This is a genomic window from Chryseobacterium elymi (assembly GCF_003385495.1).
Lineage (GTDB): Bacteria > Bacteroidota > Bacteroidia > Flavobacteriales > Weeksellaceae > Chryseobacterium > Chryseobacterium elymi.
Genome location: NZ_QNUH01000011.1, coordinates 1 through 115343 on the forward strand (window position 1 = coordinate 1; position 115343 = coordinate 115343).

116 protein-coding genes, 1 other RNA gene and 1 pseudogene (1 of these 118 running past the window's edge) are annotated in these 115343 nt (G+C 36.7%); 89 read left to right on the forward strand and 29 right to left on the reverse strand.

The window, feature by feature from the left end:
• Positions 1-433 precede the first annotated feature (433 nt).
• The 8 genes from glgB to apaG all read left to right on the forward strand — a co-directional run bounded on the left by glgB (position 434) and on the right by apaG (position 11931).
• Entirely contained in the window at positions 434-2383 is a 1950-nt protein-coding gene (gene glgB, locus DRF60_RS13295; RefSeq protein WP_185144592.1) for a 1,4-alpha-glucan branching protein GlgB, read from the forward strand.
• A gap of 57 nt (positions 2384-2440) precedes the next feature.
• The gene (locus DRF60_RS13300) at positions 2441-3847 is read left to right on the forward strand and encodes a glycogen synthase (RefSeq protein WP_116012517.1); all 1407 of its coding nucleotides are present in this window, start codon (positions 2441-2443) and stop codon (positions 3845-3847) included.
• A 4-nt stretch (positions 3848-3851) separates the two neighbouring features.
• Entirely contained in the window at positions 3852-4388 is a 537-nt protein-coding gene (locus DRF60_RS13305; RefSeq protein WP_116012518.1) for an FEKKY domain-containing protein, read from the forward strand.
• Between the two features lie 14 nt (positions 4389-4402).
• Positions 4403-5671: a glucose-1-phosphate adenylyltransferase gene (locus tag DRF60_RS13310; RefSeq protein ID WP_116012519.1), complete on the forward strand. Its 1269-nt coding sequence runs from the start codon at positions 4403-4405 to the stop codon at positions 5669-5671.
• A 510-nt stretch (positions 5672-6181) separates the two neighbouring features.
• A complete protein-coding gene (locus DRF60_RS13315; RefSeq protein ID WP_116012520.1) occupies positions 6182-7222 on the forward strand; it encodes an SRPBCC domain-containing protein in 1041 nt (346 codons plus the stop codon).
• A gap of 124 nt (positions 7223-7346) precedes the next feature.
• Positions 7347-10163, forward strand: a complete 2817-nt coding sequence (locus tag DRF60_RS13320; RefSeq protein WP_116012521.1) for a 2-oxoglutarate dehydrogenase E1 component — start codon at positions 7347-7349, stop codon at positions 10161-10163.
• A gap of 41 nt (positions 10164-10204) precedes the next feature.
• On the forward strand, positions 10205-11461 hold the full coding sequence (gene odhB, locus DRF60_RS13325) for a 2-oxoglutarate dehydrogenase complex dihydrolipoyllysine-residue succinyltransferase (RefSeq protein ID WP_116012522.1): 1257 nt from the start codon (positions 10205-10207) through the stop codon (positions 11459-11461).
• 80 nt (positions 11462-11541) lie between these two features.
• Complete coding sequence (apaG, locus tag DRF60_RS13330; RefSeq protein WP_116012523.1) at positions 11542-11931, forward strand: Co2+/Mg2+ efflux protein ApaG; 390 nt, start codon at positions 11542-11544, stop codon at positions 11929-11931.
• A gap of 73 nt (positions 11932-12004) precedes the next feature.
• On the opposite strand, the gene DRF60_RS13335 is transcribed toward apaG, so the two are convergent.
• The 3 genes from DRF60_RS13335 to DRF60_RS13345 form a co-directional block, all read right to left on the reverse strand.
• On the reverse strand, positions 12005-12562 hold the full coding sequence (locus DRF60_RS13335) for a 3'-5' exonuclease (protein WP_116012524.1): 558 nt from the start codon (positions 12560-12562) through the stop codon (positions 12005-12007).
• Positions 12563-12718: 156 nt separating this feature from the next.
• Entirely contained in the window at positions 12719-13696 is a 978-nt protein-coding gene (locus DRF60_RS13340) for a glycosyltransferase family 2 protein (RefSeq protein ID WP_116012525.1), read from the reverse strand.
• A 5-nt stretch (positions 13697-13701) separates the two neighbouring features.
• Positions 13702-14586 carry a lysophospholipid acyltransferase family protein gene (locus DRF60_RS13345; protein ID WP_116012526.1) on the reverse strand — a complete coding sequence of 295 codons (885 nt, stop codon included), beginning with the start codon at positions 14584-14586 and terminating at the stop codon, positions 13702-13704.
• Between the two features lie 80 nt (positions 14587-14666).
• Between DRF60_RS13345 and DRF60_RS13350 the strand changes: the two genes are divergently transcribed.
• Positions 14667-15239, forward strand: coding sequence for a thioredoxin family protein (locus tag DRF60_RS13350; protein WP_116012527.1), 573 nt, complete (start codon positions 14667-14669; stop codon positions 15237-15239).
• Between the two features lie 33 nt (positions 15240-15272).
• On the opposite strand, the gene DRF60_RS13355 is transcribed toward DRF60_RS13350, so the two are convergent.
• Positions 15273-16634: an aldehyde dehydrogenase gene (locus tag DRF60_RS13355; protein WP_116012528.1), complete on the reverse strand. Its 1362-nt coding sequence runs from the start codon at positions 16632-16634 to the stop codon at positions 15273-15275.
• A gap of 201 nt (positions 16635-16835) precedes the next feature.
• On the opposite strand from DRF60_RS13355, the pseudogene DRF60_RS13360 reads away from it, so the two are divergent.
• From DRF60_RS13360 to DRF60_RS13370, 3 genes and pseudogenes are all read left to right on the forward strand, one after another.
• Positions 16836-17522 (forward strand): annotated as a pseudogene (locus DRF60_RS13360) (IS5/IS1182 family transposase).
• 74 nt (positions 17523-17596) lie between these two features.
• Complete coding sequence (locus tag DRF60_RS13365) at positions 17597-19276, forward strand: hypothetical protein (protein WP_116012529.1); 1680 nt, start codon at positions 17597-17599, stop codon at positions 19274-19276.
• Positions 19277-19293: 17 nt separating this feature from the next.
• The gene (locus DRF60_RS13370; protein WP_116012530.1) at positions 19294-19803 is read left to right on the forward strand and encodes a hypothetical protein; all 510 of its coding nucleotides are present in this window, start codon (positions 19294-19296) and stop codon (positions 19801-19803) included.
• Positions 19804-19805: 2 nt separating this feature from the next.
• Here the strand turns inward: DRF60_RS13370 and DRF60_RS13375 are convergent, their stop codons facing one another.
• The 3 genes from DRF60_RS13375 to DRF60_RS13385 all read right to left on the reverse strand — a co-directional run bounded on the left by DRF60_RS13375 (position 19806) and on the right by DRF60_RS13385 (position 23993).
• Entirely contained in the window at positions 19806-21368 is a 1563-nt protein-coding gene (locus tag DRF60_RS13375; protein ID WP_116012531.1) for an MFS transporter, read from the reverse strand.
• A gap of 316 nt (positions 21369-21684) precedes the next feature.
• Positions 21685-22731 (reverse strand): HlyD family secretion protein, encoded by a 1047-nt coding sequence (locus DRF60_RS13380; RefSeq protein WP_116012532.1) that lies wholly within the window; start codon positions 22729-22731, stop codon positions 21685-21687.
• Positions 22732-22736: 5 nt separating this feature from the next.
• Positions 22737-23993: a TolC family protein gene (locus tag DRF60_RS13385; RefSeq protein WP_116012533.1), complete on the reverse strand. Its 1257-nt coding sequence runs from the start codon at positions 23991-23993 to the stop codon at positions 22737-22739.
• A gap of 218 nt (positions 23994-24211) precedes the next feature.
• On the opposite strand from DRF60_RS13385, the gene DRF60_RS13390 reads away from it, so the two are divergent.
• Complete coding sequence (locus DRF60_RS13390; protein ID WP_116012534.1) at positions 24212-25015, forward strand: helix-turn-helix domain-containing protein; 804 nt, start codon at positions 24212-24214, stop codon at positions 25013-25015.
• 258 nt (positions 25016-25273) lie between these two features.
• On the opposite strand, the gene rplI is transcribed toward DRF60_RS13390, so the two are convergent.
• The 8 genes from rplI to DRF60_RS13430 form a co-directional block, all read right to left on the reverse strand.
• Entirely contained in the window at positions 25274-25792 is a 519-nt protein-coding gene (gene rplI / locus DRF60_RS13395) for a 50S ribosomal protein L9 (RefSeq protein WP_111958111.1), read from the reverse strand.
• Between the two features lie 169 nt (positions 25793-25961).
• Entirely contained in the window at positions 25962-26264 is a 303-nt protein-coding gene (gene rpsR, locus DRF60_RS13400) for a 30S ribosomal protein S18 (protein WP_034706728.1), read from the reverse strand.
• 31 nt (positions 26265-26295) lie between these two features.
• Complete coding sequence (rpsF, locus tag DRF60_RS13405) at positions 26296-26637, reverse strand: 30S ribosomal protein S6 (RefSeq protein ID WP_034706729.1); 342 nt, start codon at positions 26635-26637, stop codon at positions 26296-26298.
• Positions 26638-26872: 235 nt separating this feature from the next.
• Positions 26873-28225 (reverse strand): chloride channel protein, encoded by a 1353-nt coding sequence (locus tag DRF60_RS13410; protein ID WP_116012535.1) that lies wholly within the window; start codon positions 28223-28225, stop codon positions 26873-26875.
• A 146-nt stretch (positions 28226-28371) separates the two neighbouring features.
• On the reverse strand, positions 28372-28734 hold the full coding sequence (locus DRF60_RS13415) for a hypothetical protein (RefSeq protein WP_116012536.1): 363 nt from the start codon (positions 28732-28734) through the stop codon (positions 28372-28374).
• On the reverse strand, positions 28731-28922 hold the full coding sequence (locus DRF60_RS13420; protein WP_116012537.1) for a hypothetical protein: 192 nt from the start codon (positions 28920-28922) through the stop codon (positions 28731-28733). The genes DRF60_RS13415 and DRF60_RS13420 overlap by 4 nt, the downstream gene beginning before the upstream one ends.
• 32 nt (positions 28923-28954) lie before the next feature.
• A complete protein-coding gene (locus DRF60_RS13425) occupies positions 28955-30271 on the reverse strand; it encodes a dihydrolipoamide acetyltransferase family protein (RefSeq protein WP_116012538.1) in 1317 nt (438 codons plus the stop codon).
• 63 nt (positions 30272-30334) lie between these two features.
• Positions 30335-31162, reverse strand: a complete 828-nt coding sequence (locus tag DRF60_RS13430) for an SAM hydrolase/SAM-dependent halogenase family protein (protein WP_116012539.1) — start codon at positions 31160-31162, stop codon at positions 30335-30337.
• Positions 31163-31299: 137 nt separating this feature from the next.
• Here DRF60_RS13430 and DRF60_RS13435 point away from each other — a divergent pair, with 137 nt between their 5' ends.
• The 6 genes from DRF60_RS13435 to DRF60_RS21795 all read left to right on the forward strand — a co-directional run bounded on the left by DRF60_RS13435 (position 31300) and on the right by DRF60_RS21795 (position 35916).
• Complete coding sequence (locus DRF60_RS13435; RefSeq protein WP_116012540.1) at positions 31300-32256, forward strand: PhoH family protein; 957 nt, start codon at positions 31300-31302, stop codon at positions 32254-32256.
• Between the two features lie 176 nt (positions 32257-32432).
• Complete coding sequence (locus DRF60_RS13440) at positions 32433-33098, forward strand: porin family protein (RefSeq protein WP_116012541.1); 666 nt, start codon at positions 32433-32435, stop codon at positions 33096-33098.
• Positions 33099-33241: 143 nt separating this feature from the next.
• A complete protein-coding gene (locus tag DRF60_RS13445; protein ID WP_116012542.1) occupies positions 33242-33739 on the forward strand; it encodes a hypothetical protein in 498 nt (165 codons plus the stop codon).
• Positions 33740-33891: 152 nt separating this feature from the next.
• Entirely contained in the window at positions 33892-34563 is a 672-nt protein-coding gene (locus tag DRF60_RS13450) for a hypothetical protein (protein WP_116012543.1), read from the forward strand.
• Between the two features lie 349 nt (positions 34564-34912).
• Positions 34913-35569 (forward strand): outer membrane beta-barrel protein, encoded by a 657-nt coding sequence (locus DRF60_RS13455; protein ID WP_116012544.1) that lies wholly within the window; start codon positions 34913-34915, stop codon positions 35567-35569.
• Positions 35570-35787: 218 nt separating this feature from the next.
• Positions 35788-35916: a hypothetical protein gene (locus DRF60_RS21795; RefSeq protein WP_262510882.1), complete on the forward strand. Its 129-nt coding sequence runs from the start codon at positions 35788-35790 to the stop codon at positions 35914-35916.
• Between the two features lie 58 nt (positions 35917-35974).
• Here the strand turns inward: DRF60_RS21795 and ffh are convergent, their stop codons facing one another.
• Both ffh and DRF60_RS21185 read right to left on the reverse strand, forming a co-directional pair.
• On the reverse strand, positions 35975-37336 hold the full coding sequence (gene ffh / locus DRF60_RS13460; protein ID WP_048504315.1) for a signal recognition particle protein: 1362 nt from the start codon (positions 37334-37336) through the stop codon (positions 35975-35977).
• 95 nt (positions 37337-37431) lie between these two features.
• Positions 37432-37689: a hypothetical protein gene (locus tag DRF60_RS21185; protein WP_157967967.1), complete on the reverse strand. Its 258-nt coding sequence runs from the start codon at positions 37687-37689 to the stop codon at positions 37432-37434.
• A 107-nt stretch (positions 37690-37796) separates the two neighbouring features.
• Between DRF60_RS21185 and atpB the strand changes: the two genes are divergently transcribed.
• The 33 genes from atpB (at position 37797) to DRF60_RS13630 (ending at position 69222) form a co-directional block, all read left to right on the forward strand.
• Positions 37797-38924 carry a F0F1 ATP synthase subunit A gene (gene atpB / locus DRF60_RS13470; RefSeq protein WP_116012546.1) on the forward strand — a complete coding sequence of 376 codons (1128 nt, stop codon included), beginning with the start codon at positions 37797-37799 and terminating at the stop codon, positions 38922-38924.
• 50 nt (positions 38925-38974) lie between these two features.
• Positions 38975-39193, forward strand: coding sequence for an ATP synthase F0 subunit C (locus DRF60_RS13475; RefSeq protein WP_056031560.1), 219 nt, complete (start codon positions 38975-38977; stop codon positions 39191-39193).
• Positions 39194-39294: 101 nt separating this feature from the next.
• Complete coding sequence (locus tag DRF60_RS13480) at positions 39295-39789, forward strand: F0F1 ATP synthase subunit B (protein ID WP_116012547.1); 495 nt, start codon at positions 39295-39297, stop codon at positions 39787-39789.
• Between the two features lie 2 nt (positions 39790-39791).
• Positions 39792-40331: an ATP synthase F1 subunit delta gene (gene atpH, locus DRF60_RS13485; RefSeq protein WP_116012548.1), complete on the forward strand. Its 540-nt coding sequence runs from the start codon at positions 39792-39794 to the stop codon at positions 40329-40331.
• Positions 40332-40349: 18 nt separating this feature from the next.
• Positions 40350-41927: a F0F1 ATP synthase subunit alpha gene (gene atpA / locus DRF60_RS13490; protein WP_116012549.1), complete on the forward strand. Its 1578-nt coding sequence runs from the start codon at positions 40350-40352 to the stop codon at positions 41925-41927.
• 73 nt (positions 41928-42000) lie between these two features.
• Positions 42001-42867 carry an ATP synthase F1 subunit gamma gene (gene atpG / locus DRF60_RS13495; RefSeq protein ID WP_116012550.1) on the forward strand — a complete coding sequence of 289 codons (867 nt, stop codon included), beginning with the start codon at positions 42001-42003 and terminating at the stop codon, positions 42865-42867.
• A gap of 102 nt (positions 42868-42969) precedes the next feature.
• The gene (locus tag DRF60_RS13500; protein WP_116012551.1) at positions 42970-44328 is read left to right on the forward strand and encodes a hemolysin family protein; all 1359 of its coding nucleotides are present in this window, start codon (positions 42970-42972) and stop codon (positions 44326-44328) included.
• Positions 44329-44338: 10 nt separating this feature from the next.
• Positions 44339-44644, forward strand: coding sequence for an ATP-dependent Clp protease adaptor ClpS (locus tag DRF60_RS13505; RefSeq protein WP_116012552.1), 306 nt, complete (start codon positions 44339-44341; stop codon positions 44642-44644).
• A gap of 134 nt (positions 44645-44778) precedes the next feature.
• Complete coding sequence (locus DRF60_RS13510; protein ID WP_116012553.1) at positions 44779-46626, forward strand: T9SS type A sorting domain-containing protein; 1848 nt, start codon at positions 44779-44781, stop codon at positions 46624-46626.
• A gap of 133 nt (positions 46627-46759) precedes the next feature.
• The gene (udk, locus tag DRF60_RS13515; RefSeq protein ID WP_116012554.1) at positions 46760-47374 is read left to right on the forward strand and encodes a uridine kinase; all 615 of its coding nucleotides are present in this window, start codon (positions 46760-46762) and stop codon (positions 47372-47374) included.
• Position 47375: 1 nt separating this feature from the next.
• On the forward strand, positions 47376-47732 hold the full coding sequence (locus tag DRF60_RS13520; RefSeq protein WP_116012555.1) for an FtsB family cell division protein: 357 nt from the start codon (positions 47376-47378) through the stop codon (positions 47730-47732).
• 155 nt (positions 47733-47887) lie between these two features.
• Positions 47888-49048 (forward strand): methylmalonyl-CoA mutase family protein, encoded by a 1161-nt coding sequence (locus tag DRF60_RS13525; protein WP_116012556.1) that lies wholly within the window; start codon positions 47888-47890, stop codon positions 49046-49048.
• Positions 49048-49488, forward strand: coding sequence for a DinB family protein (locus DRF60_RS13530; RefSeq protein ID WP_116012557.1), 441 nt, complete (start codon positions 49048-49050; stop codon positions 49486-49488). The genes DRF60_RS13525 and DRF60_RS13530 overlap by 1 nt, the downstream gene beginning before the upstream one ends.
• On the forward strand, positions 49489-50655 hold the full coding sequence (locus DRF60_RS13535; protein WP_116012558.1) for a class I SAM-dependent methyltransferase: 1167 nt from the start codon (positions 49489-49491) through the stop codon (positions 50653-50655).
• A gap of 137 nt (positions 50656-50792) precedes the next feature.
• Complete coding sequence (locus tag DRF60_RS13540; protein ID WP_116012559.1) at positions 50793-51071, forward strand: hypothetical protein; 279 nt, start codon at positions 50793-50795, stop codon at positions 51069-51071.
• Between the two features lie 161 nt (positions 51072-51232).
• Positions 51233-52612: a dipeptidase gene (locus DRF60_RS13545; protein WP_116012560.1), complete on the forward strand. Its 1380-nt coding sequence runs from the start codon at positions 51233-51235 to the stop codon at positions 52610-52612.
• A gap of 139 nt (positions 52613-52751) precedes the next feature.
• Positions 52752-53669 (forward strand): T9SS type A sorting domain-containing protein, encoded by a 918-nt coding sequence (locus tag DRF60_RS13550; protein WP_116012561.1) that lies wholly within the window; start codon positions 52752-52754, stop codon positions 53667-53669.
• Between the two features lie 107 nt (positions 53670-53776).
• Positions 53777-54697, forward strand: coding sequence for a T9SS type A sorting domain-containing protein (locus DRF60_RS13555; RefSeq protein ID WP_116012562.1), 921 nt, complete (start codon positions 53777-53779; stop codon positions 54695-54697).
• 79 nt (positions 54698-54776) lie between these two features.
• Positions 54777-55481, forward strand: coding sequence for an SDR family oxidoreductase (locus DRF60_RS13560; protein WP_116012563.1), 705 nt, complete (start codon positions 54777-54779; stop codon positions 55479-55481).
• Between the two features lie 153 nt (positions 55482-55634).
• Entirely contained in the window at positions 55635-56381 is a 747-nt protein-coding gene (locus tag DRF60_RS13565; RefSeq protein WP_111958055.1) for an electron transfer flavoprotein subunit beta/FixA family protein, read from the forward strand.
• A 101-nt stretch (positions 56382-56482) separates the two neighbouring features.
• Positions 56483-57430 (forward strand): electron transfer flavoprotein subunit alpha/FixB family protein, encoded by a 948-nt coding sequence (locus tag DRF60_RS13570; RefSeq protein ID WP_116012564.1) that lies wholly within the window; start codon positions 56483-56485, stop codon positions 57428-57430.
• Between the two features lie 165 nt (positions 57431-57595).
• Entirely contained in the window at positions 57596-58195 is a 600-nt protein-coding gene (locus DRF60_RS13575) for a bifunctional nuclease family protein (protein WP_116012565.1), read from the forward strand.
• A gap of 19 nt (positions 58196-58214) precedes the next feature.
• Positions 58215-59597 carry a nucleoside permease gene (locus DRF60_RS13580; protein WP_116012566.1) on the forward strand — a complete coding sequence of 461 codons (1383 nt, stop codon included), beginning with the start codon at positions 58215-58217 and terminating at the stop codon, positions 59595-59597.
• Between the two features lie 116 nt (positions 59598-59713).
• Positions 59714-60268, forward strand: coding sequence for an RNA polymerase sigma factor (locus tag DRF60_RS13585; protein ID WP_116012567.1), 555 nt, complete (start codon positions 59714-59716; stop codon positions 60266-60268).
• Positions 60234-60953 (forward strand): hypothetical protein, encoded by a 720-nt coding sequence (locus tag DRF60_RS13590; protein WP_116012568.1) that lies wholly within the window; start codon positions 60234-60236, stop codon positions 60951-60953. The genes DRF60_RS13585 and DRF60_RS13590 overlap by 35 nt, the downstream gene beginning before the upstream one ends.
• Positions 60954-61032: 79 nt before the next feature.
• Positions 61033-62124, forward strand: a complete 1092-nt coding sequence (locus DRF60_RS13595; RefSeq protein ID WP_116012569.1) for a hypothetical protein — start codon at positions 61033-61035, stop codon at positions 62122-62124.
• Between the two features lie 149 nt (positions 62125-62273).
• Positions 62274-62678 (forward strand): hypothetical protein, encoded by a 405-nt coding sequence (locus tag DRF60_RS13600; RefSeq protein WP_116012570.1) that lies wholly within the window; start codon positions 62274-62276, stop codon positions 62676-62678.
• The gene (locus DRF60_RS13605) at positions 62675-63088 is read left to right on the forward strand and encodes a carbohydrate kinase family protein (protein WP_123902690.1); all 414 of its coding nucleotides are present in this window, start codon (positions 62675-62677) and stop codon (positions 63086-63088) included. The genes DRF60_RS13600 and DRF60_RS13605 overlap by 4 nt, the downstream gene beginning before the upstream one ends.
• A 55-nt stretch (positions 63089-63143) precedes the next feature.
• Positions 63144-64322, forward strand: a complete 1179-nt coding sequence (locus tag DRF60_RS13610) for an acetyl-CoA C-acyltransferase (RefSeq protein ID WP_116012572.1) — start codon at positions 63144-63146, stop codon at positions 64320-64322.
• 106 nt (positions 64323-64428) lie between these two features.
• Positions 64429-65919 (forward strand): MFS transporter, encoded by a 1491-nt coding sequence (locus tag DRF60_RS13615; RefSeq protein WP_116012573.1) that lies wholly within the window; start codon positions 64429-64431, stop codon positions 65917-65919.
• Positions 65920-66125: 206 nt separating this feature from the next.
• Positions 66126-67052, forward strand: a complete 927-nt coding sequence (locus DRF60_RS13620) for a mevalonate kinase family protein (protein WP_116012669.1) — start codon at positions 66126-66128, stop codon at positions 67050-67052.
• 10 nt (positions 67053-67062) lie between these two features.
• Positions 67063-67992 carry a UbiA family prenyltransferase gene (locus DRF60_RS13625; protein WP_116012574.1) on the forward strand — a complete coding sequence of 310 codons (930 nt, stop codon included), beginning with the start codon at positions 67063-67065 and terminating at the stop codon, positions 67990-67992.
• Positions 67993-68055: 63 nt separating this feature from the next.
• Positions 68056-69222, forward strand: coding sequence for a proline dehydrogenase family protein (locus DRF60_RS13630; RefSeq protein ID WP_116012575.1), 1167 nt, complete (start codon positions 68056-68058; stop codon positions 69220-69222).
• 316 nt (positions 69223-69538) lie between these two features.
• On the opposite strand, the gene DRF60_RS13635 is transcribed toward DRF60_RS13630, so the two are convergent.
• Entirely contained in the window at positions 69539-70075 is a 537-nt protein-coding gene (locus DRF60_RS13635; RefSeq protein WP_116012576.1) for a helix-turn-helix transcriptional regulator, read from the reverse strand.
• Between the two features lie 957 nt (positions 70076-71032).
• Between DRF60_RS13635 and DRF60_RS13640 the strand changes: the two genes are divergently transcribed.
• Complete coding sequence (locus DRF60_RS13640; protein ID WP_116012577.1) at positions 71033-72142, forward strand: M14 family zinc carboxypeptidase; 1110 nt, start codon at positions 71033-71035, stop codon at positions 72140-72142.
• A gap of 149 nt (positions 72143-72291) precedes the next feature.
• Here the strand turns inward: DRF60_RS13640 and DRF60_RS13645 are convergent, their stop codons facing one another.
• Positions 72292-72801 carry a DUF4920 domain-containing protein gene (locus DRF60_RS13645; protein ID WP_116012578.1) on the reverse strand — a complete coding sequence of 170 codons (510 nt, stop codon included), beginning with the start codon at positions 72799-72801 and terminating at the stop codon, positions 72292-72294.
• Between the two features lie 143 nt (positions 72802-72944).
• On the opposite strand from DRF60_RS13645, the gene DRF60_RS13650 reads away from it, so the two are divergent.
• From DRF60_RS13650 to DRF60_RS13675, 6 genes are all read left to right on the forward strand, one after another.
• Positions 72945-74360 carry an APC family permease gene (locus tag DRF60_RS13650; RefSeq protein ID WP_116012579.1) on the forward strand — a complete coding sequence of 472 codons (1416 nt, stop codon included), beginning with the start codon at positions 72945-72947 and terminating at the stop codon, positions 74358-74360.
• 161 nt (positions 74361-74521) lie between these two features.
• Positions 74522-74962, forward strand: coding sequence for a GPW/gp25 family protein (locus DRF60_RS13655; RefSeq protein WP_111958003.1), 441 nt, complete (start codon positions 74522-74524; stop codon positions 74960-74962).
• 25 nt (positions 74963-74987) lie between these two features.
• Positions 74988-76871, forward strand: a complete 1884-nt coding sequence (locus tag DRF60_RS13660) for a type VI secretion system baseplate subunit TssF (RefSeq protein ID WP_116012580.1) — start codon at positions 74988-74990, stop codon at positions 76869-76871.
• A 26-nt stretch (positions 76872-76897) separates the two neighbouring features.
• Entirely contained in the window at positions 76898-77827 is a 930-nt protein-coding gene (locus tag DRF60_RS13665) for a DUF3829 domain-containing protein (RefSeq protein WP_116012581.1), read from the forward strand.
• A 238-nt stretch (positions 77828-78065) separates the two neighbouring features.
• Complete coding sequence (uvrA, locus tag DRF60_RS13670; protein ID WP_116012582.1) at positions 78066-80897, forward strand: excinuclease ABC subunit UvrA; 2832 nt, start codon at positions 78066-78068, stop codon at positions 80895-80897.
• Between the two features lie 8 nt (positions 80898-80905).
• Positions 80906-81505, forward strand: coding sequence for a hypothetical protein (locus tag DRF60_RS13675; RefSeq protein ID WP_116012583.1), 600 nt, complete (start codon positions 80906-80908; stop codon positions 81503-81505).
• Between the two features lie 180 nt (positions 81506-81685).
• Here the strand turns inward: DRF60_RS13675 and DRF60_RS13680 are convergent, their stop codons facing one another.
• Positions 81686-82165, reverse strand: coding sequence for a hypothetical protein (locus DRF60_RS13680; RefSeq protein WP_238640210.1), 480 nt, complete (start codon positions 82163-82165; stop codon positions 81686-81688).
• A 206-nt stretch (positions 82166-82371) separates the two neighbouring features.
• On the opposite strand from DRF60_RS13680, the gene DRF60_RS13685 reads away from it, so the two are divergent.
• Positions 82372-82506, forward strand: a complete 135-nt coding sequence (locus DRF60_RS13685) for a bacteriocin-like protein (protein ID WP_116012585.1) — start codon at positions 82372-82374, stop codon at positions 82504-82506.
• Positions 82507-82551: 45 nt separating this feature from the next.
• On the opposite strand, the gene DRF60_RS13690 is transcribed toward DRF60_RS13685, so the two are convergent.
• Positions 82552-83106 (reverse strand): DUF3828 domain-containing protein, encoded by a 555-nt coding sequence (locus tag DRF60_RS13690; RefSeq protein ID WP_116012586.1) that lies wholly within the window; start codon positions 83104-83106, stop codon positions 82552-82554.
• A gap of 138 nt (positions 83107-83244) precedes the next feature.
• Between DRF60_RS13690 and DRF60_RS13695 the strand changes: the two genes are divergently transcribed.
• The 3 genes from DRF60_RS13695 to DRF60_RS13705 all read left to right on the forward strand — a co-directional run bounded on the left by DRF60_RS13695 (position 83245) and on the right by DRF60_RS13705 (position 84530).
• Complete coding sequence (locus DRF60_RS13695; RefSeq protein ID WP_238640211.1) at positions 83245-83520, forward strand: DUF421 domain-containing protein; 276 nt, start codon at positions 83245-83247, stop codon at positions 83518-83520.
• Between the two features lie 109 nt (positions 83521-83629).
• Complete coding sequence (locus DRF60_RS13700; RefSeq protein WP_116012587.1) at positions 83630-84124, forward strand: GNAT family N-acetyltransferase; 495 nt, start codon at positions 83630-83632, stop codon at positions 84122-84124.
• Between the two features lie 172 nt (positions 84125-84296).
• Positions 84297-84530 (forward strand): hypothetical protein, encoded by a 234-nt coding sequence (locus DRF60_RS13705; protein ID WP_116012670.1) that lies wholly within the window; start codon positions 84297-84299, stop codon positions 84528-84530.
• A gap of 44 nt (positions 84531-84574) precedes the next feature.
• On the opposite strand, the gene DRF60_RS13710 is transcribed toward DRF60_RS13705, so the two are convergent.
• Positions 84575-84889, reverse strand: coding sequence for a DUF4286 family protein (locus tag DRF60_RS13710; RefSeq protein WP_116012588.1), 315 nt, complete (start codon positions 84887-84889; stop codon positions 84575-84577).
• A gap of 147 nt (positions 84890-85036) precedes the next feature.
• On the opposite strand from DRF60_RS13710, the gene gyrA reads away from it, so the two are divergent.
• From gyrA to DRF60_RS13740, 6 genes are all read left to right on the forward strand, one after another.
• Positions 85037-87625, forward strand: a complete 2589-nt coding sequence (gene gyrA, locus DRF60_RS13715) for a DNA gyrase subunit A (RefSeq protein WP_116012589.1) — start codon at positions 85037-85039, stop codon at positions 87623-87625.
• A gap of 28 nt (positions 87626-87653) precedes the next feature.
• A complete protein-coding gene (locus DRF60_RS13720; protein ID WP_116012590.1) occupies positions 87654-88679 on the forward strand; it encodes a tetratricopeptide repeat protein in 1026 nt (341 codons plus the stop codon).
• 160 nt (positions 88680-88839) lie between these two features.
• Positions 88840-89676 carry a 1,4-dihydroxy-2-naphthoyl-CoA synthase gene (locus tag DRF60_RS13725; RefSeq protein WP_040994924.1) on the forward strand — a complete coding sequence of 279 codons (837 nt, stop codon included), beginning with the start codon at positions 88840-88842 and terminating at the stop codon, positions 89674-89676.
• Between the two features lie 90 nt (positions 89677-89766).
• Entirely contained in the window at positions 89767-90696 is a 930-nt protein-coding gene (gene menA / locus DRF60_RS13730) for a 1,4-dihydroxy-2-naphthoate octaprenyltransferase (protein ID WP_116012591.1), read from the forward strand.
• A 13-nt stretch (positions 90697-90709) separates the two neighbouring features.
• The gene (locus tag DRF60_RS13735; RefSeq protein WP_116012592.1) at positions 90710-91156 is read left to right on the forward strand and encodes an SRPBCC family protein; all 447 of its coding nucleotides are present in this window, start codon (positions 90710-90712) and stop codon (positions 91154-91156) included.
• Between the two features lie 211 nt (positions 91157-91367).
• On the forward strand, positions 91368-92054 hold the full coding sequence (locus DRF60_RS13740) for a metal-dependent hydrolase (RefSeq protein ID WP_116012593.1): 687 nt from the start codon (positions 91368-91370) through the stop codon (positions 92052-92054).
• A gap of 103 nt (positions 92055-92157) precedes the next feature.
• Here the strand turns inward: DRF60_RS13740 and ffs are convergent.
• Positions 92158-92255, reverse strand: an RNA gene (gene ffs / locus DRF60_RS13745) — signal recognition particle sRNA small type.
• Between the two features lie 130 nt (positions 92256-92385).
• On the opposite strand from ffs, the gene DRF60_RS13750 reads away from it, so the two are divergent.
• The 16 genes from DRF60_RS13750 (at position 92386) to DRF60_RS13820 (ending at position 104756) form a co-directional block, all read left to right on the forward strand.
• Positions 92386-92985 (forward strand): DUF4199 domain-containing protein, encoded by a 600-nt coding sequence (locus DRF60_RS13750; RefSeq protein WP_116012594.1) that lies wholly within the window; start codon positions 92386-92388, stop codon positions 92983-92985.
• Positions 92986-93001: 16 nt separating this feature from the next.
• Positions 93002-93952 carry a glycosyltransferase family 2 protein gene (locus tag DRF60_RS13755; protein ID WP_116012595.1) on the forward strand — a complete coding sequence of 317 codons (951 nt, stop codon included), beginning with the start codon at positions 93002-93004 and terminating at the stop codon, positions 93950-93952.
• Between the two features lie 2 nt (positions 93953-93954).
• Complete coding sequence (locus tag DRF60_RS13760) at positions 93955-94347, forward strand: hypothetical protein (RefSeq protein WP_116012596.1); 393 nt, start codon at positions 93955-93957, stop codon at positions 94345-94347.
• Between the two features lie 262 nt (positions 94348-94609).
• The gene (locus DRF60_RS13765) at positions 94610-94990 is read left to right on the forward strand and encodes a lipocalin family protein (protein WP_157967968.1); all 381 of its coding nucleotides are present in this window, start codon (positions 94610-94612) and stop codon (positions 94988-94990) included.
• Between the two features lie 17 nt (positions 94991-95007).
• The gene (locus tag DRF60_RS13770) at positions 95008-95736 is read left to right on the forward strand and encodes a DUF3667 domain-containing protein (protein WP_116012598.1); all 729 of its coding nucleotides are present in this window, start codon (positions 95008-95010) and stop codon (positions 95734-95736) included.
• A 7-nt stretch (positions 95737-95743) separates the two neighbouring features.
• Positions 95744-96445 (forward strand): GIN domain-containing protein, encoded by a 702-nt coding sequence (locus DRF60_RS13775; protein WP_116012599.1) that lies wholly within the window; start codon positions 95744-95746, stop codon positions 96443-96445.
• A 53-nt stretch (positions 96446-96498) separates the two neighbouring features.
• A complete protein-coding gene (locus DRF60_RS13780) occupies positions 96499-96801 on the forward strand; it encodes a four helix bundle protein (RefSeq protein WP_116012600.1) in 303 nt (100 codons plus the stop codon).
• A 273-nt stretch (positions 96802-97074) separates the two neighbouring features.
• A complete protein-coding gene (locus DRF60_RS13785) occupies positions 97075-98790 on the forward strand; it encodes a phospho-sugar mutase (RefSeq protein ID WP_116012601.1) in 1716 nt (571 codons plus the stop codon).
• A gap of 10 nt (positions 98791-98800) precedes the next feature.
• On the forward strand, positions 98801-99709 hold the full coding sequence (locus DRF60_RS13790; protein ID WP_123902691.1) for a hypothetical protein: 909 nt from the start codon (positions 98801-98803) through the stop codon (positions 99707-99709).
• 20 nt (positions 99710-99729) lie between these two features.
• Entirely contained in the window at positions 99730-100983 is a 1254-nt protein-coding gene (locus DRF60_RS13795) for a pyridoxal phosphate-dependent aminotransferase (RefSeq protein ID WP_116012603.1), read from the forward strand.
• A gap of 333 nt (positions 100984-101316) precedes the next feature.
• Positions 101317-101709 carry a hypothetical protein gene (locus DRF60_RS13800; RefSeq protein WP_123902692.1) on the forward strand — a complete coding sequence of 131 codons (393 nt, stop codon included), beginning with the start codon at positions 101317-101319 and terminating at the stop codon, positions 101707-101709.
• 20 nt (positions 101710-101729) lie between these two features.
• The gene (gene kdsB / locus DRF60_RS13805) at positions 101730-102452 is read left to right on the forward strand and encodes a 3-deoxy-manno-octulosonate cytidylyltransferase (RefSeq protein WP_116012605.1); all 723 of its coding nucleotides are present in this window, start codon (positions 101730-101732) and stop codon (positions 102450-102452) included.
• A gap of 95 nt (positions 102453-102547) precedes the next feature.
• The gene (locus DRF60_RS13810) at positions 102548-103210 is read left to right on the forward strand and encodes a histidine kinase (RefSeq protein ID WP_116012606.1); all 663 of its coding nucleotides are present in this window, start codon (positions 102548-102550) and stop codon (positions 103208-103210) included.
• Positions 103211-103259: 49 nt separating this feature from the next.
• Positions 103260-103835: a glutathione peroxidase gene (locus tag DRF60_RS13815; RefSeq protein WP_116012607.1), complete on the forward strand. Its 576-nt coding sequence runs from the start codon at positions 103260-103262 to the stop codon at positions 103833-103835.
• Positions 103836-103849: 14 nt separating this feature from the next.
• On the forward strand, positions 103850-103981 hold the full coding sequence (locus DRF60_RS21800; protein ID WP_262510883.1) for a hypothetical protein: 132 nt from the start codon (positions 103850-103852) through the stop codon (positions 103979-103981).
• Positions 103982-104021: 40 nt separating this feature from the next.
• Positions 104022-104756, forward strand: a complete 735-nt coding sequence (locus tag DRF60_RS13820; RefSeq protein ID WP_238640212.1) for an ADP-ribosylglycohydrolase family protein — start codon at positions 104022-104024, stop codon at positions 104754-104756.
• A 6-nt stretch (positions 104757-104762) separates the two neighbouring features.
• On the opposite strand, the gene DRF60_RS13825 is transcribed toward DRF60_RS13820, so the two are convergent.
• Positions 104763-105413, reverse strand: coding sequence for an NAD(P)H-binding protein (locus DRF60_RS13825; RefSeq protein WP_116012609.1), 651 nt, complete (start codon positions 105411-105413; stop codon positions 104763-104765).
• Positions 105414-105565: 152 nt separating this feature from the next.
• On the opposite strand from DRF60_RS13825, the gene DRF60_RS13830 reads away from it, so the two are divergent.
• Entirely contained in the window at positions 105566-105919 is a 354-nt protein-coding gene (locus DRF60_RS13830) for an MmcQ/YjbR family DNA-binding protein (RefSeq protein WP_116012610.1), read from the forward strand.
• Here the strand turns inward: DRF60_RS13830 and DRF60_RS13835 are convergent.
• Entirely contained in the window at positions 105916-106836 is a 921-nt protein-coding gene (locus DRF60_RS13835) for a bifunctional riboflavin kinase/FAD synthetase (RefSeq protein ID WP_116012611.1), read from the reverse strand. The two genes, DRF60_RS13830 and DRF60_RS13835, sit on opposite strands and share 4 nt — an antisense overlap.
• A 207-nt stretch (positions 106837-107043) precedes the next feature.
• Here DRF60_RS13835 and atpD point away from each other — a divergent pair, with 207 nt between their 5' ends.
• The 3 genes from atpD to DRF60_RS13850 all read left to right on the forward strand — a co-directional run bounded on the left by atpD (position 107044) and on the right by DRF60_RS13850 (position 109819).
• Positions 107044-108552 carry a F0F1 ATP synthase subunit beta gene (atpD, locus tag DRF60_RS13840; protein ID WP_116012612.1) on the forward strand — a complete coding sequence of 503 codons (1509 nt, stop codon included), beginning with the start codon at positions 107044-107046 and terminating at the stop codon, positions 108550-108552.
• Positions 108553-108635: 83 nt separating this feature from the next.
• Positions 108636-108917, forward strand: a complete 282-nt coding sequence (locus DRF60_RS13845; RefSeq protein ID WP_116012613.1) for a FoF1 ATP synthase subunit delta/epsilon — start codon at positions 108636-108638, stop codon at positions 108915-108917.
• Between the two features lie 80 nt (positions 108918-108997).
• Positions 108998-109819 (forward strand): hypothetical protein, encoded by an 822-nt coding sequence (locus DRF60_RS13850; protein WP_116012614.1) that lies wholly within the window; start codon positions 108998-109000, stop codon positions 109817-109819.
• Between the two features lie 77 nt (positions 109820-109896).
• On the opposite strand, the gene DRF60_RS13855 is transcribed toward DRF60_RS13850, so the two are convergent.
• From DRF60_RS13855 to DRF60_RS13870, 4 genes are all read right to left on the reverse strand, one after another.
• Positions 109897-112089, reverse strand: coding sequence for a B12-binding domain-containing radical SAM protein (locus DRF60_RS13855; protein WP_116012615.1), 2193 nt, complete (start codon positions 112087-112089; stop codon positions 109897-109899).
• 146 nt (positions 112090-112235) lie between these two features.
• The gene (locus tag DRF60_RS13860) at positions 112236-113132 is read right to left on the reverse strand and encodes a DMT family transporter (protein WP_116012616.1); all 897 of its coding nucleotides are present in this window, start codon (positions 113130-113132) and stop codon (positions 112236-112238) included.
• Positions 113133-113203: 71 nt separating this feature from the next.
• On the reverse strand, positions 113204-114466 hold the full coding sequence (locus DRF60_RS13865) for an aminotransferase class I/II-fold pyridoxal phosphate-dependent enzyme (RefSeq protein ID WP_116012617.1): 1263 nt from the start codon (positions 114464-114466) through the stop codon (positions 113204-113206).
• A 79-nt stretch (positions 114467-114545) separates the two neighbouring features.
• Positions 114546-115343, reverse strand: the 3' portion of a protein-coding gene (locus DRF60_RS13870; protein WP_116012618.1) for a PLP-dependent cysteine synthase family protein. It continues 240 nt past the right edge of the window; only the last 798 of its 1038 coding nucleotides appear in the window; its start codon lies beyond the right edge, outside the window; the stop codon is at positions 114546-114548.

Consider the following 115343-nt stretch of genomic DNA (forward strand, 5'->3'; position numbering starts at 1 on the left):
GCTGAAAAGTTTTAAACTTGCGGGGTATGGGGTGGGTTTGAGAGTCGGAGAGTTTTTGTGTTTGAGAGGGAGGGTTGAGTTGTTTGTTGTTCGTTAAAATAATGTTGCTGGTTGCTGGTTAGTAGTAAATAGTTTGATACGGTTATTCCTTTCTAATATCTTGATTGACCGCGTCAAGCTGATGTTTCTCGACTCTTACAGCTTAAAATTCACCATTAGTATTATCAAACCTCAATTTCAGGTTTAACCTAAAAGTCTCCTGTCCGAAATCTGATGTCTGACATCTTGATTCCTGGTTCTTGGCTCTTGGCTGTACAATAAGTGGTATCTCATTCCGAACTCTGTTAACATAATAATAAATTGACTGATTATTAATCGTTATTGCAAGGAATTTTCGTAGTTTCAGAGAAAAATAAAGTATAATTATATCTTGATGAATTCTGTTAAAACCTATACGCTGTTCACGGATCATGATATCTACCTTTTTAAAGAAGGCAGACATTATAAGCTGTATGGGAAATTTGGAGCACATTCTGTTGAAAAAGAGGGTGTAAAAGGTGTCTATTTTTCGGTTTGGGCTCCCAATGCAAAAAAAGTTTCCGTTATAGGGAATTTCAACAACTGGAATCATAAAGATCATATTCTGTTTCCGCGGTGGGACGGATCGGGAATCTGGGAAGGATTTATCTCCGGACTTACTTGGGGAACGTTATATAAATATGCTGTAGAAACTGCCAGAGGTGAAATTCTGGAGAAAAGCGATCCTTATGCTTTAAGCTGGGAACAAAACTTACAGGCAGCTTCATTGGTTTCCACAACCTGGTACGAATGGAGTGATGAGGAATGGATGGAAAAGCGCTGGAAAAGCAACAGTCTGAATGCCCCGCTATCTGTGTATGAGCTGCATTTAGGTTCATGGGTAAGACAAGGCGATGCTCCGGATAAATATTTGAATTACCGTGATATTGCTGAGAAATTAGTTCCTTATGTAAAGGAAATGGGCTTTACGCATGTAGAATTCATGCCTGTCATGGAATATCCGTATGATCCAAGTTGGGGATATCAGATTACCGGATTTTATGCAGCCACCTCACGTTTCGGTTCGCCGCAGGATCTGATGTTTCTGATCAATGAGCTTCATAAAAATGACATTGGGGTTATTTTGGATTGGGTACCGTCTCATTTTCCGGGAGATGCTAACGGGTTGCACCGTTTTGATGGCTCTTACCTTTATGAACATGAAGATCCCAGAAAAGGGTTTCATCCTGACTGGAAGTCTTATATTTTCAATTACGGCAGAAATGAAGTTAAATCTTTCCTGATCTCGAATGCGATGTTCTGGCTGGAACGCTATCATGCAGACGGGCTTCGTGTAGACGCAGTTACATCCATGCTTCATCTTGATTATTCAAGAAACGAAGGAGAATGGGAGCCTAATATTGAAGGGGGAAATGTAAATCTTGAAGCCAAGGCTTTCCTGCAGGAATTCAATACGGCGGTTTATAAAGAATTTGGAGACAGTATTGTTACGATAGCTGAGGAAAGTTCAGATTTTCCTATGCTTACGAAACCTGTTCATGATGGCGGAGTAGGCTTCGGAATGAAATGGATGATGGGATGGATGCATGATACGCTGGATTATTTTAAAGAAGCTCCGGAAAACAGGAAATACCACCACCATAAAATCACTTTTGCGTCCGTGTATATGTATAATGAAAATTATATGATGCCACTGTCGCATGATGAAGTTGTACACGGAAAAGCGAGCCTGATCTATAAAATGCCAGGCGATGAATGGCAGAAATTTGCCAATCTCCGCACACTATATGTCTATATGTACACTCATCCTGGAGCCAAGCTTCTCTTTATGGGAGACGAGTTTGCACAGACTGGTGAATGGAATTTTACCAGGAGCCTCGACTGGCATCTGCTACAGTATCCGGTTCATAAAGGAATGCAGGCGCTCATCAAAGATCTGAATCATTTGTACAGGAAGGAGACTGCTTTTTATGAAAATCAATTTGATAAAAACGGATTTGAGTGGGTGGAAGCAGATGACCTTGAGAATTCCGTGTATGTGTATCTCAGAAAAGGCAAAAGAAGGGACGATGTATTGATGATTGTTCTCAACATGATTCCACAGGTTTTGGAATATACCATTGGAGTCAATGCAGGAACTCATTGGGAGGTTATATTCAACTCTGATGACCGGAAATATGGCGGAAGCGGTGTAGATGCTGATATTCTGAATGAAAAGCAGGAAGAATGGATGAGGCGTCCAAAATCTGTTACGCTCAAACTTCCGCCAATGGCAGGAATTATTTTAAGACAGAGAAAAGATAAAAAATATAAATTACAGAGAATAAAACAACATAAGAAATAATCAATATGATGTTAAGGGTTAAAAGCGGATTGATGAATTACAAATGACAGTGAAATTATGGTAATATATCATTTAAGTACAGAATGTTATCCGGTAGCAAAAGTAGGAGGTCTTGCAGATGTTGTGGGTGCGCTACCGAAATATCAGAATAAGATAAAGGGAATAGATGCCAAGGTTGTAATGCCCTGGTACAATAAATCTTTTATTCATGATCATGAGTTTGACATAGTTTTTGATGGTTTTATCCATCAGGGAGCGAATATGCTTCAGATTCAGGTCATGAAGGAGAAAACAGATGTTTTGGGATTTGAATTGTATATGGTGAAAATCCCGGGGCTTTTAGACAGAGAAAATCCTTATGGATATCAGGACGAAAGCTTCCAGTTTTTAGCCTTTCAGCATGGGGTACTTCACTGGCTGAGTGCTATGAAGATCCGTCCGGATGTATTGCATTGCCACGATTATCATACAGGGTTAGTTCCTTTTATGACGCAGCACTGTCCTGAATTTGAATTTTTAAAAGGGGTGAAAACTATCGGCACCATTCACAATGGAGAGTACCAGGGAATGATGAGCTGGAATATGGCAAATTATATGCCTCATTTTGATTCCTACAAATGGGGACTAATGGACTGGAATGGGCTCATTAATCCACTGGCAAGCATGATTAAATGTGCTGATGCTTTTACAACCGTTTCTGAAGGCTATCTCGAAGAACTGTTTATCAGTTTCCGTGGACTGGAAAGCCTGGTACGCCAGGAGTTCGGAAAAGCATATGGAATCATCAACGGGATTGATACGGAAGTATGGAACCCTGAAACCGATCCGATGCTGGATTTTAATTTTAATATTAAAAATGCAGTAGCACAAAAGAAAAAAAATAAAGAAAAGCTGTGCAAAGAATACGGTTTGAAGCCGGAGCTGCCTTTATTTGCATTTATTGGAAGATTTGCCACCGAAAAAGGGGCAGATTTCCTGCCGGATGTAGTCTGGAAAAGTATTAAGCAGAGTTATGGCGCACTGAATATTATGATCCTCGGTTCTGGAGATACCTATATTGAAAATAAGCTTAAAGAATATGCATATACGTATACTAATTTTGCCTTGGATCTGGGATATAAAGAATATCTTTCCCACAAGATCTATGCGTCCGCAGACTTTCTGCTGATGCCGTCAAGAGTGGAGCCATGCGGGCTGAATCAAATGTATTCTATGAGGTACGGAACAGTTCCTGTTGTAAGATATACCGGAGGCCTCAGAGATACAGTGGAAGATATTTCAACCGGAGGGGCGGGGTTAAATTTTACCTATCCGGGAGTAGATGATATAGTACATGCGATGAACAGGGCATTGGGAATTTATAACCAAAAAGGTGTTATGGAAGATCTTATCCATGCCAATATGAAATTTGATTTTGCATGGGAGAAATCTGCAGAAAAATATATAGCTTTATATAATAACTGATGTAATGAAAGTTTCCGGTTTCCTTTTGCTGATTATGATGCTGTTTTTTTCATGCAAAGAAGATAAAGGCAATTACCATGGCGGATATTACTGGATTTATACTTACGGATATCCGAGAATGGCTTTTTTTGAAGCAGCGGAAGGCATCTCTGAAAAATGGAAAATTAAATATTATGCTGTTTCAGGATGTACGGTCGACCAAAAAGACATGTATAATGCAGATGCAAAAAACAAAAAGACCTACACAGCAATTGAAAAAAAATTCGGGAAGAACTGGAGAGAAAAATACAATAAAGATATTGATGATTTCTTGATGAAGAAAGTAGATGTCATGGATATTCTTATAGCCAGTAAATTATTCAGGGATGAACTTAAAAAACATTATATAGAAGTTTATAATATAGATAAAGAAGTGTTTGAACTAAATAATGAAGGTGAATTCAGGGTTATTGTGTATAATAATGAACTCACGTATGAAAATAAAGAGTGCTTTAGATTAGTGGTAAATACTAAGAGAAAAACAGTAAATTTAATTCAATAAAACGCAAGATACCTATGAAACGAAACGTAATTTCCATTGTTTTGGGAGGCGGCAGAGGGACAAGATTATTCCCGTTAACATATTCAAGATCTAAACCGGCAGTTCCTATTGCAGGAAAATACAGGCTGGTAGATATTCCTATTTCCAACTGTCTGAATTCGGGACTCAATAAGATCCTGGTTTTAACACAGTTCAATTCAGCTTCCTTAAATTCACATATCAAGAATTCTTATCACTTTGATATTTTCAGCAAAGGATTTGTAGATATTCTCGCAGCAGAGCAGAATGTGGAAAACGACAGCTGGTACCAGGGAACAGCAGATGCAGTCCGCCAGTCGATGAAGCACCTGGAAAAATATGATTATGATTATATCCTGATCCTTTCCGGTGACCAGCTTTATCAGATGGATTTCAGGGAAATGCTCGATTTTCACATTGAAAATGGAGGCGACGTAACAATTGCGACCATTCCCGTGGTGGCAAAAGATGCCACAGGATTCGGGATCTTAAAGTCTGATGATGACGGTAATATCACATCCTTCTATGAAAAACCGGAATATGAGATCCTGGACAGCCTAAAATCTGAGGTTTCAGAAGAAAATAAACGTAAAGGAAAAGAATATCTGGCCTCGATGGGTATTTATATCTTTACAAGAACCATTCTGAAAAAAATGTTCGAAGATGGAGCCGGTGATGATTTCGGGAAAGATATTATCCCAAATTCTATCGGAAAATACAAAACACTGAGCTACCAGTATGAAGGTTACTGGACGGACATCGGAACCATAGAATCTTTCTACGAAGCCAACCTGGATCTGTGTCAGGACTTTCCACAGTTTAATCTGTTTTCCTCTTCCCCCATTTATACAAGAGCAAGGATGCTTCCGCCGTCCAAAATTAACGGTTCATATGTAAGCAAAGCTGTTTTCGGGGACGGATGCATCATCATGGCCGATAAAATTGAAAATTCCGTGATCGGGAACAGAACCAGAATAGATAAAGGAAGCACTATCGTCAATTCTTACGTAATGGGAGCTGATTTTTACCAGAATACTACCGAAATTGTACTCAATGACAGAAATGGGTATCCGAATATGGGAATCGGAAAATACTGCTATATTGAAATGGCTATTCTTGATAAAAACTGCTATATCGGCGACAATGTAAAAATTATCGGCGGAAAACATATTCCGGATGGCGATTACGGAACCCATTCCGTACAGGATGGAATTGTAGTGGTGAAAAAAGGCGCTGTTCTTCCTTCGGGAACTCATATCGGATGATGAAAAATCTGGTTAGTTGACCAGCTATAAATAAAAGAGGAGACATTATTGGGTCTCCTCTTTCTGCTTTTGTTATTGAGAAAGTAGTTTTAAGGAATATTCCAATTCCGGATCTTTCTGTTCCTTTAGTGATTTAAAAAAATAGTCATTTAATGGTGTGATCAGGGATTACACCTGTGCAATTGGCAACATTTCTGAAATTGAATACAGGGAAAAACCCATTGAAAAAAAAATAAAATAAAAGGAAATACAAATAACTGTTTCATAGAAAAATATTTAATTTTAGGCTTTTTCATGCATTAAAAAATATACCTTTATTTTAGTGTTAAAAGTGGAATTATTTTTATAAAATAACATGCTTATAATTAAAATTACTAGTTATAATGGGCTTTTTTAAAAATTAAAATTTGTAATAATTCACTTTTTTATATAGTGATTTGTTTTTTGAGGTGATCTTTTCAAAATAACTGAGATATTGGTTACTTTTTTTATTTGTCTTACTTTTGCGTGATGCGTTTTTTTAAAATAATAGCCGTAATTCTTGTTCTTGTGGTAGGAGCCTATGCTGCTTCCATGTATTTTTTTGTGGACGAAAACAAGGATTTTAAGATAGAAAAAGAAGTTGATTATCCCATAGATAAAGTCTTTTCCCAGTTTAATAATCTTCAGAACTTTACCCGCTGGAACAATTTTTTTACCAGTTCATCCTCTATTGATATCGATTATTATACCCCTTATGAAGGTCAGGGAAGTGCAATAAGCTATATAGACCCAAAAAACGATACGGACGGAGAAATGTTCATCCGGTATGAAAATCCTGCTAAAAGCTTGAGATACCAGCTTTTCGAAGACAGAAACGAAAGCCCAACGGTGGTAGATGTTCAGTTCAAACCTGTTTCTGCAGACAAAACAAAGATTACGTGGTACGTGCACACGCCTAAACTTTCTGTGTTCAGAAGGGTGGAAAATTTCTGGACAGAAGACCGGTTTGCCGAAAATATTAATAAAAGCATGGTCAATCTGAAAAATGTGCTGGGCAATAAAGTGGAAAAAGACAACCAGATGGCGTCCATCAAATATGACAGCCTCATGGTGGAAAATGAGGAAGATAAGCTGTTGCTGGGCATCAATGTAAGTGCATCCAACAAGAAAGAAGCTCTCTATAAAAACATCGTTATGAATTACAGTAAAGTTTATAACTACGTCACAATGGATCTTGGTAAAAAAGACGATGAATTCGGCTTCCCTGTACTGATTACCGATGCCGATAACTACAAAGACAAAGAAGTTTCTTATTTCCTTGGAATTCCGCTTTCCAAAAAGATAGGAGTTCCGGATAACAATTTCAATTTCCGGACTGTAAACCCTTCTCAAAATTATGTGATGTACTACAAAGGAAGCTATGAGGGCAGAATACGGGCAGTTCAGCAGCTGATTCAGAAGGCGAAAAAAGACGAGATGCGCTTCGTAGATATCCGTCAGACCTTTATTGAACGTCCGATTGAAGGGCAGGAGGTGAATATTAAGCTCTCATTATCAGTGTTTAAGTAATTTTTTTTCAATTATTTTTTTCTTAATTTTTTTTAACGGTTTCAGGCTGTCTTAACTCGGTTTTTTTTATTAAATTTGAAGATTAATTCTACAAATAAATTTTAATAATAGATAAACTGTAATAATGGACAGATTTTCATTCCTAAACGCAGCTCATTCTCAGTTAATTGAGGATTTATACCAACAGTACTTAAAATTCCCGGATTCTTTAGAGCCATCATGGAAAGCCTTTTTTCAAGGCTTTGATTTTGCTTTGGAGAACTATGGAGATGACGATAACATCCAATATATCCAGGCTTCGGCCAATGCTGCTCCGGCAGTACAGCAGATCTCTCAGGCAGTAGTCGGCGGAGAGGTTCCTGAGCACATCAAAAAAGAGTTCAAGGTAGTAAACCTTATCGAGGCTTACAGAACAAGAGGGCACCTGTTCACAAAAACAAATCCTGTCAGAGAAAGAAGGCATTATACACCTACTTTAGACATCGAGAACTTCGGTTTGAGCAAGGAGGATTTAAATACAAAATTCAACTGTGCTGTTGAAACAGGAATGAAAGAGCCTGCTACATTACAGGATCTGATCAAGCATTTGGAAAATATCTACTGCGATTCTATCGGGGTAGAGTATACGTATATCAACAATGTTGAAGAAAAAGATTTCATTAAGAAGTGGCTTCAGGTGAACGAAAACCACCCAAGCCTTTCTGCCAATGAAAAAACTGAGATTTTATTAAAATTGAATCAGGCAGTAGCTTTTGAAAACTATCTTCACACAAAATTTGTAGGACAGAAAAGATTCTCTCTGGAAGGAGGCGAAACATTAATTCCCGCATTGGATCAGCTGATCTCAAGATCTTCTCAACTTGGAGTCGATGAAGTGGTATTAGGAATGGCCCACAGAGGAAGGCTGAATGTTTTATCAAACATTTTCGGGAAATCTTACAAGCAGATCTTCTCAGAATTTGAAGGAAAAGAATTTGAAGAAGATGTATTCTCAGGTGACGTTAAGTATCACTTAGGATCATCTAAAAAAGTGAAAACAGCATCCGGAGAAGAAGTAGCTATCAACCTTACGCCGAACCCGTCTCACCTTGAAACCGTAGCAGCTCTTGTAGAAGGGATCTGCCGTGCTAAGATAGATGACAAATACAAAGGAGACGGCTCCAAGATCCTTCCTATCGTGATCCACGGTGACGGTGCTATTGCTGGTCAGGGTATTGCTTATGAAGTAGCTCAGATGATGACCTTAGAAGGATACAGAACAGGAGGAACTGTTCACATCGTTGTTAACAACCAGGTATCATTTACCACAAACTATGCTGACGCAAGATCTTCAACATACTGTACAGACATTGCGAAAGTAACAGAATCTCCCGTAATGCACGTTAATGCGGATGATGCTGAAGCGGTAGTTCATGCCATGCATTTTGCAGCAGATTTCAGAGCAAAATTTGGAAAAGACGTCTATATCGATTTATTAGGATACAGAAAATATGGGCACAATGAAGGTGATGAACCTAGATTCACACAGCCTAATTTGTATAAACTAATTTCTAAACATCCGAACCCAAGAGAAATTTATAAAGATAAATTACTTAAGGACAGCATTACATCCAATGATCTTATTGCAAAAATGGAATCAGATTTCAAAGCACTTTTAGATAAAGACTTTGATGCTTCCAAAGAGATCGAAAAAAATGCAATGGATCTTTTCATGGCAGAAGACTGGACCAATTATCCGATCGGAAAAAGAGGGGCAGTTCAGATTCCTGTAGATACAAAATATGACCTGGCTAAACTTAAAGAGCTGGCGATTAGAATGTCATCTCTTCCTGCTGATAAAAAGTTCATCAATAAAATTACAAGACTGTTTGATAACCGTGTTAAAGCTATCGAAGGAAATTCATTAGACTGGGCTCTTGGAGAATGGTTGGCATACGCTACACTTCTTGTTGAAGGGCACAATGTGAGAATTTCCGGAGAAGATGTAGAGAGAGGAACATTCTCCCACAGACATGCGGTGGTAAAAACTGAAGATACAGAAGAAGAGTATATCCCATTGAGACATGTATCAGAAAGCAGATTTGATGTGTATAACTCTCATCTTTCAGAATACGGAGTTTTAGGTTTCGACTACGGCTATGCAATGGCTTCTCCTAACACGCTGACCATCTGGGAAGCTCAGTTCGGAGACTTTGTGAACGGTGCTCAGATCATCGTTGACCAATATCTGGCTGCTGCAGAAGAAAAATGGAAGATTCAGGACGGATTGGTAATGCTATTGCCTCACGGTTCAGAAGGTCAGGGTGCAGAACACTCTTCAGCAAGATTAGAAAGATTCTTAACGCTTTGTGCGAACGAAAATATGGTGGTAGCCAATATCACTTCACCTGCCAACTACTTCCACTTATTAAGAAGACAGCTTAAATGGACATTCAGAAAGCCGTTGATCGTAATGAGCCCTAAATCCCTGTTGAGACACCCGAAAGTGGTTTCTCCACTGGAAGATTTTGCAAACGGTTCATTCCAGCCGATCTTGGACGATCCTACAGCAGATCCTAAAAAAGTTGAAAAATTAGTATTGTGTTCAGGTAAATTATACTTCGAATTATTAGCGAAGAAAGAGGAACTTAACTGTGAAAATATTGCACTGGTAAGATTAGAGCAGTTGTATCCGCTTCAGGCAGATGCATTAGAAACAATCTTCAGCAAGTATGGTAACAGAACACAATTGGTTTGGGCTCAGGAAGAACCAGAAAATATGGGCGCTTGGTCTTATATCCTGAGAAACTTCAGAGATACTGGAATCCAGGTAGTAGCTCCGGTACCAAGCGGTGCTCCGGCTCCGGGAAGCCACAAAATGTTTGAGAAAAACCAGAATGCAGTAATCAACAGAGTTTTCGACAGAGACGATGCTCCTGCAAAAAGACCCGTTACAGCGTAATTAAGAATAATACCCAATTAAAAAAATAAAAAATACTCAATATGTCAGTTTTAGAAATGAAAGTTCCTTCACCGGGAGAATCCATTACAGAAGTTGAAATTGCAACTTGGCTTGTGAAAGATGGTGATTATGTAGAAAAAGATCAGCCCATCGCAGAAGTAGACTCAGATAAAGCAACTCTTGAATTGCCTGCAGAACAGAGCGGTGTAATCACATTAAAAGCAGAAGAGGGTGATGTAGTACAGGTTGGCCAGGTAGTTTGTTTAATTGATATGGATGCTGCAAAACCTGAAGGCGCAAGCGCACCGGCTGCAGAAGCTCCAAAACAGGAAGAAGCTCCAAAAGCGGCTGAACCGGCTAAACAGGAAGCTCCAAAACCAGCTGCTCCGGCACCGGCTCCACAAACGTATGCAACAGGTGCTCCATCTCCTGCAGCTAAAAAGATTCTTGATGAGAAAGGTATTGAGGCTGGACAGGTTTCAGGAAGCGGAAGGGACGGAAGAATCACTAAAACTGATGCAGAATTAGCTGCTGTTCCTGCTTTAGGAGGAAGTCCTTCTACTGCAACAGGAGCTCGTACTACAACGACGACTAAACTTTCAGTTCTAAGAAGAAAAATCGCTTCAAGATTAGTTTCTGTAAAGAATGAAACAGCCATGTTGACAACTTTCAATGAAGTTGACATGTCTGAAATCTTCAGATTAAGAAAACTATATAAAGAAGAATTTGCTCAGAAGCATGGAGTAGGACTAGGCTTTATGTCTTTCTTTACAAAAGCGGTTACAAGAGCATTACAAATGTATCCGGATGTAAATGCATCTATCGATGGAGATTTTAAAGTAAACTATGATTTCTGCGATATCTCGATTGCAGTTTCAGGTCCTAAAGGATTAATGGTTCCGGTATTGAGAAATGCTGAAAACATGTCCTTCGCCGGAGTTGAAGCCAATATCAAAGATCTTGCAACTAAAGTAAGAGACGGTAAAATTACAGTTGATGAAATGACTGGCGGTACATTCACTATTACAAACGGTGGTACTTTCGGATCTATGATGTCTACACCAATCATCAACCCTCCGCAGTCTGCTATCCTTGGAATGCACAATATTATCCAGAGACCGGTAGCGGTTGACGGACAGGTAGTGATCAGACCAATGATGTACGTAGCTATGTCTTATGACCACAGAATTATTGACGGAAAAGAATCTGTAGGATTCCTTGTAGCGGTAAAAGAAGGTATCGACAACCCTGTTGAAATACTAATGGGCGGAGACGAAAGAAAAGGCCTTGGATTATAGATTTTATTAAAATTATACTATAACTTACAATCTCGCCTTAAAAAAGGCGAGATTTTTGTATCTGTTAAAGAAATACTAAGATGATGTTCTCAAAAATGACTTCCAATATCAAAGTTTCAGTAATACCTGAATATGATAGTAAAAACAGTTATCCATCTGAAAACCGTTACGTCTTCAAGTATAATATTACGATAGAGAATGACGGCAGCTTTCCAATTAAAGTATTGAAAAGAAAATGGTTAATCTTCGATGTAGGTTTCGGATATACTGAGATTACAGGTGATGGTGTAATAGGATTGACACCAGAGATTCCTGTAAGCGAAAATTTTGCTTATTTCTCTAATGTAATGCTTCGCTCCGGAGTAGGGAATATGAGCGGAAAATACCTTGTTAAAAACATGGAGACCCAGGAAACTTTTGAAATTGAGATTCCAAAGTTCAATCTGCTGTCTGAAGTGTTAAGCAATTAGGAATATTCCTTTTTGAGATTGGTGTAGGAAATAAAATACTGATTGTGAATAGCAGCCGGAAGTGAAAGCTTTATTATAGTTTTTTAATGTACTTATTTAAGAAAGAACCATGTATTTCTTCATTCTCAGTGATGATTAATTTTTCAAAAGCCAACAGCGAAATTTTTGCACAAGCTTCCGCATCGTCTCCGGCCCGGTGATGGTTAAGGCTGATTTGATGATGTTCCGCCAGATGTTTCAGTCCGTATTTCGGAAGATAATTCCACGACTTTTTAGCCAGTTGAATGCTGCAAAGATAATTCAGTTTCGGAGCAAACATGCCGTAATGTTCAAAACAACCTCTTAAAACACCTGCATCAAAGCTTGCATTATGGGCAATCATCAGCGTTCCATACATCATTTCTTCAGCTTCATACCAAATCTCATCAAAAGTAGGAGCATCCTTCACATCTTCAGGAGTTATCCCATGAACTCCGATATTAAATCTGCTGAAATAAGGAAAGCTCGGCGGTTTAATCAGCCAGGTTTTCGTTTCCACAATCTTCGAATTCTGAACAACACAAATACCCATTTCGCACGCTGAACTTTTTTCGTGAGTAGCTGTTTCAAAATCTATTGCGCAGAAATCCATTTTTTTGAGTTATAATTTATGAATTGTGGGTTATGACTTGCTGGTTTAATGTTCAGAGTTTAAAATTTTAAATTGTTTGAAGTTATGAATTTTTTGTAAAATACGATGTTGTTGGGAATATCCTATAATCATTTTGATACACCTAATTCCTATAACCTATTTTCCACCTAAAAAATGTCTGAAGATCAGCCATTTCGACTGATAGAATTTGTTTTCCTGATGTTTCTGACGAAGTTTCCATGTTCCGGGAAGTTGCCCATAAAAACCGAAATGGGCCCTTACCACAGCCCAAAGGTGTGGAAATCCATTCTTTAATCCGAAATAAATTCCTGCAATTCCATCTAGGCACAGTCTGAAAAATATCAGTCCTATCAGTTTAGGAAACGGCAGATTTTTCAACATCATAGAAAGATTGTTTCTGATGTTTAAATAAGTCTTTTGTGCGCTTTGCTTATTCAGGGTTCCGCCGCCAACATGGTATACTTTTGATTTTCCTGTATAGAAGATCTTCTTTCCCGAATTAATCAGTCTCCAGCAAAGGTCAATCTCTTCCTGATGAGCAAAAAATCTTTCATCAAATCCATTTTGCTCCCAAAAATCTTTTGAACGTACAAAAAAGCAGCATCCTGAAGCCCAGAAAATTTCTGTTTCATCATCATACTGGCCGTTATCCTCCTCAAGATCGTCAAATACACGTCCGCGGCAGTAAGGATAACCCAGATTGTCAATAAGACCTCCCGCAGCACCGGCAAACTCAAATTGTTTTTTATTGTTGAAAGATAAGATTTTAGGCTGTACAGCTGATATTGAGGGATCTTTCTGAAAGAGATCCAAGGCAGGATTGATCCAGTTTTCGGTAACCTCCACATCAGAGTTGAGAAGACAGTAATATTCGTTTTTTATTTCCTTTAAACCTTCATTATACCCCCCTGCAAAACCATAATTCTGATTGTTTTTAACGATGTTTACGATAGGAAAATGAGTCTGTACAAATTCTATCGAATCATCGGTAGAAAGGTTGTCTATCACATAAATATCTGCATCCCGGGAAAAACCAACAACACCGGGAAGAAATTTTTCAAGCCAGTTTTTACCGTTCCAGTTTAAAATAACAACTGCTAAATTTTTCGGCATCGGAATTATATTTTTTCAGCGTCAAACGTTTTGATAGATTCCTGGTACTTCCATTTTCTGTGTGACCAGAGATAATTGTCCGGATGCTTGTGCAAAGTGTTTTCCAGAAGCTTATGAAATTTCCTTACCACTTCATGTTCCGTAAACTTTTCACCGTCAGGATAGATCCTGTGGTAGTTCACCTGGTAATATCCCCGCTTTACTTTTTTCATTTCACAGTAAATGAACGCAAGGTCCATTCTGGTAGCCAGCTTATCATATCCTATAAATGCAGGGGTTCTCTGGTGCAGGAACTCTAATCCGTAATTGACGTGAGCAACATGCGGGGTCTGATCTGCTACAAACATATAAGCCGATTCACCATCATTTTTAGACCTGAAGATATTCATAATCACTTCATTGGCTTCCAGGGCTTCATTTCCGAATTTATTTCTAACCCTCTTCATCTGATTTTCCCAAAAATCACTGTTTACCTTTCTGTATACCGGATGACAGTGCTTCTGCGGAATAATTCTTGCGAAAGCATTCATCCATTCCCAGTTAAAGACATGCCCGGCAAGCATGATTACATTTTTACCTTCTGCTTTAGCCTCATGGAATGCTTCCTGATTGATATGCTGCATTCTTACCCGGGATTCCGTTTCAGAGATACTGAAAGATTTAATGGTTTCTACAAGATAATCCGAAAAATTCAGATAAAATTTCTTTCTTATGCTTCTTATTTCTTCCTCAGATTTTTCAGGAAAAGAGTTTCGGAGATTCTGTGTAATCACCTTCTTCCGGTAGCCTACCAGGTAGTAATTTAAAAAGAACATAACATCCGAAAAAATATACAATACTTTAAGCGGAAGTTTAGAAATTAAATATAATATTTTGATTAGGAAATTCATAAAACATGCAAATCTAGTGATAATAAAATTATGGTTCTATTTTTGCTTGCAATAAGTATTATTTTTTTTATTTTTATGTTATGAAAAAATTGTCGATCATAGCCTTCCTTGGACTAAGCATACTTGCTTTTTCCCAGGAAACCAAAAATGTACCGGAAGCAAGAAAGCAGGATAATGCCCTTCTGGTAAAACCTGATCATGCAGAATTGGATGCGAAGAAGAAAGCAGGAGAGGAAAAAGCAAAACTTCCCAAACCTTATGATCCTAAAGCTAATGCTGAAGCTGATATCAATAAGTTAATTGCCCAGGCTAAAAAGGAAGGTAAAAATATTTTGATCCAGGCAGGTGGAAACTGGTGTATCTGGTGTCTGCGTTTTAATAATTTTGTTCAAAGTACTTCTGAGTTGAAGGAAACTGTAGATAAAAACTATTTGTATTATCATTTGAATTATTCCCCGGAAAATAAAAATGAAAAAGTTTTTGCTAAATATGTTGACATTAAAGAAAAGCTTGGCTATCCTTTTTTCATAGTTTTGGATAAAAACGGAAAAATGATTTATGTTTTAAAAGACAGTTCTGTTCTTGAAGAAGGAAAAGGATACAGCAAAGAAAAAGTAAAAGAGTTCTTTGATCAGTGGGCTCCAAAGTCATAAAAAATATAATCGGGAAATTTCCCGGTTTTTTATTTATAACAGTTTCCTGATCCAGCTTAATTTCTTTTCAGAATAAGGCGGATATTTTATATCAGGCTCGCCCCAGGTTGCTTTTTCAAGAATGGATTTCTGATGAGAAAATGCTTCAAAACCATATATTCCATGATAACTTCCAATACCTGAGTTTCCAACCCCTCCAAAAGGAAGACGGTCATTTCCTAAATGCATGATCACATCATTAATACATCCTCCACCAAACGACAATTTCGTGGTGAACGCTTCTTTTTCTTCGGAATTCCGGGTAAAAAGATAGGCAGCAAGTGGTTTTTCAAGCTCCAGAATAGTAGTAAGAACCAGATTGAAATTCGTAAAGCTGATGACAGGGAGTATAGGTCCGAAAATTTCTTCCTGCATAACATCATCTTCCCAACTTACATTATTCAGAAGGGTAGGTTCTATAAATAGGTTCTTTTCATCAAAATTTCCTCCAAAGTAAACTTTTTCCTTATTGATAAGATTCATCAGCCGTTGGAAGTTTCTTTGATTAATAATTCTTGTATAATGTTCAGAGTCCGGTCCGTATTTAAATTCCGTAATATATTTTCTCAACATTTCCAGAAACTGTTCATGGACAGATTCTTCAACTAGCAAATAATCAGGGGCTACACAGGTTTGTCCGGCATTGAGGAATTTTCCCCATACAATTCTTTTGGCAGCTACCTCAAGATCTGCATCTTTGGTTACAATAGCGGGCGATTTTCCGCCCAATTCAAGCACAACAGGCGTTAAATGTTCTGCAGCAGCCTGATAAATGATCTTTCCAACCTTAGTGCTTCCGGTAAAGAATATTTTGTCGAATTTTAACTTTAAAAGCTCTGTGGTTTCACCAATACCGCCTTCATACACATACAGATATTCGGGAGGGAAATTTTCATTGATGATTTTTGCCATTGCCTTCATTGTATTTTCAGCGATTTCACTGGGCTTAAGAATACAGCAGTTTCCGGCAGCCATTGCTGCAATAATGGGAGAAAATGACAGCTGATAAGGATAATTCCAGGCTCCAATGACGAGTACACAGCCAAGCGGGTCAGCGTAAATTTTACTGTTTCCCAGTTGGTTGACAAGATTGGTTCTGACTTTTTTAGGCTTTGAAAGGGATTTTAAATTTTTGATATAATAATTAATATCATTCAGAATAAAAGACAATTCGGTGGTGAAGGTATCAAATTTTGATTTTCCAAAATCCTTGTTAATAGCCTCATACAGCATGTTTTCATGAGAAATAATAAGGTTTTTAAGCTTTTCAAGATACATTTTCCGGAAAGCAAGGCTTTTGGTTTGTTGTGTTTTGAAAAAATCTCTTTGCTTCAGTAGAATACTCTCAATTTCCATCGGTGACTTTTATAATATTAAACGTTCTTATTTTCAGGATCGTATAGGTTGGAAATTTATTAATAATAATTAAATATTGATCTAAATAAAATCATTTTATATTATTTTTTAATTGAAGTGATTTTGACTTTTGAAAGATTATGAAAACTAAAAAGGGTTGTCGATATTTGTTTTGCGAACTATATCAAAGACAACCCCATTATGTACTATGTATTTAGCAAAGATACGATAGAAGATGAAATAATTCCAAATTTACCAAAAGGCAAACGAGGCTTTAAGCCAACAGCTCCTTTGGCTGAGATTATTAGCTGTACTTTGTACAAATTAAAGACAGGGATCAGTGGCACCTTTTGCCCGTTAGGAGTTTGTTCAGCCGTATTGTTCTTAGCTATAAAACAGTTTTTGGGCATTATAGAAATTGATGCAAACAAGGATCATGGAAAAGTTGTTGGATACAATTATTAAAAAAATATAAATCCTTGTTAGATCTCTCAAGTTCAGATCTGGACGGCAGTCATACCACGGCATTACGAGGCGGCGAAGAGGTAGGATATCAAGGGCGAAAAAAAAGAAAAACGACTAATACTTTATACCTAAGGTTTTGATTCTGTAGATCTACTTTTGGCTTGCGAACAAAAAGAAATAATTCCTAATATAGCATATAACAGAAGAAATAATAGCCAATACACTGAGCGTATATTAGATAAAAAGCTTTATAGAGAACGATATTCGATCGAAAGAACAAATGCTTGGATGGATAGTTATCGAACTATTCTTAATCGATTTGAAACAACTGTTTCAAGTTGGATAGGATTTAATTTTATCGCATTCATAATCATTGCAATTAAGAAATTTATAAAAACTAAAAAGTCAAGATCACTTCATTAATTTAATGATAAATATTATAAAATTCATTATTTGGTGATAAAAATTTTGTAGTTTTATTTATATTAAATTTAAGGATGAGAAAGTTACTCTATTTATTCCCTTTATTCTTTTATTATTTCAGTTACGCACAATGTACAGGCTGCGGTGTTCAAAACCCTACCGATCCCAATTATCATTTTCCTGATAATACAACAGTCTGCTTTACTTCCGATATGACATTCAATAATCCGACGTTCGGGACAAATGCTAAGATTTGCATTGCTTCCGGTGTTACCTTGCAGTTTCAGAATAGTATAAGCGGAGCGGCCAATGCTCCTGTAAGCCTTGAAGTGCATGGAACACTCAATTTTAATCAGACCATAACGAGCGTTGCCAATCTCAATGTTCATGTTTTTGATACCGGGAATATAACAGTAGGCGGAGGGAATGGAAATCTCACCATTGACGGACAGATCAATGAAATTGTCAATGAGGGGCTTATAGAAATGGGAGTTTTGCAATTAGGGAATAATTCCACCAATAAGATTGATAATTTTGGAAATCTGAATATTAACGGAAACCTGAATATGAGCAGTTCTGCTACCACTTTATTCAGGAACGAAGGGGGCGGATTGATATTTATCGGCGGTAACTATGGGAATAACGAACAGAGTGTGTATGTCAATTGTGGTACCATTATATCTCAGAACGGATTTAATATTAATGGTGGTAAAATTATCAATACTGGATTTTTTACAGTTGAGGGAGATATTAATTTGTCCGGAAGCAGTAGTGAAATTTATAATTTTGGACTTTTTACTTCTACTGGAAATATGAATAATGCCCCTGCTGATGCTGTTATTTATAATGAAGGAGAACTGGCGCTGAACCAGTATCAAGGGGGAAATGCTGCCATTCAGGGACCTTCTTCATCTACAAAAAAAGGATATATAGTGTTGCAAAATCCTATTCAGGTGGGAAATGTGGCTGTGGGGCCCAATCTCGATTTCAGAAGAACAACAGGTATTTCTGACCCAGGTACGGTCTTCATGAACAGTAATCCAACCTTTCTGACGAATGTTACCTATGATTGCGCTTCTACCAACAGCTGTAGTGCGCCTCTGATCATTAATCCCGGATTTTGTCCTGCCATTAATGGAGATTTCCCCCCAATGGCGGTAGATGATACCTATACTATTGCTGCAGGAGGATCTTCTGTGGGAATTGTACTGGATAACGATTTTGAAACGTATGGCGGAGCACAGGCAACCCTTTCCAATGTTATTTTATCTCAGGTATCCACCTCAAATTCCAATATTTCATTGAATACTACGGATGGACATATTCTGGTAGCTCCGGGAACTCCTCCAGGCAATTATACTTTAGTCTATCAGATCTGTCAGACCGTTTCTCCGTCAAATTGTGACACGGCAACGGTAACTGTTACAATTCAGGGGACTTTACCTTGTTATAAACCTGCAGCTACAGCAGGAACTGTTCTTTCTCCGGATTTTGGAATTACTTCATTAAGCAGGGCAGATAAAGGAGCAAACAACTGGCCCGGCTTACGAAAAGGAGCTTGGGTTGTATTGGAATCGAAAAATAAAGGCTTTGTTCTTAACAGGCTTACCGATGCTCAGGTAGCAGCCATTCCACAGGCAGATCTTAAAGAAGGAATGATGGTTTACAATACCACACAAAATTGTCTGCAGGTCAATACTGACGGAACAGCTGCAGGTTGGAAATGTTTCAATACCCAAACCTGCCCGGATTAACCAAAAACTGAATAGTTATGAAAAAAATAGTCTTAATCATTATAATAACAGCCTCCGGAATTTTTAATGCACAGGTTGCTTTAGGGAAAACTGTTTTAGAATCAACTTCATCATCTATTGAATTCGGGAGTGAGAACCGCGGGCTTGTTCTTCCCTGGGTAACTAATTCCTCGGGCATTCAGAATCCTGTGAATGGTACTCTGGTTTTTGATACTTCGGATATGAAGGTGAAAGTTTATCAGAATAACCTTTGGAAAGATCTTTCCGTAGATACAACAGGTACTGCTGATACAAGTCTGCAGGATGGTTTGGCAGATCAGCCTGATGCAAAAGTTTCTGTAGGCACACCATCTTCCGTTTCAGGAATTCTGGTGCTGGAGGATAATAATAAGGCCATGATTTTACCGAAAGTAGCTTCTCCTCATCTCAATATTATTTCTCCTGCAGCCGGCATGATGGTTTATGATACCCAGAAAAAGCAGTTAGCCGTTTTCAACGGAACAGTGTGGTCTTTTTGGGGCGAGTAATTCTACATGATATTTCGTACTGCTATTTTTACAGGATGATACAACAGTAGCCCAATTGCAGTAATAAGAGCCAGCCAGAACAGACCCGTAAAAATTTCCATATTGGAAAGTAGAATAGACTGAGCTGTTATTTTAGCTTTAAAAGCACCGGCTGTCATGGATAAAGAATCATTAACCGGTAGTTTGGAAATATTGGCTCCAAAGATTTGACTCCACTGATTATAGAAGACAGGATTCGTATCCGTGAGATTAGCGCTAAGAGTGTCGGAATGTTTTAATGTTAAAAATAACATCAGATTTTGCATCAAAGCATAACTGATAGCGGTTGTCCAGAAACGGGTGGTTGTTCCCAGCGCAGTAGCATTGGACACATATTCTTCCGGTGTTCCTGAAATTAAAAAGAAGACAAGCGGCGTAAATAATAATCCCTGAGCAGCTCCCTGCAGAAATAAGGGCGGGCAGATTGTAGAAAGGGTAGTGTCAGGATAAAAAGTATACGTAAACCAGGCACAATCTATGGCCAGTAAAAGAAATCCTGTAAAGAAAACAATCCTTGAGGAAATTCCCCGAACCAAACAGATTCCCGATAAAAAAATACCAATAAACGTCCCTGCCACATTCCAGTATTGAATATTGACAATATAGTCCCATGGCCATTTCCAGACCGTTGCCATAATGTTGTAAACATTGTTCAGGCCGGAACGGATCGGATAAAAAATAAAAAAAAGGATCATCCCGGCAATCACATTCTTTGAGCTGAATACTTCAAAATGAAAGATCGGTCTTTTGGAATTCCTTTGCTTGAGCATAAACAATCCTCCCGAAAGAAGAAATATAAAAAGAGACATGATAATGGTATCAGACTCAAACCACATCAGTCTTTTTCCGTAAATGATAGCATACCCTCCTGACTGAAGACAGGCCCACAACAGGAACCAACTTGTGGTGTCCAGTTGATAAAGTGGCATTTTAGGAAAAAATCGGTTGGTATTGAAAAGAACGATTCCGATAACCAGGACAAAAACATGAAAATAAACCATCATCAAGATCATATGCCGGAAATCATAATTTTCAATGCTTGATTTAAGTAGTGATGTAGTGACTGTTCCTCCTGTGAGCATGATGGTATACATGAAAAGATAGGCTATTACCTTAGCGTGTTTGGTTTTCAATTCAGCAATGATCAGCGGGAGAAAAATAGCGCCTTCCAGCAGCCCGAAAATGCCTTCCAGAAATCTTATGACCAGTATGACCTGGTAATTGTTGGTAACCGAGAGGGCGTAAAGAATGATCACAGAAATGGAAGACATCAGCAAAACATAATATTTAACGCTGAAATAAGCCATAAACCTCTGTAAAACCAAAAGAGTGACCACAAAGGTTCCATACATCAAAATCAATAAATACTGGATGTCATCTGAATCTACATCCATAAAAGAAGAAGTGAAGGCACTGTTGGAATGCAAAAGCGACAACAACATCAGGTGGGGAAATAGTGCCAACACCAGAAGCGGCAGCTTCAGCCATTGCGGGACCCATTTGTGATAAATTGTATTATGCTGCATAAGATGTGTAAATGCGATAATTGGTGATTATTAATTTAATGCGAAGGCATAGATATTTCTCACTATTTCATCGAAATAAAATGCGGAAAGACAAAGAGCAGAATGTAAAAGTAAAAGGTAAGATGACAAACGCTAAAGAATAACCAAAAGCCTGTCGCTGCAGTCTCGTCTTTCCGCTAAAAAAAATCTAATCTGGCTGTTATTGATGTAGAAATTGGATTTGTGATGTTTACTATCTTTCACTCTAAAACTCTAAAACTCTAAAACTCTAAAACTCTAAAACTCTAAAAACTTAAAACCCTCCCACACAAAAACTTTATATCTTCTTCGCGCTCACCAGGACATTCATTCCGGAAAGTAGTTTTTTGTTATTTTGATGGGTATCGAGAATGATTTTTACCGGAAATCTCTGTTCGATTTTGACAAAGTTTCCCGTAGCATTATCAGGCTTTACCAGAGAAAACTGTGAGCCTGATGCTGGTGATACAGAAACTACTTTTCCTTTAAACTCAATTTCAGGATAGGCATCTGCAGTAATTGTTACTTCCTGCTTCGTGTCGATTTGTCCGAGTTGTGTCTCCTTATAGTTGGCAATGATCCATTTTTCCTTGCTTACCATTTGTACCAGAGCCTGGCCTTCTTTGATCAGCTGTCCTTCCTGGATTGTTTTTCTGCCTACCCAGCCATCGTAAGGAGCGGTGATCACGGTATATGAAAGAAAAAGTCTGGCATTGTTCAGGTTTGCATAGTTCTGCTGGATCTGGCTTTTTACCGGAGCCACTTTAGTCTGCTGTTCATTAGCACCGGCCTTTACTGAATTTTTTTGCTGTTCTAAGGCTAAAAGATTAGCTTTTGCCTGTTCATAAGAAGCTTTTACATTCTCAAACTGCTGTTCGGTTGCGGCATCTTCAGACACCAGGTTTTTATATCTTTTAAAATCCTGTTCCGTTCTCCATATATCAATTTTTGCTGAAGCTATTTTGGCATCAATGATCTTTGAATCACTTTCCTTTGTATTGACACCGCTCTCAATGGTTGTGATATTTTCTGCGTTGGCATGAAGGCCAGCCTCAGCCATTTTTACCTGGTTGATGAACTCTCTGTTGTCGATCACGACTAGGGTATCTCCTTTGTGCACGAACTGGTTTTCTTCAAACCGTATCTTTTTAATGAATCCCGAAACCTTACTGGAAACCGGGGTAATATACTGTTCGATCTGGGCATCGTTCGTGGTGACGTTTTTTCTTGAGAAGAGATAGAAACTTACCATGCCTGTGATGCCGCTGATGATCAGGATCCAGGCCAGAAGTGTAATTGACTTGTTGATTCTTTTTTCCTTTTGTGTCAGTTGTTTCTTTGCCATAGTTTTTATAAGTTTCCAATCGTGTACTGGAGTTGATAATATTTTAGTTGTCGGTTAATTTTTACGGAAATAAGATTGGATTCAGCTTCCAGATAAGCATTATCTGCATCGATGAGTTCTGTGATCAGGCTTAGTTTATTCGCATATTTTGTCCTTACAATGCGGTAGTTTTCTTTGGCCTGGCCAATGGCTTCTTCGGCAATCTTTACTTTCTGATCGGTTTCTTCGAATTTTTTATAAGCTTCATAAACAGAGTGTCTTACCTTTTCATCATTCTCTTCAATCTGGAGCTTTGCCAGATCAATACTTTCCCGGGCTTCCTGCATCTTGTATTTGTTTTTATACAGATTTTCGATGGGATAAGTAAGATTCACTCCAAGCATTCCCAAACGGTAGGCGTAAGGCTCAGGAGGGAAAAACATCATATTGGGATACTTAATAAAATATTCTCCACTTGCGGTAATTTTGGGTAAATAAATCGCTTTTGTAATTTTCTGATCCAGTTCTTTTAACGAAAGATTTTTATGGGTTATTTCTACGGATTCGTTTTTATTTAAAGCAGTTTCCGTCAGTTCATCAATATAGGGAATCGTAGCTCTGTCGGAGATAAGATCCTCCGTATCTACATGCATTTCCTGGGTTTCCGGAAGAGAAAGAATGGTTTTAAGCTTGTGTTCAGCAATTTGTATATCATTGTCCAGTTCTGTCCAGCTCATGGTGTGGTTGGAAAGCTGCAAAGACGTCCTCAAAACTTCATTTACTGTAACAACTCCATTGGCTTTTAAAGCTTTTACCTGCTTGATATTGACAGAGTCTTCCTTCATTTTATCATTAATAAGACTTTGCTGCTCCTTTAAATGATGAATCTGAAGAAAAGCGGTAATGATCTCCATTTTAAGCTGTCTTTCATCCTGATGGGTTCTCAAAGCTGAAATTTCGGTATCAATAGATGCTTTTTTCTCTGCATTCCTGATTTTTCCGCCCATATACACCGGAATTGATGCCGAAAGGGTAAAATCATACATTCCGTTAATAACATCATATTTTGTGGCTTTATTGAAAAAGCCGTTTTGATGCTGGAAAAGATTGGTTACCTGATTATAGCTGGTGTGAAATTCTATATCCGGAAGTTTTTCCATAGCAAGGTCTTTTTCCCTGGTGGCAGACATTTCTTTTTTTAAGTGGCTTATCTGTATATTTTTATTGTTTTTTAAGCCGGTCTCAATAGCCTTCTGAAGACTCAGATGCTGGTAGTCGATCATTTGTGAGTGTAAAAAACTGCCTGTCAGCAGTAAGCACAACGCTATGCACCGATATCTGCCAGCGTTAAATGTCATATTCATAATTTATTTAAAGGATTTTTGCTAAAATGATTTTGATGCTGCAAAGTTAAGGTGCGAAGTATCGGACCTGATTTGTGAAAGCAGAAAAAGATTTGCTCATTTACGCCAATCTGAAATTTTCTTTATACCTTTATTGTATGAATGACAGCCATTTTAAAGCGGTAGAAGATGATGATGCAGAATTTTATGTGTATAATGTGCTTACAGGAGATGTCACCACAGATATTCATCATCACAGTTCTGCCCAATTGGTATATGCAGAGGGCGGAATCGTCCATGTTTTTACTGATCTAAAACATTGGTATCTTCCGGCAAGATGCTTTATGTGGATCCCGGCGGGAACGCCGCATTATATTTTCTCAACCAGCCCAAAAGTAGATTTATACAATTTTTATTTTAAAAAAGAGGAGAATGAAAGTGGCTTCTTTGATGAAATTAATATCTACTCGGTCAGTCACTTGCTTAGGGAAATGATCTTGTATACCAAAGACTGGGATGGGAAAATCACAAAAAATGATGGTGCTAAATATTATTTCCTTAAAGCCTTAAAAGGAATTCTTCCCGAAAAAAGAGATAAAAAGCTGGCTTTTCCGGTTCAGCATCCTTTTCCAAAAGATGAAACCCTTCTGAAGATTGCCAAATACATCCATGCTAACCTTGAAAAACCTCTTACCATTGAATCTACGGCGAAAGAATTCGGAATGAGCACCAGAACTCTCTCTCGGAAGTTTAAAGAGATTTTAGGTATGAATTACGTCCGTTTTCTGCGGGCTCTGAGAATCACCCGTTCATTGGAATTAATGTTGGAAGGCAAATACAATATGTACGAAATAGCAATGATGGTAGGGTATAACAGCCTTTCTTCATTCAGTAATATCTTTAAAAAAGTAATCGGGGTACCGCCTACGGAATATCAGCAGAAACTGAGAGGAGATAAGTAAGTTGTGGAGAGTAGGAGAGTTTGAGAGTTTTTTGGAGGTTCCGTGATTTGTTATATAGAGTAGCGTTGAGGAATTCAATGGAAAAAGAAATAAATATTTACCTCAAGCTTTTCCTGACCCTAATTCTCCTTCCTTGAAGGGGTGGATTTTTGCAACGCAAAAAGACGGGGTAGTTAAAAAGATATCAATACAACAAATACAAAAAAAAACCACTTCAAAGGAAGTGGTTTATATATTTGAGAAAATCTCTTTAGAATCTTAAGCTTCTTCAGAAGGAGTTTCTTCTACTACTTTAGCTTTAGGAGCAGCTGGTTTAGGAGCTTCTACCGGAGCGTCAGATACGATGTCGAATTCAAAGTTGTACTCAACATTTCTGTGTAGTCTGATGTTTGCAGTAACTTTACCAGTTCTTTTAATAGTGTTCCCTGGGATTTTGATGTATTTCTTCTCTACAGAAACTCCAGCTTTAGCAAGAGCAGCAGAAAGATCTGCATTGTTGATAGATCCGAATAACTTGTCGCCAGAACCTACTTTTGCAGGAATAGTAACAGAAGTTTTCTTTAACTGATCTACTACAGCGTTAGCAGCAGCGATTAATTTAGCTTCTTCTTCTTTTCTAGCTTCTAAAGTAGCTTCAAGAGCTGCTTTGTTTTTAGGAGTTGCTAAAAGTGCAATTCCTTGAGGAAGTAAGAAGTTTCTTGCATAACCAGGCTTTACGCTTACTGTATCAAACTCAAGTCCTAAGTTTTCTACGTCTTTTTTTAGGATGATATCCATTGTTGTTGTCCTTTTTTTAGAATTTAGATGCTGGAAATTAGAAATTAGATGGAAGACAATGTCTGTTTATCTGAAATCTTAGATCTCTTATCTAAAATCAAGTTAGAATTAAATTATTTATTCAGCAACAAAAGAAGAGGTTGCCCTCTTCTCTTATTTATTTTTTGTCTTATTTCAATAAGTCAGCTACGTAAGGTAGTAAAGAAAGGTGTCTTGCTCTTTTGATAGCAGCAGAAACTTTTCTTTGGTATTTTAAAGAAGTTCCAGTGTATCTTCTTGGTAAGATTTTACCTTGCTCGTTTACAAACTGTAATAAGAAATCAGCATCTTTGTAATCAACGTGCTTAATTCCGTATTTTTTGAATCTACAATATTTCTTTTCAGATTTTGTATTGATATCAAGTGGAGTAAGGAATTTTACTTCAGATTCTCCTCCAGCTGAGGCTTGTTTAGCCATTTCGTCTATTGCCATGTCTTGTCTTTTTTTAAAATAGGGTTAATAATTAAGCTCTAGCCGCTTTGATTTTAGTTCTTCTAGTTACAGCGTACTCAACAGCGTGCTTGTCAAGTTTTGTAGTCAGGTAACGGATTACTCTTTCGTCACGTTTGAATGCCAATTCTAAATCAGCAACTACAGTACCTTCACCTTTAAACTCGATTAAAGTGTAGAATCCATTCTTTTTCAATTGAATTGGATAAGCTAGTTTTTTTAATCCCCAGTTTTCTTTGGCAACGATTTCACAGTTCTTTTCTTTTAAAAGATCTTCAAATTTTTTCACTGCTTCCTCTACCTGAGCATCAGATAGAACGGGAGTTAAAATGAAAACAGTTTCGTAATTGTTCATAATGTTAAATGAATTTGTTAATTATTTCGAGGTGCAAAATTAGAAAATATATTTGTAATATGCAATATATGGAGTGAAATTGTTTCGGGGTGCGGGCTTCGAGTTTAGCATTTAAAGTTCGGGGTTTTAAGTTTAAAGTTTTAAGTCATTTCTAATTATTCCCATAAAAGTATCTTTAAACTATACTCGTAACTAATAATTGACAACTTAAAAACCCGAACCTCGTATTCCGAAACTAATCCTTCCCCCTGATCTCCGTTAGAAAATTCGCCTTAATCACATCATACAGAGAATGTCTGCTCACTAAAATAGAAATAATGGAAGAGACCATTCCTGCCAGCATCAGGTGGAAGATGAGAGAATGCCTGTCCGTCATTTCAAGTACAATAATGGCTGAAGTAAACGGAGCCCTGGTAATTCCGGTAAGAAAAGCTACCATTCCTGCGAGAATCACCACATTGGTTTCGTTGGCCGTCAAATGAATGACTCCTGAGATCACAGATCCTATACTGGCACCTGCAGTAAGGGCCGGAGCAAAAATCCCACCGGCACCACCTGATGTGAAAGACAGGGCAGGGCCAAGCATCCTTAGGATAGGGACATACCATTCTTCATGTTTATCGTTAGTAAAAAGAACACGTTCCATAATTTCTTTTCCGGATCCAAGAATCTCGCGGTTGATGAAATACGCTATGGAAGCAATAAACAGCGCGCAAAGCACCAGAAATATAATATTGGCTTTATCTGTTTTAAGTTTTCTTTTCTTCCAGTCACTCATCTTAAGCATCATGACGGAAAGCTGGCTCGCCAGGATTCCGGCAGTTCCTGCCACGAGAATAATAGGAAACATAACCATCAGAGAAACATCGTTTGTTTTTGGATAACCTAGATATAAATAGGATCCTGCTAAAGTCTGGGCTGTCAGGCCTGCAATGATTACCGCCGTAAACAAAGCGGTTTTGAAATAATTGATATGTGTTTTGGAAAGTTCTTCCACAGCAAATACAATTCCTCCCAAAGGCGTATTAAATGCGGCTGCAAGTCCCGCTGCAGCGCCGGTCATGATCATGTTTTTCTTTGAGATTTTCGGCCACCAGTGGGGAAGATATTCGTTGACCTTTCTGAACACAGAACCTGCAATCTGAATGGTAGGTCCTTCACGTCCTACAGCACCGCCTCCGATTACCAGAACGACGGATGAAACGATTTTAAAAACAATGATCTTAAGACTTAAAAGGCTTCTGATTTTTGTATGCTCCTTCGGGTTGGCCAATTCTACAGCAGCCATCACCTGTGGAATGCCACTGCCTTTGGCGTTGGGCGCAAACTCTTTCACCAGCCACCATGAAAGAACAAATCCAATCGGGGCAATAATAAAAATCATCCATGAATGCCAGTTCATAATGAAATGCAGCAGATGTTCTCCCCATGCGAATATCTTAGCATACATTACCGCAAAAAAGCCAGTGATCACAGAACCTATCCAGAAAGGAATGGCCTGCAGCAGATTGTTTTTCAGCTGTTCGTTGCGGATATTGTCAAAAGACTTTTTAAGGCCTTGTCGAAGGAGGGAGAGAATTTTCAGCATTTGTGGTCTAAGACATTTTATTGAACTGAAAAGTAAGAAAATTAGATGGTATTAAAAAATCCTGTTAAAAAAAGTTCCCACAGATTTGAGAACAGAAAATCAAAAAAGCTTCCCAATAGGAAGCTTTTATATTGTATGCATAAGTATCAGGCGAATCCAAAAAGGAAAATACCGCTGATAAAATAAGTTAATACTAAAACAAGAATAAAAATAAGATTAGTATTCCTAAGGGTCAACTTTTTATTACAATGCAGAACCAACGCTTCAATGATAATAAAGAGAAGCCAGATTGCATGGAACAAGGCCATATATATAAGGAATGCAATTTCTTCCCAGACCCCTTTTCCTTCCATGATCGCTATAACAAAACAGATCGTTCCAAGAATAAAAACAGCAAGACGTGTGGTAATGTGTTTTTTAATATTCTGATCAGTTGGTTTACTGATTTTTTTATCCTTGTCTTTATCTTCCTGCTTAATCTCGAAAAGCTCTTTCAGTTCGGAATTCATCCTTTCTGCTTATTGTACAGGGTAACAAAGAAAGGTAATAAACCCATAAAAGCAATCAGGTTTAATATACCAAATAATCTAAATAAGTTCATCGAATAGAAATCGAAGAAACTCATAATAATCTGAACAAGATCAATAAGGATAATAGTTCCCAGCGAAATTATAGCAAGTAATGTTGGACTTTTCATGTACTTATTTAGATTATCGGTTTATTTTGTTTTTAAATTTCTGTATTCAGATCCCAGTTCTGAAGATAGTCGTGAACATGCTTCAGCATCATCCCTCCTAAAGATCCGTCTACCACTCTGTGGTCATAAGAGTGAGACATGAACATCAGCTGACGGATGGCAATTACATCACCGTCTTTAGTTTCAAGAACTGCGGGCTTTTTAACAATAGCACCAATAGCTAAAATAGCGACCTGAGGCTGAGGAATAATAGGTGTCCCCATAAGGTTTCCGAAACTTCCCACGTTAGAAATGGTATACGTTGCTCCCTGAGTATCTTCAGGTCTTAATTTTTTATTTCTCGCTCTGTAAGCCAAATCATTGATCGCTTTTGCCAAACCAGAAAGGGATAGCTGGTCAGCATTCTTAATAACAGGAACGATAAGGTTTCCATCCGGCAGGGCAGTAGCCATACCGATATTGATATTTTTCTTTTTAATGATATTTTCACCGTTGATAGAAACGTTGATCATCGGGAAATCCTGGATAGCTTTCACTACAGCTTTCACGAAAATCGGCATGAAAGTCAGTTTTTCTCCTTCACGTTTTTCAAAAATATCTTTATGTTTGTTTCTCCACTTTACAACGTTGGTAACGTCTGTTTCGATGAAAGAAGTAACATGTGGAGCAATTTGTTTTGCTTTTACCATATTTTCGGCAATGATCTTTCTCATTCTGTCCATTGGAATGATCTCGTCACCTGATGCTACAGGAACCGTAGAAACCGGTGCTGAAGCCGGAGCCTTTGGTGCTGCCGGAGTTGCTGTTTGTGCAGAAGCAGCCTGCTGAACCGGCTGGTTTCCTCTGTTGGAAACGTATGCTAATATATCTTCTTTTGTAATTCTTCCTTCTAAACCACTTCCCTTAATCGTTTTAAGCTCGGATTCAGAAATGTTTTCCTGCTGTGCGATTGATTTTACCAGTGGTGACAGGTAAAGGTCTCCTGAGAACTCTACATTGGAGGCTACAGCCTGTAAAGGCTCTTCAATGGCTTTCAATGTTTCTGTATCCGGAGCAGATGCCGGTGCTTCTGTTTTTACTTCTTCTGAAGCTGTACTCCCGCCTTCTCCTTCAATTTCTAAAATGGCAATGGCCTCACCAACTTTAGCAACCTCGTCCTTTTGTTTCAGGATTTTTACAATTTTCCCCGAAACTGGTGTCGGAACGTCTGAATCTACCTTATCTGTTGCAATTTCAACTACGGAATCATCCTCTTTTACATTATCACCTTCATTGAATAACCAAGTGATAATTGTCGCTTCCATAACACCTTCTCCCATGGAAGGAAGCAATAATTTGTATTCTGCCATTTTTAATTTTTAGATTTTGACAAATATATAAAAAAAATCGGTTTTTTTACGGAATATATAATTTTAGACAAATTCAACGTAGATATTCTCGCCTACATTGAGCCCAAACAGGCTTTTAGCCCCGTTTTTTTTGCTCCCTTTATAGATCGTAAGCTCCAGAAGTTGACTATCATTGAAGATCGCTGCCGACTGTCCATGGAATTCTGTTTCCCTTTCCCAGTCGGAAACTACTTCCGTATGACTGGAATATACCCTTGAAAGTGTTAAATTTCTGAATTTTATAGTAAAACCTTCATTGCCTTTACCGGTACTTTCAAAAAAGTCTTTACTGATATTTGATATTATATTTCCGAAATTATCAATATAAGTTACTTCCCCAATGATCATTTTTTCAGATTCATTGAAGACGGGTTTCGGGAAAAGAAGTTCTTTGGCCGAATCTATTTTCCGTCCTATTACTTCTGGAAGTCCGCCGTTTGCCAGATGTACTGCTGCAGGCACAAAAACATCTGTGGAAGTGAAGTTTACCACATCATCGAAGCGGTTGTTCAGAGTGATCTCGTATATCGCTTCCGGTTTTATATCAAAAAAGACGAGGCTTAAAAGCCCGTTGTCTGCGGCTAAAAAGTAGGAGCCGTCTGCCTTATACAGGATGTTTTTCCTTGATCTGTTGTAAAAACTGTCTACAGAAAGAATATGGATGGTTCCTTTAGGAAAATATTTGTAGGCGTTGCGTACGATGTAGGATGTCTGTATAAGGTTAAAAGCCTGGATGTCGTGGGTTATATCAACAATATTAACCTTAGAATTTAAAGACAGAATTTTGCCTTTCACAGCAGCAACTCTGTAATCTAAATTTCCGAAATCCGAAGTAAGGGTAATAATTGACATGAATCGTTGATAGAATAAATAGTGTTTCCTGCAAAGTTATTTAAAATAAAAAGAAAGCCCCAAAAGATTGTAGAAAGAATTGATCTAAATTTGAAAAAAAGCTTTAATTTTAAAATCTAATAAAAATAAAATACTGCATGTTTGAATTAACATATGATTTGGAAGACATCGATGTAAAGACCTTCTATGGCGTTAATAACCAATATTTCAACTTATTAAAATCAAGCTTTCCTACGCTTAAGATCACCGGAAGAGATCATTTTATCTTCGCAATGGGCAATCAGGAGGCTTTAGATATACTCAGACAAAAACTGGATGATATTGTAAAATTTATCTCTGAAAACAATTCTATCGCTTTAAAAGATGTTGAGAATGTACTAAATATCAAGGACGAAAATGAAAAACAGCTGATTTTTGATCAGGATATTATTGTAAAGGGAGTCAACGGTAAGATCATCAAAGCTAAAACCACCAATCTTAAGAAGCTGGTAAAAGAAACCGAGAAAAAAGATATGGTTTTTGCCATAGGGCCTGCGGGAACCGGAAAAACGTATACCAGTGTGGCGTTGGCTGCAAGGGCTTTGAGAGATAAGGAAGTAAAAAGAATTGTCCTGACGAGACCTGCTGTAGAAGCGGGCGAGAGTCTTGGATTTTTGCCGGGAGATCTTAAAGAAAAGCTGGATCCGTATTTGCAGCCTTTATATGATGCGCTTAGAGATATGATCCCTCATGAAAAGTTGGAAGGTTTTATAGAGAAGAAGGTCATTGAAGTTGCTCCGTTAGCCTTTATGAGAGGGCGTACGCTGGATGATGCCTTTGTAATCCTGGATGAAGCCCAGAACACAACCCATGCCCAAATGAAAATGTTCCTGACAAGAATGGGAATGAATGCTAAGTTCATCATCACCGGAGATCCAAGTCAGATCGATTTACCGCCGAAACAACAATCCGGACTGAAGGAAGCTATGAGAATTCTTAAAGATGTTAAAGAAATAGGTTTTGTACACCTTACGGAAGAAGATGTTGTAAGACATCCGGTGGTAAGAAAGATCATTTTAGCCTATAATGAGGAAGATAAAAGACTGAAGGATTAAGATTATTGTCTTATTATAACTTATAATTCCTTGTTAAGTTAGTATGTGAACCAGAATAAAATTGAAATTTTAGCAGTTCAGTGTACGGAATCATGGTTTTGTGATAATTATTCTTAGTATTATTTGGTAATTTGAAAAAAAGAATTAGTTTTGTGGCCGAATACTAAAAAATAATCATGAGAAAATTTTTACTTATTGCAGCAGCGTCTGTAGTTAGCGCTAATTTAAGCGCTCAGGAAACAAGATTCGGTGCTAAAGCCGGTTACTCACTTTCAACTTTAAAGTTTAAAGATGGTGGAGAATCTGAAAATACAGATCCTTCACACACTTTCTATGCAGGTGCTTTAGTAGAGCACAAACTAAGTGATAAATTTGCTCTTCAGGGAGAGGTTTTATATTCACCATTGGGAGGTAAGATCAATGAAAGGGTAGAGGACGAGGATGATGCGGGTACATTCTTTAACATTAAAAATAAAACTACTTTTGGAACGATTTTAATCCCGGTTTCTGCTAAATATTTTATTACTGAAGGTTTATCAGTTTCTGCAGGTGCAAATTTCGGACTTATCATTTCTGCAAAAACGAAAACCGTAGCTGACCTTGGATTAGGAATGATTCCTGGATTTGAAATCTCTGCAGATGATGAAAGAGACATTAAAGATCAGACGAATACTTTAAATATTGCTCCTTTCTTAGGTGCTGAATATGCATTGGAAAACGGATTGTTCTTTGACGCCAGATACAACATGGGAGTTTCTAACTTAGCTAAGGATTCCGGAGATGGAAAACTGACAAACAGCTTCTTCCAGGTAGGCGTTGGTTTTAAATTCGGAGGAAACTAATTCTTTATAACTAAATACAAAAGCATAAGTGGGACAGAATTTTGTCCCGCTTTTTTATTGTTATCATGAATGAATATCATTAATTTTATTTTAACAATAAAAATAATTAGTAATTTTGCAGCATCAATCAAACTATTTAAAAAATGAAAAAACTATTTTTACTAGGTGCCTTTGCGCTGCTAGGCGGTGCTGCGCAGGCGCAGGAAGGCTTTAAGTTAGGAGGTCACATTGGTATTCCGGTAGGTGATGCAGGTGATGCTTCTTCATTTACATTAGGAGTGGATGCCGCTTATATGTGGAATATTACAAAAGGTCTTGATCTTGGAGTTGCCACAGGATATTCACATTTCTTTGGAAAAGATAACTTTGATGATTTCGGATTTATTCCTGTAGCAGTTTCCGGTAAATATAAATTCTCAGGGGCTCCTATCTTTGTAGGGTTGGATCTTGGATACGGAATTTCTACAAAAGATGGAGTAGACGGTGGTTTCTATGCTCAGCCTAAATTTGGATATCAGATGTCTAAAGGTGAGCTTTATTTAGGCTACCAGACGATCAGCAACAAGCGTGATTACGGATGGTATACAGCCAACTGGAATGTAGGTGCCATTAATATTGGGTACAACTTCTTCATCAAATAAAGATCTTAAAATAACACACTAGACTCCGGCTTTAAACCGGAGTTTTTTGTTTTATATTATCACTTATTGGTGATAAATGTCATGCTTTTATTTTTTATTATCCTGAAACAGTGATATATTTTTGCAGCTTAATAACCTAAATTTTTTAAAATATGAGAAAGCTTAAAGCTCTACTGGCTATGTCTGTCCTTTTATCTTCATTGTCATGTCAATCGGATCAATTGAATGAAGACTTAGCGACTAATGAAAATAAAGAAGTGAAAGTTGCCTATAAAATTGATAGTAAAACTACCACAATAACTTATAATAAAAGTGAGGTGGTAAAAGATGATCAGTTCTACAGCCTTAAGAATTATCTTGAAAGCACAACAACATATGACTATTTGCAGTTCGCTGGAAGTCAAGAAGTGCAACTGAGCACTAAACTAGCACAGAAACCTGCAGCCAAAGGTGTTATATCAAGGATCTGTAGCGGCTGGTATAAGTTGTATGATAAAGACGGAAACTTATTATTGGAAAGACATCTGTCAGAAGGTTCTGAATATATGGATGATATAGGTTTTATTAATAATGAAAATCTGGCACTTAAAAACACACACTTTATACAGGCTTCGAATTGTTTGCTGTATCTTTCGGGAGCAAAATATGAAGGTTTTCCGCGCAATAAATGGACTATTGATATCAACGTTAACCAACTAATTGATTCCCGTCAGAAAACAGGCATGTATTTCCTTGTTACCACACCGTTCCCTACCGGAAACTTTGTGACGGCAGGAGCTCTATATAGTATAAAAGGGACTTATCATTGCTATGTTTCTGCATAACAAGAACGTATAAATAATAGAAAATGCTGCTTTGAACCCATTAAAGCAGCATTTTAATTTAATTTTAACAAGTAATGGCTTAAACATTAACATTTTAAGTCGTTTCAACCATAAGTGTTATTGATTTTCATCTAACTGATAAATTTAAAAGTTAATCATATCATACTCTAGCTAAGAAATTATAATTTTTTTATTCATAATATTGTGAAAAAATCAACATAGTATTGTTATTAAGTTTTATTCCTATAAAAAGCTAATATTGATCAATGATATTAATCACGTTAACAAATTTTAATATTAGCGGGAGCCACTGTAAATTTGCCTTCAGAAAGTATTAAAATTTTTTAAAATGAAAAAATTATTATTAGCGAGTGCTGTTGCACTTTTCGGTTTATCTAATGCACAGATTGCAAAAGGAACTGCATATTTATCAGGTTCTGTTGGTTATTCTCAAGTAGAAAGCGATAATGGTAACTACAAAAAAGAAAACTTCAACGTATTACCTACAGTTGGATATTTCGTAGGAACAAACTTAGCAGTTGGAGTTGGAGTTGGATACCAAACTGAAAAAACTACTGTAACATCTACTACTACTTTGCCAGGTGCAACAGTTGTAAGCGAGGATATCACTAAGAAACCAGCTTTTGTTGTTGCTCCTTTCGTAAGAAAATACTGGACTTTATCTGACAAATTATTTATTTTCGGACAATTGGCAGTGCCAATGCAGTTTGGAAAAACTGAAACAGAAAACAATTCAGTAGTTACTACAGGAAGCTCTACATCTACAACTTCACTTTCAACTGAAGCTAAATATACTCAAGTTGGTGTTACTGTGAAACCAGGTTTAGATTATTTCTTAAACAAGAACTGGTCTATTGAAGCTACAATCGGAGAGTTTGGTTACAGCAACTATAAGCCAAAAAATGGTGATGCTACTAACAATTATAACTTCGGGTTAAATTTATCTTCTGTAACTTTCGGAGTTAAATATGTATTTGCTAAGTAATTAACAAAGCATTTGTAAACATAGAAGCCCTAATTTATTTTAGGGCTTTTTTATTTTTAGAGCTTTTGAATAAAATAATCTTGAAAAAATTTATTGGTTCAACTCTTGCTTTTTTTTGCAGGGATGAATTCACAGACAAGATTTGGTGTGAAAGCTGGTTGTGCTTTATCAAAATTGAATTCTAATGAGAATGATGTTGGGTTTGGTGGAATTACAATGTGTACAAAGAATTATTTGTAGATGCCTGTTACAGTTTCGGACTGATCAATATGATCAAGGATCCCGTAAATGACGAAAAAATGAAAATGAATTTCTTCCAGTTAGGATTGGGATACAAATTCAAATAAAAACAAAAACTCTCAGAATTTCTGAGAGTTTTTTTATGTCTTATTGTTTTAAGCTGGGTTATTTCCCCATCATTCCGCCCATTCCCGGCATATTCGGCATTTTGCTCATCATCTGCATCATCTGTTTCCCCTGAGGTCCCTGCATCATCTTCATCATTTTACCCATCTGCTCGAACTGCTTCATCAGTTGGTTCACATCTTCAATTTTTCTTCCCGCGCCTTTTGCGATTCTCTGTTTTCTCTGTGTATTGATGATAGATGGTCTTCTTCTTTCGTCAGGTGTCATAGAGTAAATGATCGCTTCAATATGTTTGAAAGCATCATCACTGATCTCCACATCTTTGATCGCTTTTCCAACCCCTGGAATCATTCCCATAAGATCTTTCATGTTACCCATCTTCTTGATCTGGTTGATCTGCTTAAGGAAATCGTCAAATCCGAATTCATTTTTAGCGATCTTTTTATGAAGTTTTTTAGCTTCTTCCTCGTCAAACTGCTCCTGAGCTCTTTCCACTAAGGAAACAACGTCTCCCATTCCCAAGATCCTGTCTGCCATCCTTTCCGGATAGAAAAGGTCTAAAGCTTCCATTTTCTCACCGGTAGAGATGAATTTGATTGGTTTTTCAACTACAGAACGGATCGTCAAAGCAGCACCACCTCTCGTATCACCGTCTAATTTGGTAAGAACAACACCGTCAAAGTTCAGCGCATCGTTGAATGCCTTAGCTGTATTTACAGCATCCTGACCGGTCATGGAATCTACTACGAATAACGTTTCCTGAGGTTTGATGAAATAATGTACAGATTTGATCTCGTTCATCATCTGCTCATCAATCGCAAGACGTCCCGCGGTATCGACGATCACTACATCATGACCGTTTGCTTTTGCAAAATTAATTGCATTTTCAGCAATGGTAGATGGATTGGTAGAACCTTCTTCTGTAAATACAGGAACCCCGATCTGACCACCCAATACTTTAAGCTGGTCAATTGCCGCAGGACGGTAAACGTCACAGGCAACCAATAAAGGTTTTTTAGTTCTTTTTGTTTTTAAGTAATTAGCCAGTTTTCCGGAGAAAGTAGTCTTACCCGAACCCTGAAGACCTGCAATAAGGATTACGGTTGGTTTTCCTGAAAGATTGATTCCTTCCTGAGAACCTCCCATCAGATCCACTAATTCGTCATGAACGATCTTCGTCATCAGCTGTCCCGGTGTAAGGGAAGTAAGAACGTTCTGTCCTAAAGCTTTATCCTGAACTCTTTTGGTAAGATCTTTTGCAACTTTATAGTTAACATCGGCATCTACCAGCGCTCTACGGATTTCCTTTACGGTTTCCGCCACGTTGATTTCTGTGATTTTCCCGCGTCCGGAAATATTATGTAGAGCCTTGTCTAATTTATCCTGTAAACTATTAAACATATGTATTGTAAATTATAGGTTTGCAAAAATAAGGAATTTTTGACAATATATATTATATAAGGTATTGAGATTTGTTTTGTTTCTAAATTATAATTCTATTTTTGTAAAATGAATTTTTGGGATAGTTTTATTATTATGTTTTTAGTAGCATTTTTAAATGTTGTTTTATATATAATATTTAAAAGATATTTGTACGGTAAGCCTGATGCAGGAATGAAGTTTCTTACAATGAATATTGGTAAAGATGTTTTTTGGCTTATTACTTCTTTAATAATAATTGATAAAACAAGAGAAAATTTTCTCTTTATGATCATTTGCTTTGTTATTGGTTCATTCCTTATATATTTATCCATAATAAAACTCATTAACAAGTCTTGATTTTTTTGATGATAAAAATCAATTTTTAATATTGGTAAAGTTTAATAAAATCGATATATTTGCACACGATTAAAAAAGAGATATGAACAGAAAAATTTCTTCATTATTTTTCGCATTTTTATTTGTGTTTATTAGTGGTTTTGCTACTGCACAACATGAAACTGATGGTGAAAAGTCAGCTGAAAAAGTAGAACACAAAGAAGCGGAAGATGGCTTCAATGCAACCAAAATGATCATGGAGCACATTGGTGATTCAAATGAATGGCATTTATGGACTACAAAAGATGATAGTGGTGAAGAACATCATGTTTCCATCCCTTTGCCTGTTATTATTAAGGATAATGAAGGATGGCACACTTTTCTTTCTAGTAGCATAGCTCACGGACATGAACATGATGGGTATACTTTAGAGCATGGACAGGTAGTTTCTACTAAAGGAATAGAAAAAGCAACGTTATTTTCAATTATCAGTGGAAAACAAAAATCAAGTGAAGTATTTTTTGATCTTTCAATTACTAAAAATGCAGCTTCAATGTTATTGTCGGTAATTTTTATGGCAATTATATTCATAGGAATGGCAAGGAACTATAAGAAGTCTCAATTACCAAGAGGAGCTGGGAAATTATTAGAGCCAGTAATTGTGTTTATAAGAGATGAAGTGGCTATTCCAAACATCGGATCTGTTAAATATAAAAGATATATGCCTTATTTATTAACTGCATTCTTCTTTATTTGGTTTAACAACTTATTTGGATTAATTCCTTTCTTTCCTTTTGGAGCAAACCTTACAGGTAATATTGCAATCACCGCGGTTTTAGCCATCATTACATTATTAATTACATTATTCAGTGCAAATAAAGATTATTGGAAACACATCTTTATGCCACCAGTTCCTATCTTATTGTATCCTATCATGGTTCCAATCGAGATTATTGGAATCTTTACAAAGCCTTTTGCTTTGATGATGCGACTTTTTGCTAACGTTACAGCGGGACACATTATGATTTTGGCGATTATTTCATTGATCTTCATTTTCAAATCTCCGTTTTTAGGATTTGCATCTGTACCATTAGCATTATTTGTTTCCGTATTGGAATTATTAGTAGCAGCATTGCAAGCATATATCTTCACTGTATTATCAGCTCTATTTATTGGTATTGCAGTTGCAGAACACGATCATGAGCATGGTCACGAAGAACATGCACACTAATTAAAAAGAAAAATATTAAAATAATTTTTAACTAATATAATTTATTTATTATGGACATGTCAACTGGAGCAGGTTTAGTTTACGTAGGTATCGGTTTAGCAGTACTAGGTGTAGGTCTAGGTATCGGTAAAATCGGAGGTCACGCAATGGATGCTATCGCTAGACAGCCAGAGCAGGCTGGTAAGATTCAAGGAGCAATGCTTATTGCTGCTGGTCTTATTGAAGGTGCTGGTCTTATTGCGATTATCTTTGGTGCTTTCATCAAGTAATCTATCCTCAAAAAAACATTCTTAGCAGTGAAGCGGTTGGCTGCTGCTAAGAATTTTAAAAAACAATCCATAAAATAACACTTAAAAAAGAATTTACAGATATGGGAATTATTGAACCTGGAATTGGACTTTTGTTTTGGATGACCCTTACTTTTGTTATCCTATTGTTTCTTCTTGCTAAATACGCTTGGAAACCAATTGTTAATGCAGTAAATGACAGAGAAACTTCTATCGTTGATGCATTAAACCAAGCTAAATTGGCTAAAAAAGAAATGGAAGAACTTAAAGCTGATAACGAAAGAATTATTCGTGAAGCTAAAGTCGAAAGAGATGCTATCCTTAAAGAAGCCAGAGAAATTAAAGATAGAATCGTAGGGGAGGCTAAAGATGCTGCTAAAAATGAAGGAGATAAAATGATTGAAGCGGCTAAGCAGACCATTCAGGCTGAGAAAAATGCTGCTATGGCAGACATCAAAACTCAAATCGGTGCTTTATCTGTAAACATCGCTGAATCTATCCTTAAGCAGAAGTTGGATACCAACGAAGCTCAAAACGAATTAGTTCAAAATTATTTAAACAAATCTAACCTTAACTAAGAATGCTTACATCTAAAGTAGCTAAAAGATACGCACAGGGACTGCTTGATTTCACGAATGAAACAGGTCAGACAGCTGCTGTATTTTCTGAAATGAAAGATGTAAAGAAGATCATGTCTCAATCTGCAGATTTGAATAAATTCTTCCTTACACCTTACATTGATGCAAAAAAGAAAATAGAGGTAGCAGACCAGATCTTTAAAGATTTTTCAGTTTCTTCACAGAACCTGATCAGATTAGTGATCAAGCACGGACGTGAGAACCAGCTGAAAAATATCGCACAGGAGTTCATCAACAAAGTAGAGGATGTCAGCGGAGTACAGAGAATAACTCTTACTACAGCCACTCAGCTTTCTAAAGAGAACCTTGATCAGATCCTAAGATCTACCAGTCTTGTAAAAGAAGGGTCAAACTTTGATCTCAATTTAAATGTTAAGCCCGATATCTTAGGAGGCTATATTTTAAGAGTAGGTGATCAGCAGATAGACGCGTCTGTAAAGACAAAACTTAATCAGGTTAAAAAAGATTTTCAATTAAATTAAAGAAAAAACAACCATACAATGGCAGAAATAAATCCGGCAGAAGTATCTGCGATCTTAAAACAGCAATTGGCCAACTTCGACACTCAATCCAACGTTGAGGAAGTAGGTACAGTTTTAACCATCGGTGATGGTATTGCTCGTGTATACGGGTTAGAAAACGTACAATACGGAGAGTTGGTGAAATTTTCTAGTGATGTAGAAGGTATTGTACTTAACCTTGAAGAAGACAACGTAGGTGTTGCTCTGCTTGGGGAAAGTAAATTAGTAAGAGAAGGAGATACAGTAAGAAGAACAAACAGAATCTCTTCTATTAAAGTAGGAGAAGGCATGTTAGGAAGAGTAGTAGATACTCTTGGTAACCCGATCGATGGTAAAGGTCCTATTACTGGGGATTTATACGAAATGCCATTGGAAAGAAAAGCGCCTGGAGTTATCTTCAGGCAGCCGGTAACTGAGCCTTTACAGACAGGTATCGTTGCGATTGACTCTATGATCCCTGTAGGAAGAGGTCAGAGAGAGCTTATCATTGGTGACAGACAGACTGGTAAAACTACTGTTGCGATCGATACGATCATCAATCAGAAAGAATTCTATGATGCAGGTAAGCCTGTATACTGTATATATGTTGCTATCGGTCAGAAAGCTTCTACTGTAGCACAAATCGTTAAAACTCTTTCTGACAAAGGAGCTTTAGCATATACTGTAATCGTTGCGGCTAACGCTTCCGATCCGGTTCCAATGCAGGTATATTCTGCTATGGCTGGAGCATCTATCGGTGAGTTCTTCAGAGATACTGGTAGACCGGCATTGATCGTTTATGATGATTTATCTAAACAAGCGGTTGCTTACCGTGAGCTTTCTCTACTATTGAGAAGACCACCGGGCCGTGAAGCTTATCCTGGAGACGTTTTCTATCTTCACTCAAGACTATTGGAAAGAGCAGCAAAAGTTATTGCTGATGACCAAATCGCTAGTCAGATGAACGATTTGCCTGAGTCTTTAAGACCAATCGTAAAAGGAGGTGGTTCATTAACTGCACTTCCAATTATCGAAACTCAGGCTGGTGACGTTTCTGCATATATTCCAACGAACGTAATCTCTATTACAGACGGGCAGATCTTCCTGGAGTCTGATCTATTCAACTCAGGAGTTCGTCCTGCAATCAACGTAGGGATCTCTGTATCGAGAGTAGGAGGTAATGCTCAGATCAAATCAATGAAAAAAGTATCTGGTACTCTTAAATTAGACCAGGCTCAATATAAAGAACTCGAAGCGTTCGCTAAGTTCGGTTCTGACCTTGATGCTTCTACTTTAGCGGTAATCTCTAAAGGAGAAAGAAACGTTGAGATCCTTAAGCAGCCGGTAAACTCTCCACTTCCTGTAGACAGCCAGGTGGCTATGATCTATGCTGGTACTGAGAACTTATTAAGAAACGTTCCTATTAGAAAAGTAAAAGAATTCCAGATTGAATATATCGAATTCCTAAGATCTAAGCACCCTGACACAATGGCGGCTATTAAAGCAGGTAAAATCGACAACGATATTACCAACGTTCTTAAGCAGGCAGCTAATGATTTAGCTTCTAAATATAACTAAAATCTTCATTGTTTAAGGTTTAGAATCTGTTTTAAACCTTAAACTTTAGACCATAAACTTTGAACCCAAATTAATGGCAAACTTAAAAGAAATACGAGGTAGAATTACGTCAATTTCATCTACGATGCAGATTACACGTGCTATGAAAATGGTTTCCGCAGCGAAGCTTAAAAAAGCACAGGATGCAATCGTAATGTTAAGACCTTATTCTGAAAAGCTGCAGGAACTTATCCAGAATGTAAATTCTAGCTCTGATCCTGATCAGGTTTCTGTCTATGCTCAAAAAAGAGAAGTGAAAAGGATTCTTTTCATCGCTGTTACTTCAAACAGAGGTCTTGCAGGAGCTTTCAACTCATCTATTGTGAAAGAGCTTAACAACCAGTTCAAAGAGAAATCTCAATACGACGTTGAAGTTCTTACCATCGGTAAAAAAGCTTATGATGCTGTTAGAAGAACTCGTGCAGTATATTCCAATGAAAGTGCTGTTTTTGACAACTTAAACTTTGATACAGTATCTCACGTTACTGAAGGAGTAATGAACAGCTTTAGAGAAGGTAAATTTGACGAAGTTTATTTGATTTACAATAAATTCGTTAATGCTGCTACCCAGGAAGTAACCGCTGAGCAGCTTCTTCCTATTTCTATGGCCGAAAAAGCTGAAGAAACCCAGGTAGAAACAGATTATATCTTTGAGCCAAACAGAAATGAAATTCTTGACAATTTGATCCCTAAAGCGATCAAAACCCAGGTTTTCAAAGCGGTTTTAGATTCAGTTGCCTCTGAGCATGGAGCGAGAATGACGGCTATGCACAAAGCTACGGATAACGCCCAGGCTTTAAAGAACGATCTTGTGATCTTCTACAACAAAGCGAGACAAGCTGCCATTACAAACGAAATCTTGGAAATCGTTTCAGGAGCAGAAGCTTTGAAAAATTCATAAGAGTTATTTTAACATAATATTAAAGCATCGATATTGTCGATGCTTTTTTTGTTATTTATATTTTATCTATCTTTGTAAACTAAAATATTATACAACTTCTAAATGGACTCGGATATAGTCAGGCTTTTGCTAGCCTTATTTCTTGTATTACTAAATGGCTTTTTCGTAGCCGCAGAATTCTCAATTGTTAAGGTTCGTTATTCACAGATCCAGTTAAAAGCAGCCGAAGGTAACTCTATGGCAAAACAGGCAGAGCATATTATCAAGCATCTTGATGAATACCTGTCTGCTACACAGCTCGGTATTACCCTGGCATCTCTTGCATTGGGTTGGGTAGGGGAAAGTGCCCTACATCACGTAGTTGAAAGTGTTTTCCACTCTTTGAATGTGGAACTTACCCAGACCACAATTACCACAATTTCAGTAGTCACAAGCTTTGTATTAATTACAGTGATGCATATTGTATTTGGTGAGCTTATCCCGAAATCTATTGCAATTAGAAAATCGGAAGCAACCACAATGGCTACAGCAGTTCCATTAAGAATTTTTTACACGGTTTTCAAACCATTTATCTGGTTGATGAACCTAATGTCAAATACATTTCTAAGATTAATTAAGATTCATCCGGCTTCCGAACAGGAAATTCACTCCACTGAGGAGCTTCAGCTTTTGGTAAAACAGAGCGCTGACAGCGGTGAGATTGAAGAAGAGAACTATGAGATCATCAAGAATGCATTTGATTTTACAGATCATTCTGCCAAGCAGATCATGGTACCAAGACAGAATATCACGTCTATTGATTTTGAAGAAGATATTAATGAAATTATCAACAAGATCATGGATAGCGGTTATTCCCGTATTCCTGTGTATCTTGATTCCATAGATAATGTGATCGGGATTTTTTATACCAAAGAGATCATCAGGGAATTTGTAAAGAGAAAAGGAGACCTTAATCATGAAGATCTTAAAGATCTTATGCGTGATGCATTTTTTGTGGTAGGAAGCAAAAAAATTTCTGATCTCCTGAAGATTTTCCAGCAAAAAAAACAGCACCTTGCAATAGTTATTGATGAGTTTGGAGGAACTGAAGGTATTATCACTTTAGAAGATATTCTGGAAGAACTTGTGGGGGAAATTCAGGATGAAGAAGACGATGAAGATAAGCTTGTAGATAAAATAGGGGATAATATTTATTGGGTTCAGGCCACACAGCCGCTGGACGAAATTAATGAACATTTACCTAAAAAACTGCCTCTTTCCGAAGAAAGTGAATACAACTCATTGGCAGGATTTATTCTGCACGAACTCGAAGATATTCCTGAAGAAAATGATGAGTTTGACTTGGAAAATTATCATTTCAAGATTCTGAAAATGAATAATAAGAGCGTGGAGCTCGTAGAATTAGTATATAAAGGGCCGAACATTCTTAATGATCTGGCTGATAAAATAGGAGAAGTTTAAAAAGGTAGAAATGATTTTTTATAACAGCATAAAAGATTACGAAAATCCAAAACGACAGTATGAAGAAGAAGTGCTGGTTTTGGATGACACAGATGAAGTATATAAACTGGTTCTCCATAATGATGATATTCACACATTTGATTATGTGATAGACTGCCTGATTGAGATCTGCAAACATACCCTGGAGCAGGCAGAACAATGTACAATGCTTGTACATTACAAAGGCAAATGCACAGTAAAAACAGGATCTATGGATCTTCTTAAACCCATGCACGAAAAACTTATTTCAAGAGAATTAACAAGCGAAATAGTATAAACGGAACTCTGCCATCTGGCAGAGTTTCTTATTAAAAGCATATTTTTTAAAAAAAAATATACACTTATTGGTGAAAAATTTCACTGAATTTATTTATATTAGCAAGTAAGACACAACATTTTAAATATAAATAAATGAACCAAAAAATTATTTCGCTGGTTCTTGGCGGTATATTATGCTGTTCAGCATTAAACGCTCAGGAATCATCTTTTGAAGCTCCTGCTAAAAACTGGATCAAAGAAAACTCAAGAAATTTAGGAATCCCGGAATTTAGCGGATTAACATTAAGTTCGGTACGCAAAAGCAATACAGGTGAAACTCTTCGCTTTCAACAAATGGTAAAAAACGTTCCTGTTTTTCAGTCCGAAATTGTAGTCCATTTCAACAAATCCGGTAAAATAAGCTATACAGGTACAGAAAGTTTGAAGAAGAATCTGAAAGATATCCATACAGTCCCTTCCATTTCTGCTTCTGATGCTTTTAAAAAGGCTATAGTTGCCTCCAAGGCACAAGGTGAGATTATCTATCAGGAAAATAAATTGTTCGTCTATGTTACAGAAGAAGGAGATACTAAACTGGTCTACAGGGCTGTAATCAATCCTTATGAGAACTCCGGAAGCTGGGAAACCATTGTTGATGCCAAAACAGGTGAAGTTATAAGCATTAAGGATATTTCTGTATACCATCACAGACACAATGATGATTCTCATACCCCTAAAAAGAAAAAAGAACCTAAGAGAGAAAAGATAATAAGTTTTAAGGCTTCAGGTTCGGGATATGTGTTTGATCCGGATCCTTTATCTAAAACAGGATCAGCTTATGGAGGTAATTTTGCAGATAATAATGATGTTACCAACACAAATCTGGATAATGCAAGGACATTGGTAACCCTATCCGATATAGAATTTGCCAATAATGTTTATAAATTAAAAAATGCTTATGTGGAAATAAGAAATATAAGCGCACCTAATACAACTCTTTTTACGCAGGCTACCAACCAGTTTTTATTCAACAGAAGTGAGTCGGGTTTTGAAGCAGTAAATGTCTTCTGGCATATAGACAAGAGCATGAGGTATATTAATGAAACATTAGGAATTACCTGTAGGCCGGCTACCAATGCCGGGGCGGTTCTTTATGATCCACATGGCTTGAGCGGATCCGATAACTCTAGGTATACCACTTCTGGAACACTGGAATTCGGCCAGGGTGGAGTAGATGATGGTGAAGATGCAGATGTGATTCTTCATGAACTGGGACATGGAATTCATCATTGGCTGTCCGGAGGGGTCTCCAATGCAGATGGCTTGAGCGAAGGTTGCGGCGACTATTGGGCACAGTCTTACAGCAGAAGCTTAAACCAATGGTCTTCATCTGATCCCGAATACAACTGGGTGTTCAGTTGGGATGGACATAATCCTTTCTGGGATGGCAGAATAACCAATACTACAATGACATATCCGGGATCCGGATCTTATTACAGTAAAGCTCAGATTTGGTCTGCAGCGCTGATGAGAATTTATAACAGAATAGGAAAAGAGAAAACAGACAGAGCCTTCTTGGAAGGGCTGGGTTTAACGACTTCAACGACGAATCAGCAAAATGCGGCGATTGCCGTAAGACAGGCCGGCATTGATATGCTGGGGCAGTTCGGATTCAATTGTAATGATATTACTGCTATGACAGAGGAATTTACAGCTGCAGGATATGTACTTCCTGAATTTAGCTGTACACTGGCTACCAAAGAAACAGTTAAAGAAACTCCCGTGTCAGTATATCCAAATCCGGTTTCTGATGTTCTGATCGTTTTATTGAAAGGAAACAAAGAAGAAAAAGCCGAAATTTATAATATGGAAGGCAGGAAAGTAATGGAAACGACGATAGGAAATAACAATAACAGAATTGATGTCTCAAATCTTCCGGCTGGAAATTATATTCTGACTGTAAAAGAAATTGAACTATCTGCAAAATTCATTAAAAAATAAAAAACTTAAATAAATCTTTAAATCCGGTGTTTAGACATCGGATTTTTTTGTTATGCCAAATTCTGTAAGGATTGTTTTATTTGCATTCATCTAAAATAGTATATTTGTACCAACTATAAAGAAACAAAAAAGAATGCTTGTAATAGGAATTGCCGGAGGAACAGGATCCGGCAAAACTACAGTTGTTGATAAGATACTGCAACAGCTTGATATTGAAGGAATGAATATCCTTTCTCAGGATAATTATTATCATGACAACCCGAATCTGACACTGACCGAGAGAGAGGCACTCAATTATGATCATCCAAAGTCAATAGATTTCGATTTAATGATAAAACATGTAAAAGCTTTAAAAAATAATGAGTCTATAGAACAGCCTATTTACAGCTTTGTTACCCATTCCCGAACCGGCGACCACGTCACTGTAGAACCTAAAAATGTATTGGTAGTAGAAGGTATTCTGGTACTTACAAACAAAGAACTGCTGAAAGAATTTGATTTAAAAGTATTCGTTCATGCAGATTCTGACGAAAGGCTGATCAGGAGGATCAGACGCGACACTCAGGAAAGAGGAAGAGACTTAGGAGAAGTCCTTCACCGTTACCAGACCACACTGAAGCCAATGCATCAGGAATTCATAGAACCATCGAAGAATGAAGCCGATTTGATCATTCCGAATATGAGGCAGAATTCCGTAGCGATTGATTTTTTAACTACTGTTATTAAAAATTCGTTGAGAAAACATTAAAATGGAAGAAAATAAACTTATTAAAGATATTCAGCCGAAATCTGAAACATTCAAAATTATCCAGAAATATGTTCTGAATAAATATACCATTACGATCTGTATGTTTCTGGTATGGATGATTTTCTTTGATAAAACCTCTTTCCTTGTTATTAATGAACTGAACGGTGAAATCAGCCGATATGAAGACCAGCTGGAATATTATAAAAAAGAGTACGAAAAAAACGATACTTTTTATAAAAAGCTGATGAATAATAAGTCGGAAAAAGAAAAATACGCGAGAGAAAATTATTTCATGAAAAAACCGGATGAAGAAATCTTCATTTTGGTAGTAGACAGTGCAAATAGCGCTAAAAAATAAGAATTTGAAATGTGAATAGTCAATTGTAAACTTAACCATTGACTTGCGAAGCAAAATTCACCATTCACAATGAAAAATTATAACTGAAATAGTGAATTGTCAATGGTTAATAGTCAATTTTTCCAAATTCACCATTCACCCATAATAAACAGCCAATGTCAGCAGATATACTTCCAAACTGGGAAAATTTAGTAAAAAAACAGCTTAAAACAGAAGACATTTATTCCATCCTAAATAAAGAAAATCTGGAAGGAATTGATGTGAAACCTTTTTACAGTGAAGTTCCGAAACCATTGGCAAACTTGCCGAAAGTTGAAGAAAATACTCATTTGGTAGCAAGATATCACGAAAGTCTGGAAGAAGATGTATTTGCGTTTATTTTAGACCACAACGTAGAAAATCTTGAACAGAAAACAATCTTTGTCAATAATAAAAATCTTGCCGGCCATATTAGTCCAAAAGATGAAGATCAGTATTTTTCACTGATTGATGTGTTTAATGAAAAGGAAGGCATTATTGATGATCAGCTGGCCAAAGAACTTTTGTCAAAAGATTTTAGAAGAAACATCTGTGTTGATATTTCACTTCATCAAAATGCCGGAGCGGCAATTTACCATCAGTTGGGAATTGCACTGGCAAAGACAAATGAACTTGCTGAAGTTTATGGCTCTGAAATTCTGAAAAAACTGATTTTCAGAATAGCCGTCGGAGGAAATTATTTTTTCGAAATGGCTAAGCTGAGAGCCTTTAAAATAGTTTTTAACCAAATTTCCAAAGAATATGGTTTAGATGAAACACCTTATATTTTTGCAGAAACCTCTTTAAGGAATAAAGCTGTTGCAGACAGTGAAAATAACCTGATCCGTTCAACATTGGAGTTGGCTTCTGCAATGATTGCAGGGGCAGATGCGGTGTTCAGTAACAACTATCTTGTAAACAGAAGTACCGATAACTCCGAAGAAATTTCCTTTAAGCAGCAGATTGTTCTCGCTTATGAAAGCATCATTAATGTATTTGAAGACGCTTCAAATGGAAGCTATTATGTAGAAGACATTACCCGCCAGATTGCAGAAAAATCATGGGCACTGTTCGTTGAAATAGAAGAAGCAGGCGGCTATCTTGAGCTTTTAAAGCAGGGAATTATTCAGAAAAAGATCTATAGCCACGCTGTTGAAGAGCAAAAATGGGTGGAAGAAGGTAAAATAAAGTTGATAGGAGTCAATTTATATCCTAAATTAGACGTTAAAAGATCTATAGCTGATCTTTACAGCGAAAAAGAAATAAAAGCCGTACGTTGGGCTGAAATGTTTGAGTAATGAAAGAAAAACTGATTGACCTTTTTGAATACACCCATCATTTTAACAAAGAAATGATAAAATATATTTCAGAAAACAAGCCGAAAGTTGATGAAAAAACAATCAGCCTGATCAATCATACATTGAATGCCCAACAGATCTGGAATTCAAGAATATCGGGTGAAAAATCATTTGAAGTCTGGCAAGTCAATCCTTTTGAGTCCCTTCACGAAATTAATCAGCAGAACTTTCTTAAAAGTATTGATATCATCCAAAAATCTGATCTGGATCAAAGAGTGGAATATCAAAATTCAAGAGGAACAAAATTTGAAAACAGTATTTTTGAAATGCTTTTTCATGCCATAAACCATTCAACCTATCATCGGGGCCAGATCAATTCCCTTCTAAAGCAAAGCAGTATTGATCCGTTACTGACAGATTATATTTTTTATAAAAGATAAATGTTATCTGAGAAATCTGTGGGAAATAAAATAGTAAACCAATACATTCAAAACTACATCAATGTAAATCTAAATTCGGATTTGCACGCACTATTATTAAAAAAATCCCCCTTTCCGGACGTTTCCATGCAGGAAATTGTTCAGCAGATCAAAGGAAAACAGACAGCCCAAAAGAAATTCCCTTTTCTGCTGAAAGACGGAATTATATTCCCGCCTCAGCTTAATTTGGAACAATCGTCTTCAGAGAAAACCGCGCTTTATAAATCACAGATTCTGAAAGGGAATAAATTCATTGATCTGACCAGCGGTTTTGGAATTGATGCCTATTATCTGTCCCAAAATTTTGAAGAAGTTATTTTAGTAGAACAAAATGCTGAATTATTGAATATTGTAGAACACAATTGGGGAATTTTAAACCGGAAAGCTACATTCATCAACCAAAATCTGGAGGATTTTTTGAACATCAATAAAGAGTATTTCGATGTCATCTATTTAGATCCTGCAAGAAGAGACCAGAACAAAAATAAAGTCTTTCTGCTAGAAGATCTTTCACCTGATATTCTTCAAATCAAGGAAAATCTGCTTATGGCAGCTGATCAGGTGGTTATAAAATTGTCACCGTTAATAGATTTGAAATATCTGGCCTCAGCCTTACCTGATATTTTCAGGATTGAAATTATAGCGGTAAAAAATGATGTCAAGGAAGCAGTCATTTTTCTGTCCAATGAAAATAGAGAAGAGATAAAGGTTAATTGTATTAATCTGGAAAGTGAAGAATCTTCTTTTTTATTTAAATTCGGAGAGGAAGAAAGTGCCCAGGCAGAATATTCTGAGCCTGAAAAATTCATATATATTCCCAATAACAGTATTTTGAAAGCAGGTGTTTTTAATTTGGTTTCAGAGAGATTCGGGCTTAAAAAACTTCATCCCAATACCCATATTTATACTTCAGTTCAAAAGATCAATGATTTTCCCGGCAGAGTTTTAGAAGTGCAAACTATTGAATCTAAGCAGATTAAAAAGAAAGAGCAGTTCAATATCATTTCGAAAAATTATCCTTTAAAACCAGAAGATATCAAAAAGAAATATGGTATAAAAGACGGTGGTGAGCACTATCTTATTTTTACACAATCCAAAAAAGGTAAAATTATTTTAAAATCAGTATAAAAATGTTGCCGAAAAAAGCAGGATTTCTTACTTTTGGGCAATCAAAAATTTAAGAATGAAATCGTTTGCTGCTAAAATAATTATAATCAGCTAAAATAATGCGATTCCATATGACATTTAAAAAATAAATTTTACATATGAAAAAATTAATTATATGTTTAGCTGTTGCAACGGTAGCCGTAAGCTGTAAAAAGATCCAGGCAGGAGGAAACAAAAATACTTTGAAACTGGAAGAAGGAGTAGAAAGATATTCTGACGATGTGCAGGGCGGAGGTGAAGCACACAGTCATGAAGCTGCTGCAGGGCACCAAGAAACGGCTCCTGCTGAAAAGCATGAAGCTGTAGCTCCTAAAACAGACAGTACTACTGCTGTAAAGCCTGCTGAAGCTGAGAAAGCTCCAAAAGCCGAACACTAATTATTAGTACATGATATAAAAAAATGTCCTGCCGAAATGCAGGACATTTTTTGTGCAAAAGTCTACAGGCTATTGACAAATAGCAGTTCTTCGGAAAATTATCTGTTTTTGTTTGCTGCTGCAGACCAATTTCTTTATTTTTAACGAAACAAATTTTTAAAATGCAAGAGACATTAAATTACATTAACGAAAACAAACAGCGTTTCGTGGATGAATTATTTGAGTTATTGAGAATTCCTTCTATTTCTGCAGATCCGGCGTATAAAAATGATGTATTGAAATGTGCGGATGTTGTTGCAGAATATCTTAAAAATGCAGGAGCTGACAATGTAGAAGTATGTAAAACCAACGGATATCCCATTGTTTTCGGAGAAAAACTTTTAGAGAAAAATCTGCCAACAGTATTGGTATACGGACATTATGATGTTCAGCCGGCAGATCCATTAGAGCTTTGGACAAAACCACCTTTCGAACCTTATATTGAAAAAACAGAACTTCACCCGGAAGGAGCAATCTTTGCAAGAGGTTCAGCGGATGATAAAGGACAGTTTTTCATGCATGTAAAAGCTTTTGAAGCCATGATGAAGACCAATACACTGCCTTGTAACGTGAAATTTATCTTAGAAGGTGAAGAAGAAGTAGGATCTGTAAGCTTAGGAGATTTCGTTAATGAAAACAAAGAAAAGTTATCTTGCGACTGTATTTTGATTTCCGATACTCATATTTACAGCAACGAACAGCCAACTGTTACAACTGGTTTAAGAGGTTTAAGCTATGTGGAAGTTGAAGTGGAAGGACCCAACAGAGACCTTCATTCAGGGTTGTACGGTGGAGCAGTTCCAAACCCGATTCATGTGCTTTCCAGAATGATTGCTAAACTGATTGATGAAGACGGACATATTACCATCGACGGATTCTATGACAATGTAGAAACCGTATCAGATGCTGAAAGAGCAGATATGAACAAACTGAAGGATAGTCCGGAAGAATTCAAGAAATCTATCGGACTCAATGGAGTGGAAGGTGAAAAGAGCTATACAACGCTTGAAAGAACCTCTATCCGTCCTACCTTAGACTGTAACGGTATTTGGGGGGGATATACAGGAGAAGGAGCAAAAACAGTAATTCCTTCCAAAGCTTCTGCTAAAATTTCAATGCGTTTGGTTCCTTATCAGACTCCTGAAGAGATCACGGAAAAATTCACAAAATATTTTGAAAAAATTGCTCCTGAGAATGTTAAAGTAAAAGTAACACCTCACCACGGAGGAATGCCATATGTTTTACCAAGTGATACTAAAGAGTTTTTAGCGGCTAAGCAGGCTATGGAAACTGCATTTGGTAAAGAAGTTCTTCCTTACAGAAGTGGAGGCAGTATTCCGATCACGGCAATGTTTGAAAAAGTATTGGGCGCTAAGTCCGTGCTAATGGGCTTTGGGCTGGATTCAGATGCAATTCACTCACCGAATGAACATTACGGGCTGTTTAATTTCTATAAAGGAATTGAAAGTATTCCGCTGTTCTTCGAGAACTATTCAAAATAATTAAATATTTTATAATCATATTCAGTAAAGCGTTTCAAAATCGGAGCGCTTTACTTTTTTTTATGGTAATATCCCTATCAAATGATATTTTTTTAGTTAATGTATGTGATTATTTTTAGTTCAACTTAAAATAATTGCTATGAAAAAAAACTACTCCGTCGCATTCTGCTTGTTTTCAGTGTTTTCCTTTGCACAGCAGATGATTTCGTTTGAAAATTCAGATGGGTTTTATACCGGAAATATCCATGGACAGGGAACCTGGATCAGTACACCAACCGGGGATATGCCCCCGAACGTGCTTAACCAGATCATTTCTATGGATAATGCATCAGACGGAATTAATTCTCTGAAGATTGTGAAAGAAAACACGTATGGAACCCAATCCATTCCTATTATCGGCGCATTTGATAATCTTCCTGTACTGCTTCCTTACAACAGTTTTACAGTTTCTTTCGATATCAATATGTCCCAGCTTAACGGATCTATCTTTAGCTTTCAGGGAGTGAGCAGCGCTGACGAAAAATATATTGTCAGACTCGATTTTGATAATTCCGGTGCAATTAAAGTTCTGAAAACATTATCAGGAAATCCTGTAATGGACATTGCATTGGGAACGTGGCAGCCGAATTCCTGGTACCATATTGCGGTTGTAGGAACCACCTCAGATGTTAAATATTATCTGAACGGGATTTTGATCTATTCCGGTATTGCAGTAGAAATAATGGATATAAACCAATTGCGTTTCGTACACGATAATGCAGATGGGACAGCTTATATTGATAATGTTAAAGTATATAATCAGGCATTATTATCTGTGGCAAATAGTGCTGTAAATAAGAATGCGGTAGTTGTATATCCTAATCCCGCTTCAGATTTTATTAAAATAAGTGCTTCTTCTAAGATAAAAAACATTGAAATCTTTGAGTCTGCTGGCAAAAAGATTCAGTTGAGATTAGAAAATGATACAATAGACGTTAGAAATCTTCCTGCTGGCACATACTTGATCAATATTAGAACTGAATACGGTAATTTTTCGGAGAAGTTTATTAAAAAATAGATGAAATTCTTCATTAATTTTATCCCTTATTAGTGAATTTTATTGTTATTTCTTTTTAATTTAGACTAAATGTTCTATATTTGCCCAAACTAATAATAAAAAATACCATGAAAAAACTTTACATTATTGCAATTTCTCTATTTTCAGTATTGTCATTTGCACAACAAACAATATCTTTTGAAACAAGCGAAGGTTTTACAGCGGGAAATATTAATGGACAGCAAGGTTGGATTTCGACAGCCACAGGAGGAACGCCGCCAAATATTACGACCCAGATTGTTTCAAGTGAGTTGGCAAGTCAAGGATCGAACAGTCTTAAGATAGCAATAGATCCTGCTTTTGGACCTCAGCAAAATCCTGTAATGGGAGGCTTCTATACTTTTCCAGCAGCATTAACCTATAATAATTTTACACTTTCATTTGATGTAAGACTAACAGAACAGTCTGCAAATAGTTCAGATTTTGTTTTCAGAACAGTTAGTACTGCAGGAACAGGAAGTATTGTCACTTATATTAATTTTGCATATAATGGTAAAATTATGCTTGTTAACGCAGGCTCAACAACTTTGGTCGATACAAATAAAACTTGGACAGCAAATGCTTGGGCGAGAGTAAAAATAGTTTCCACATCTACAGGAATTCAGTATTATGTGAATAATGTTTTAATTTATACAGGACAGCCTTACGTTCAAAGTAATATTAATAGAATGGATTTTGTTCATGATAATTATTCCGGAAATGGTTATATAGATAACATTAAAATAAATAACGAATCAGTTTTATCTACACAGGAAGCTATAGCAAATATTGAGAATATATCAGTATACCCGAACCCAACAACAGATTATATTAATATTAAAACATCTGCAAAAATTAAAAATGTTGAAGTTTATGAAATTTCAGGAAAAAGAATTAATATTAAGCTAGAAGAAAATAAGGTTGATGTTAGAGATCTGGGAACTGGAACTTATTTATTAAATGTAGAAACTGAAGGAAGAAACTACACTAAACAATTCATCAAAAAATAATACCTGATAAATCTTAGTCTATATAAAACGCTTCAATTGGAGCGTTTTTGTTATTTTAGAGAATTAAAATTAAAACATTATGTCAGAAAATAAAGTAGCTTATATTACCGGAGGAACCAAAGGGATTGGTTTTGGAATAGCAAAAATATTGTTGGAAAACGGTATTTCAGTAGCATTTTCGGGACGTAAAAAAGATGATGTAGAGAAAGCTGAAGAAGAACTTAAAAAATATTCAGAGAATGTTTTGGGGATTGTTTCAGATGTAAGAAGCCTTGAAAGCGAAGAAGAGGCTGTAAAATATATCATTGAAACATTCGGAAGGCTGGATTTTGTCATTGCCAATGCAGGATTGGGAATATTCAAACCTGTAGATGAACTGACTGCCGAAGAGTGGAATGATATGATAGAGACGAATCTGACAGGTGTTTTTTATACCTTAAAAGCTTCTGTAGAAGAATTAAAAAAGACAGAAGGTTATTACATCACAGTTTCGAGCCTGGCAGGTGCCAATTTCTTTGAAAACGGAACAGGTTATAATGCTTCTAAATTCGGAGTGGTAGGCTTTACTCAGGCTGCAATGATTGATCTTAGAAAATATAACATCAAATCTACTGTCATTATGCCGGGATCTGTCGCTACAAATTTTAACGGAAATGTTCCTTCAGAAAAAGACAGCTGGAAGATCCAGCCCGAAGATATGGGGAATCTGGTCCTCGATATTTTGAAAATGAATCCACGGGTTTTGCCCAGCAAAATAGAGTTTAGGGCAACAAAACCAGCCTAGTAAATGCATTTAATGTATTGAATAGTAAAAAAATAAGTATTATGCATGCATAATATATTTTTTAATTATATTAGCAACGTAAAATATAACAAAATCTCAGCATAAAACACTAAGGTTTTTTATGCCTAAAAGGGAAAAAATAAAATAGTACACATGAAAATATTAGTTTGTATCAGTAGTGTTCCGGATACTACTTCCAAGATTAACTTTACAGCAGATAAATCTGCTTTCGACAAAAATGGAATTCAGTGGGTAATCAATCCTTTAGATGAATTTGCGTTGACAAAAGCAGTTAAACTTCAGGAATCTCAGGGTGCAACTGTAACAGTGATCAACGTAGGAGATGCTGCTACAGAACCGGTGATCAGAAAAGCATTAGCTATTGGTGCCAATGATGCCGTGAGAGTAAACCTTGATCCTAAAGACAGCTATTCTACAGCAAAAGAAATCGCTGCAGTAGCTCAAAACGGAGGATATGACCTTATCCTTTGCGGAAAAGAATCTATCGACTACAATGGAGGTTCAGTACCGGGAATGGTCGCTCAGTTGCTAAATCAGCCTTTCGTCAATGCATCTGTAGGTTTAGATGTAAATGGAAGCGAAGCTACAGCTGTAAGAGAAATTGAAGGCGGAAAAGAAACGATATCAGTAAAATTACCTGCTGTAATCGCAGGACAAAAAGGATTGGTAGATGAAAAAGATCTGATCATCCCGAATATGAGAGGGATCATGTCTGCAAGAACGAAGCCTTTACAGGTAGTAGAGCCTGCTTCTTCTGAGGTGAAAGTTCAGGGAGTAACTTATGATAGTGTGCCGCCGAGAGCTGCTGTTAAAATGGTTTCTCCTGACAATTTGGATGAATTGGTAAGATTACTTCACGAAGAAGCTAAAGTAATCTAAAAATTTAAAAGAAAGAAGCTGAAACAGGGACATATGTTGAGCCCTGATCTGATTTCTAATCTTTTAATCCTTAAATTTTTTAATCTTTAAATTTAAAAAAAATGGCAGTATTCGTATACGCAGAAAATATAAATGGAGTTTACAAAAAAGCAGCTTTTGAAGCCGTTTCTTATGCTAAAGCAATTGCAGACCAGGCGGGAGATACCGTTACGGCAATCTCTGTAAACCCTACAGATTCTTCAGATTTATTATATAAATATGGAGCGTCAAACGTTATCAATGTAAAAGACGAAGGTCTTAAAAACTTTTCAGCAAAGGCATTTGCTCAGGCTGTAAGTGAATTGGCAGATGGAAACACTATTGTTTTCCCTCACACTACAGATGCTTCTTCTATCGCTCCTATGCTTGCAGTAATGAAGAACTATTCTTTAATTACCAACGTACTGGAAGCTCCTGAAAGTCTTTCTCCGTTCCAGGTGAAAAGAAAAGCTTTCTCTGGAAAAGGATTTATGCATGCAAAAGCTGAAGGAAGCGGGGTAATTATTACTGTTTCTCAAAATGCTTTCGGAGTAAAAGAAAGTGCTGTAGCAGGATCAGAAGAAGTTAAAAATCTATCAGTAGCCAACGAAGATACTAAAGTGATTTCTCACGAGCAGAGTTCAGGTAAACTAGACCTAAAAGAGGCTGAAGTAGTGGTTTCTGCAGGAAGAGGAATGAAAGGTCCTGAAAACTGGGGAATGGTTGAAGATCTGGCTAATATTCTTGGGGCTGCTACAGCTTGTTCTAAGCCGGTTTCTGACATCGGATGGAGACCTCACACAGAACACGTAGGGCAGACAGGTAAAGCGATTTCACCTAACCTTTATATCGCAATAGGTATTTCCGGGGCTATCCAGCACTTGGCTGGGGTAAACTCTTCCAAAACCATCGTAGTTATTAATAATGATGCTGAAGCACCATTCTTTAAGTCTGCAGATTATGGAGTAGTAGGAGATGCTTTCCAGATTATTCCTGCATTAACTGAGAAGATCAAAGCAATTAAAGGATAAAAAAATCAGTGAATTTTACTCCGCAAGTCAATAGTTAATTTTAAAACTGACACGAAGTAATTCACGATTTACAATTCACATAAAAATAAAAGTTCGGGCTTTCCGGGCTTTTATTTTTGCGTAAAAACTAAAATCACAATAAAAAATTAATCTATATTTGTAGCTATGGATTATAAGCAGCTAATCATTCGCGGAATATCGTACAGCCAGACCCAATCGGGGGCTTACGCTTTGTTATTGGAACATGAAGAAACACATATAAAATTACCTGTTGTTATAGGAAATTTCGAGGCTCAGTCTATTTCGCTGGGACTGGAAAAAGACATCCATCCGCCCCGTCCGCTTACCCATGATTTATTCACAAAATTTATAGTTTCTGCCCATTATGAATTGGTTTCAGTAATTATTTACCAAATCGTAGACGGTGTATTTTTTTCTAATATCAATTTCAAAAATAAAGCTAATAACGAAGAGCTGATCCTTGATGCAAGAACTTCTGATGCAGTAGCAATGGCCGTAAGATTTGACGCTCCTATTTTTACCACTCAGCAGGTTCTTAATGAAGCCGGAATTCTTCTTGAACTGGAAGACGTTTCAAAAGAAGAGCAGCCGTTCTCCGAAACCGAACAGTCTGAAGATAATTTAAAAGCTGTATCTATGGAAGAGCTTCAGAAATTATTAGATGAAGCTGTAAAAGAAGAAGACTTCGATACCGCTCTGGAAATTCAGGAAGAAATTAAAAGGAGGAAAAAGAAAATTGATTAAAGAGATACTATACTAAGCTATGAATTTAAAATTACGACTTACCATCCTCAGTTTTCTCCAGTTTTTCGTTTGGGGAGCATGGCTGATTACGATGGCTAATTTTTGGTTCGGTACAAAACACTGGGACGGAACCCAGTTTGGAGCCGTTTTCGGAACCATGGGAATAGCTTCTATTTTTATGCCGACCATTACCGGGATTATTGCGGACCGCTGGGTGAATGCAGAACGTATATTTTCTGTACTGCATATCCTTTACGGGGTTATCCTTTTTGTACTGCCTCATTCCGCAGATCCTAATTCTTTCTTTTGGCTGATGCTTCTGGCGATGTGCTTTTATATGCCTACCATTGCCTTAGCAAACTCTATTTCTTACACGATCCTGAAAAACAGTAATCTGGATGTCGTGAGAGATTTTCCGCCTATCCGGGTGTGGGGAACTATCGGGTTTATTGTAGCGATGTGGATTACTAATCTTACAGGAAACAAAGCTACTGAAGGACAGTTTTATATCGGCGGGGCTATTGCTATATTTTTAGGGATCTATGCTCTTACTTTACCAAAATGTCCGCCACAGAAACTGATCGATAAAAACGCCCCACTATCTGAGCAATTAGGCCTTAATGCATTTAAGCTTTTCGGAAGCTATAAAATGGCTTTGTTCTTTTTGTTTTCAATGCTTTTGGGTGCAGCACTTCAGCTGACTAATGCTTACGGAGATGTATTCTTAAGTGAATTTTCACATTTTCCCAAATATGCAGACTCATTTGTAGTTCAGAGATCTACGATTATCATGTCGATTTCACAGGTTTCGGAAACCCTATTTATTTTGGCAATTCCATTCTTTCTGAGGAAATTCGGAATTAAAAAAGTAATGTTGATGTCTATGCTGGCCTGGGTACTCAGGTTTGGGTTCTTTGCTTACGGTGTTCCGGACGGATTCGGGCTTTCGCTGATCATTTTCTCATGCATCGTATACGGAATGGCATTTGATTTCTTCAATATTTCAGGTTCTCTTTTCGTAGAAACGACGACCGATAAGAAGATAAGATCATCCGCTCAGGGATTATTTATGATGATGACTAATGGTTTTGGTGCTCTCTTCGGAAGCTATATTGCAGGATGGGCTATTGATAAATTTTTCACTCACAAATTTACGAATGCATCAGATCTTTCTGCTTACCTTGACACAACAGCTGATAATCCTACTTTCCTGGAAATCCTTAAAAACAGTTTTAATTCAGCAGTAAATGCTGATGGAACACTTTCATCAGTAGTGATGGTGAAAGACTGGCAGAATATATGGCTCTCATTTGCAATTTATGCACTGATTCTTGCCATTTTCTTTGCTATTTTATTCAGACATAAACACAATCCGGAAGAGGTTTCTTCAGTGAAACATTAATCCTATTGAATTGATTATTAATATATTAAATTGCACTTTTGAAAGAAAGTGCAATTTTTTTTATTTTCGGGCAACCTTTTAGAATAAATTCCGTCTTATAGTTAGAAAACCGATACATGGAGAACCTCGAAAAGAATTTTTTACTGGCTAAAAAACAGGACCGGATGGCCCAAAAGGCTCTTTACGAAATGTTTTCGGCTAAAATGCTTGCCATATCAAATTCTTATACGAATAATCTGCATGATGCAGAAGATATCTTGATCAGTGCATTTATGAAGTGCTTTACCAGGATAGACGAATGCAGAGACTGGAAAAGTTTTCCGTTCTGGCTGAGAAAAATTGTTGTCAATGATTCTATCAGTTTTGTCAGGAAGAACAGGAATATTCTTTATGCCGATATAGAAATTGCGGATGATTATTCTGATGAAGATATAGATGAACGGCTACAAGAGATCAATATTAATGAAATATTTTCAAAGATGCCGGCAGGGTATAGGCTGATCTTCAATTTATATGTTTTTGAAGAAAAAAAGCATCAGGAGATCGCAGAAATGCTTAATATTTCAGAGGGAACAAGCAAAAGCCAGCTGAGTAAAGCGAAAAAATGGCTCGCAGAATTTTTAAAAACAGAAGAACATGAAAAAAGAGATACTGAAACAGTTAAAGTCTGATTACGAAAGGCTCGAAATTAAGCCCTCTGAAGCCCTTTGGAATAAATTAGACCAGAAGTTGCATGAGGCACCTGATGTACCGTTAAAACGGTCTTTTAAGTGGTGGAAGTATGCTGCTGTTGTATTGCTGTTGATTTCTGCAGTAAACATTATTTATTTTAGCAACTATAAAACGAAATCTGATAATAAACAAACAGACTATATTGTTAAAAAAACTTTTGAAAAAACACTAAATCCCATAAATACAGATTTGGAAGATCAAACACCTATTTCGAATGAACAGCTTATCAGGAAGAATGTAGTAAAAATGGTAGATAAGAATCTGGGAAATTTTAATTATGATCATGCATTAATTCGAAAAAAAGAAAGAGGATCAAATGATACCAAGGTTGCCGAACATAAAAAAGAGCAAAATATAGTTATTCAACCGGAAAATGATTTCATTAACAATGAAAAAACGGAAAATGCTGTTATGCCAAATCCTCCTGTACTTGCAGAAGCTAAGAAACCAAAATCAAACTATATCAGTTCTGATGAGCTTCTTCTGGGCAGAGAATTTGATAAAGCCCGGGAACAAGCCGGTAAAGATGAACATAAACTTGGAGCCTTCAAATTTGATAAAGTGGTTCCGAATGTAGGTAATGTAACTGTTTTGGGAGTAACGGTCTATCTGGACTCCAAGTAAATCTGAATTTTTTATAAAATCAAAATACTGTCCTGAATATGGACAGAGATATAATATTGTCTAAAAATTATAAATAAATATGAGAACAAAGTTGATCTTTATGGCTGCTGTAATGGCTTTTACATACCATTCAGCCCAGGAAAAACAGGACATGGATCTGCAGATTAAACGCTACTCGAAGAAAATTGACAGCATTGTGGTTTCAGAGAAATCCAAAATGAATGCAGAGCTGGATATTGTTGATAAAGATTTTAAAGAAAATAAAATCACACCGGAGGAAAAGCAGAAACAGCGCTTGGAAATTGCCTCTAAATACCAGCAAACCATCAATGAAAAAGTGGACGCCCAGCAAAGCGAACTGCAAGCTGCAACAACAGAGATGGTCAAAAATGCTGTTTTTATGGATCGGGACAGTACAAATAAAAATGAAATGTGGATAGGGCTTAACGGTCTTAATATGAAATTGGGACAAGAAAAAAAGAAAACTCCAAAACAGTCCTTACAGACTTTAGAACTGTCCGGCAGTATGATGGGAACAGGCCTGACTTCAAAAAATCAACCTTTTAACTTTTACAATAAAGATTCTGATACCAGGAATACAATTATCAACTCTTCACAAATGGCATTGAGATATGAGGGCCAGATCGGTGGCTTTAAAAGTCCAGTATTTTATCGCGCCGGTTTGGGAGTTAGGTTCGATCAGTATGTTCCCAAATATGGAAAGGTTTTTAAACAGGATGACAACGCTTTGTTCGTAGGTGATTTTGACAGAGGTAATTTAAAGAGAACCCAGTTCAATAATACATACCTGTATATACCTGTAGATTTAAGATTTGTATTGAATCCAAAGTATACAGAATATGACGGAGTTCAGTATCTTGATAACAAAAAAAGACAGCTGAGCCTGGTAATGGGGGTTTATGGCGGTGTGAAAGTGGGAAGTGTGAACTATATAAAATATTCAAATGAAAACTCCAGAAGAATTGTGGAAAGAGAAAGAATAATGCATGGAGTGAATGATTTTATTGTTGGTGGAAAATTCGGAATCAGTTATGGAGGTCTTAAAATATTTATTCAGAAAGATTTTACACCCATCTTCAATGACAGTGCTCTCCTGAAGAATAAATATGGAGTTCAGATCGGTATAGAATTCGTAAATATAATTTTCTAATTCAGCAATAAAGTTGAATCTTTTTTAAAGATAATTTAATTTTAATTAATTTTTATTGAGGCTAACAAATGTTTGTAAAGGAATCATCCGTTTTTAAAACACACTGTCTAAAAGTGTGTTTTTTTTTGTATTTTGGCACTTTAGTAAATATGAAAAATATTCAGTTATTAGGATTATTATTAGTGGTAGCGGGGAGTTTTCTGCCTCTTGTTCATGTTCCCATTATAGGAAACTGGAATTACTGGAAGCTGGATCATTATCTGGCTATTGCATGCTGGATCTTCGCTGCGTGCGCAGTTTTTGGTATTGTCAACAACAGTGCGAAAATAGTAAGATTTTTTGGTGTACTGCTGATTTTGTTATTTGCATTTACACTTGTTGCAGTTAAGATGCAGTCTCTGGAATATTTCAGCTTTCTGCCGTTCAAATCATGGAGAGAAGCTTTTGCAGGAGTTGTAAAGCTGAGATGGGGCTGGATAGTAGAATTTTTAGGCGCTTTCCTTATGGTTTTCGCTACAGGAAATAAAAAAGTAAATAAACGGACACAGATATGAAACATTTAAAAATAGCATCAGCAGCTATATTAATGTTGATGTTTTCACAGGCTAAATCTCAAAAGACAGCATTTGACAACCCGGATCAACCGGCTAAATGTAAAAACATAAGAGAAGGGAAGTTCCTTCGCCCGAACTATCCCGAGGGAATTTGGTATATGACTATTAAGGATAATATTCAGACCGAATATTTCAATAATGGGAAAGACTACATAAAATCCACGTTGGTTTTTGTAGACGACTGCAATTATAAAGCGATCGTGCTGGATAACACAGCCAATGATGACCGTATTCATATAGGAGATGTTTTCAGTAATAAAATTGTAGAAACTCAGGATAATGCCCTGAAAGTACATACCAAAATTGAAAATAGCCAGTATGAGGTTATTTATATAAAAGTAAAAAAATAGAACAGTATAATGTAGCCGGAAGGCAGCATTTGTAAAAAAAGTAAATATAATACACATGAAAGAAGTATTCATCGTTTCCGCAGTAAGAACACCTATAGGGAGTTTTATGGGAAGCCTTTCAACCGTTCCTGCTACAAAGCTGGGATCTGCTGCTGTAAAAGGAGCATTAAATAAAATTGGTCTTGATCCTAAGAATGTTCAGGAGATCTATATGGGAAATGTACTGCAGGCAGGAGAAGGCCAGGCGCCGGCCCGTCAGGTGGCTTTGGGTGCAGGTTTGTCTATTGAGACGCCTTCTACTACAGTCAATAAAGTATGTGCTTCCGGAATGAAAGCAGTAACTATGGCGGCACAGGCTATCAAAGCAGGTGATGCTGAAGTAATTGTTGCCGGAGGTATGGAAAATATGTCATTGGTTCCCCATTACTATAATGCAAGAGTTGCCACTAAATTAGGCGATATCAAAATGCAGGACGGAATGGTGCTGGATGGCCTTACAGACGTTTACGGTAAAGTGCATATGGGAGTATGTGCTGAGAAATGTGCTGTAGATTATGGTATTTCAAGAGAAGATCAGGATAACTTTGCCATAGAATCTTACAAAAGATCTGCAAAAGCCTGGAGCGAAGGGAAATTTGCTGAAGAAGTGGTTCCTGTTGAAATTCCCCAAAGAAAAGGAGATCCGGTAATTTTTGCTGAAGACGAAGAGTACAAAGCTGTGAATTTTGACAGACTTCCTACACTTCCTACCGTATTCAAGAAAGAAGAAGGAACCGTAACCGCTGCCAATGCATCTACATTAAATGACGGTGCTTCTGCCCTGATCCTTGTTTCTAAAGAAAAAATGGAAGAATTGGGTCTAAAGCCTTTAGCTAAAATTGTTTCTTATGCTGATGCAGCTCAGGAGCCTGAAAACTTCACGACTGCTCCTGCAAAAGCTTTACCGATTGCCCTTAAAAAAGCGGGTCTTGAGATTTCGGACATCGATTTCTTTGAATTCAACGAAGCGTTCTCTGTAGTAGGCCTTGCCAACAACAAAATTCTAGGACTGGATGCATCCAAAGTAAACGTAAACGGTGGAGCAGTGGCTATAGGACATCCGCTGGGAAGTTCAGGATCCAGAATTATCGTAACGCTGATCAATGTATTGAAGCAGAATAATGCAAAATACGGTGCTGCAGCTATCTGTAACGGTGGTGGTGGAGCTTCTGCTATCGTGATTGAGAATATGTAAAATTCTCTTTAATACTATTTTACCATTAAGGAATCGATAATTTTTCTAAATTCTAATCGATTTCTTAATGGTTTTTCTATTTTTGTGCTACTAATATTTATTTGAAATGTCTGAAATTGAGAATCAACAGCCTCAAAACATAAAGAATAATCCAAGGATTATGAAAGCCTGGGCTGTATACGACTGGGCGAATTCTGTTTACTCATTGGTTATTACCTCTACTATTTTCCCTATTTACTATTCCATACTGACAACTGCTTATGAGAAAAAGGAGTATGTGGAAGAAACAAAATCATGGATTGATGTTCCGGTAAGGCACATGATAAAGATCTTCGGAAAAGAATATCAGCCGGATGCTGTGTATGGATATTCATTAACCATATCATTTTTTATTGTAGTACTGCTTTCTCCGTTCCTGTCTTCACTGGCGGATACTATCGGAAATAAGAAATCATTCCTGCAGTTTTTCTGTTATCTTGGAGCTACTTCATGTATGGGGTTGGCTATGTTTACGGGAATGCATAATGTATTTTTAGGGCTTCTATTCAGTATCACGGCGAGTGTCGGGTTCTGGGGAAGTTTGGTATTTTATAACTCATTTTTGCCAGATATTGCAACCCGGGATAAACAGGATGCGCTGTCTGCAAGAGGATATGTTTACGGATATATAGGCTCTGTCGTTCTTGTGGTGATCTGTCTGGTACTTATTCAGGTTTTTGCAAAAGGAGCGGCACAACAGCTTTTATTTACAAGAATAAGTTTCCTGTTGACCGGTGCATGGTGGTTTGGTTTTTCCCAGTATACTTTCAAACATCTTCCTCAGTTTGGAGATGTTAAAGAAAAACTGCCTAAAGATCTTGTCCTTTTAAATTATAAGAATATCTTTAAAAAACATGAAGAACAGGGTGGTTTCTTTGAGGTTCTTAAAGACAATATGAGCTTTTATAAAGACATTGCCAAAGAAAGTTTTCATGAGCTTTTCAAAGTGGGTGGAGTATTGTTTAAGGATAGAAACCTAAAATTTTTCCTTTCCAGCTTCTTCTTTTACAGTGTCGGGATGCAGACCATTTTCCTCATGGCCACCTTATTTGGAAAAAGTGAAATCAACCTGGCTCAGGATAAACTGATCGGAACCCTTTTGGTTATTCAAATCGAAGCGATTATCGGGGCAGTCATATTCTCCAGGTTATCAAGAAAAATAGGAAACAGAAACGTGATTTCTATCGCTATCGTACTTTGGATTGTTGCGTGTCTTTGGGCCTATTTCCTGAACAAAGAAAATCCTACGGTAGAATATCAGTTCTATGGAGTGGCAGCAGTAGTAGGATTGGTAATGGGTGGACTTCAGGCTATGTCCAGGTCTACTTACTCAAAGCTTCTTCCGGAAGATTCTATGGAAAATACCACATATTTCAGCTTCTATGATGTATTGGAAAAAATTGCGATCATTATCGGAACATTCATCTTTGCGACACTGATTGAACATTTTAATAATATGCGTATCGCAGCCCTTTCGATGACTTTATTTTTCGCAGCAGGACTTGTTCTGATCCGGTTTCTTAAAGTTAATATGCGGAAAGAAAGAGATACTTTATAACCAAACTGTCAATAAAAATTAATTAAACTATCAATAAAAGCCTGATCTTTCAGGCTTTTTTGCTGCATACAGATAAAATGGTTTCTGCTCTTTGTAGTGATGAAAGCCTGAAAAACGTTTTCTGCTTAAATAAATTGGAATTCGGCTTAAGTTTTGCTTATATTCAGCGGAATAATTTTAACTTTGCAAAAAGATTTATTGTCAAAATGACGAACCCTCTATTTTATGCAAAAATAATTCTCTTTGGAGAATATGGGATGATTGAAGACTCCCAGGGGCTTGTAGTACCTTACAGTTTCTATAAGGGAACCCTGAAATTTTCAGATTTAAATTCTGAATTTGAACTTAAATCGAACAAACATCTACAGAAATACTCTGATTTTCTTGCAACGCTTGACCTTTCTGATGATTTTAAATTGGATATCGAAAGCTTTAAAAATGATATTGAATCCGGACTTTTCTTCGATTCCAATATTCCCCAGGGATACGGTGTAGGAAGTTCAGGAGCTTTGGTAGCTGCTATTTTTGAAAAATATGCGCTCAATAAGTTGGATCCTGAACAAATCTCAAAAGACAATCTGAAAAAATTAAAAACCGTTTTTGGAGAAATGGAAAGCTATTTCCATGGTAAAAGTTCAGGAATGGACCCTCTGATCTGCTATATGAACCTTCCGATCCTTATCGAGAATAAAGAAAACCTCGATAGAGTTTCCATCCCGGAAGGGGAAGCTGGAAAAGGAGCCATATTTCTTATCGACAGCGGTATTACAGGAGAAACAGGGCCTATGATACAGATTTTCTTTGAAAAAATGAAAACTGAAGGCTTCCGAAAAACATTGAAAGAAGAATTCATCCGTTACAACAATGCATGCATTGAATCTTTCCTTAAAAAAGACATGAATCCTTTCTTCAGAAACCTGAAAAAGCTTTCCTATTGGGCATATGAACATTTCCGTCCGATGATTCCTGAAAGTATTTTCAACATCTGGAAAAAAGGGCTTGACTCTAATGCCTACTATCTGAAACTTTGCGGAAGCGGTGGCGGAGGATATATTTTGGGCTTCACAAAAGATTACGCGAAAGCAGAAAAAATGCTTGAAGGCTTCCAAAAAGAAGTGATTTATAGATTTTAAACAGGCTGGAATGAATTCTGAAAAAGAAACTTTCCAGTCTAAAAACTATATCTCTAAATCTATTTTTTACAGATTCTCACAATTCGTGGGTTTTCTGATCGGAGCTCGTTTTTTTGTTGCAGCACTTCTTACATTTGCCCTGTATGTATCAACTTTTTTCCTTTTCAATCAAGATGAAACATTCAGTAAATTTGTTTTCGATTTTAAAGTACATGGCATTATTTTCTGTACCGTTATAACCATCCTGGCTGGTGGGATCATTAACCAGTTTTACGATTTGGAAAAAGACCATGTGGTAAAACCATTCCGGACCAGAATTCAAAGTTTTATTAAGCAAAAATATTTTTTATATGCTTACCTTGCTCTGACAGCGATTTCTCTTGGAGTCGCATGGATGATTTCGCATAAGGTTTTTGTTTTTTTCCTTGTATACCAGTTCTTCATGTGGTTTTACAGTCATAAGTTAAGCCGGTTACTGATCATTAATAACCTTACTTTTGTAAGCCTTACATTATACCCTTTTTTTGGAATGATGGTATATTACGAAACTTTTTCCAAGAAAGTACTGCTGATGGCCATTTTCCTTTTCCTTATCCTTTTGTGTATCGATATAGTGAAAGATATGCTGACGAAAAGTGTAGACAAAGCATTCGGATATACAACCATTCCCAACTATTTTAAAAATAAAAACACCCTGATCATTATTATTTCTCTATTGATTACCACAATGGCTGTTTCCATGAAACTTATCACTAAAACAGGGATATCAGGTTTTATGGCATATTACTTTACCGGAGGCTTATTCGTAATGATCTTCTGTATTTACCTTTTGCTTAAGTCTACCAGAAAAAGTAAATTCCTTACTCTCAATCTCTTAAGGTTCTGGGTTTTTGTAGGAATCATCGCTATGCTTTTGAATGGAATTGAAAGTAAATTGTAGAAAATTTTCTTTAAATAAACTGAGGTTATTATTACCTTTGCAAAACTAAATTTAATAAAAAGGATGCCCATTTTTAACGATACTAAAGTTGCATTTGCAGACAAGTCTGATGCACAATTGAGAAAGGCGTACTGGATGTTTAAAATGATTGAACAGCCTGCTCTTACCAGTCTTGGAACTTCTGTTCTTAATTTTACGGTACACAATAATTTTCCTTTCGTGACCGGAATTGTAAAAAGTACCTTATTTGAACAGTTCTGTGGCGGCGAGACCCGTGAAGAAAGTATGAAGGCAGTAAAACAGCTTTTCAAAAGAGGAGTGGGAAGTATTTTCGATTACTCTATTGAAGGGAAAGAAGATGAGGAAACCTTTGATGCAGTATGCAAAGAGATCAAAGATATCATTAGATTTTCTGTTGGAAATCCCGCTATCCCTTTTATTGTATTTAAGCCCACAGCTTTTGGAAGAATCGACCTTTACGAAGCGGTAGGAAGTGGTGCTGAGCTTACTTCAAGCCAGAAAGAAGAATGGGAAAGAGTCGTAAGAAGGTTTGATGAAGTATGCAGCCTTTGCCATGAAAATGACAAAAAAGTAATGGTAGATGCTGAAGAAACCTGGATGCAGGATGCGGCAGACCAGCTTTGTGAAGAAATGATGGAGAAATACAACCGGGAAAAGCCAATCGTCTGGAATACCATCCAGATGTACAGAACGGGAAGACTGGAGTATATGGAAGCTCATCTTCAGAAGGCCAGAGAAAAGAACTATTTCATAGGATATAAGATCGTTCGTGGTGCCTACATGGAAAAGGAGAGAGCAAGAGCAGAAGAAAAAGGATATCCGGATCCTATTCAGCCTACTAAAGAGGCTTCGGATAAAAATTATAATTCAGGAATTGATTTTGTAATGAATCATTTGGATAAAGTATCTGCATTCTTTGGAACTCATAACGAAATTTCATCCGAGTTGGTTATGGATAAAATGAAATCCAGATCTCTTGAAAACGGTAACCCTCATATCTATTTTGGACAACTTTACGGAATGAGTGATAACATCACCTTCTATCTTTCAGATAAAGGCTATAATGTGGCTAAATATCTTCCATACGGTCCTGTGAAAGATGTTGTACCCTATCTTACCAGAAGAGCCAGAGAAAACACTTCTGTAGCCGGACAAACCGGAAGGGAATTAGGACTGATCAGTAAAGAGCTGGAAAGAAGAAAAAAATAGTCATATTTTGAATAGATATATAAGACCTGTAGTTTTTCTGCAGGTCTTTAATTTGGTATACATCAGAAAAGGATGTGCCTAAGTTTCATAAATTTTTAATATTACCTTAATTGATTATACTTTAATAATAATAGATTTATGATTTATAAATGTTATATTTTTATTGTTTTAATTGTTGTTATTATTTATATTTGGGTAAAACATTAAAGACTACAATGATGTCACACATACAAAAATTGCAAAACTAATAAAGCAATAAGCTTTAGTTTTCTTCTTCAATATTTTTTATCCTGGCCATTTTCTTTGGCCAGGTTTTTTATGGCTCAAAACTTTCAAATTTTCCGTTTTCGTAGAACAGAACAATCCTTTTTATTTTATTTTCCTGATTACCAACGATTTGGCTTAATATTTTATCATTGGTGTCTTCTAATCGCTGAGAATCGGATATATTTTCTAATGATCTATAAGGGGGCGGTATAAACGATTCTCGTGGGCTCTCTTTCAGAGTACTGATTTCCTCTTCACTTCCGAATTCTCCATCATCTTTCATCATCGTAAACAAATCGGGTAGCGGAGTAGGCTTTGCTTTCTCATCCTCCTGTTTTTCCTCTGAAGAAGATTTTACTTCCGGTAATTCGGATTTCAGCATTTCACCTTCACCTGTAACAAGCCAGTCCCAAAGAATCTCCGGGAAGCTTGACTTGATCTTTATAATAAATTCCAGAGATGGTTTGTTTCTTCCGGAAGTGATATGCGAAATGGAAGAGCGCTGTACATCTATCTCATCTGCAAACTCAGAAGGACTGAGATTGGAATACTCTATAACTTTGGAAATTCTCTCGTTTAAACTCATAGAAATAAGTCATTAATTATTTTACAAATGTAACAAATGTAATTTACAAATGCAAAACACAAATGTTAACAAACAGAAATATTCATTGTATACATTTGTAACTTAATTCTAATTGTTGTTAAATCAATAGATTATAAATTGATTACAATTGTATTATTAATTTGTTACAGTAAATTTTAGTAAGCATCTATCATATAAAATGGGATTATTATTTACTGAAGTAATAGTTTAAAGTTGTAAATTCATATATTTTAGAAGGATATTTTGTCCCTTAAATCTCTATAAAAATGCTATTTACATTATTAAACTTCCTAAACCTCTTTTTGAATTATAATTGTATAAGATTCCCTATAAAATGTATATAAAGCTTATTTTATAAGGAATACATTGGTAAATTACTGATGTAAATACACTATTTTGAGCCTTTATTGTGCTGAATTGAAAGGAAAATTGTAATCTCGTTAAGCAACTAATATTATTGTAGATTAAAGTACTTAAAAAAGTGGTGCTTGAATGATTTTCAGAGACCGACTTAATTTTTTATACAATTTACATATGTATACTGCTCAAAGCAATCAAGTTTTCTATAACTTTTATGTTTAATAAAATTGTCATCATATAGTAAAAATAGCCTTTTCAAGCACTTAAAGTGCTCTTATAAATACTATTGAAATAAATTTTATAAGTGATTGAATATTAATTATTTAAATGTTTTTAATTAAATTATTCGCAATCCACAATTTTATCCACAGACAATTTGTCTTCCAGTACTGTTTAACAATGTTACAAGTGTTAACTTGTTTTTAGAACTCTAAAATGCATGAATTTAAACCTTATAAATAATTTTCAAATCTAATGTCAAATGTAAATTTGTGTATTTTACTTTTATTTACAAATGTTAACTTAAGTTTTTTGACTAAAAATGGCTAAATTTGATTCTTGTAAAATATTCCTAAAATGAATTTTGAACAACTCTACTCTGCGAATCCAAATTTCTCAAATCGCTATATTTCCCCGGAAAAATTATTTTCTTATCTACAGACTAATCTCAGCGATTATGTCCAGGAGATTGGAAGGTCATATTTAGATAAGCCTATTTATCAGTTAAGCATAGGAACTGGAACTATTAATGTTCTTGCATGGTCACAGATGCATGGAAACGAATCCAACGCCAGTCATGCAATGCTTGACCTTCTTGAAACTTTGGATAAGGCCCCTGAAATGAAAGAGGATCTTTTCAGTAAGATCAGGCTGGATTTTATTTTTATGCTCAATCCTGACGGATCAGAAAAATGGACAAGGCTGAATGCTGCAGATATTGACCTGAACAGAGATTTTCATAATGAATCGAGTACGGAAATTAAATTCCTTAAAAAAGTAGTGGTTTCAAAAAAATATGATTATGCATTAAATCTGCATGAACAGAGAACTATTTTTACTACAGACGGGATACATCCCGCAACGCTGTCTTTTTTGGCGCCTTCAGAAAATGAAGAACGTACTGTAACTGATAACAGGAAAAAATGTATGGCTGTAGTTGGAAAAATTTACGACCACTTAAAAGAATTAATCCCGAATCAGATCGGCAGATATTCCGATGAATTTTATCCGACTTCTACAGGTGATAACTTCATTAAGGCAGGCATGCCAACTATTTTGTTTGAGGGCGGACATTTCGTAGATGATTATACAAGAAAAGGAACCAGGAAGTACTATACAATTGCTTTGTATTATGCATTAAAAGCAATCAGTGAACTGAAATCAGATACAGAAGGATGGGAGAAATATTTCGAAATTCCCGAAAACCAGGAAACACATTATGATATTATTTACAGAAATGTAAAGCTGAATACAGATCATGAATGCATTTTGGATGTCGCAGTTCAGTACCGCGAAATTATGGAAGAAGGGAAGGATGAAATATCATTTGTACCTTTTGTAATGGAAGTGGGAGATGTGAAGGAAAGAAAAGGCTGGCTGGAAATAGACTGTACAGGAAAGAAATTTGTAGCCGCGACCAAATATCCGAAACTGGATGCACCTGCAGAATTTATAATAGAGGATTAAAAAATATAGCAGCATACCTTTAATGGGATTAGTTTTTTGAGTCTAAAATTAAAAAAACACTAATCCATCAGATTTACTCAATCTGCGAGAGCATAAAACAAAACGTCCTCAAAAGTATTACTTTCTGAGGACGTTTTTTGTTATATAAATTAGTTTACCACTTTAATACCGTTGGCTACAAACCTTATCTCTTCCTTAGGTGTCGTGATGGCGTCAATTTCAGCCTGAGGTTTCTTAGCATCTTCAGCATAATGCTTCTGTTCGTCTACTGAAGTTACTTTTCTTTCTGCAGTGCCTTCCAATACAACATTTTTACCTTTTAAAGCTGTTGGAACGAAGAATGCATAATCTTTCATTTTTACAAAAAACTGAGAATTGTCTTCAGTCTGAATAGTAAGCCAGCATCCTTTTTTCTCGCATACGTCAGTTACTTTTCCTTTAACTGCAACGCCTTCAACTTTTTTATTGTCTTTCTTAAGCTTTTTGTTCAGCTTATCTACTGTGATAGCTTTAGACTCTGAAGTTACTCCGGCTCCGTATGCTTCACCTACAATAGCATTTCCTGCCGGTGGTCCAGACTTTTTCTGTGATGTCTCCTGCGCAAAAGCTAAAGTAGAAATACTTACAGCTGCTGCAAATAATATAGCCTTGAATTTCATTTTTAATATTTTTTCCAAAAGTACTAATTAAAATTGAATAACAATTCGATAAAAACTTGATAAAAAGCAGGTGATGCAGTAAATTTTAAACAAATACCAAAATCAATGTCAGATTTGTTTATATTTGATGCCTATACTTGACTATGCAGAAAAAACTCAAACTTTGGGATGCCATTATGCTGGTAATGGGATCGATGATTGGAAGCGGAATTTTTATTGTAAGTGCCGATATGATGCGGAACCTGGGATCCGGTTTCTGGCTGGTGGTAGTATGGGTCATTACCGGAGTGATGACTGTAGCGGCCGCAATCAGCTATGGAGAGCTTTCAGCACTGTTTCCAAAAGCAGGCGGGCAATATACCTATCTCAAAGAGATTTTTGGGAAAAAGATGGGATTTTTATATGGCTGGGGCCTGTTTACCGTAATCCAGACGGGAACTATTGCAGCGGTAGCAATGGCTTTCGGTAAATTTACAGCTTATCTCGTTCCATCATTAAATGATGCAGCTCCTCTCTTCCAGAGCGGAGAATTCAAGATCACATGGATACAAATTCTGGCAATAGCCGTTATTCTTTTACTTACTTATATTAATACAAGAGGTGTACAGAGCGGAAAACTGCTTCAGAATGTATTCACAGGGTCAAAAATAATTGCTTTACTGGGCTTGATTGCTGTTGGATTCATTTTGGTTGATTTTTCGCATTTAGCCGACAATTTCAGTCTGGGTTTTGATTCATTCAATAACCTTAAAAAAGATATAAGCGGTAATTTTCTTAAAGAAGGTTGGGAGCCAATTGTTGGAATGACCTTGCTTGGAGGTATTGCAGCAGCTATGGTAGGATCTGTTTTTAGTTCGGTAGCATGGGAAAGCGTAACTTTCGTTTCCGGAGAAGTGGAAAATCCGAAGAAAAATATTGTTAAATCCATGATCTATGGAACTTCTGCAGTGATGGTCCTCTATCTGGCAGTCAATTATGTATATCTGAATGCTTTAGACAGGGACAGTATTGCTTTCGCAGCCAATGACAGGGTTGCAGTGGCAGCATCACAGAATATTTTCGGAAGTGCAGGAACAATCATTATTGCCGTTCTTGTAATGATTTCTACATTTGGGTGTAACAATGGGCTGATTCTGGCTGGAGCCAGAGTATTTCAGACGATGGCAAAAGACGGAATGTTTTTTAAATCCGCAGAGAAAAACAATAAAAATGAAGTTCCGGAAAATGCTTTATGGATGCAGGGAATCTGGGCTTCGGTGTTATGCCTTAGCGGACAGTATGGTAATCTTCTGGACATGATCTCTTTTGTGATCGTTCTGTTCTACATGATCACGGTTTTTGGGGTTATTTATCTAAGAATCAAAAAGCCGGACCTTGAAAGACCTTATAAAACATGGCTTTACCCGGTAACACCTGTTATCTATCTTTTGATAGGAACAGGATTTTGTGTACTTCTCCTGATCTACAAACAACAGTATACATGGCCAGGATTTTTAATGGTGCTTCTTGGACTCCCGGTGTACTATTTCATTAACAGGAAAAAGCAGCCGGATCAATAAAGAAAAATTTACCGTTTCTATAATATATCAGGGCTCCCAAATTCGTTTGGAAGCCCTTTTTTCAATGAAATTTTTGATTTCTTTTCCTGTTTATTTCATGAAAATGCGTATTTTGGTAGTTCTTTTTAAGAAAACTAGACTATGTAAATAAGAAGCTGACTATGGACACACCAAATTACAGAATGCCTTTCGTGCCTTCAACATTAATGACTGAAGGAGGAAGCATTGATATCTGCGACATGGGCGAAAGCATTGCGCATAATATCATGTTGCTGATCACCACCAAAAAAGGCGAAAACAGATATGATGACAATTATGGAAACGACGTTTGGAATCTGGAATTCGATAATGGAGTTACCAGTGCTGTTTGGGAGAGCGTTTTCATTAAAAGCCTCAGAAGGCAGATTCAGGAATATGAACCCCGCATCGTAAACCCACAGATTGATGCCCACATTCAATTTGTAGAGCACAGCTACGACACCAAAGAACATACAGAGATCAAAAAAAAAGTAAGAATTGCCATCAATGCAAAAATGGAGGCAACGGGAGAGCGTTTCAGCTTTTCTACAGAATTATTTTTAAGTCCGATGTCTATTGACTAATTGTTTTTTAAAACAAGAAAAATTTATGAACTTAGATCAAAATATATATTCCAAAGAATCTGTAAAGGCAAGAATGCTTCAGAACGCCACCAAAGTGTGGGGACTGAAAAGCCCGCAGTCTCTGGATCCTTTTGTAAAATTACTGATAGATGCATTCAGTACAGAAGTTTTTAAGGCTAATAACGAAATTCAGACGGTTAATGCAAGAATCCTGGAGAAACTGGCAAAACTGCTGACACCATCTATCTATACCCATCCGATTCCTGCCCATGCGGTTGCCTTTACGTTGCCTTACGAGTCTTCGGAAGTCCTGCTGGAACATACCGAATTCTTTTTCCGCAAGCAGATGACATCAACGGTAAAATCAGAATCGGATAAACAGCTTAATATTCCCTTTACACCCGTAGGAAACGTAAGAATCAATAAAATACAGACGGCAATAATGTTTGTAGGAAATACCTGCTATAGTGTAGACGACAGGCTGAATAAAATACCGGTAGCAAGATTCCAGGGAAAACCTGAAGACTATAGAAAGATCACAATAGGAGTGGATGTAAGCAGATATGCCAGCGAGAATTTTCCTAAATATATCAGCGTATTCTGTTCCAATCCTGCTTTTGAACATATAGATTTCGTTTACAAACTTCTTCCTTATATAACCGTTACCAGTAATGGGAACCCTTTATTTGTAAGAGAAGGGCTGAGTTACCTTACGAACAGCCAGCAGGACGGATACGAGCAGATGTTCAGAGAACAGTCGATCCGGAATAAAGTTATTGAAGATATTAAAAGTATTTACCGTCATAAATTTATAGAGATCACCGGACTTTCAAGCAGCCTCTTTTCAGAGCCTGGCGTATTGCCACAAAATTTAGACTTTCTCAACGAAAAAGAAGAGATCAGAAAGCAGATCGGAGACAGACGCTATTTGTGGCTTACTTTTGAATTCCCGCCGCAGTTTTCTGCGGAGATCTTAGATAATTTTTCATTTGTCATGAATGCTTTCCCTATTTACAACAGAGGCTGGAAGAAGACAGAATACAGCCTGGATATCATGGGAAACAATATTCCTCTCGTTACAGACGAAGGCGAACATTTCCTGTATGTGGATGAGGTTCAGGATGGCGACGGAAGAAAATACACGGAGATTCCGTTTACTCCTGCAGATGATCTTAAAAAAGGATTGTATACGGTGAGAAAAGGGGGAATGGAGCGATTCACCAATAGAAATGCCGTAGACATGATTGCCAATGTCCTGGAGCTGACAAGAGATGAAATTGCTGCATTTTCACTGTTAAACAGGGATAATGTCAAAGGAGTACTTAGTGAAATGTCAGATAAAATGAAGACGATGGTTCAGAAAGTGAACAATGCAAAGAGAAATATAAGGCAGGAACTGAATTACGTCATTATGGAGCCTGTAGAAAAAACAGACCATACATATGCCTCATTCTGGGTCACACACTGCACACTGGCCAATCATATGCGTCCGGGAACAGAACTTTCTAATCAGCTGAAATCACAGACTGTTGTCCTTCTCACAGAGACTATAGGCGGCTCTGAGGAACAGAAAGGAACAGACAGCATACAGGCTTACAGATACGCCTTAACCACAAGAGACAAGATCATTTCCCTGGAAGATGTTAAAAACTATTGCAGAATGGTCCTGAAAGATGAGGTAAAAGAAGTACGGGTAAGAAGAGGAACCATGATCAGCAACCGCCCGAAAGAAGGCTTTGTAAGAACCGTTGAAATAGAAATCATTCCGCAGAATTATTCCTTCTATGGAAGGGCCTATTGGGAAAATATGGCCAATATCCTTAGAAATCAAATTATTTCCAAAGCGATTGACGGGATCGAATATGTAGTGAAAATAAGCAATGAAGATATTGATCTTGACGAAATATAAATTACACTAAACTTAAACTATAAAATATGAGAAAGATTATCGTCCTGGCCATGGCTTTGACCCTCACATCAGTCAGTGTTATAAGCTGTAAAAAAGACGTCAGTAAACTGGGAAAATCTGTACTGAATCTTGGCAGTGCAAACGAAGCTACCGCTATCATTGAATTTAATAACAACTTTGTGGATTCTTACAAAAATACATCCAAGCATGTAGAAAGTATTTTGAGGTATGCTGACGGAGCTGTAGCGAAAGCAAAAGGAGGGAATGCTATGATAATGCCTGTGATAGGTTCTATGGATTATGCATTCAGCAAGATTAAAGAAATACCGTCGGGTTTTGAAAAAGACAAGCCGGCAATAGAGGCAGACTTTAATACCTATAAAGCTAAAAAGGAAAGTATAGAAAAAAAGTTCGAAGAGCTTAAATCCTATATGAACTCTGAAGATTATAAAGACGACAAAGGAGCAAAAGCAGATGCCATTACAAAGGATATCGAAACCGAAGCCCAGGCTTTATTTACATCGGGAGAAAATGTCATAGCCAAAATTAAGCCTGCAACGGATGCCGCTGAAGAAGTAATTCTGAAAGATCATCCGATGAAAGACTATATTATGTCTTCCAAAAACGTTATGAATTCTCTGGATTCTAATATTGATTTGCTGGATAAGCAGTATTCAGGAAAATTCAGCGAAGCGGAAGTTCAGAAGAAGTATGATGAGCTTGCCAAAACAGTGGAAGCCAATTCAAAGCTAGAATTCAATGTGAAAGATCCACAGTATTCTTACAAAAAATCATTGTTTGAAAGTTTCAATAAAAGCGCATCCAGCTTTTTGGATACTTACAGAAAACTGATCCGTAATGCGAAAGGCGCGGGCAAAATTTCTGACAGCGATATCAAGCAGATTGATTCCTCCTATGAATCCGTACTAAACTCATACAATTCATTTGTGAAATAAAAAAGGTATGAACCTATAACAGAAGACTGATGCAATGCATCAGTCTTTTTTATTTGACTTAAAATGAAAGCCAATCTATTCTGAAAATACTATAAGCAACAGGGATGTTCATTTTTAACTTTTGCAACGTTAAAAATTAACTAAAATTAAACCTTAATAAAACCTTTCCGGTTCATACAATTCCATAAAATTCCGTAATTTTGCACATTGTGATTTTCAGGCAGGATCACCCCAAATTATGAGCAAATCAACAGAATATATAGAAGTTTACGGAGCACGTGAGCACAACCTTAAAAATATTAACGTAAAGATTCCGCGCAACGAGCTGGTAGTAATTACCGGGCTTTCCGGCAGCGGGAAATCTTCTTTGGCTTTTGATACCATCTTTGCCGAAGGGCAACGTCGTTATATCGAAACATTTTCGGCATATGCACGCCAGTTTTTAGGCGGACTGGAACGCCCGGATGTAGACAAAATAGAAGGGCTTTCTCCTGTAATTGCCATTGAACAGAAAACAACCAATAAAAATCCTAGATCTACCGTAGGAACTGTTACCGAGCTTTATGATTATCTGCGTCTGTTATATGCGAGAGTTTCCGATGCATATTCCCTTTCTACAGGGAAGAGGTTGGTAAGCTATACGGAAGACCAGATCCTCGAAACAATCAAGGAAAATTATAAAGGCGAAAAAATAATGCTTCTTGCGCCTGTAGTACGTTCCAGAAAAGGCCATTACCATGAACTTTTTGTACAGATGGCAAAAAAAGGTTACGGCCAGGCAAGAATTGACGGCGAGCTGCAGGATATAGAATATGATCTAAAGCTGGATCGGTACAAAACCCACGATATCGACATTGTTATCGACCGATGGATCATCGGTGAAAATGCTTCCGAGGCCAGAATGGAAAAATCTCTGCGCACCGCAATGGAAATGGGTGAGGGAATCATTGGGATACAGAAACTGGGAGGTACAGATATTGAATACTTCTCGAAAAACCTGATGGATGCTGAAACAGGACATTCACTGGCACTTCCGGAACCCAATACATTCTCTTTCAATTCTCCGAAAGGAAGCTGCCCTGAATGTAAGGGCTTGGGAACCATCAAAAAGATCAATACAGATTATTTTATTGAAAACCCTAAACTGTCTATCAATCAGGGTGGACTATTGCCGCTGGAAGACATTAAATCCAACAAATGGATCCTTTCGCAAATCAAAAATATCCTTGAGATCTTCGGATTGGGAATGGCAACACCTATGAAGGATATCCCGGAAGAGGCTTTAGATTACATTTACAACGGATGTCATAAAGAATTTAATAAAGACCTGAAATATGCAGGAATTACCAAAAAGATAAAAATAAGCTTCGATGGGCTGATCACTTTTATGGAAGAGATCATTGAAGAAAGAGAATCTTACGAGGCAGTATTGCTGGAAAGGCATTTTACCACTGAAGAAACCTGCCCGGAATGTGGCGGAACCCGTCTTCAGCCTGCAAGTTTAAGCTTTAAAATTGACGGAAAAAATATTGCTGAGGTAAATGCCTTAAGCTTATCCGATTTAAAAGAATGGTTATCCGACATTAAAGATAAATTCTCAGAAAAACATAAAATCATTGCCTATGAAATTTTAAAAGAAATTGAAACAAGACTTCAGTTCCTTCTCGATGTAGGTTTAGATTATCTTAGCTTAAGCCGAAGTTCTAAAACCCTTTCGGGCGGAGAATCTCAGAGGATACGTCTGGCCACGCAGATCGGGTCACAGCTTGTGAACGTTCTGTATATTCTGGATGAACCAAGCATCGGGCTTCATCAGAGAGATAATGAAAGACTGATCAATTCATTGAAGAACCTCAGAGATATCGGTAACTCTGTCATTGTTGTAGAACATGATAAAGATATGATTCTGGAAGCTGATGAGGTATTGGATATTGGCCCGAGAGCCGGAAAGTTCGGAGGAGAAATACTGTGGCAGGGAAAACCGGAAGACCTGCTGAAAGCAGATACCATTACGGCAGACTATATTAATGGAAAAAGAAAGATCGAAGTTCCGGCAGAAAGAAGAGCCGGAAATGGTAAAAATATCTTGTTAAAAGGAGCTACAGGAAATAACCTTAAGAATGTTACCCTTGATATTCCATTAGGAAAATTGGTTGTGGTAACCGGAATTTCAGGTAGCGGAAAATCTTCTTTGATCAATGGGACCCTATATCCGATCCTGAATAAACATTTTTACAGAGCCGTTCAGGAGCCTCTTCCGTACAAAAAGATTGAAGGTCTTGATCATATTGATAAAATTGTAGACGTAGATCAGACACCAATCGGAAGAACGCCGCGGTCAAATCCTGCAACCTATACTGGAATGTTTACAGACATCAGAAACCTTTTTGCTGAACTTCCGGAGAGTAAGATTCGTGGTTATAAGCCGGGAAGATTCTCATTCAATGTAAAAGGCGGAAGATGTGAAACCTGTCAGGGTGGAGGACTGAAAGTTATTGAAATGAATTTTCTTCCTGATGTATATGTTCATTGTGAAACCTGTAATGGAAAACGTTTCAACAGAGAAACCCTGGAAGTACGTTACAAAGGAAAATCTATTTCCGATGTTTTAGATATGACGATTGGTGAAGCTGTAGATTTTTTCCAGCCGATTCCTAAGATTTTTGCCAAGGTAAAAACGCTTCAGGATGTAGGATTAGGGTATATCACGCTTGGACAGCAGTCTACAACACTATCAGGAGGAGAGGCACAGCGAATCAAGCTGGCTACAGAACTTTCGAAAAGGCAGACCGGAAATACACTGTATATCTTAGATGAACCGACAACCGGACTTCATTTTGAAGATGTGAAGATCCTGATGGAAGCAATCAATCAGCTGGTAGAGCTAGGAAACTCATTCATCATCATTGAACATAATATGGATGTGATCAAATTGGCAGATCATATTATCGATGTAGGACCGGAAGGTGGAAAACACGGTGGCCAGATCGTAGCTCAGGGAACTCCTGAAGAGATTGTGAAGTCTAAGAAGAGTTTGACTGGTAAGTTTCTGAAGAGAGAATTGGAATAAAAATTCATATGAACAGCTTAGCACAAAAAGATGGAAGAAATACGAGGTATTTTGAAATCCAGGAAGATGGGGTTTTTGTAAGAACTAAATTTGCAAAAGAATTGAACGAGTATAAGGTTCATTTTACAGACATTCATGATGATGAAAGTGTCTTTAGAAAATCAAAAGATCTTGTACTTGTAGCCATAGCTATATCTGTTGTGTTCAATTCAATCATGTTGACTATCATTATCAATGAAAATTATCAACTTTCCGTATCTTCGGGAATGATTGTTTTTGGTATTGCAATGATTCCTTCTTTGATTGTGACTACTTGGTGTAACAATGAGTTTAAAGCTGAAAGTTCTAAAAATATTGCTGCTGCAAAACCGCTTATTTTCTCATACGCAAAAAAAGAAATGGAAGAGGTTGATGCATTTATTGCTGAGATTAAAAAAAGTAAAAAAGAATATTACCTGAGAGAATATTATAAAGTAGATAATCTGATTCCTACCCATACTCAAATAGCAAGAATTCACTGGCTTTATGAAAATAAATATATTACAGAAAGTGACGCACAGTTTATCATTGACGAACTTGAAACTAAAAGAATAATTAATGGATTGTAATATCGGGAATATAATAAAAACATAAAAAAGAATCTGCTTTCACAGATTCTTTTTTATTTATTCGGCATTTCATTAGAGATAATTTCCAGCTGCAGCCAGTAATCTTCCTACATCCATTCATTTTTTTTATAATTGATAATGGTAATTACGTTATCAGAAGTAGATGAATTGATAAACCAATTATAGAGGAGATATATACACTTCTATTTTTGTCCCGTCATAGTTAAAGGTTCCGTCTTCATTCTTTTTACCCAGAACCCATTTCATGTCTACAGGAACAGACCATGCTGTACCCAGTGAAAATCCGTTCACAGATCTGATCTCCGCACCGTTTCCGGTAGTGACGGCCGAATGGAACCACGTTTTATCTCTTAGCCTGTAAAAACCGATGGCTTTTCCTTTGGGAATTATAGCATAACCATCCCACTTATCGCCTCCGGCATAGTTGAATTTATTGAGCCATCCCTGTGCACGGAATCGTACAAGTTCATCCGGTGATATAGCTGCACCTCTCATATACAGGGCATAAGCTACCACATCGTGGCATACACCCTTATTGTAATTGGCCATCTCGTCCTGTCCGGAAAGAAGGCCATTGGATATCAGTGACTTTTTTGCTGGTTCGAATTGCCCGACCTGGGCTCCTTTTGGTGTGATCATTTCAATATTTTTAGTGATTAAGTGTGATGTTTTGGTATTTAAAGATATAAAATAAATTTTAAACCATATTTTAATCTTATTGTATGGCTGTTGAAAAGCTTAAATTTTCTCAGGTGACCTATTAATAATGAAAATTTTAAACATTAAGCTGTAATAAACGTTTGAAAATTTCGTTATAAATTTGTCAAACATAAAATTAAAACAATATGAAAAACCTAAAAAAACTTACAAAAACTGATTTAAAATCTGTTTATGGTGGTGAGCCAAAGAAATACTGTGTATACTGTGAATGGATGAATAAAGTAGTATGCAGTGAAATTCCAATCTCTCAATGCCCTTAAAAATAAAAGCTGCCTTCAGAGCAGCTTTTATTTTTAAGGGAATGTTTAATGACTATTTTGTGTTCGAGTAAAATCCTTCAGGCTTGCTTTCAGGTCCTTCGAATTTCCAATACTGTCAAAACTGATGTTATCAATCTTCCATTCCAGGCCGGACTTTATCAAATGCACTTTGTCGGTCCATATAACTTTAGGCTGAGACATCGTGTATTCAAAAGTAACCTCCGCATCCGCTGAGGTACCCGAAGGGTTGATAACAACGGATTTTATTTTATAACTGTCATATCCTTCATACAAGCTTGAAAAAACAGCTCCTTCAAACAATAATGGTTTTTCATCCGGATGATCGCTGTGTTTTACTTTTTCAATATCAGCTTTGGAGGTATTCACAGCTTCTTCAAGTATTCTTTTCAGTTCCGGCGAAAAAAGACTTTCGGAAAACGGTTTATTATAAAGAGCATCATTTGAGCTTCCATATAAACTGTAAAGCTCGTTGATCCTTTGAATGACACAGGTCTTTACGGGTGAATTTTTATTTGATCCATTATTTTTGCACGCTGCCAAAAAAAGAAAAATGCCTAGGCATAAAAAGATTTTTTTCATCAATAAAATGTGTTTATTCTTTAAACTCAATGGTCAAATCATGTGCCAGGTTTTGATCTGTCATATTGTTTCTTAAGCTTAAAATAATTTGAACAGCCAATTATAAAATTTAATACATTTGATTATTAAATATGATTTGTGAATCCTATTCTTGATGTCATAGTACACTCCCTTTGCGTTTACCTTTTTATGGTGATCACCATCCGCTTCTTTGGTAAAAGCCAGCTTCCCCAGCTCAATGCAGGGGGGGTAGTTCTGCTTCTCCTTATTTCCAATACCGTTCAGAGTGAGGTGCTAGGTCCGGATACCTCTCTTCATGGAGGTCTCGTTGCAGTGTTTGTTCTGTTTGTGGCCAACTTTATTTTAAAAAGACTTATGTTCTCTAACCATAAATTCGAAACATGTATGGAATAAGATCCTGAAATTCTGATCAGGGATGGAGTAATTTTAGAAAATGAAGAAGGGAAACAAACGCACTATTCAAGAATCATAAGAAAGAATAAAGAAAATACCATTAAATACAATGAATTACGAATTGAGAGAAATGCTTCCCGGTGATGAAAAAAGAGTGCTGGAAATATATAAACAGGGATTAGACGGAGGTGTATCCACTTTTGAAACAGAAGTTCCTACTGCCGAAGCCTGGAATATGGAATATTACAACGACTGCCGCTGGGTACTGGAAAATGAAAACAGTGAAGTAATAGGATGGTGTGCTCTGAAGCCTGTAAGCAAAAGAGAATGTTATAAAGGTGTTGCCGAAGTAAGTATTTATTTTGACAATATCTATCAGGGGAAGGGTTTAGGGTCGGTACTGCTGAAAAAGATGATTCTTGACAGCGAAAGCCATGGTTTCTGGACGCTTCAGGCCAGCATTTTTTCCGAGAACGAAGCTTCCATAAGATTTCACCAGAAAAACGGATTCAGAACAGTTGGTGTCAGAAAAAAGATCGGGAAACTTAATGAGCAGTGGAAAGATGTTGTACTGTTCGAAAAGCGAAGTGATACTATAGAATAAATATATAGAACGCTGGACAATTTTTTAAATCTTTCAGTTGTAATGAAATAAATCACTTTTGCTCAAAAAAATATTGATTCTCAAATCCCCGGCCTCCAACTCAAAAAACGCTCCGGTGTACTTTGGCACTAACCTTGTTATCTCCCTGTTGAAATTTGAAAAAGTGGAAAATATGAAAGGTTTAATGAAAATTGTAGGAGTATTAACTGTTATGTTTATGATGACATCATGTGTGGTGCATGATCATCATGTTAGGAGACTCCCGCCTGGACAGGCTAAAAAAGTGTATGGAGGAAGTGCACGATACTATGCTCCGGGACAGGTGAAAAAACGAGTGTATTATTATGATTATGACAAGAAAGGTCATCATCATAAAAACAAAGGACACAAACGACACAGAGATTAACAAAATAAAAAAAGCCCTGATTTTTCAGGGCTTTTGATTTGTATTTAAAATCTTGATTTTTTAGGATTCAGGAATGTATTGAAGATCATTACTTCCGTTCCGAATTTTTTCTCAATTCTTTCCGAAATGTTCAGCATTTCACTTTTGATAAAATCCTCTCTGAGATCATCATTATCAAACATCAGAAGCAGATTATAATTCTTACCTTCCTCAATATAATCGCTGTGTACTTCAGAAAGAATATATTTATTGACATCCATAAGGTTTTCCGCCATCAGCACCAGTGTTTCATCAATATAATTTTCCCATTCTTCGATATTGTTTTTCGTACAGTGGAAAGTTATACTCAATAAGCTCATATTTTATGAATTTTTAAGATTTTGTGGATAAATTCTAGTGCAAAAATCGGTAAAAATTTCGTAAATTAGCCCGTTAATAAAAATTGGAAATAAATAATTTTCAGACGCACAGCTAAAGGTCTGACTGTCATTATAATAAATTTGTTTATGCAAAAAGAAGGAGAAAGACTGATTCCTATCAACATTGTTGATGAAATGAAATCGTCTTATATCGATTATTCGATGTCGGTTATCGTTTCAAGAGCGTTGCCGGACGTAAGAGACGGCCTGAAACCCGTTCATAGAAGAGTACTTTACGGTATGTATGGATTAGGGGTTTTTTCTAATAGAAAATATTTAAAATCTGCAAGAATCGTTGGGGATGTTTTGGGTAAATATCACCCGCACGGAGACTCCTCAGTATATGATGCAATGGTGAGAATGGCTCAGGAATGGAGCTTGCGCTATCCCCAGGTTGATGGGCAGGGTAACTTCGGTTCAATGGATGGAGACCCGCCTGCAGCAATGCGTTATACCGAAGCTAGACTGAAAAAGATCTCTGATGAGGTTCTTTCAGACTTGGACAAAGAAACTGTTGATTTTCAGAATAACTTTGACGACAGTATGCAGGAGCCTACGGTGCTGCCTACAAAAGTTCCTAACCTTTTAGTTAATGGTACTTCCGGGATTGCAGTAGGTATGGCAACCAATATGGCGCCGCATAACCTTTCAGAATCCATTGATGCAATCTGTGCTTATATCGATAACAGGGAAATCACAATCGATGAATTAATGCAGCACATCACTGCACCGGATTTCCCTACAGGAGGTATTATATATGGTTACGATGGAGTAAGGGATGCTTTCCATACAGGAAGAGGAAGAGTAGTGCTGAGAGCAAAAGTAAATTTCGAAGAGATCGGAAACAGAAATGCTATTATCGTTACCGAAGTTCCTTACCAGGTGAACAAGGCTGATATGATCGCAAGAACAGCTGAACTTGTAAAAGATGATAAAATTGTAGGGATTCATGAGATCAGAGACGAATCAGACAGAAACGGTCTGCGTGTCGTTTATGAACTGAAAAATGATGCTATCCCTAATGTTGTCTTAAACTTACTATATAAATATACAGCACTTCAGACTTCTTTCAGTGTTAACAATATTGCATTGGTTAAAGGAAGACCGGAACAGCTGAATTTAAAGGATATCATCCACCATTTCGTAGAGCACAGACACGAAGTGATTGTGAGAAGAACTCAATATGAGCTTAAAAAAGCTAAAGAAAGAGCTCACATCCTGGAAGGATTCATGAAAGTAATTGGTTCTCAGGATTCCTTAGACAGAGCCATTTCTATTATCCGTCACAGTGCTAACCCTCAGGCTGCAAAAGAAGGCTTGATCGAAGCATTTGAACTTTCTGATATTCAGGCTCAGGCTATTCTTGATCTTAGACTGGCACGTCTTACAGGAATGGAACTTGACAAGATCCGTGACGAATATGAAGCGATCATGAAAGAGATCATGAACTTGGAAGATATCTTGGCAAATGAGCCTAGAAGATTTGAGATCATCAAAGAAGAATTACTTGAGATCAAAGAAAAATACGGGGACGAAAGAAGAACTGCAATCGACTATTCAGGAGGAGAAATGTCTATCGAAGATATTATCCCGAACGAAGCGGTAGTTCTTACCATTTCACACGCAGGATATGTTAAGAGAACCTCACTTTCCGAATACAAAATTCAGAGCAGAGGTGGTGTAGGCAACAGGGCAGCCACTACAAGGGATGAAGATTTCCTTGAATATATTGTTTCTGCGACCAATCACCAGTATATGCTGTTCTTCACAGAAAAAGGAAGATGTTACTGGCTAAGAGTATTTGAAATTCCTGAAGGTTCAAAAACATCCAAAGGAAGAGCGGTACAAAACCTGATCAACATTGAGCAGGACGATAAGATCAAAGCATATATCAGAACCAATAACCTGAAAGACGCTGAATATGTAAACCAGATGAGCGTAGTGATGGTGACCAAGAATGGAACCATTAAGAAAACATCCCTTGAAGCATACTCAAGACCTAGAGTTAACGGGGTTAATGCCATCGAAATCAGAGATAATGACCAGTTATTGGGTGCATACCTGACCAACGGAAACTCTCAGATCATGATTGCGACCAAAAATGGTAAATGTATCCGTTTCCCTGAAGAAAAAGTAAGAGAAGTAGGTAGAGGATCCATCGGAGTACGCGGTATCACTATGGATAATGATGATGAGGCAATTGGTATGATTGTTGTGAATGATGTGGAAAAAGAAACAGTTCTTGTAGTTTCCGAAAAAGGATATGGTAAAAGAACTGCTGTAGAAGACTACAGAATCACAAATAGAGGAGGAAAAGGAGTTATTACCCTGAACATTACTGAAAAGACAGGAAATCTGATTGCTATTCAGAATGTGACAGACGAAGACGGATTGATGATCATCAATAAGTCCGGTGTTGCCATCAGAATGAATATGGATGAAATGAGAGTAATGGGAAGAAATACCCAGGGAGTAAAAATGATCAACCTTAAGAAAAATGACGAAATTGCAGCTATTGCAAAAGTAGAAATGGATAAAGAGGTAGCAGAAGAAGACTCCGAAGAAAATGAAGAAGGAACAGGAATTGTAGCCGATAACCAGGAAAACAATACAGAACCACAGGCTGAAAAAGAAAACCCGGCCGGAGAAAATGAGAATTCTGATTCTGAAGAATAAAACGTACAATTAATATAATATAGTTATTATGAAGAAACTCATTTTAGGTATAGCAATCGTAGCTTCTGCTTTCGTTTTCGGTCAGAAGGGCGATGTAAATGCCAAGCTGCAGGAAGCGAACAAAGCTGCAATGGATGCGTATAGTGCAAAAAATTATACCGTTGCCGCGCCTAAGTTTTTAGAAGTTTATAACTTATTAAAGACCAACGGCCAGGATGATAAGATATATATGTATTATGCAGGACTTAGCTATGCTTTGGCAAATAATACTGACGAATCCATCAAAATATATACAGATCTTATCAATTCAGGTTTTACAGGAGTTCAGACAACGTATACTGCGAAAGAGAAAAAATCCGGGCAGGTAGTGAATTTAGACAAAGCTACTTGGGAACTTATGAAAAAGAATGCTGATTATTCAGACTTCAAAACAGAACAGACACCAAGTGTTGAGCCGGAACTGTATGAAACATTAACGACTTTGCTTATGAATGCAAAGAAGCCTAATGAAGCATTGGTAATTATTGAAAAAGGATTGGCAAAATATCCGAATAATGCTAAACTGAAAGAAGTGCAGGCTACAGCTTACTATGATTCCGGGAATACAGAAAAATTCATCGGAGCGCTTAAAGAACAGCTGGCTAAAAATCCTAACGATGCTACCAACTGGTACAATCTTGGAGTAATGCAGTCTAAGAATCCTGCTACGGTAGAAGATGCAGTAGCTTCATTCAAAAAAGCAATTGAAATCAAGCCGGATTTTGATAATGCATATCAGAACCTTGTGTATACGGTAGTTGGAGACGATTCAAAAACTGTAGAGCAGATCAATGCAACAAGAAAGGATAAGCCTGAAGAAGCGACTAAACTGATCGATGCAAGAAGAGAAAGATTTGCTAAGGCACTTCCATATGCTGAAGGATGGTACAAAGCTGCACCGGAAAATCTTGATGCCCTTACTGCATTGAAAGAGATCTATATCGTAACAAAAAATACAGATAAAATTAAAGATCTGAAAGCTAAGGAAGCTGAGCTTAAAGCAAAAGCAAAATAATAATTCCTAAGTTAAATTATAAATGAAGCCGGAGCAGAAATGTTCCGGTTTCTTTGTTTTTAAAATTGAAAATGCATCTCTCTTTTTTCCCTTGATTATCCTTAAATTTCACCTGAAAAATTCTCTGTAATTCCGTATCTTTGAGAAAAATTTTTACAAGATGATTGAGTGGAAAACCGCTAAAGAATACGAAGATATTACCTATAAAAAATGTAACGGGGTAGCAAGAATTGCTTTCAACAGACCGGAAGTAAGAAATGCCTTCAGACCCAAGACCACTTCAGAACTGTATGATGCTTTCTATGACGCTTATGAAGACTCTTCAATAGGGGTTGTCCTGCTTTCAGGAGAAGGTCCAAGTGCCAAAGACGGTGGCTGGGCTTTCTGTAGTGGAGGCGACCAGAAAGCAAGAGGTCATCAGGGATATGTAGGCGAAGATGGAAGACACCGCCTGAATATTCTTGAAGTTCAGCGCCTGATCCGTTTCATGCCGAAAGTAGTGATTGCTGTTGTTCCCGGATGGGCAGTAGGAGGAGGACATTCGCTTCATGTGGTATGTGATCTTACTCTGGCAAGCAAAGAACATGCTATCTTCAAACAGACCGATGCTGATGTGACGAGTTTTGATGGAGGATACGGATCTGCTTACCTGGCGAAAATGGTGGGCCAGAAAAAAGCCCGTGAAATATTCTTTTTAGGAAGGAACTATTCCGCTCAGGAAGCTTTGGACATGGGAATGGTGAATGCCGTAATTCCACATGCAGAATTAGAAGATACAGCCTACGAGTGGGCTCAGGAAATATTGGCAAAATCCCCGACTTCCATCAGAATGCTGAAATTCGCAATGAATCTGACGGATGACGGAATGGTCGGTCAGCAGGTATTTGCAGGAGAAGCAACCCGTTTGGCTTATATGACGGAAGAAGCTCAGGAAGGAAGAAATGCATTCCTTGAAAAAAGAAAACCAGACTTCGGAGAAAATCAGTGGATATCTTAAAATAAGAAGTTAGAGGTTAGAAATTAGATAGTAAACTTATATGGTTTTAAATCTAGCTTCTAACTTCTACTATCTAACATCTAAATATTTATGTCGGATTGGATAAAAGCCGCAAGGCTAAGAACTTTACCGCTTTCCTTAAGCGGAATTATAATGGGAGCCTTCATTGCAAAATGGAGACTTTACGGAGAAGGGGGGCTATGGGACTGGAAAATTTTTGCTCTGGCGATTCTGGTAACCCTTTTATACCAGATTTTATCAAATTATGCTAATGACTACGGGGATGGCGTAAAAGGAACAGATGCCAAAAGAATAAATGAGGCAGAATCCAGAGCCGTAGCTTCAGGAAAAATTACGGCAAAGCAAATGAAAAATGCGGTGATCCTTTTTTCTGCATTATCCTTTGTTGCCACAATTGCACTCTTATACATCGCTTTCATCCCTAATTATATGAATGAATTCTATATTTTCATAGGATTGGGAGTAGCCTGTATTTTGGCGGCAATTGGCTATACAGTTGGAAAAAAACCTTACGGATATATGGGATTGGGAGACCTTTTCGTATTTATATTTTTTGGATTGGTTTCAGTTTGCGGAAGCTATTTTCTGTTCACAAAAACTTTCAGCTGGGATATGCTATTGCCTGGAACAGCAATAGGAATGATGAGTATGGCAGTTCTTAACCTCAATAATATGAGAGATATAGAAAGCGACAGACTGTCTGGGAAAAACAGCTTTGCATTGAGGATTGGCTTCAAAAATGCAATGATTTACGAAATGGTCCTGTTACAGCTTCCTTTGGTCTTAATTCTTATATTTTTAGGATTAAATGGTTTCATACAGTCTCAAAACTATTACGTTTTCATTGTAATGATCTTATTAATCCCATTTGCTAAGCTCAGAAGGAAAATTATGTCTGTAAAAGAGCCTAAAGACTTGGATCCATTCTTGAAACAGGTGGGTATCCTTACCTTTACCATGGCGGTTCTTACAGCAGTTGGACTTAATTTTTTTAAATAAAATCACAATATATATGAGTTCAGATACCTACGTCGAAGCTCAAATGCTTATCAGGAAACCGGTTGAAGATGTTTTTGAAGCATTTATCAACCCTGAAATAACCACTAATTTCTGGTTTACAAAATCTACAGGAAAATTAGAGGAAGACAAAACCATTACCTGGGAGTGGGAAATGTACGGTGTAAAATCTGATGTAAAAATTCACCAGATTGTTCCAAACCAGCTGATAAAAACAGAGTGGGGAAACCCGGCGGTGCAGGTAGATTATGAATTCAAAAAAATGGAGAAAGGAACTCTTGTAGTGATTAAATCCTATGGATTCAGCCAGACGGGTGAAGATCTTTTAAAAGTAATTAATGATAATACGGGAGGCTTTACAACTGTTTTAGATGGCTGTAAGGCATATCTTGAACATGGAATTAATTTAAGATTGATTGAGGATAAATTTCCACAGAAATAATCTGACATAAATCTTTGCTGAGTGTTAACGCCTTTGCGAATTTAAAAAACATTTAGTTTATTGAAAATCTTAGCATCTTTGCGTTTAAATAAAACACAAATAACACCAATGTTTACACAAATTTTTACTAATGTTTTATAGTGTTATTCGTGAAAAATATTTGAGCTATTTGTGTTTAAATGTTTAAAAATTAATTAATAAATCAATTAAAATGAAAATACAATTTTTAGGACAAAACTGTTTTTTGTTTACATACAAAGACAAAACAATTTTAAGTGATCCTTTTTACAATTACAAAAAGGCAGAATCTGGCTTCGATATATTGGCTCAGAAGATCGATTATATCTTACTTACCCATGCTCACGGCGATCATATTGCTGATGTGGAAGAAGTGCTGCAGTTTCACCCGGAAGCAACGGTTATTGGCGTGCCTGAGATTTGTGCTTATTTTAAATCTGCAAAAAACAAAGATGATGTGAACTTAGGAGGATCGGCAAAAATCGACGATCTTAAGATTTCCATGGTACCGGCTCATCATACAAGCTCGTTCCCGGATGGAAGCTATGGAGGCGTTCCTGTAGGGTATATTTTCAGACTTCCTGAAGGTAAGAACATATACATGGCCGGAGATACTGGCGTAATGGCTGATATGGAGCTGTTCCCGAGACTTTTCGGGAATATTGACTTATCTATCCTTCCCATCGGAAGTCACTACACGATGTGTCCAAGAAAGGCATCTTTTGCAGCTGCAGAATTACTGAAGACTCCAAAAGTGATCGGATGCCATTTCGATACATTCCCTGCCATTGAGATCAACCATGAAAGCGCATTGAAGCATTTTGCAGATAAAAATGTAGAACTTGTTCTTCCTAAACTGGGCGAGGAGTTTGAATTTTAATAAAAATGAAAGGTAATCTGGAAATTAGAATGGAAATGTTGAAAAGTATAGAAACAAAAAAAGATAATTTTCCAATTACCTTGCTTCAACTTAAACCAAAAAAAAATGGCAAGCTACCTAAATCACACCGCTACGACCAATTACCTTTGCTGTGTTCCCACCCTGGAGGATTCTCAGGAGCTGGTTGTTTAGGACTTGCCGTTGCAAAGGTAGGAATAATTTATAAACTTCAAAACATAATTAAAGAAAATTAGTCGAAAAAATGCAGTAATAAAGCTAAATAGCTGGAATTTAGTGTAATAATTTTTCAACTTTTTTTAAAAAATCTAACATGACGAAAAGTCCATCAACATTAGGAATTATACTTTTTATCGCTACAATGATCATTTTTTTTGTAGCGTATTACTTTTTCTCAGGAATCAATTACTTTGATATCTCTCTGAAAATCAATGCATTTGTTCTGCCTATTTTATATGCAGGTGGTGCCTTTTGGTCCGTAAAATCTTTCTGGAACCAAAATAGAGTTGTAAGTTTTAAAGATGCTTTCTCAAGAGCGTTCGTTCCGATGTTTATCGGGGGAATTCTTTCCATTTTCAGCATTTACGCGTTCCTTAATTTCGTAGATCCGGATGCTAAAAAACTGCTTAATTATCAGTATGTGCAGAGACAGAAAACAGAATTAGACACCGAATATCAGTCTGCGAGAAAGATTATGAAACATCAGAAAGACATTGATGAATTAGATAAAAAATACAAAGAAAGACTTCCAAGCTTTTCTCCCGAAGCCATTAAAGGAAAAGACATGCTTACGGCAAGTCATTTTTCAGGATATTTTGCGGCAATTCTTATATTTTACGTAGTTTTGTCAGTGTTTTTTGGAGCGTTTTTCAGAACAAGAACTGTGTACCAGGAAACCGAAAATCAAGAATAATTTTTATTAAAATTAAATGAATTTATCTATAGTTATTCCGTTATTAAACGAAGAAGACTCTTTGGAAGAACTTTTTTCAAGGATTGATAATGTCTGTTATACCAACAGCTTATCCTATGAAATCTGGTTTGTAGATGACGGAAGTACAGATCTGTCATGGAGTATTATCGAAAATATGAAGGTTCAGTACCCTCAGATCCACGCCATAAAGTTTTCCAGAAATTATGGAAAATCTCAGGCTCTTCATGCTGCTTTTGAAAGAACAAACGGAGAAGTGGTGATTACCATGGATGCAGATTTACAGGATTTTCCTGAAGAAATCCCTGAGCTTTACAAAATGGTGACTGAAGATAATTACGATATTGTTTCAGGCTGGAAAAAGAAACGTTTTGACAACGTTATGACAAAAAATGTTCCGTCAAAACTATTCAATGCGGCGGCAAGAAAAGTATCAGGAGTGTATCTTCATGACTTCAACTGCGGGCTGAAAGCATATAAAAAACAGGTGGTAAAATCAATCGATGTGTATGGAGATATGCACCGTTATATTCCCGTACTTGCTGCAAATGCAGGATTCAGAAGAATTACAGAAAAAGAGGTACAGCATCAGGCAAGACCTTACGGAACGTCAAAGTTCGGGACCGAAAGATTTATCAGAGGTTTTCTGGATCTGGTAACCCTTTGGTTTGTAAGCCGTTTCGGAGGAAGACCCATGCATTTCTTTGGTGCGGTAGGAACTGTCATGTTTATTGTAGGATTTCTTTCTGCACTTTGGCTGGGAATTTCAAAGTTGATTGATGTGGCAAGAGGAATTTACGGTCATCTGATTACTAATAACCCTTGGTTTTTTATTGCTCTGGCGATGATGATCATGGGAACATTGCTCTTTATAGCAGGATTCTTAGGGGAAATGATCATCAGAACCAATCGGGAACATAAGAATTATAATATTGATGAAGTGATATAATCATGGAAAAGAAATTACCCAAAATATACTCAAAAAAAGCAATTTTAGGATTCTCAATTTTTCTTTCTACACTTTTTGGCGGTGTTTTATTATTTCAAAATCTACTGGATGTTAATAAAAAGAAAGAGGCCTATACTGTATTGGGAATTTCTCTCCTTATTACAGTGCTGACTATTTTTATTGTCAATATACCGGAGAATCCGAAAAGTTCACTGTCATATGTATGTGGTATTGCAGGCGGAAGTTTTCTGTCTTATTATTTTGTTCCGAAATATTTTCCGAATGAGGAGCAATACCCAAAGAAAGGACTATGGAAACCATTGATCATTGGCGCAGTTATCGTTGTCATTCTTGTAACACTGATGATTTACTCAGCGTCACTCGAAAATTATTAAAATAGGTTTTGATCAATAATATAAATGTTTAATAAATAATAAAATACCTCAAGGAGTTCTAAACTTTTTGGGGCATTTTTTTTGTTTGAGAAATGTATAAGACCCCGGATTCTTTTAAAAATAATATTTAAAAATAAGAGAAAACCAACAGATCATTAACCAATTTCATGAATGTAAAAATTGTGAAAAATAAAACAGAAAACACAAGGATAATCTGTTTTTAAAGGAGTTTTTGGTTATATTTGTTCTGTAATTTATAAGATTGATAACCAAGAAAAGAAAGTTCGCTCCGTGTATTTTAGTCTGTCTTTTCCTTTTTTTATTGTCTTCCTGCAAATCATCCAGTCTTCTGGGACCTTGGGAGTTCATAGATGTGTATGAAGGGAAACTAACTAAAATTGACACCTTGCAATCAAAGAAAAATAACTCCAAATATGGAACAGGAGTTCTGGAATTTAATAAAGATAATTCCTTTACTTCACTCGGTAATAAAGGGAAATACAGCAAGGATGATCAGAAATTAAAAATGAAATATGATGATGGCCAGGATACAGTTGTCATGAATATTTCTTATTTAAGCAAAAACTATCTTTTGCTGTCCAATGGAAATAGCCCTAAAACCTGGTTTTACAGGAAAAAATAAAATGCATTGATTTGGTGATGAATCCAAAAAGCTGTTTGAACTGCGGTCACAAGATTTCCGATGAGTTTTGTGCTCATTGCGGACAGAAAACAGACACGGCAAGAATTACTCTTCAATCACTGATTAAAAGTGATATTTTAGGATCAATCTGGCACATTGAAGCAAGATTTTTCCGAACCTTGAAACATGTGTTATTCGGACCTGGAAGAATGGCCATGAATTATATTTCAGGGAAAAGAACCAGATACTATAATTTGTTTTCTTTATTACTTATCTTATTTGGATTCAATGTTTTAACATTGCACTTTTATTTAAACCTCAACCCGGACGAAATTTCGGAAGGAAACTCCAATATTCTGGAATTTTTCTCCAAATATTCCAAAACAATTCTTTTTGTGATCATTCCGATGCTTGGAACCAATGCCTATTTCATTTTCAAAAGAATAAAATTGAATATTGCTGAGCATTTTATCATCGGAACAGTGAGCCTGTTAGGAATTTTAATCATATTTTTGTTTAATGATATGGTAAGTCTTGTGGGGCTGTGGAAACCTGCAGCGAAGATTTTCGGTATTTTAGACAAGGCTTCATTTGTCCTTTTCATTCTCTTCCCGGCAGTTACGTATTGGAATGCATTTAAAAAATCATACTCAAAACCAGGCCTGCTTTGGAGAGTATCAGTGCTGTATGTTCTGATGGGAATAGAAAGTCTTGCCATAATTACGGTTTTATATAGAGTATTTTAATTTGAATATGAAAAAAATATTGTACACATTCCTGCTTATAGCGGCGGTTTCTTGTGGAAAAGTTTCTCCGAAAGGAAATATTGAAAGAAAAAATGTAGATGTTTCGGAATTTGTGAATTTGGATCTGGAAGGAAAATTCCGTGTATTTTATGCCAGAGGCGCTAAGAATTTTGTAGAAATCGAGACTTATCCTAATGTTGCCAATAATCTGGATGTAGATGTTAAAGACAAGACTCTTATTATCAAAGAAAAAAGGAGAACAAAAGGGGTAGATTTCTATAATGTGACCATCTATTCAAAATATAACCTTGAGAAAGTTTCAGTGGCAGATTCTGTAGAAATGAATATTTCGAGTGAAATTAAGACCGATAATTTTAGGCTTAATTTAAAAAATTATGCTACTTTTATGGGTTCAGTGAACACGAGAAGAGCAGAACTAGACATGCAGAATAAGAGCCGGGCCAACTTTTTGGGACTGACCAAAAATGCGGTGATAAAGATCTCAGACACAGCAAGTCTCATCGCTCCATATTGGAAAATAGAAAACCTGAATATCGATTCTAAAAACGGAAACTATGCAGAAGTTAACGTAAAAGATTCCTTAAAAGGACATGTTCAGAACACTGCAAAATTTATCTACTATAATAACCCGATTCGTGCATTTAAAATTGATAAGACGACCAAGGTTGAAAATAAGAAATTAGAGTAATAGAAAGGAAGAGAGAAGATGGAGGAGGGAAGTTATCATAGGGAAAAAAATGGATGAGTTTCAAATTTGAAAAATTAATTATTTGGCAAAAATCTATGGATTTTGGAGAAAATATCTTTAAGTTGTCTCAAAATTTTCCAAAAGATGAAGTTTTTAATGTAACTTCTCAAATAAGAAGAGCATCTGATTCTGTTGCACTTAATATTTCAGAAGGAAGTATTTTACAGTCTAAACCAGAATTTAAAAAATTCTTGGGATACTCCATCCGTTCTCTAGCTGAAACTGTAACCTGTCTGTATAAGGCAAAAAACCGGAATTATATTTCAGAAGAAGAATTTAATACAATATATAATTAAAGTTATAATTTAATGAATCAGATTATAGCGTTTAGAAATCAGCTAAAAGATTGAGGAAGCTGAAGACAAAAATAATCACAGGACATTAAAGTTGATAATCAAAATAAATAAAAAGTAGATAGTAAGTAGAAAATTGAAGTTGAGACATAAATTTCTCCCAGCTTCCAAACAAAATATAACAAACAGAATAGTAAAACAAAAGTAGGATATATGAATTTGGACATAGAATACCTTCCATCTTCAAACTTCCCGCTTCCAAACTTAAATACACATATGACAACATTAGAAAAAGCGAAACTTTGGTTAAGTGATACATTCGACAAAGAAATAAGAGATGCTGTACAGACTTTAATTGACAGTAATTCTCCGGATCTGGAAGATTCTTTTTACAGAGAACTTGAATTCGGAACAGGAGGTATGAGAGGTGTCATGGGAGTAGGAACCAATCGCTTGAATAAATATACTTTAGGTCAGGCTACACAAGGGCTGGCTAATTATATGCTTCAACAGTTTAAAGGAGAAGAAATTAAAGTGGCCATTGCTTACGATGTCCGCCATAATTCAAAAGAATTCGGAAAACTGGTTGCTGATGTTTTAACTGCAAATGGGATTAAAGTGCTTCTTTTCAAAGATCACAGACCGACCCCGGAATTGTCTTTCACTGTAAGAGACAAAAAATGTAACGGGGGAATTGTATTAACCGCATCACATAATCCGCCTGAATACAATGGTTATAAAGTATATTGGAATGACGGTGCACAGATTGTTCCACCACATGATGAAGCGATTATCAATGAAGTATATTCTGTAAAATTTGAAGAAATTAAATTCAACGGAAATGATGACCTGATCGAATGGATCGGAGAGGAGCAGGACGATGTGTATATTGATGCCTGTATTGAAAATTCAACCTATCAGAATGTAGGAAAAGAGAATTTAAATATTGTTTTTACCTCTATCCACGGAACAACTTATACTACGGTTCCAAAGGCTTTGGAAAAAGCAGGATTCAAAAAGATAGATCTTGTAAAAGAACAGATGATCCCGAGCGGTAATTTTACCACGGTAGAATCTCCGAACCCAGAAGAACCTGCAGCACTAGAAATGGCTATGGATCTGGCAAGAATTACCAATGCAGATATCGTGATCGGAACAGATCCGGATGGGGATAGATTAGGAATTGCCGTAAGAAACCTTGATGGCGAAATGCAGCTTCTGAATGGTAATCAAACGAATACAATTCTTACTTATTATATTTTAAATGAATGGAGAAAGCAGGACAGGATCACGGGAAAAGAATTCATTGGTTCTACGATCGTGACTTCAGATATTTTCTTTGATATTGCTCAGAAATTTGGAGTTGACTGCAAAGTTGGCCTTACAGGATTTAAATGGATCGGAAAAATGATCCGTGAGGCAGAAGGAAAAGAGAAATTTATTTGCGGTGGTGAGGAAAGTTTCGGTTTTATGACCGGAGATTTTGTCCGCGATAAAGATTCATGCGGAAGTATCCTTGTTGCATGTGAAATCGCTGCGTGGTGCAAAGCCAACGGAAGAACAATGTATCAGTACATGATTGAGATCTATGAAGATCTTGGAATGTATTATGAAGGCTTGGTGAATATTGTCAGAAAAGGAAAAGAAGGCGCTGAAGAAATTCAGAACATGATGAAAAACTTCCGCGAAAACCCACCGAAAGAGCTGGCGGGGTCATTAGTAGAACAAGTGAAGGATTTCAAAGAACAGACCAGTTTCTCCGTTTCAAAGAACGAAACCAAAGTAATGAACGACATTCCAAAATCGAATGTACTGATTTATTATACTCAGGACGGAACTAAAGTCTGTGTAAGACCTTCAGGAACAGAACCAAAAATTAAATTTTATATTTCTGTAAAAGATACGGTTACTTCTGAAGCCGACTTTAAAGATAAATTAAAATCATTAGAAGCAAAAATCGAAGACGTAAGAAAAGATCTGAAGCTGGACTAAATTTGTGGGAATGATAAAAAAGAGTTTTGTGGTCTGTATGCTTTCTGTACTTGTTTTATCCTGCAAAAAAGAGGTTTCTGAAACGGCAGAAGTAAAAGCAGCTAATGATTCAGTTGCCAAAACAGAAATAAAAGAAGACCTTTTTAAACCAATTGATACAGCATATTCTCCAAAAAATACAACGGAGGATTATATAAAAGCGCTTCAATATTATCAATCTAAAACAGAAAGAGAAATAGCAGCCGGAAGTCCGGAGCAGAATAATAAGGTATACGAAGAGTACGTTGGAATAAGGAGCAAATATATTGAAGGCCTGAGCAGGCTGCATACCGATGTTTTGGATAAATATGTCAATTATTATGATTCCGACAGTGACAGTTACAAGTTTCCGGAAAATATAAAGAAGCTCGCAGCTCAGTTTAAGAAAGAAGGATTGGAATTCAGGGAAGTAGGAGAAGGTTACACCGAGATCTGGTCTGCACCTGATCATTATTTTACCGTATTTAAAAATAAGGTAACCCCGGACTACAATTCTTATATTGCTCAGATGGCAATAGAAGCAAAAGACAACTATGCTGCAGATGCCGGATTGATCATTAGTTGGAAAGAACTGGGAGAAAGATTGATATTCTGGGAAAATTTTATGAAGAAATATCCCGAAAGCCAGCTCCTGAAAACAGTGAAAAAAGATTACAACAATTACCTGCATGATTATCTGTACGGAATGGACAATACCCCTACGTATGAAATAGCAGACGGAAAATTATACGACGAAAACAGGAATGAATATAAAAGGATTATAAAAAAATATCCTAATTCATATACCGCAAAAAAGGTTCAGGAATTTCTGGTTCTTTTTGATGCTCAGGTACCTGTCGATCAGATTCGTGAGAAAATGAACGTGGAAAACAATTATTAGTAAATTTAAATAAAAATAAAGTGAAAGTTTCAAAATTAGCGGCGAACCTGATTGGTTCTGAAATTGTTAAAATTGGTAATGAAGTAAATGATTTAAAAGCAAAAGGAGCGGAGATAGCCAATCTTACTATTGGTGACCTGAATTCTAATCTCTATCCTATCCCGGCACTGCTGAAAGAGGAGATTCAGAAGGCATATCAGAATAATCTGACGAACTATCCGCCGGCCAACGGACTTTTATCTTTAAGAAAAGAAGTTTCCAAAGATTTGAAAAACAGATGGAATCTGGATTACTCGCCTAATGATATTTTAATTACTGCCGGATCAAGACCGTTGATCTACGCCGTGTATAAAACAATTGTCGATGAAGGTGATAAAGTAGTATATCCTACACCATCATGGAACAACAACCATTACGCTTACCTTACTTCTGCAGAGGCTGTAGAAGTTAAGACCACTCCTGAAAACAATTTTCTTCCTACAGCAGACGATCTGAGACCACACTTAGATGGAGCAGTTCTTTTGGCCTTGTGTTCACCATTAAATCCTACAGGAACAATGTTTACAAAAGAGCAGCTTTCGGCTATCTGCGAAATGGTTCTTGAGGAAAATAAAAAAAGAGGGGAAAATGAAAAGCCATTGTACCTGATGTATGATCAGATTTATTCTAATCTTACTTTCGGTGCACAGCACGTAGATCCGGTTTCTCTTTTCCCTGAACTGAAAGAATACACCATTTATATCGACGGTATATCCAAATGCCTGGCTGCAACTGGAGTACGTGTAGGATGGGGATTTGGTCCTGCTCATATTTTAGATAAAATGAAAGCTCTTCTAACGCATGTTGGAGCATGGGCACCTAAACCAGAACAGGAAGCTACTGCAAAATTCTTTGAAAATCCTGACAATGTAAATGTTTTCGTAGAAGATTTCAAAGGAAAACTCGAAGAGAGCTTAAAAATTCTTCACGGTGGAATACAGGATTTAAAAGGAAAAGGATTAGCCGTAGAAAGCATCGAACCTATGGGAGCGTTGTACCTTACGATCAGATTGGATTATATTGGAAAAACAAAACCGGACGGATCTGTTATTGAAAATTCGTCTGACCTTGTATTCTACTTAATTAATGATGCCGGAGTTGCTCTTGTACCATTCTCAGCATTCGGAGAGGCAAAATCTGAGCCTTGGTTCCGTGCTTCTGTGGGAGGTTTAGCGGTTGACGAGATCAAAGTAATGCTTCCAAAGCTTGAAAATGCTTTGAATGCTTTAAAATAATTGAGAAAAATACATGCTTCGGCTACACTTAACATGGCACAGTATAAGTTATTATGACAAGTGTCATGCTGAGCGTAGTCGAAGCGATTTTTTGAAGATAAGAAATACGGAAAAATTTAGCTTGTATTAATGGAATTTTCTAAAAGACCGTTTCTGGAAACCAAATTGTTGAGTTTCTCAACCCTAGGAATTATCATTTTGGTGATTCTAAGTGTCTGGCTTTCAGGAAAGGGTTCTCATCGTTCTTTATTTCAGAATTCAATTCTATCCATATCTATTTTAGCAGGTACCTTTTTTCTGTTTATCAGCTTAGGATTGTACTATGGTCTGAAATTGAAAGAAAATGTAGGAAGTGTGTTAAATAAACATAGGTTAAAAAAATATTCTGATAATGCTCCGGCAGTGGATAGTTTGGATTTTGATCCTCCTGTTGTTGGCGATAGTATAGGAGCTGTTGTACTCTCTGTTGTTTTATGGTTTGTGTTTACCGTTGTTTTGGTAGTACTTTTATATTTTTTAGGATTTTTGTTTTGGGCAGCCGTTTTATTCCTTACAGCAATGTTATATTGGATTTTTTTTCGGGCTTTACGTCTGGTGTTTAAAAATTCAGGAAAATGTAAAGGGAATTTACTTAAAAGTCTTACTTTCGGATTGTTTTATTCCTTTCTGTATATCTCCTGGATTTACGGAATTATCTTTTTAGCGAATTATATGACTCATAATTAATTAACTTATAACTTTAATAAATGAAAATCATAGCTGTCATTCCTGCCCGTTACGAAGCAAGCCGTTTTCCGGCAAAGCTGATGCAGATGTTAGGTGAAAAAACAGTGATCACGACTACCTATCAGAATGTTGCCGAGACGGGACTGTTTGATGAAGTATTTGTGGCTACAGATTCGGAAATTATTTTTGATGAAATTGTGAAAAATGGTGGAAAAGCCGTTATGACCGGACAGCATGAAACCGGGAGCGACCGTATTGCGGAGGCCGTACAGAACATCGACTGCGATATTGTGATCAATGTTCAGGGCGATGAGCCTTTCCTTAAATTAGAGCCGTTAAGACAGCTTATCGACGTTTTCAAGGATGATGTTAACCAGGAAATTTCTCTGGCTTCATTAAAAATCAGACTAACGGAAAAAGAAGAAATTGAAAACCCTAATAATGTAAAAGTCATTACCGATAATAATGGTTTTGCCCTTTATTTCAGCCGTTCCGTGATTCCTTTTCACAGAGAAGTTTCCTATGATATAAATTACTACAAACATATTGGCGTGTATGCTTTCAGAAAGCATGCCTTGCTTCAGTTCTCCAAACTGGAAATGAAGCCTCTTGAAATATCAGAAAAAATAGAATGCATCCGTTATCTTGAATATGGAATGAAAATCAAGCTGATAGAAACTAATTTTATCGGAGTAGGAATAGACACACCCGAAGATCTGGAGAAAGCCAGAAAATTAATTTAAAAATGCTGTAGGTAAGCAGATAAGTCCTTTAGGCTTTTCGCTTTCTTTGCTTTTTCGCCCAATTCCTCTTATATTTGAAATTATAAATAAGATTAATGAAGAAATTACTTTTAGTATTCGTGCTGATACTTTCGCAGTTATCTTTTGCACAGACCGCAAAAGAAATTATAGATAAAAATATAGAACTGTCCGGAGGATTAACGAATTGGAAGCTCTTAAATTCAGTACTGCTGCAGGGAAAAGTGATCTTAGGTATCAAAGATGAATACCCTATAAAAATTTACCAGCAGCGTCCCAATCTTACCAAAACGGTGATCAGCATCGGTGGAAAAGAAACGGCAATTGAAGGCTTTGACGGAACTAAAGGATATGCAATGAATTATGCCGCTAATAAGCTTCAGGTGTATCCTGAATATGTACCTGAAAGCTTTGATAATGATTTCATTGACTGGGAAAACAAAGGTTTTGATGCCAAATATCTGGGAAAAGAAAAAGTAGGTGAGATGTATTGCCACAAAGTAGAGCTTACCAAAAATGTAAATAAGAATATCTATTATTTTGATGTAAAAACGTACATGCTTTTAAAAGAAATCAAGAAAGATGAAACATTAGTATATGCGGACTATAAGAAAGTAGGTAATCTTTCAATGCCTTTTAGAATTGAATCTTCAAGTACTAAAAAGGATGGAGACTTCGTTATGATCTTAAACAGGATAGATGCTAATAAAGTTTTTCCTGCCAATACATTTAAATTTTAATCAAAGGAAAAAATAAATAAGGCAAAACTGCCAACTAAAATTGTTAAGAATGAAAAAGTTTTTTTTATGGCTGCTTTCTTTTGTAGCATTTTTACAGAGCTGTACCAATCAGAAAAGCGAAATTTCTCAAGCTAAAACCAAAGAACTTATGGGAAAAACAATATATGATTTCAAAGTTGAAAGCCTTGACGGTAAAGAGATCAACTTTGCAGATTTTAAAGGAAAAAAGATCCTAATTGTCAACACAGCATCAGAATGCGGATTTACACCACAGTACGCAGATTTGGAGAAAGTGTATGAAGAATACAAAGATAAACTGGTTATTGTAGGTTTTCCTGCCAATAATTTCGGAGGTCAGGAGCCCGGAACCAATACCGAGATCGGTGCTTTCTGCCAGAAAAATTACGGAGTAACTTTTCCTTTGGCAGCTAAAGTTTCTGTAAAAGGTGATGATACAGCTCCTATCTTTAAATATTTAACAGAGAAGGATTTGAATGGGGTAAAAAACACCACCATCCTTTGGAACTTTACAAAATTCCTGATCGATGAAAACGGAAAATTAATTGATACTTTCATAAGTACTACAAAACCTACGGATGATGCTATAACGAAGCATCTGAAGTAAAACATCAATTTTGAATGAATTTTCAGAATCAATTTGAAGCTTGTATAATTTGTGGAGCAATTGGTGACGCTTGGGGAAGTAGTTATGAAAATGAAGTTTTAATTGATGATTCTGAAATTTATTATTTAGGAAAAAAAAAAATTTAAACTTCGAAACTGGTTTATTACGGACGATACTCAATTGACTTTGGCAACTTGTGAGATCTTAAGTAAAGAAAATTTCGAACCTGAAAATCTTATCAATAAGTTTATCAAATATTATAGAAGTAATAAATTAAATGGAGTTGGAGCTTCTACACTTAAAGCAATTTTAGATAAAGAGGCTGGAATACATTGGAGCCAAGCTGGACGTACCGGAGAGTTTGCAGCAGGAAACGGAGGGGCAATGAGAATTGCTCCTTTCGCATTTTTTTCCAATATTACTAGAAAAAATATTTTTGATGCCTGTAGAATTACACATAGAAATGATGAAGCTTTTGCAGGTGCTTTAGCTGTATATTTATCTATAAAAGCGATTTTAAATTTAGAATGGAACGGATTTAACAATCTTTTTGATATTATTATTCCGGAACTTCCCGATACTAATTTAAGAGACAGATTAATTAAAATAAATAATTATAATTCTATTTCCACAATCTCTGAAATCGCAAAATTTGGAAACAATGGATACGTCGTAAATTCAGTTCCCTTTGCGATCTATTGTTCAACTAAAATTTTTGATTTAGGGTTAGAAAAAATGTTTCAGGAAATTATAAATTCAGGTGGCGATACAGATACAAATGCTTCTATTGCTGGACAAATTGCAGGAACGTTAATTGGACTTGAGAAAATACCCCAAGAATTAATTATAAAACTTAAGAATTTGGAAGATTATAAGTGGATTAAACAAATTATTGATGAAACTAAATTAAGGATCGATTAATATTATTTATGTTTTCTCAGCAAAACAGAAAATATTCCCAAGCTTAATACTGGAATAACCATTACTTTTTATTTTGGAAGAATTAATCATTGCTTTAGCTAAAATATCTGTAGGCAATGGTTTCTGACTTTCCAGCAGCCCCAGCTTATTCGCAAATTTTATAATTCTGCTACCCAGAACTTCTCCGGTTCTTTCCGAATCTTTTCTTTCCAGCATTCCGGGTTTGAAAATAGTAATTTTATTAAAATGAAGCTGCTTCACCGCTTCTTCCAGTTCCCCTTTCATTTTGGAATAGAAAATTTTAGACGATGGGTTTGCTCCATAAGCCGAAACCAGCACATAATCTTCCACGTCATTTTCCTTCGCTGCCTTGGCAAATTCATATTGATAATCAAAATCTACTTTTCTTTGGGCTTCCTTACTTCCGGCATCTTTCAGCGTGGTTCCCAGGCATGAAAATGCGATGTCGCCCTTCACTTTATCTTTCCATTCTTCCGGCTTTTCAAAATTAACCACATGAACTTTCAGCTTGTCATTCTGGATATTCACAGGCTTTCTTACAAAGATGTCGACTTCCTCAAACTCTTTATCGTTGAGCAGCTGCTTTACCAGATCCTTTCCTGTAGCGCCCGTTGCGCCGATGACCAAAGCTTTCATAATAGTTGTGATTTAATATAGATAGTATTTTCTTTCTTAAATTTACTAAATTTGAATTAAAGTTTAGTGTTTAAAGAAGGAAAAGATATTTCCTTCAATATATATACATTATTCAAATCACTTATTGCCAATTACTTATTACTTATAAAGATATGGATGCCAACGAAATTCTAGACTATTGCATTGCCAAAAAAGGAGTTACAGAAACTTTCCCTTTTGATAACGAAACACTTGTGATGAAAGTAGGGACAAAAATGTTTTTATTAATGGGACTTGAAAGACAGCCATTGGGAATCAACGTGAAAACCGATCCTGAATGGAGCGCAGAGCTTCGTGAACAGCATCCGCAGATCACAGGTGCATTTCACATGAATAAAACCCATTGGAATTCTGTGCAGTTGGATGGATTGAAAAGAGATCTTATTTATAAATTAATAGACCAGTCTTATGAATTGGTTTATAATTCATTAACGAAAAAAGCAAAAGAAGAGATTATAAATAGTTAGAATTGAAAGTCCCGGGTCAGCCTTTTATCTTCATCCAGTCTTTCGATAAGTTTTTCAAGACCTTCAAACTTGATCTCGTCATGAAGGAAATCCCTGAATTTTACCGTGATCTTTTCATCATAAATATCGCCATCAAAGTCAAGGATATAGACTTCAATGGTTAATTTTTCTCCGTTTACAGTAGGATTGGTACCAATACTGAGCATTCCTTTATATTGCTGGCCTTTTACCTCAGTTTCTACAATATAAGCTCCTTTTTTAGGAAGAAGTTTAATAGAATCAGCATCAATATTGGCTGTAGGATAACCGATTGTTCTTCCAATTTTTTTCCCATGAACAACGGTTCCGGAAACAGAGTAGGAGTAACCAAGCATTTCATTGGCCTCTTTAATATTCCCCGTCAAGAGAGCATTGCGGACCTTTGTAGAGCTAATATTGTTTTCATGGATATTGATCGCTTCCATCTGTTCAACAACAAAATCCAGTTCTTTGGAAAGATTTTGAAGAAGTTCGAAATTTCCGCTCTTATTTTTTCCGAATGAATGGTCGTAGCCTATAATCAGGTACTTTACATTCAGTTTGTCAATAAGGATCTGGCGTACAAACTCTTCCCCCGTAAGGTTTCTGAATTCTTCATCAAATTCCTTCAGGAATAAATGATTAATTCCGTATTTTTCGATCAGCTGTTTCTTTTCATCCAGTGTATTCAGAAGCTTGAGATCTTCATTTGGGTTAAAAACAAAACGCGGATGCGGCCAAAAAGTCAGGATAGCTGTCTCCAGATTATTCTGTGTACCTACATTGATCAGTTCATCGATGATACTTTTGTGCCCGAGATGTACTCCGTCAAACATTCCCAGAGATAATGCTAAAGGCTTTTGAGAGGAATAATCTTTAAAATTCTTGAAAACTTTCAAAACGGAAAAAATTTGACTGCAAATATATACATAATGTAATAATGTATCAATATAACAATGTACCAATATTTTTTTGCGGAGAAATAATTGCTAGACTGGTAAATTGTTATATTGGTACATTAACAAAAAAGTATGATAAAAATCTTTTTTTTACCAATTGTAGGTTTATGAAGAATCATTATATTTGCACCAAGAAAAAATTTAGCAATGGCAAACCAAATTAAAGGTAAAATTTCTCAAATTATTGGTCCGGTAATCGACGTTGTCTTCACAGATGTGGAAGCAATTCCAAGTATCTATGACGCGTTAGAAATTACAAAAGGAAACGGTGAAAAAGTAGTCTTAGAAGTAGAGCAGCATATTGGTGAAGATACAGTAAGATGTATTGCAATGGATGCTACAGACGGTCTTCAAAGAGGGCAGGAAGTAATCGGATACGGAAATCCTATTACAATGCCAATTGGTGAAGCCGTGAACGGAAGACTATTCAACGTTGTTGGGGATGCTATCGACGGACTTCAAAATATTTCTAAAGAAGGTGGTCTGCCAATTCACAGACCAGCTCCAAAATTTGATCAACTTTCAACTTCTGCAGAAGTTTTATTTACAGGTATTAAAGTAATCGACCTTATCGAGCCTTACGCAAAAGGAGGTAAGATTGGATTGTTCGGTGGTGCAGGTGTAGGTAAAACAGTATTGATTCAGGAGTTGATTAACAATATTGCAAAAGGACACGGTGGTCTTTCAGTTTTTGCCGGAGTAGGTGAAAGAACGAGAGAAGGAAATGACCTTTTGAGAGAGATGCTTGAATCAGGAATTATCAAATATGGTGATGATTTCATGCACTCTATGGAAAACGGAGGTTGGGATCTTTCTAAAGTAGATATGGAAGCTATGAAAGATTCTAAAGCTGCATTCGTTTTCGGACAGATGAACGAGCCGCCAGGTGCAAGAGCTAGAGTAGCACTTTCCGGTCTTACATTAGCTGAGTACTACAGAGATGGTGGTGAAAGTGGACAAGGTAGAGACGTACTTTTCTTCGTAGACAACATCTTCCGTTTTACACAGGCTGGTTCTGAGGTATCTGCACTTCTTGGTCGTATGCCTTCAGCGGTAGGTTACCAACCGACTCTTGCTTCTGAAATGGGAGCGATGCAGGAAAGAATTACTTCTACTAAAAATGGTTCAATTACTTCAGTACAGGCAGTTTACGTACCTGCGGATGACTTAACTGACCCGGCTCCTGCAACTACGTTTGCTCACTTGGATGCCACTACGGTACTAGATAGAAAAATTGCTTCATTGGGTATTTATCCTGCAGTAGATCCATTGGCTTCTACGTCAAGAATTCTTGCTCCGGAAATTATCGGTGATGAACATTATGACTGTGCTCAGAGAGTAAAAGAAATTCTTCAGAGATACAAAGCTCTTCAGGATATCATCGCGATTCTTGGTATGGAAGAACTTTCTGAAGAAGATAAATCAGTGGTTTACCGTGCCAGAAAAGTTCAGAGATTCTTATCTCAGCCTTTCCACGTAGCTGAACAGTTTACAGGTATTCCGGGATCATTGGTAGATATCAAAGATACCATCAAAGGATTCAACATGATTATGGATGGTGAATTAGACCATTTACCGGAAGCTGCTTTCAACCTGAAAGGAACTATCGAAGAAGCTATTGAGGCCGGACAAAAAATGTTAGCTGAAAACGCTTAACTAGATAAATAGAATAAAGAAAAAAGAGTAAAGACACAGTCTCTTTCTTTTTTCTTTTCTCTTTTCTCTTTAATCTAAGAAATATGAATATAAAAATTTTAACACCAGAATACGTAGTTTTTGAAGGAGAGGTAGACTCAGTATTGTTGCCGGGAAAAGGTGGTGAATTCCACATTATGAAAAACCACGCGGCAATTGTTTCTTCTTTAATTGGCGGTAAAGTAAAGCTTTTCACAACTTCAGTTGGAGAAGCATATGCTAAAAACTTTACCAAAGAAAATGTGAAAGACTCTGTTTTTTCTTATCCTATCAAAAGCGGTGTTGTAGAATTTAATCATGATAAAGGAATCATCCTTTGTGAATAATTAAATGAAAAGCTAAATATATTTTCAAGAAAGTGTAACTTTGGTTACACTTTTTTTATGTTGTGTAAAAGTCTGATTCTATGAAGAAAAGTATAATCATATTCTTTACCGTTCTGGGGGTACTGTATCATGCCCAAAATTTCAAAACCAAAAGAGGTATTATAAATCTTGACGGTACTCATGTTGCAAAAATCTCCAATAAATCCAGTATCTATACATTCATGGACCTGAATGATACCCCGATGTATACTATAGAGTTTATAGATAAAAGTATAGTGGATTCTGTAAGAGACAGTTATATAAGACTGAACAGGATCTATAACAGGGATAAAACAATAGAGCTGGATTATATTTCTCCGTCAGCATTTTCCGGAGAGGAAAAATCAGCAGTTTATACTTCTATTAAAGGTCTGAAGATTATTGATAATAAAGGAATCAATATTAAAAACCTGGATGATATATTTAAAAATATTCCTAAAAGGAAGCTGGATACCAAAACCAAAGATGCCTATACTACCAGAAGTAAAATTGATAAGCTCAACATTGAGGTTAATAAAGTAGGAGAGATCATTAGCAACGGCATTCCTGTCGGATATTTTACCAATCTTCCGGTAAGTTTTGGTTCTGAGGATACTATTACCGACAAAACCTTCATAGATATCGAGGTCTATGACGCTAAGAGTAAATATATTGGAAAATATATTACGACTACAAAACAGATCAAAACCGCTAACGGAAAAGTTTTTACCATTTACAGGGAAATGTCCGGAAGAGCTTCACTGTTAAAATTCCCTACTTATAAAGCTATTGCAGAAAGAATGGCGATTATGGACCCAAATTTTATTAAAGTTCAGGAAAAAGTAATTGTTGGTGACGTAGTGAAAGGAAATGCTGAAAAGTAAAATTGTATGGACTTTGAATACTCATAAAAATCCCGGAGATTTAACTTTCCGGGATTTTTTTAATTTATTTTGAAAAATTATAAACTCAAAATTACTCCATTTTCTTTCAACTGCTGCATCGGTTTTGAAAACCAGAATAATTCAAAATCTTCAAAATTTTCTTCAAACTGATTCTTAAGTTGTTGAGCTGTAATTTTTTTCGGATTTTCTATAGAATTTTTCTCCAGGACATTCATCAGCCATTCCGCTTTATCCTGCTCCAGATCTACCTTTATAATATTGGTTTTTAAGTGGAACGTAAGAAGTGTATACGCACCAGAGTATTTCTTTTTATTTTTTATGCGATTCTCAGCGATTACATTTTTGGTCAAAAAAACAACCTTTGAGTTGCCTTTAAAGCCAAGCTGGGTATCATCCAGAAGACAGTCATGAATATAATCGGGATGAACTGTTGTTCTTGGAATTTTAAAATCAAACCATTCCTGAAGCGGAAACTCAAAATTAATTCCGTGCATATAATTGAAGAGTGATTTTTTTAATCCAAAGCTGAACCGGCTGTGATCGATTCCTGTTTTATCTTTAAAATCAATATCATTGTTGGCAAACAAAATTTCCTGCTTCAGAGGAGTTACTCCAAATTCTTCAGGATTAATTCCTACTGGCGAATGCGCTGTCATGGCAAACTGATGCCAGAAAGCACTTTGAAGAATTCCCATCTCGAACATTTGCCTTACCATTTCCAAAGAGTCCACCGTTTCCTGAACCGTCTGAGTAGGATAGCCATACATCAGATACGCGTGAATCATGATGCCGGCTTCAGTAAAATTTCTTGTTACCTTTGCCACTTGTTCTACAGAAATACCTTTGTCTATCAATTGTAACAGCCGGTCGCTGGCCACTTCCAGTCCTCCGGAAACGGCAACGCATCCTGAAAGTTTTAGCAGATAACATAAATCACGGGTAAAGCTTTTCTCAAACCGGATATTGGTCCACCAGGTCACTACAAGATTTCTGCGAAGAATTTCCAGGGCAACTTCCCGCATCAATGCCGGTGGGGCAGCTTCATCCACAAAATGGAATCCCGTCTCACCAGTTGTTTTGATCAGTTCCTCCATTCTGTCCACTAAAATTTTAGCAGAAATAGGTTCGTAGATTTTGATGTAGTCCAAAGATATATCACAAAATGTACATTTTCCCCAGTAGCAACCGTGGGCCATGGTCAGCTTGTTCCACCTTCCGTCGCTCCACAAACTGTGCATTGGATTGGCAATTTCAATCACCGAAATATATTGATCTAATTTCAAATCTGTATAATCCGGCGTACCGATATCCGCCTGTTTATAATCGTGTTTTTTGGAATTATTTTTATAGGTAACTTTTTGGTTTTCAAGTAAAAATGTTCTTTTATATTCAGGTTTTTCCTGGGAGATATTCAATACATTATTGCAAAGAAGTTCAAGAGGAAGCTCACCATCATCAAGGGTGATAAAATCAAAAAATTCAAAGACTCTCTGATCTTTTACTTCCCGCAATTCCGTATTGGGGAAACCACCACCCATCGCAGTTTTAATGTGAGGATAATTTTTTTTTATGAATTGGGCACATTTGAATCCGGCATACAGATTTCCTGGAAAGGGGACTGAAAAGCACACCAGTTTTGGCTGGATCAATTCTAATTTTTCCTGAAGAATTTTAAGGGTAAAGCTATCAATAAAGGTTTGATTATCTGATAGTTTTGAATACAGCTCATCAAAAGAATTGGCACTTTTTCCGAGACGTTCTGCATATCGGCTGAATCCGAAATCTGAATCAATATTTTCAATAATATAATCAGAAAGATCCTCTAAATATAGCGTAGCAAGATGCTTGGCCTTATCCAGAAGTCCCATATTTCCAAATGCAAAATCCATATCATCCAGCTGGTTGAAACGGGAAGCCTCAGGAAGGAAATTCATGCTGCAGATCTGTCTGGCCAGCGTAGGGATTTTTCCCTGCAAAAAAGGAATAACCTGATCTATCGTCCTTAAATATTCTTCCCGTAATGCATAAATTCGCTGTGAATTTTCTGAGAGTTCCTGAAGATTGATTTTTGTGCTGAAAATTTTCTCAAGTCCGTTTTTTGAAAATAACTCCAAAATAACATCAAGTCCCAGATCGGCCTGATAGCTGGAAATATTTTTGGTATTCAGAAAGCCTTTTATATAAGCCGTTGCCGGATAAGGAGTATTAAGCTGGGTAAAAGGCGGAGTGATGAGAAGCAGATCTTTCAACAGGATTTTTTCAAATTATTTATATTAATCCGGTTTTAAAATATTGATTTACAACATCTTGAATGTTTTCAAGCTTTACCGAATTCTGTTGGCAAAGATAGTTAAATTGTATGGTATGCCGAAATAGAGTTACAAAATTAAAATGTTCATACATTTTCTAAGATCTCATCACTTTTTGACTTCCTGCTGTCTGCAATAACATTAAAGGTTACTCCTAAAAGGATAAGCGTAATGCCGATAAGAAGATTTACGGTAAATCTTTCATGAAATATAAGGACACTTACCATTACCGCAACTACCGGTTCCAATGCTCCTAAAATAGCAGTCGGAGTAGACCCTATATATTTTATAGCATACACCAGACACAGACTTGAAATGACAGTGGTGAGAAAAGCAAAAATAATAAAATTTAAAAAGATAGATACGGAAGGGATGGCAAAAGATTCACCTTCGGCAGAAGCTTTTATCATAAAAAATGCTGAAGTAAAAAGCATAGAGTAGAATGAAAGCTTGAATCCTGATACTTTAAGGTCAGATTTATTAACGATCACCATATAAAGCGCATAAAATAATGAGCTTAGCATCACAATTCCAAGACCTGCAAAATTGATCTCCATACCATTTTCTTTTAAGCATAATACAATAACGCCTGCAAAAGCCAGGAAGAGAGATATTACAGAAAGTTTTGTGAGTTTTTCTTTATAAAAGAAAAACATGATCAAAGCTACAATAACCGGATAAATAAACAGGACGGTAGAAGCAATTCCCGGGGTAAGAAAATCGTAACCAATGAATAAAAATTCTGAAGAAAGAGCATAGCAGACTCCCAGAACAGAAAGGATCAAAGCTTCTTTTTTATTGATCCTGAAGCTTTCTTTGGAATACAGCAGATATCCACCAACCATTGAGGCAGAAAACAAAAATCTATAGAACAGCGTAATGTCCATAGAAAAGTGGGCCTGCTTCAACGGCAGGATGAAAATAGGGATCAATCCAAATGAAACGGATGATAGTATGCCTAACAAGTAACCCTTTAATTTCATTCCAATTTATTTTATAAAAAACCACTGAAAGTGAATCAGTGGTTTTTCTAATATTATATGATGATATCGTATTACATTTGCTTGTATTCGATATTCATCTGTTTTTCCATTTCTCTGTAATGTCCTGAAGTTAATTTTTCACGGATGCCATCGAAAGCAGCCAGTGTTTCATTAATTTCTGAATCTGTGTGAGAAGCTGTCGGGATTAATCTTAATAAGATCATTCCTTTAGGAATTACAGGATATACCACTACAGATGTGAAAACCCCATAATTCTCTCTAAGATCTTTAGCTAAAAGAGTAGCTTCAATTGTAGTTCCTTCTATGAAAACAGGCGTTACACAGGTATTGGTATTCCCAAGATTGTAACCCCTCTCTTTCAGACCGTCTTGAAGTTTTCTTACGTTCTCCCATAATTTCGCTTTAATTTCGGGGCGTGTTCTCAAAAGCTCCAGTCTTTTTAAACCTCCGATTACCATTGGCATTGTTAAAGATTTAGCAAAAATCTGAGAACGAAGATTATATTTTAAGAACCTGATGATGGTTTCATCTCCTGAAAGAAAAGCTCCGAAACCTGCCATAGATTTGGCAAAAGTAGAGAAATATACATCAATCTGATCCTGGCAGCCTTGCTCTTCACCTGCTCCGGCTCCGGTTTTACCCAAAGTTCCGAAACCATGTGCATCATCTACCAAAAGTCTGAAATTGAATTTTGATTTCAGATCACAGATTTCTTTCAGTTTCCCCTGCATTCCTCTCATTCCGAAAACCCCTTCGGTAATCACTAAAATTCCGCCTCCATTTTCTTCTGCTACCTTAGTCGCTCTCTCTAAGTTCTTCTCTAAACTTGCTATATCGTTATGTTTGAAAGTAAAACTTTTTCCCATATGAAGACGAACTCCGTCTACAATACAGGCGTGAGAGTCAGCATCATATACAATTACGTCATGTCTTGTAACCAATGCATCAATAGCCGAAACCATCCCCTGATAACCGAAATTCAATAAATAAGCAGCTTCTTTCTGAGTAAATTCTGCCAGTTCTTTTTCCAATTGTTGATGCTGCTGGGTTTCACCAGACATAGCCCTTGCACCCATCGGATAAAACATTCCGAATTCTGCAGCTGCTTTTGCATCAGCTTCTAAAACTTCCGGGTGATTACAAAGTCCTAAATAATCATTTGCACTCCAGAAAATTACATCCTTACCTTGAAATTTCATTCTTGGGCCAATTGGACCCTCCAGTTTTGGGAAAACAAAATATCCTTCAGCATAATCAGCGAATTGTCCCAAAGGACCTGGATTTTGTTTGATGCGGTCAAAAATATCTAACATTTTGTATTGTAATTTTTAAGTGAAAAAGCCTTTTCTGCGGAACACAAAAGGCTTAATTTGTATCGTGGTTTATTTAAATCTATTTAATAAATTCTGTCTTGAAAACTTCATCATAATTGTGTACGCAGTTATTTACAAAACCCTGTTCGGCCATCCATTTGTCGCTGTATACCTTAGTAATATACCTTGATCCGTGATCAGGATAGATCAGGACAATAATATCATCTTTGGTAAGCTCGTGAGACTGTGCATACTGAATCAGCGCCTGGGTTACGGCTCCTGTAGTATAACCTCCCATGATAGCTTCTTTAAGGGCTATTTCACGGGTTCTGTATGCGGACATTTCATCATTTACTCTTATAAACTCATCTACCTTGTCAAAAAGCAGGGCAGCAGGGATTAAGTTTTTGCCCATTCCTTCAATCTGATAAGGATGAACATCTTCTTTATGGATTTCTCCTGTTTCGTGGTAGCTCTTCAGGATAGAACCATCAGCATCCACTCCGATAATCTTGATATCCGGATTTTTTTCTTTTAAGAATTTACCCGAACCGGACAATGTTCCACCCGTTCCAGTGCAGGCGAAGAGGTGGGTAACCTTACCTTCTGTCTGCTCCCAAATTTCAGGACCGGTAGTCTGGTAGTGTGCATCAATATTCAATTCATTAAAATATTGATTGATGTAAACTGAATTTGGTGTTTCTGAAGCTATTCTTTTAGCTACTTCATAATAAGATCTGGGATCATCTGCAGCCACATTGGCAGGACAAATGTATACCGTAGCCCCTAATGCTTTCAAATAGGCAATTTTTTCGGGCTTCGTTTTGTCGCTTACCGCCAGAATACATTTATATCCTTTGATAATACAGACCATCGC

Excerpts from the sequence above, each read along its gene's own strand:
- DRF60_RS13585 (WP_116012567.1), top strand. The coding sequence starts at position 59,714 with ATGGAGAACCTCGAAAAGAATTTTTTACTGGCTAAAAAACAGGACCGG.
- DRF60_RS13385 (WP_116012533.1), bottom strand. The coding sequence starts at position 23,993 with ATGATCGACTACCAGCATCTGAGTCTTCAGAAGGCTATTGAGACCGGC.
- DRF60_RS13685 (WP_116012585.1), top strand. The coding sequence starts at position 82,372 with ATGAAAAACCTAAAAAAACTTACAAAAACTGATTTAAAATCTGTTTAT.
- gyrA (WP_116012589.1), top strand. The coding sequence starts at position 85,037 with ATGCAAAAAGAAGGAGAAAGACTGATTCCTATCAACATTGTTGATGAA.
- DRF60_RS13345 (WP_116012526.1), bottom strand. The coding sequence starts at position 14,586 with ATGAATTTCCTAATCAAAATATTATATTTAATTTCTAAACTTCCGCTT.
- DRF60_RS13435 (WP_116012540.1), top strand. The coding sequence starts at position 31,300 with ATGTTTGAATTAACATATGATTTGGAAGACATCGATGTAAAGACCTTC.
- atpB (WP_116012546.1), top strand. The coding sequence starts at position 37,797 with ATGAACAGAAAAATTTCTTCATTATTTTTCGCATTTTTATTTGTGTTT.
- DRF60_RS13630 (WP_116012575.1), top strand. The coding sequence starts at position 68,056 with ATGCCCATTTTTAACGATACTAAAGTTGCATTTGCAGACAAGTCTGAT.
- DRF60_RS13690 (WP_116012586.1), bottom strand. The coding sequence starts at position 83,106 with ATGAAAAAAATCTTTTTATGCCTAGGCATTTTTCTTTTTTTGGCAGCG.
- DRF60_RS13530 (WP_116012557.1), top strand. The coding sequence starts at position 49,048 with ATGAAAGAAAAACTGATTGACCTTTTTGAATACACCCATCATTTTAAC.
- atpH (WP_116012548.1), top strand. The coding sequence starts at position 39,792 with ATGCTTACATCTAAAGTAGCTAAAAGATACGCACAGGGACTGCTTGAT.
- DRF60_RS13320 (WP_116012521.1), top strand. The coding sequence starts at position 7,347 with ATGGACAGATTTTCATTCCTAAACGCAGCTCATTCTCAGTTAATTGAG.
- DRF60_RS13525 (WP_116012556.1), top strand. The coding sequence starts at position 47,888 with ATGTCAGCAGATATACTTCCAAACTGGGAAAATTTAGTAAAAAAACAG.
- DRF60_RS13720 (WP_116012590.1), top strand. The coding sequence starts at position 87,654 with ATGAAGAAACTCATTTTAGGTATAGCAATCGTAGCTTCTGCTTTCGTT.
- DRF60_RS13865 (WP_116012617.1), bottom strand. The coding sequence starts at position 114,466 with ATGTTAGATATTTTTGACCGCATCAAACAAAATCCAGGTCCTTTGGGA.
- DRF60_RS13665 (WP_116012581.1), top strand. The coding sequence starts at position 76,898 with ATGAGAAAGATTATCGTCCTGGCCATGGCTTTGACCCTCACATCAGTC.
- DRF60_RS13520 (WP_116012555.1), top strand. The coding sequence starts at position 47,376 with ATGGAAGAAAATAAACTTATTAAAGATATTCAGCCGAAATCTGAAACA.
- DRF60_RS13550 (WP_116012561.1), top strand. The coding sequence starts at position 52,752 with ATGAAAAAAAACTACTCCGTCGCATTCTGCTTGTTTTCAGTGTTTTCC.
- DRF60_RS13755 (WP_116012595.1), top strand. The coding sequence starts at position 93,002 with ATGAATTTATCTATAGTTATTCCGTTATTAAACGAAGAAGACTCTTTG.
- DRF60_RS13565 (WP_111958055.1), top strand. The coding sequence starts at position 55,635 with ATGAAAATATTAGTTTGTATCAGTAGTGTTCCGGATACTACTTCCAAG.
- DRF60_RS13340 (WP_116012525.1), bottom strand. The coding sequence starts at position 13,696 with ATGCCGAAAAATTTAGCAGTTGTTATTTTAAACTGGAACGGTAAAAAC.
- DRF60_RS13790 (WP_123902691.1), top strand. The coding sequence starts at position 98,801 with ATGATAAAAAAGAGTTTTGTGGTCTGTATGCTTTCTGTACTTGTTTTA.
- DRF60_RS13740 (WP_116012593.1), top strand. The coding sequence starts at position 91,368 with ATGAAAATACAATTTTTAGGACAAAACTGTTTTTTGTTTACATACAAA.
- DRF60_RS13620 (WP_116012669.1), top strand. The coding sequence starts at position 66,126 with ATGACGAACCCTCTATTTTATGCAAAAATAATTCTCTTTGGAGAATAT.
- DRF60_RS13775 (WP_116012599.1), top strand. The coding sequence starts at position 95,744 with ATGAAAAAAATATTGTACACATTCCTGCTTATAGCGGCGGTTTCTTGT.
- DRF60_RS13860 (WP_116012616.1), bottom strand. The coding sequence starts at position 113,132 with ATGAAATTAAAGGGTTACTTGTTAGGCATACTATCATCCGTTTCATTT.
- DRF60_RS13505 (WP_116012552.1), top strand. The coding sequence starts at position 44,339 with ATGATTTTTTATAACAGCATAAAAGATTACGAAAATCCAAAACGACAG.
- DRF60_RS13700 (WP_116012587.1), top strand. The coding sequence starts at position 83,630 with ATGAATTACGAATTGAGAGAAATGCTTCCCGGTGATGAAAAAAGAGTG.
- DRF60_RS13750 (WP_116012594.1), top strand. The coding sequence starts at position 92,386 with ATGACGAAAAGTCCATCAACATTAGGAATTATACTTTTTATCGCTACA.
- menA (WP_116012591.1), top strand. The coding sequence starts at position 89,767 with ATGTCGGATTGGATAAAAGCCGCAAGGCTAAGAACTTTACCGCTTTCC.
- uvrA (WP_116012582.1), top strand. The coding sequence starts at position 78,066 with ATGAGCAAATCAACAGAATATATAGAAGTTTACGGAGCACGTGAGCAC.
- DRF60_RS13420 (WP_116012537.1), bottom strand. The coding sequence starts at position 28,922 with ATGAAAAGTCCAACATTACTTGCTATAATTTCGCTGGGAACTATTATC.
- atpG (WP_116012550.1), top strand. The coding sequence starts at position 42,001 with ATGGCAAACTTAAAAGAAATACGAGGTAGAATTACGTCAATTTCATCT.
- DRF60_RS13635 (WP_116012576.1), bottom strand. The coding sequence starts at position 70,075 with ATGAGTTTAAACGAGAGAATTTCCAAAGTTATAGAGTATTCCAATCTC.
- DRF60_RS13610 (WP_116012572.1), top strand. The coding sequence starts at position 63,144 with ATGAAAGAAGTATTCATCGTTTCCGCAGTAAGAACACCTATAGGGAGT.
- DRF60_RS13770 (WP_116012598.1), top strand. The coding sequence starts at position 95,008 with ATGAATCCAAAAAGCTGTTTGAACTGCGGTCACAAGATTTCCGATGAG.
- DRF60_RS13830 (WP_116012610.1), top strand. The coding sequence starts at position 105,566 with ATGGATGCCAACGAAATTCTAGACTATTGCATTGCCAAAAAAGGAGTT.
- DRF60_RS13300 (WP_116012517.1), top strand. The coding sequence starts at position 2,441 with ATGGTAATATATCATTTAAGTACAGAATGTTATCCGGTAGCAAAAGTA.
- glgB (WP_185144592.1), top strand. The coding sequence starts at position 434 with ATGAATTCTGTTAAAACCTATACGCTGTTCACGGATCATGATATCTAC.
- rplI (WP_111958111.1), bottom strand. The coding sequence starts at position 25,792 with ATGGATATCATCCTAAAAAAAGACGTAGAAAACTTAGGACTTGAGTTT.
- DRF60_RS13415 (WP_116012536.1), bottom strand. The coding sequence starts at position 28,734 with ATGAATTCCGAACTGAAAGAGCTTTTCGAGATTAAGCAGGAAGATAAA.
- DRF60_RS13545 (WP_116012560.1), top strand. The coding sequence starts at position 51,233 with ATGCAAGAGACATTAAATTACATTAACGAAAACAAACAGCGTTTCGTG.
- DRF60_RS13480 (WP_116012547.1), top strand. The coding sequence starts at position 39,295 with ATGGGAATTATTGAACCTGGAATTGGACTTTTGTTTTGGATGACCCTT.
- DRF60_RS13570 (WP_116012564.1), top strand. The coding sequence starts at position 56,483 with ATGGCAGTATTCGTATACGCAGAAAATATAAATGGAGTTTACAAAAAA.
- DRF60_RS13590 (WP_116012568.1), top strand. The coding sequence starts at position 60,234 with ATGAAAAAAGAGATACTGAAACAGTTAAAGTCTGATTACGAAAGGCTC.
- DRF60_RS21185 (WP_157967967.1), bottom strand. The coding sequence starts at position 37,689 with ATGGATAAATATATAAGGAATGAACCAATAACAAAGCAAATGATCATA.
- DRF60_RS13780 (WP_116012600.1), top strand. The coding sequence starts at position 96,499 with ATGAGTTTCAAATTTGAAAAATTAATTATTTGGCAAAAATCTATGGAT.
- DRF60_RS13305 (WP_116012518.1), top strand. The coding sequence starts at position 3,852 with ATGAAAGTTTCCGGTTTCCTTTTGCTGATTATGATGCTGTTTTTTTCA.
- DRF60_RS13710 (WP_116012588.1), bottom strand. The coding sequence starts at position 84,889 with ATGAGCTTATTGAGTATAACTTTCCACTGTACGAAAAACAATATCGAA.
- DRF60_RS13595 (WP_116012569.1), top strand. The coding sequence starts at position 61,033 with ATGAGAACAAAGTTGATCTTTATGGCTGCTGTAATGGCTTTTACATAC.
- DRF60_RS13625 (WP_116012574.1), top strand. The coding sequence starts at position 67,063 with ATGAATTCTGAAAAAGAAACTTTCCAGTCTAAAAACTATATCTCTAAA.
- DRF60_RS13735 (WP_116012592.1), top strand. The coding sequence starts at position 90,710 with ATGAGTTCAGATACCTACGTCGAAGCTCAAATGCTTATCAGGAAACCG.
- DRF60_RS13650 (WP_116012579.1), top strand. The coding sequence starts at position 72,945 with ATGCAGAAAAAACTCAAACTTTGGGATGCCATTATGCTGGTAATGGGA.
- DRF60_RS13445 (WP_116012542.1), top strand. The coding sequence starts at position 33,242 with ATGAAAAAACTATTTTTACTAGGTGCCTTTGCGCTGCTAGGCGGTGCT.
- DRF60_RS13555 (WP_116012562.1), top strand. The coding sequence starts at position 53,777 with ATGAAAAAACTTTACATTATTGCAATTTCTCTATTTTCAGTATTGTCA.
- DRF60_RS13425 (WP_116012538.1), bottom strand. The coding sequence starts at position 30,271 with ATGGCAGAATACAAATTATTGCTTCCTTCCATGGGAGAAGGTGTTATG.
- DRF60_RS13440 (WP_116012541.1), top strand. The coding sequence starts at position 32,433 with ATGAGAAAATTTTTACTTATTGCAGCAGCGTCTGTAGTTAGCGCTAAT.
- DRF60_RS13380 (WP_116012532.1), bottom strand. The coding sequence starts at position 22,731 with ATGGCAAAGAAACAACTGACACAAAAGGAAAAAAGAATCAACAAGTCA.
- DRF60_RS13475 (WP_056031560.1), top strand. The coding sequence starts at position 38,975 with ATGGACATGTCAACTGGAGCAGGTTTAGTTTACGTAGGTATCGGTTTA.
- DRF60_RS13315 (WP_116012520.1), top strand. The coding sequence starts at position 6,182 with ATGCGTTTTTTTAAAATAATAGCCGTAATTCTTGTTCTTGTGGTAGGA.
- DRF60_RS13615 (WP_116012573.1), top strand. The coding sequence starts at position 64,429 with ATGTCTGAAATTGAGAATCAACAGCCTCAAAACATAAAGAATAATCCA.
- DRF60_RS13335 (WP_116012524.1), bottom strand. The coding sequence starts at position 12,562 with ATGGATTTCTGCGCAATAGATTTTGAAACAGCTACTCACGAAAAAAGT.
- DRF60_RS13365 (WP_116012529.1), top strand. The coding sequence starts at position 17,597 with ATGAGAAAGTTACTCTATTTATTCCCTTTATTCTTTTATTATTTCAGT.
- DRF60_RS13675 (WP_116012583.1), top strand. The coding sequence starts at position 80,906 with ATGAACAGCTTAGCACAAAAAGATGGAAGAAATACGAGGTATTTTGAA.
- DRF60_RS13785 (WP_116012601.1), top strand. The coding sequence starts at position 97,075 with ATGACAACATTAGAAAAAGCGAAACTTTGGTTAAGTGATACATTCGAC.
- DRF60_RS13680 (WP_238640210.1), bottom strand. The coding sequence starts at position 82,165 with ATGATCACACCAAAAGGAGCCCAGGTCGGGCAATTCGAACCAGCAAAA.
- rpsR (WP_034706728.1), bottom strand. The coding sequence starts at position 26,264 with ATGGCAATAGACGAAATGGCTAAACAAGCCTCAGCTGGAGGAGAATCT.
- DRF60_RS13540 (WP_116012559.1), top strand. The coding sequence starts at position 50,793 with ATGAAAAAATTAATTATATGTTTAGCTGTTGCAACGGTAGCCGTAAGC.
- DRF60_RS13815 (WP_116012607.1), top strand. The coding sequence starts at position 103,260 with ATGAAAAAGTTTTTTTTATGGCTGCTTTCTTTTGTAGCATTTTTACAG.
- DRF60_RS13355 (WP_116012528.1), bottom strand. The coding sequence starts at position 16,634 with ATGGAAATTGAGAGTATTCTACTGAAGCAAAGAGATTTTTTCAAAACA.
- DRF60_RS13430 (WP_116012539.1), bottom strand. The coding sequence starts at position 31,162 with ATGTCAATTATTACCCTTACTTCGGATTTCGGAAATTTAGATTACAGA.
- DRF60_RS13455 (WP_116012544.1), top strand. The coding sequence starts at position 34,913 with ATGAAAAAATTATTATTAGCGAGTGCTGTTGCACTTTTCGGTTTATCT.
- DRF60_RS13350 (WP_116012527.1), top strand. The coding sequence starts at position 14,667 with ATGAAAAAATTGTCGATCATAGCCTTCCTTGGACTAAGCATACTTGCT.
- DRF60_RS13560 (WP_116012563.1), top strand. The coding sequence starts at position 54,777 with ATGTCAGAAAATAAAGTAGCTTATATTACCGGAGGAACCAAAGGGATT.
- apaG (WP_116012523.1), top strand. The coding sequence starts at position 11,542 with ATGATGTTCTCAAAAATGACTTCCAATATCAAAGTTTCAGTAATACCT.
- DRF60_RS13500 (WP_116012551.1), top strand. The coding sequence starts at position 42,970 with ATGGACTCGGATATAGTCAGGCTTTTGCTAGCCTTATTTCTTGTATTA.
- DRF60_RS13825 (WP_116012609.1), bottom strand. The coding sequence starts at position 105,413 with ATGAAAGCTTTGGTCATCGGCGCAACGGGCGCTACAGGAAAGGATCTG.
- atpD (WP_116012612.1), top strand. The coding sequence starts at position 107,044 with ATGGCAAACCAAATTAAAGGTAAAATTTCTCAAATTATTGGTCCGGTA.
- rpsF (WP_034706729.1), bottom strand. The coding sequence starts at position 26,637 with ATGAACAATTACGAAACTGTTTTCATTTTAACTCCCGTTCTATCTGAT.
- DRF60_RS13725 (WP_040994924.1), top strand. The coding sequence starts at position 88,840 with ATGATTGAGTGGAAAACCGCTAAAGAATACGAAGATATTACCTATAAA.
- DRF60_RS13375 (WP_116012531.1), bottom strand. The coding sequence starts at position 21,368 with ATGCAGCATAATACAATTTATCACAAATGGGTCCCGCAATGGCTGAAG.
- udk (WP_116012554.1), top strand. The coding sequence starts at position 46,760 with ATGCTTGTAATAGGAATTGCCGGAGGAACAGGATCCGGCAAAACTACA.
- atpA (WP_116012549.1), top strand. The coding sequence starts at position 40,350 with ATGGCAGAAATAAATCCGGCAGAAGTATCTGCGATCTTAAAACAGCAA.
- DRF60_RS13605 (WP_123902690.1), top strand. The coding sequence starts at position 62,675 with ATGAAACATTTAAAAATAGCATCAGCAGCTATATTAATGTTGATGTTT.
- DRF60_RS13410 (WP_116012535.1), bottom strand. The coding sequence starts at position 28,225 with ATGCTGAAAATTCTCTCCCTCCTTCGACAAGGCCTTAAAAAGTCTTTT.
- ffh (WP_048504315.1), bottom strand. The coding sequence starts at position 37,336 with ATGTTTAATAGTTTACAGGATAAATTAGACAAGGCTCTACATAATATT.
- DRF60_RS13760 (WP_116012596.1), top strand. The coding sequence starts at position 93,955 with ATGGAAAAGAAATTACCCAAAATATACTCAAAAAAAGCAATTTTAGGA.
- DRF60_RS13640 (WP_116012577.1), top strand. The coding sequence starts at position 71,033 with ATGAATTTTGAACAACTCTACTCTGCGAATCCAAATTTCTCAAATCGC.
- DRF60_RS13645 (WP_116012578.1), bottom strand. The coding sequence starts at position 72,801 with ATGAAATTCAAGGCTATATTATTTGCAGCAGCTGTAAGTATTTCTACT.
- DRF60_RS13450 (WP_116012543.1), top strand. The coding sequence starts at position 33,892 with ATGAGAAAGCTTAAAGCTCTACTGGCTATGTCTGTCCTTTTATCTTCA.
- DRF60_RS13845 (WP_116012613.1), top strand. The coding sequence starts at position 108,636 with ATGAATATAAAAATTTTAACACCAGAATACGTAGTTTTTGAAGGAGAG.
- kdsB (WP_116012605.1), top strand. The coding sequence starts at position 101,730 with ATGAAAATCATAGCTGTCATTCCTGCCCGTTACGAAGCAAGCCGTTTT.
- DRF60_RS13370 (WP_116012530.1), top strand. The coding sequence starts at position 19,294 with ATGAAAAAAATAGTCTTAATCATTATAATAACAGCCTCCGGAATTTTT.
- DRF60_RS13510 (WP_116012553.1), top strand. The coding sequence starts at position 44,779 with ATGAACCAAAAAATTATTTCGCTGGTTCTTGGCGGTATATTATGCTGT.
- DRF60_RS13535 (WP_116012558.1), top strand. The coding sequence starts at position 49,489 with ATGTTATCTGAGAAATCTGTGGGAAATAAAATAGTAAACCAATACATT.
- DRF60_RS13705 (WP_116012670.1), top strand. The coding sequence starts at position 84,297 with ATGAAAGGTTTAATGAAAATTGTAGGAGTATTAACTGTTATGTTTATG.
- DRF60_RS13575 (WP_116012565.1), top strand. The coding sequence starts at position 57,596 with ATGGATTATAAGCAGCTAATCATTCGCGGAATATCGTACAGCCAGACC.
- DRF60_RS13810 (WP_116012606.1), top strand. The coding sequence starts at position 102,548 with ATGAAGAAATTACTTTTAGTATTCGTGCTGATACTTTCGCAGTTATCT.
- DRF60_RS13580 (WP_116012566.1), top strand. The coding sequence starts at position 58,215 with ATGAATTTAAAATTACGACTTACCATCCTCAGTTTTCTCCAGTTTTTC.
- DRF60_RS13850 (WP_116012614.1), top strand. The coding sequence starts at position 108,998 with ATGAAGAAAAGTATAATCATATTCTTTACCGTTCTGGGGGTACTGTAT.
- odhB (WP_116012522.1), top strand. The coding sequence starts at position 10,205 with ATGTCAGTTTTAGAAATGAAAGTTCCTTCACCGGGAGAATCCATTACA.
- DRF60_RS13310 (WP_116012519.1), top strand. The coding sequence starts at position 4,403 with ATGAAACGAAACGTAATTTCCATTGTTTTGGGAGGCGGCAGAGGGACA.
- DRF60_RS13660 (WP_116012580.1), top strand. The coding sequence starts at position 74,988 with ATGAACTTAGATCAAAATATATATTCCAAAGAATCTGTAAAGGCAAGA.
- DRF60_RS13390 (WP_116012534.1), top strand. The coding sequence starts at position 24,212 with ATGAATGACAGCCATTTTAAAGCGGTAGAAGATGATGATGCAGAATTT.
- DRF60_RS13600 (WP_116012570.1), top strand. The coding sequence starts at position 62,274 with ATGAAAAATATTCAGTTATTAGGATTATTATTAGTGGTAGCGGGGAGT.
- DRF60_RS21800 (WP_262510883.1), top strand. The coding sequence starts at position 103,850 with ATGAATTTTCAGAATCAATTTGAAGCTTGTATAATTTGTGGAGCAATT.
- DRF60_RS13655 (WP_111958003.1), top strand. The coding sequence starts at position 74,522 with ATGGACACACCAAATTACAGAATGCCTTTCGTGCCTTCAACATTAATG.